General features: G+C 72.9%; 106 protein-coding genes, 2 tRNA genes and 4 pseudogenes (1 of these 112 only partly in view). 70 read left to right on the plus strand and 42 right to left on the minus strand.

The features are described 5' to 3' along the window. Nucleotides 1-86: 86 nt before the first annotated feature. Nucleotides 87-869 (minus strand): response regulator transcription factor, encoded by a 783-nt coding sequence (locus tag ACFVNO_RS00005; protein ID WP_220564542.1) that lies wholly within the window; start codon nt 867-869, stop codon nt 87-89. Nucleotides 870-978: 109 nt separating this feature from the next. Between ACFVNO_RS00005 and ACFVNO_RS00010 the strand changes: the two genes are divergently transcribed. The 13 genes from ACFVNO_RS00010 (at nt 979) to ACFVNO_RS00070 (ending at nt 18575) form a co-directional block, all read left to right on the plus strand. After that, on the plus strand, nt 979-1236 hold the full coding sequence (locus tag ACFVNO_RS00010) for a MoaD/ThiS family protein (protein WP_220564543.1): 258 nt from the start codon (nt 979-981) through the stop codon (nt 1234-1236). Nucleotides 1237-1270: 34 nt separating this feature from the next. Further along, on the plus strand, nt 1271-1537 hold the full coding sequence (locus ACFVNO_RS00015; RefSeq protein WP_220564544.1) for a glutaredoxin family protein: 267 nt from the start codon (nt 1271-1273) through the stop codon (nt 1535-1537). Between the two features lie 564 nt (nt 1538-2101). Further along, a complete protein-coding gene (locus ACFVNO_RS00020) occupies nt 2102-2797 on the plus strand; it encodes a redox-sensing transcriptional repressor Rex (protein WP_220564545.1) in 696 nt (231 codons plus the stop codon). Nucleotides 2798-2960: 163 nt separating this feature from the next. Next, nucleotides 2961-4433 (plus strand): glutamyl-tRNA reductase, encoded by a 1473-nt coding sequence (locus ACFVNO_RS00025; protein ID WP_378887957.1) that lies wholly within the window; start codon nt 2961-2963, stop codon nt 4431-4433. Further along, nucleotides 4430-5407, plus strand: coding sequence for a hydroxymethylbilane synthase (hemC, locus tag ACFVNO_RS00030; protein ID WP_355257130.1), 978 nt, complete (start codon nt 4430-4432; stop codon nt 5405-5407). The genes ACFVNO_RS00025 and hemC overlap by 4 nt, the downstream gene beginning before the upstream one ends. Before the next feature lie 117 nt (nt 5408-5524). Beyond that, the gene (locus ACFVNO_RS00035) at nt 5525-7204 is read left to right on the plus strand and encodes a uroporphyrinogen-III synthase (RefSeq protein ID WP_378887962.1); all 1680 of its coding nucleotides are present in this window, start codon (nt 5525-5527) and stop codon (nt 7202-7204) included. A 45-nt stretch (nt 7205-7249) separates the two neighbouring features. Then, nucleotides 7250-8248, plus strand: coding sequence for a porphobilinogen synthase (gene hemB, locus ACFVNO_RS00040; protein ID WP_355267785.1), 999 nt, complete (start codon nt 7250-7252; stop codon nt 8246-8248). Nucleotides 8249-8341: 93 nt separating this feature from the next. Continuing rightward, nucleotides 8342-9001: a bifunctional DNA primase/polymerase gene (locus tag ACFVNO_RS00045; RefSeq protein ID WP_355267782.1), complete on the plus strand. Its 660-nt coding sequence runs from the start codon at nt 8342-8344 to the stop codon at nt 8999-9001. A 656-nt stretch (nt 9002-9657) separates the two neighbouring features. After that, complete coding sequence (locus ACFVNO_RS00050; RefSeq protein WP_355267779.1) at nt 9658-11415, plus strand: glycoside hydrolase family 6 protein; 1758 nt, start codon at nt 9658-9660, stop codon at nt 11413-11415. A gap of 277 nt (nt 11416-11692) precedes the next feature. Continuing rightward, nucleotides 11693-14353: a glycoside hydrolase family 48 protein gene (locus ACFVNO_RS00055; protein ID WP_355267776.1), complete on the plus strand. Its 2661-nt coding sequence runs from the start codon at nt 11693-11695 to the stop codon at nt 14351-14353. A gap of 155 nt (nt 14354-14508) precedes the next feature. After that, nucleotides 14509-15900, plus strand: a complete 1392-nt coding sequence (locus tag ACFVNO_RS00060; RefSeq protein ID WP_355267773.1) for an endo-1,4-beta-xylanase — start codon at nt 14509-14511, stop codon at nt 15898-15900. Nucleotides 15901-16035: 135 nt separating this feature from the next. Continuing rightward, nucleotides 16036-17415: a cellulase family glycosylhydrolase gene (locus tag ACFVNO_RS00065; RefSeq protein WP_378887969.1), complete on the plus strand. Its 1380-nt coding sequence runs from the start codon at nt 16036-16038 to the stop codon at nt 17413-17415. A 68-nt stretch (nt 17416-17483) separates the two neighbouring features. After that, nucleotides 17484-18575, plus strand: a complete 1092-nt coding sequence (locus ACFVNO_RS00070; RefSeq protein WP_378887972.1) for a lytic polysaccharide monooxygenase — start codon at nt 17484-17486, stop codon at nt 18573-18575. A 107-nt stretch (nt 18576-18682) separates the two neighbouring features. Here ACFVNO_RS00070 and ACFVNO_RS00075 read toward each other — a convergent pair whose 3' ends face one another. Next, entirely contained in the window at nt 18683-19609 is a 927-nt protein-coding gene (locus ACFVNO_RS00075; RefSeq protein ID WP_378887975.1) for a TIGR04222 domain-containing membrane protein, read from the minus strand. 158 nt (nt 19610-19767) lie between these two features. Between ACFVNO_RS00075 and ACFVNO_RS00080 the strand changes: the two genes are divergently transcribed. Then, on the plus strand, nt 19768-20325 hold the full coding sequence (locus ACFVNO_RS00080) for a 3'-5' exoribonuclease domain-containing protein (protein ID WP_355267761.1): 558 nt from the start codon (nt 19768-19770) through the stop codon (nt 20323-20325). On the opposite strand, the gene ACFVNO_RS00085 is transcribed toward ACFVNO_RS00080, so the two are convergent. After that, nucleotides 20307-21107 (minus strand): GNAT family N-acetyltransferase, encoded by an 801-nt coding sequence (locus ACFVNO_RS00085; protein ID WP_220564556.1) that lies wholly within the window; start codon nt 21105-21107, stop codon nt 20307-20309. The genes ACFVNO_RS00080 and ACFVNO_RS00085 overlap by 19 nt on opposite strands. Before the next feature lie 257 nt (nt 21108-21364). On the opposite strand from ACFVNO_RS00085, the gene helR reads away from it, so the two are divergent. Continuing rightward, nucleotides 21365-23536 carry an RNA polymerase recycling motor ATPase HelR gene (helR, locus tag ACFVNO_RS00090; protein ID WP_378889146.1) on the plus strand — a complete coding sequence of 724 codons (2172 nt, stop codon included), beginning with the start codon at nt 21365-21367 and terminating at the stop codon, nt 23534-23536. Between the two features lie 22 nt (nt 23537-23558). Here the strand turns inward: helR and ACFVNO_RS00095 are convergent, their stop codons facing one another. The 3 genes from ACFVNO_RS00095 to ACFVNO_RS00105 form a co-directional block, all read right to left on the minus strand. Further along, nucleotides 23559-24347, minus strand: a complete 789-nt coding sequence (locus ACFVNO_RS00095) for a VOC family protein (protein WP_378887979.1) — start codon at nt 24345-24347, stop codon at nt 23559-23561. Nucleotides 24348-24650: 303 nt separating this feature from the next. Then, nucleotides 24651-25241, minus strand: a complete 591-nt coding sequence (locus tag ACFVNO_RS00100; RefSeq protein WP_378887982.1) for a YdcF family protein — start codon at nt 25239-25241, stop codon at nt 24651-24653. A 36-nt stretch (nt 25242-25277) separates the two neighbouring features. Beyond that, nucleotides 25278-25820, minus strand: coding sequence for a GNAT family N-acetyltransferase (locus tag ACFVNO_RS00105; RefSeq protein ID WP_355267750.1), 543 nt, complete (start codon nt 25818-25820; stop codon nt 25278-25280). Between the two features lie 186 nt (nt 25821-26006). Between ACFVNO_RS00105 and ACFVNO_RS00110 the strand changes: the two genes are divergently transcribed. Further along, nucleotides 26007-26222 (plus strand): hypothetical protein, encoded by a 216-nt coding sequence (locus ACFVNO_RS00110; RefSeq protein ID WP_355267748.1) that lies wholly within the window; start codon nt 26007-26009, stop codon nt 26220-26222. Nucleotides 26223-26300: 78 nt separating this feature from the next. Here the strand turns inward: ACFVNO_RS00110 and ACFVNO_RS00115 are convergent, their stop codons facing one another. Both ACFVNO_RS00115 and ACFVNO_RS00120 read right to left on the minus strand, forming a co-directional pair. Next, nucleotides 26301-26927, minus strand: a complete 627-nt coding sequence (locus ACFVNO_RS00115) for a response regulator (RefSeq protein WP_378887987.1) — start codon at nt 26925-26927, stop codon at nt 26301-26303. Beyond that, nucleotides 26924-28180 carry a sensor histidine kinase gene (locus ACFVNO_RS00120; protein ID WP_355267742.1) on the minus strand — a complete coding sequence of 419 codons (1257 nt, stop codon included), beginning with the start codon at nt 28178-28180 and terminating at the stop codon, nt 26924-26926. Before ACFVNO_RS00120 ends, ACFVNO_RS00115 begins: the two co-directional genes overlap by 4 nt. 120 nt (nt 28181-28300) lie before the next feature. Here ACFVNO_RS00120 and ACFVNO_RS00125 point away from each other — a divergent pair, with 120 nt between their 5' ends. Together ACFVNO_RS00125 and ACFVNO_RS00130 are read left to right on the plus strand one after the other, a co-directional pair. After that, the gene (locus ACFVNO_RS00125) at nt 28301-29494 is read left to right on the plus strand and encodes an acyltransferase family protein (RefSeq protein WP_378887991.1); all 1194 of its coding nucleotides are present in this window, start codon (nt 28301-28303) and stop codon (nt 29492-29494) included. Nucleotides 29495-29666: 172 nt separating this feature from the next. After that, complete coding sequence (locus ACFVNO_RS00130; protein ID WP_355267736.1) at nt 29667-30221, plus strand: hypothetical protein; 555 nt, start codon at nt 29667-29669, stop codon at nt 30219-30221. Between the two features lie 195 nt (nt 30222-30416). Here ACFVNO_RS00130 and ACFVNO_RS00135 read toward each other — a convergent pair. The 3 genes and pseudogenes from ACFVNO_RS00135 to ACFVNO_RS00145 form a co-directional block, all read right to left on the minus strand. After that, nucleotides 30417-30551 (minus strand): annotated as a pseudogene (locus tag ACFVNO_RS00135) (LuxR C-terminal-related transcriptional regulator); the annotation flags it as partial. Nucleotides 30552-30800: 249 nt separating this feature from the next. Then, nucleotides 30801-31094 (minus strand): annotated as a pseudogene (locus ACFVNO_RS00140) (response regulator transcription factor); the annotation flags it as partial. Beyond that, nucleotides 31094-32401, minus strand: a complete 1308-nt coding sequence (locus tag ACFVNO_RS00145) for a sensor histidine kinase (RefSeq protein ID WP_378887995.1) — start codon at nt 32399-32401, stop codon at nt 31094-31096. The gene ACFVNO_RS00145 and the pseudogene ACFVNO_RS00140, both read right to left, overlap by 1 nt. 198 nt (nt 32402-32599) lie before the next feature. On the opposite strand from ACFVNO_RS00145, the gene ACFVNO_RS00150 reads away from it, so the two are divergent. After that, nucleotides 32600-33292 carry a hypothetical protein gene (locus tag ACFVNO_RS00150; RefSeq protein WP_378887998.1) on the plus strand — a complete coding sequence of 231 codons (693 nt, stop codon included), beginning with the start codon at nt 32600-32602 and terminating at the stop codon, nt 33290-33292. Between the two features lie 120 nt (nt 33293-33412). On the opposite strand, the gene rraA is transcribed toward ACFVNO_RS00150, so the two are convergent. Then, complete coding sequence (rraA, locus tag ACFVNO_RS00155; protein WP_355267724.1) at nt 33413-33907, minus strand: ribonuclease E activity regulator RraA; 495 nt, start codon at nt 33905-33907, stop codon at nt 33413-33415. Nucleotides 33908-34304: 397 nt separating this feature from the next. Between rraA and ACFVNO_RS00160 the strand changes: the two genes are divergently transcribed. The 5 genes from ACFVNO_RS00160 to ACFVNO_RS00180 all read left to right on the plus strand — a co-directional run bounded on the left by ACFVNO_RS00160 (nt 34305) and on the right by ACFVNO_RS00180 (nt 38652). After that, nucleotides 34305-34985, plus strand: coding sequence for a phosphatase PAP2 family protein (locus tag ACFVNO_RS00160; protein WP_355267721.1), 681 nt, complete (start codon nt 34305-34307; stop codon nt 34983-34985). Between the two features lie 164 nt (nt 34986-35149). Continuing rightward, complete coding sequence (gene hemL, locus ACFVNO_RS00165) at nt 35150-36445, plus strand: glutamate-1-semialdehyde 2,1-aminomutase (protein ID WP_220564572.1); 1296 nt, start codon at nt 35150-35152, stop codon at nt 36443-36445. A gap of 89 nt (nt 36446-36534) precedes the next feature. After that, complete coding sequence (locus ACFVNO_RS00170) at nt 36535-37170, plus strand: histidine phosphatase family protein (protein ID WP_220564573.1); 636 nt, start codon at nt 36535-36537, stop codon at nt 37168-37170. Between the two features lie 205 nt (nt 37171-37375). Beyond that, nucleotides 37376-37474, plus strand: a complete 99-nt coding sequence (locus ACFVNO_RS00175) for a 30S ribosomal protein bS22 (protein ID WP_017621272.1) — start codon at nt 37376-37378, stop codon at nt 37472-37474. A 218-nt stretch (nt 37475-37692) separates the two neighbouring features. Then, the gene (locus ACFVNO_RS00180) at nt 37693-38652 is read left to right on the plus strand and encodes an NAD-dependent epimerase/dehydratase family protein (RefSeq protein WP_355267717.1); all 960 of its coding nucleotides are present in this window, start codon (nt 37693-37695) and stop codon (nt 38650-38652) included. Between the two features lie 542 nt (nt 38653-39194). Here the strand turns inward: ACFVNO_RS00180 and ACFVNO_RS00185 are convergent. Next, nucleotides 39195-39995: an HAD family phosphatase gene (locus ACFVNO_RS00185; RefSeq protein ID WP_220564575.1), complete on the minus strand. Its 801-nt coding sequence runs from the start codon at nt 39993-39995 to the stop codon at nt 39195-39197. 272 nt (nt 39996-40267) lie between these two features. On the opposite strand from ACFVNO_RS00185, the gene ACFVNO_RS00190 reads away from it, so the two are divergent. From ACFVNO_RS00190 to ACFVNO_RS00250, 13 genes are all read left to right on the plus strand, one after another. Beyond that, on the plus strand, nt 40268-41386 hold the full coding sequence (locus tag ACFVNO_RS00190; protein WP_355267713.1) for a hypothetical protein: 1119 nt from the start codon (nt 40268-40270) through the stop codon (nt 41384-41386). Between the two features lie 198 nt (nt 41387-41584). After that, complete coding sequence (locus ACFVNO_RS00195) at nt 41585-42283, plus strand: DUF2993 domain-containing protein (protein WP_355267710.1); 699 nt, start codon at nt 41585-41587, stop codon at nt 42281-42283. 173 nt (nt 42284-42456) lie between these two features. Further along, on the plus strand, nt 42457-42789 hold the full coding sequence (locus tag ACFVNO_RS00200) for a thioredoxin family protein (RefSeq protein WP_355267798.1): 333 nt from the start codon (nt 42457-42459) through the stop codon (nt 42787-42789). A gap of 177 nt (nt 42790-42966) precedes the next feature. Next, a complete protein-coding gene (locus ACFVNO_RS00205) occupies nt 42967-43053 on the plus strand; it encodes a putative leader peptide (RefSeq protein ID WP_355267795.1) in 87 nt (28 codons plus the stop codon). Between the two features lie 74 nt (nt 43054-43127). Further along, nucleotides 43128-43550: a DUF4395 domain-containing protein gene (locus ACFVNO_RS00210; RefSeq protein ID WP_355267707.1), complete on the plus strand. Its 423-nt coding sequence runs from the start codon at nt 43128-43130 to the stop codon at nt 43548-43550. An 83-nt stretch (nt 43551-43633) separates the two neighbouring features. Then, on the plus strand, nt 43634-44479 hold the full coding sequence (locus ACFVNO_RS00215) for a sulfurtransferase (protein ID WP_378888009.1): 846 nt from the start codon (nt 43634-43636) through the stop codon (nt 44477-44479). Next, a complete protein-coding gene (locus ACFVNO_RS00220; RefSeq protein WP_220564580.1) occupies nt 44476-44781 on the plus strand; it encodes a DUF1416 domain-containing protein in 306 nt (101 codons plus the stop codon). The genes ACFVNO_RS00215 and ACFVNO_RS00220 overlap by 4 nt, the downstream gene beginning before the upstream one ends. A gap of 201 nt (nt 44782-44982) precedes the next feature. Then, on the plus strand, nt 44983-46560 hold the full coding sequence (locus tag ACFVNO_RS00225; RefSeq protein WP_355267701.1) for an alpha/beta hydrolase: 1578 nt from the start codon (nt 44983-44985) through the stop codon (nt 46558-46560). A gap of 366 nt (nt 46561-46926) precedes the next feature. Beyond that, nucleotides 46927-49017 carry a hypothetical protein gene (locus ACFVNO_RS00230; protein WP_378888013.1) on the plus strand — a complete coding sequence of 697 codons (2091 nt, stop codon included), beginning with the start codon at nt 46927-46929 and terminating at the stop codon, nt 49015-49017. A gap of 83 nt (nt 49018-49100) precedes the next feature. Next, nucleotides 49101-50357, plus strand: coding sequence for a MurT ligase domain-containing protein (locus ACFVNO_RS00235; protein WP_355267699.1), 1257 nt, complete (start codon nt 49101-49103; stop codon nt 50355-50357). A gap of 9 nt (nt 50358-50366) precedes the next feature. Further along, complete coding sequence (locus ACFVNO_RS00240; RefSeq protein WP_378888016.1) at nt 50367-51077, plus strand: type 1 glutamine amidotransferase; 711 nt, start codon at nt 50367-50369, stop codon at nt 51075-51077. A 109-nt stretch (nt 51078-51186) separates the two neighbouring features. Further along, a complete protein-coding gene (locus ACFVNO_RS00245) occupies nt 51187-52107 on the plus strand; it encodes an NADP-dependent oxidoreductase (RefSeq protein ID WP_378888019.1) in 921 nt (306 codons plus the stop codon). A 57-nt stretch (nt 52108-52164) separates the two neighbouring features. Next, nucleotides 52165-52875, plus strand: coding sequence for a DUF4352 domain-containing protein (locus ACFVNO_RS00250; RefSeq protein ID WP_378888022.1), 711 nt, complete (start codon nt 52165-52167; stop codon nt 52873-52875). On the opposite strand, the gene ACFVNO_RS00255 is transcribed toward ACFVNO_RS00250, so the two are convergent. From ACFVNO_RS00255 to ACFVNO_RS00265, 3 genes are all read right to left on the minus strand, one after another. Then, entirely contained in the window at nt 52862-53263 is a 402-nt protein-coding gene (locus tag ACFVNO_RS00255; protein WP_355267687.1) for a DUF2568 domain-containing protein, read from the minus strand. The two genes, ACFVNO_RS00250 and ACFVNO_RS00255, sit on opposite strands and share 14 nt — an antisense overlap. Nucleotides 53264-53502: 239 nt before the next feature. Continuing rightward, on the minus strand, nt 53503-54531 hold the full coding sequence (locus ACFVNO_RS00260) for a folate-binding protein YgfZ (protein WP_355267684.1): 1029 nt from the start codon (nt 54529-54531) through the stop codon (nt 53503-53505). Nucleotides 54532-54863: 332 nt separating this feature from the next. Next, nucleotides 54864-55415, minus strand: a complete 552-nt coding sequence (locus ACFVNO_RS00265; RefSeq protein WP_355267681.1) for an FABP family protein — start codon at nt 55413-55415, stop codon at nt 54864-54866. Nucleotides 55416-55603: 188 nt separating this feature from the next. Between ACFVNO_RS00265 and ACFVNO_RS00270 the strand changes: the two genes are divergently transcribed. Together ACFVNO_RS00270 and ACFVNO_RS00275 are read left to right on the plus strand one after the other, a co-directional pair. Next, the gene (locus tag ACFVNO_RS00270; protein WP_378888027.1) at nt 55604-56371 is read left to right on the plus strand and encodes a GIDE domain-containing protein; all 768 of its coding nucleotides are present in this window, start codon (nt 55604-55606) and stop codon (nt 56369-56371) included. A gap of 21 nt (nt 56372-56392) precedes the next feature. Next, complete coding sequence (locus ACFVNO_RS00275; protein ID WP_220564589.1) at nt 56393-56755, plus strand: DsrE family protein; 363 nt, start codon at nt 56393-56395, stop codon at nt 56753-56755. A gap of 70 nt (nt 56756-56825) precedes the next feature. Here ACFVNO_RS00275 and ACFVNO_RS00280 read toward each other — a convergent pair whose 3' ends face one another. The 5 genes from ACFVNO_RS00280 to ACFVNO_RS00300 all read right to left on the minus strand — a co-directional run bounded on the left by ACFVNO_RS00280 (nt 56826) and on the right by ACFVNO_RS00300 (nt 61612). Further along, nucleotides 56826-57572 (minus strand): phosphoglyceromutase, encoded by a 747-nt coding sequence (locus ACFVNO_RS00280; RefSeq protein WP_220564590.1) that lies wholly within the window; start codon nt 57570-57572, stop codon nt 56826-56828. Between the two features lie 114 nt (nt 57573-57686). Then, a complete protein-coding gene (locus ACFVNO_RS00285; protein ID WP_355267674.1) occupies nt 57687-58199 on the minus strand; it encodes a YbjN domain-containing protein in 513 nt (170 codons plus the stop codon). A 33-nt stretch (nt 58200-58232) separates the two neighbouring features. Next, entirely contained in the window at nt 58233-59540 is a 1308-nt protein-coding gene (mshA, locus tag ACFVNO_RS00290; RefSeq protein ID WP_355267671.1) for a D-inositol-3-phosphate glycosyltransferase, read from the minus strand. A 107-nt stretch (nt 59541-59647) separates the two neighbouring features. Next, entirely contained in the window at nt 59648-60478 is an 831-nt protein-coding gene (locus ACFVNO_RS00295; protein WP_355267669.1) for an esterase, read from the minus strand. Nucleotides 60479-60628: 150 nt separating this feature from the next. Continuing rightward, nucleotides 60629-61612: a DUF523 and DUF1722 domain-containing protein gene (locus ACFVNO_RS00300; RefSeq protein WP_355267666.1), complete on the minus strand. Its 984-nt coding sequence runs from the start codon at nt 61610-61612 to the stop codon at nt 60629-60631. Between the two features lie 98 nt (nt 61613-61710). On the opposite strand from ACFVNO_RS00300, the gene ACFVNO_RS00305 reads away from it, so the two are divergent. Beyond that, nucleotides 61711-63009, plus strand: a complete 1299-nt coding sequence (locus tag ACFVNO_RS00305; RefSeq protein ID WP_355267663.1) for a deoxyribodipyrimidine photo-lyase — start codon at nt 61711-61713, stop codon at nt 63007-63009. 10 nt (nt 63010-63019) lie between these two features. Here the strand turns inward: ACFVNO_RS00305 and ACFVNO_RS00310 are convergent, their stop codons facing one another. Both ACFVNO_RS00310 and ACFVNO_RS00315 read right to left on the minus strand, forming a co-directional pair. Then, nucleotides 63020-63442 carry a VOC family protein gene (locus ACFVNO_RS00310; protein ID WP_378888036.1) on the minus strand — a complete coding sequence of 141 codons (423 nt, stop codon included), beginning with the start codon at nt 63440-63442 and terminating at the stop codon, nt 63020-63022. Between the two features lie 82 nt (nt 63443-63524). Continuing rightward, nucleotides 63525-64055 (minus strand): O-acetyl-ADP-ribose deacetylase, encoded by a 531-nt coding sequence (locus ACFVNO_RS00315; RefSeq protein WP_355267657.1) that lies wholly within the window; start codon nt 64053-64055, stop codon nt 63525-63527. A gap of 245 nt (nt 64056-64300) precedes the next feature. Here ACFVNO_RS00315 and ACFVNO_RS00320 point away from each other — a divergent pair, with 245 nt between their 5' ends. From ACFVNO_RS00320 to ACFVNO_RS00330, 3 genes are all read left to right on the plus strand, one after another. Continuing rightward, nucleotides 64301-64663, plus strand: a complete 363-nt coding sequence (locus tag ACFVNO_RS00320; RefSeq protein ID WP_220564598.1) for a BlaI/MecI/CopY family transcriptional regulator — start codon at nt 64301-64303, stop codon at nt 64661-64663. Nucleotides 64664-64668: 5 nt separating this feature from the next. Further along, nucleotides 64669-65613, plus strand: coding sequence for a M56 family metallopeptidase (locus ACFVNO_RS00325; RefSeq protein ID WP_355267439.1), 945 nt, complete (start codon nt 64669-64671; stop codon nt 65611-65613). Between the two features lie 151 nt (nt 65614-65764). Continuing rightward, nucleotides 65765-66055 carry a DUF2516 family protein gene (locus ACFVNO_RS00330; protein WP_220565485.1) on the plus strand — a complete coding sequence of 97 codons (291 nt, stop codon included), beginning with the start codon at nt 65765-65767 and terminating at the stop codon, nt 66053-66055. On the opposite strand, the gene ACFVNO_RS00335 is transcribed toward ACFVNO_RS00330, so the two are convergent. The 3 genes from ACFVNO_RS00335 to ACFVNO_RS00345 form a co-directional block, all read right to left on the minus strand. Then, nucleotides 66040-68463, minus strand: a complete 2424-nt coding sequence (locus ACFVNO_RS00335) for a hypothetical protein (RefSeq protein ID WP_378888041.1) — start codon at nt 68461-68463, stop codon at nt 66040-66042. The genes ACFVNO_RS00330 and ACFVNO_RS00335 overlap by 16 nt on opposite strands. A 108-nt stretch (nt 68464-68571) precedes the next feature. Then, nucleotides 68572-69555, minus strand: a complete 984-nt coding sequence (locus tag ACFVNO_RS00340; RefSeq protein ID WP_355267433.1) for a neutral zinc metallopeptidase — start codon at nt 69553-69555, stop codon at nt 68572-68574. A 55-nt stretch (nt 69556-69610) separates the two neighbouring features. Then, nucleotides 69611-70480: a neutral zinc metallopeptidase gene (locus tag ACFVNO_RS00345; RefSeq protein ID WP_378889151.1), complete on the minus strand. Its 870-nt coding sequence runs from the start codon at nt 70478-70480 to the stop codon at nt 69611-69613. 159 nt (nt 70481-70639) lie between these two features. On the opposite strand from ACFVNO_RS00345, the gene ACFVNO_RS00350 reads away from it, so the two are divergent. Both ACFVNO_RS00350 and dtd read left to right on the plus strand, forming a co-directional pair. Beyond that, nucleotides 70640-72490, plus strand: a complete 1851-nt coding sequence (locus ACFVNO_RS00350) for a DUF2207 domain-containing protein (protein ID WP_378888044.1) — start codon at nt 70640-70642, stop codon at nt 72488-72490. A 22-nt stretch (nt 72491-72512) separates the two neighbouring features. Continuing rightward, nucleotides 72513-72938, plus strand: a complete 426-nt coding sequence (gene dtd / locus ACFVNO_RS00355) for a D-aminoacyl-tRNA deacylase (protein WP_220564601.1) — start codon at nt 72513-72515, stop codon at nt 72936-72938. Nucleotides 72939-72953: 15 nt separating this feature from the next. Here dtd and ACFVNO_RS00360 read toward each other — a convergent pair whose 3' ends face one another. From ACFVNO_RS00360 to ACFVNO_RS00370, 3 genes are all read right to left on the minus strand, one after another. Beyond that, a complete protein-coding gene (locus ACFVNO_RS00360) occupies nt 72954-73769 on the minus strand; it encodes an SAM-dependent methyltransferase (protein WP_378888048.1) in 816 nt (271 codons plus the stop codon). Between the two features lie 296 nt (nt 73770-74065). After that, nucleotides 74066-74770 (minus strand): response regulator transcription factor, encoded by a 705-nt coding sequence (locus ACFVNO_RS00365; protein WP_220564603.1) that lies wholly within the window; start codon nt 74768-74770, stop codon nt 74066-74068. Next, entirely contained in the window at nt 74767-75960 is a 1194-nt protein-coding gene (locus ACFVNO_RS00370; RefSeq protein ID WP_255647007.1) for a cell wall metabolism sensor histidine kinase WalK, read from the minus strand. The genes ACFVNO_RS00365 and ACFVNO_RS00370 overlap by 4 nt, the downstream gene beginning before the upstream one ends. 124 nt (nt 75961-76084) lie before the next feature. Here ACFVNO_RS00370 and phoU point away from each other — a divergent pair, with 124 nt between their 5' ends. From phoU to ispF, 3 genes are all read left to right on the plus strand, one after another. Further along, complete coding sequence (gene phoU, locus ACFVNO_RS00375) at nt 76085-76747, plus strand: phosphate signaling complex protein PhoU (protein WP_220564604.1); 663 nt, start codon at nt 76085-76087, stop codon at nt 76745-76747. Nucleotides 76748-77089: 342 nt separating this feature from the next. Then, nucleotides 77090-77572 carry a CarD family transcriptional regulator gene (locus ACFVNO_RS00380; protein WP_026129182.1) on the plus strand — a complete coding sequence of 161 codons (483 nt, stop codon included), beginning with the start codon at nt 77090-77092 and terminating at the stop codon, nt 77570-77572. Between the two features lie 26 nt (nt 77573-77598). Continuing rightward, nucleotides 77599-78078 (plus strand): 2-C-methyl-D-erythritol 2,4-cyclodiphosphate synthase, encoded by a 480-nt coding sequence (gene ispF, locus ACFVNO_RS00385; RefSeq protein ID WP_220564605.1) that lies wholly within the window; start codon nt 77599-77601, stop codon nt 78076-78078. 210 nt (nt 78079-78288) lie between these two features. Here the strand turns inward: ispF and ACFVNO_RS00390 are convergent, their stop codons facing one another. Further along, entirely contained in the window at nt 78289-80346 is a 2058-nt protein-coding gene (locus tag ACFVNO_RS00390) for a hypothetical protein (protein ID WP_378888056.1), read from the minus strand. A 327-nt stretch (nt 80347-80673) separates the two neighbouring features. Between ACFVNO_RS00390 and cysS the strand changes: the two genes are divergently transcribed. From cysS to ACFVNO_RS00420, 6 genes and pseudogenes are all read left to right on the plus strand, one after another. Continuing rightward, on the plus strand, nt 80674-82074 hold the full coding sequence (gene cysS, locus ACFVNO_RS00395; RefSeq protein ID WP_220564607.1) for a cysteine--tRNA ligase: 1401 nt from the start codon (nt 80674-80676) through the stop codon (nt 82072-82074). A gap of 218 nt (nt 82075-82292) precedes the next feature. Next, complete coding sequence (rlmB, locus tag ACFVNO_RS00400) at nt 82293-83273, plus strand: 23S rRNA (guanosine(2251)-2'-O)-methyltransferase RlmB (RefSeq protein WP_220564608.1); 981 nt, start codon at nt 82293-82295, stop codon at nt 83271-83273. A gap of 118 nt (nt 83274-83391) precedes the next feature. Further along, nucleotides 83392-83464: transfer RNA gene (locus ACFVNO_RS00405), tRNA-Thr, on the plus strand. Nucleotides 83465-83542: 78 nt separating this feature from the next. Beyond that, entirely contained in the window at nt 83543-84499 is a 957-nt protein-coding gene (locus ACFVNO_RS00410) for a tyrosine-type recombinase/integrase (RefSeq protein WP_378888061.1), read from the plus strand. Nucleotides 84500-84558: 59 nt separating this feature from the next. Beyond that, nucleotides 84559-85271 (plus strand): annotated as a pseudogene (locus tag ACFVNO_RS00415) (replication-relaxation family protein). Nucleotides 85272-85277: 6 nt separating this feature from the next. After that, nucleotides 85278-86330, plus strand: coding sequence for a C40 family peptidase (locus ACFVNO_RS00420; RefSeq protein WP_378888064.1), 1053 nt, complete (start codon nt 85278-85280; stop codon nt 86328-86330). Nucleotides 86331-86507: 177 nt separating this feature from the next. On the opposite strand, the gene ACFVNO_RS00425 is transcribed toward ACFVNO_RS00420, so the two are convergent. The 4 genes from ACFVNO_RS00425 to ACFVNO_RS00440 all read right to left on the minus strand — a co-directional run bounded on the left by ACFVNO_RS00425 (nt 86508) and on the right by ACFVNO_RS00440 (nt 89560). Next, on the minus strand, nt 86508-87350 hold the full coding sequence (locus tag ACFVNO_RS00425) for an Eco29kI family restriction endonuclease (RefSeq protein WP_378888067.1): 843 nt from the start codon (nt 87348-87350) through the stop codon (nt 86508-86510). A 114-nt stretch (nt 87351-87464) separates the two neighbouring features. Beyond that, nucleotides 87465-88106 carry a very short patch repair endonuclease gene (locus ACFVNO_RS00430; protein ID WP_378888070.1) on the minus strand — a complete coding sequence of 214 codons (642 nt, stop codon included), beginning with the start codon at nt 88104-88106 and terminating at the stop codon, nt 87465-87467. Further along, entirely contained in the window at nt 88061-88222 is a 162-nt protein-coding gene (locus ACFVNO_RS00435) for a hypothetical protein (protein ID WP_378889230.1), read from the minus strand. The genes ACFVNO_RS00430 and ACFVNO_RS00435 overlap by 46 nt, the downstream gene beginning before the upstream one ends. Before the next feature lie 24 nt (nt 88223-88246). After that, nucleotides 88247-89560, minus strand: a complete 1314-nt coding sequence (locus ACFVNO_RS00440; RefSeq protein WP_378888073.1) for a DNA cytosine methyltransferase — start codon at nt 89558-89560, stop codon at nt 88247-88249. Nucleotides 89561-89678: 118 nt separating this feature from the next. Here ACFVNO_RS00440 and ACFVNO_RS00445 point away from each other — a divergent pair, with 118 nt between their 5' ends. From ACFVNO_RS00445 to ACFVNO_RS00480, 8 genes and pseudogenes are all read left to right on the plus strand, one after another. Continuing rightward, nucleotides 89679-90563, plus strand: coding sequence for a GIY-YIG nuclease family protein (locus tag ACFVNO_RS00445; protein WP_378888076.1), 885 nt, complete (start codon nt 89679-89681; stop codon nt 90561-90563). Between the two features lie 234 nt (nt 90564-90797). Then, nucleotides 90798-91232, plus strand: a pseudogene (locus ACFVNO_RS00450) (helix-turn-helix domain-containing protein); the annotation flags it as partial. A gap of 93 nt (nt 91233-91325) precedes the next feature. After that, complete coding sequence (locus ACFVNO_RS00455) at nt 91326-92285, plus strand: hypothetical protein (RefSeq protein WP_378889233.1); 960 nt, start codon at nt 91326-91328, stop codon at nt 92283-92285. A 19-nt stretch (nt 92286-92304) separates the two neighbouring features. Beyond that, complete coding sequence (locus tag ACFVNO_RS00460; protein WP_378888079.1) at nt 92305-92832, plus strand: NUDIX domain-containing protein; 528 nt, start codon at nt 92305-92307, stop codon at nt 92830-92832. A 239-nt stretch (nt 92833-93071) separates the two neighbouring features. Continuing rightward, entirely contained in the window at nt 93072-94337 is a 1266-nt protein-coding gene (fxlM, locus tag ACFVNO_RS00465) for a methyltransferase, FxLD system (protein WP_378888082.1), read from the plus strand. Nucleotides 94338-94347: 10 nt separating this feature from the next. Continuing rightward, nucleotides 94348-94557, plus strand: coding sequence for an FxLD family lanthipeptide (locus ACFVNO_RS00470; protein WP_378888085.1), 210 nt, complete (start codon nt 94348-94350; stop codon nt 94555-94557). Nucleotides 94558-94626: 69 nt separating this feature from the next. Then, nucleotides 94627-97422, plus strand: coding sequence for a lantibiotic dehydratase (locus tag ACFVNO_RS00475; RefSeq protein ID WP_378888088.1), 2796 nt, complete (start codon nt 94627-94629; stop codon nt 97420-97422). Further along, complete coding sequence (locus ACFVNO_RS00480; protein WP_378888091.1) at nt 97409-98548, plus strand: lanthionine synthetase C family protein; 1140 nt, start codon at nt 97409-97411, stop codon at nt 98546-98548. The genes ACFVNO_RS00475 and ACFVNO_RS00480 overlap by 14 nt, the downstream gene beginning before the upstream one ends. A 12-nt stretch (nt 98549-98560) precedes the next feature. Here ACFVNO_RS00480 and ACFVNO_RS00485 read toward each other — a convergent pair whose 3' ends face one another. Both ACFVNO_RS00485 and ACFVNO_RS00490 read right to left on the minus strand, forming a co-directional pair. Then, the gene (locus ACFVNO_RS00485; RefSeq protein ID WP_378888094.1) at nt 98561-98755 is read right to left on the minus strand and encodes a DUF397 domain-containing protein; all 195 of its coding nucleotides are present in this window, start codon (nt 98753-98755) and stop codon (nt 98561-98563) included. A 5-nt stretch (nt 98756-98760) separates the two neighbouring features. Then, nucleotides 98761-99636, minus strand: a complete 876-nt coding sequence (locus ACFVNO_RS00490; protein ID WP_378888097.1) for a helix-turn-helix domain-containing protein — start codon at nt 99634-99636, stop codon at nt 98761-98763. A 315-nt stretch (nt 99637-99951) separates the two neighbouring features. Between ACFVNO_RS00490 and ACFVNO_RS00495 the strand changes: the two genes are divergently transcribed. From ACFVNO_RS00495 to ACFVNO_RS00515, 5 genes are all read left to right on the plus strand, one after another. Then, entirely contained in the window at nt 99952-100545 is a 594-nt protein-coding gene (locus ACFVNO_RS00495) for an ATP-binding protein (protein ID WP_378888100.1), read from the plus strand. Nucleotides 100546-101063: 518 nt separating this feature from the next. Continuing rightward, nucleotides 101064-101258 (plus strand): hypothetical protein, encoded by a 195-nt coding sequence (locus tag ACFVNO_RS00500; protein WP_378888102.1) that lies wholly within the window; start codon nt 101064-101066, stop codon nt 101256-101258. Between the two features lie 12 nt (nt 101259-101270). After that, nucleotides 101271-101771: an ATP-binding protein gene (locus ACFVNO_RS00505; RefSeq protein WP_378888105.1), complete on the plus strand. Its 501-nt coding sequence runs from the start codon at nt 101271-101273 to the stop codon at nt 101769-101771. Between the two features lie 297 nt (nt 101772-102068). After that, entirely contained in the window at nt 102069-102359 is a 291-nt protein-coding gene (locus ACFVNO_RS00510) for a hypothetical protein (RefSeq protein ID WP_378888108.1), read from the plus strand. Between the two features lie 180 nt (nt 102360-102539). After that, nucleotides 102540-102601: transfer RNA gene (locus ACFVNO_RS00515), tRNA-Leu, on the plus strand. 209 nt (nt 102602-102810) lie between these two features. Here ACFVNO_RS00515 and ACFVNO_RS00520 read toward each other — a convergent pair. After that, nucleotides 102811-103692 (minus strand): CPBP family intramembrane glutamic endopeptidase, encoded by an 882-nt coding sequence (locus ACFVNO_RS00520; protein WP_378888111.1) that lies wholly within the window; start codon nt 103690-103692, stop codon nt 102811-102813. Between the two features lie 63 nt (nt 103693-103755). On the opposite strand from ACFVNO_RS00520, the gene ACFVNO_RS00525 reads away from it, so the two are divergent. Together ACFVNO_RS00525 and ACFVNO_RS00530 are read left to right on the plus strand one after the other, a co-directional pair. Then, nucleotides 103756-104436, plus strand: coding sequence for a TetR/AcrR family transcriptional regulator C-terminal domain-containing protein (locus tag ACFVNO_RS00525; protein ID WP_378888114.1), 681 nt, complete (start codon nt 103756-103758; stop codon nt 104434-104436). Nucleotides 104437-104687: 251 nt separating this feature from the next. Continuing rightward, nucleotides 104688-104942, plus strand: a complete 255-nt coding sequence (locus ACFVNO_RS00530) for a hypothetical protein (RefSeq protein WP_378888117.1) — start codon at nt 104688-104690, stop codon at nt 104940-104942. On the opposite strand, the gene ACFVNO_RS00535 is transcribed toward ACFVNO_RS00530, so the two are convergent. Then, entirely contained in the window at nt 104914-106752 is a 1839-nt protein-coding gene (locus ACFVNO_RS00535; RefSeq protein WP_378888120.1) for a hypothetical protein, read from the minus strand. The two genes, ACFVNO_RS00530 and ACFVNO_RS00535, sit on opposite strands and share 29 nt — an antisense overlap. 191 nt (nt 106753-106943) lie before the next feature. Here ACFVNO_RS00535 and ACFVNO_RS00540 point away from each other — a divergent pair, with 191 nt between their 5' ends. After that, entirely contained in the window at nt 106944-107951 is a 1008-nt protein-coding gene (locus ACFVNO_RS00540; RefSeq protein WP_378888123.1) for a hypothetical protein, read from the plus strand. Between the two features lie 77 nt (nt 107952-108028). Here ACFVNO_RS00540 and ACFVNO_RS00545 read toward each other — a convergent pair whose 3' ends face one another. The 4 genes from ACFVNO_RS00545 to ACFVNO_RS00560 all read right to left on the minus strand — a co-directional run. Further along, a complete protein-coding gene (locus ACFVNO_RS00545; RefSeq protein ID WP_378888126.1) occupies nt 108029-109498 on the minus strand; it encodes a phytoene desaturase family protein in 1470 nt (489 codons plus the stop codon). A gap of 98 nt (nt 109499-109596) precedes the next feature. Further along, on the minus strand, nt 109597-111399 hold the full coding sequence (locus tag ACFVNO_RS00550; protein ID WP_378888129.1) for an ABC transporter ATP-binding protein: 1803 nt from the start codon (nt 111397-111399) through the stop codon (nt 109597-109599). Continuing rightward, nucleotides 111396-112208 (minus strand): class I SAM-dependent methyltransferase, encoded by an 813-nt coding sequence (locus tag ACFVNO_RS00555; protein WP_378888131.1) that lies wholly within the window; start codon nt 112206-112208, stop codon nt 111396-111398. The genes ACFVNO_RS00550 and ACFVNO_RS00555 overlap by 4 nt, the downstream gene beginning before the upstream one ends. Then, on the minus strand, nt 112205-112485 hold the 3' end of the coding sequence (locus tag ACFVNO_RS00560; protein WP_378888133.1) for a hypothetical protein. 310 nt of this gene lie beyond the right edge of the window; the window shows 281 of its 591 coding nt (coding positions 311-591); its start codon lies beyond the right edge, outside the window; the stop codon is at nt 112205-112207. Before ACFVNO_RS00560 ends, ACFVNO_RS00555 begins: the two co-directional genes overlap by 4 nt.

A 112485-nucleotide genomic window follows, 5' to 3' on the forward strand; every position in this document is an offset into this window, starting at 1 on the left:
CATGGGGGGTGCGCGGGGCCCCGCCCGTCCGCCGCGGGCCCGCCCCGTCGGGGCGGCCCCGCGCCGTACGGACTGCGGGCGTCAGGTCAGCCGGTGGCGGCCTCCCGGCGGGCGGAGGGCAGTGCCTCGCCGCCCTCGCCGGACGGGGAGGGGGCGGCCCCGGACGGCTGCCCCTTGCCGACGGGGTCGGGCACGAAGCGGTAGCCGACGTTGCGGACGGTCCCGATCAGGGACTCGTACTCCGAGCCCAGCTTGGCGCGCAGCCGCCGCACGTGGACGTCGATGGTGCGGGTGCCGCCGAAGTAGTCGTAGCCCCACACCTCCTGGAGCAGCTGCGCCCGCGTGAACACCCGGCCGGGGTGCTGGGCCAGGAACTTCAGCAGCTCGAACTCCTTGAAGGTGAGGTCGAGGATGCGCCCGCGCAGCCGGGCGATGTAGGTGGCCTCGTCGATGACCAGGTCGCCGCGGCGGATCTCGTCGGGGTCGTCGGTGCCCGCGTCGGCGGATCCGATGGCCAGCCGCAACCGGGCCTCCACCTCGGCGGGACCGGCGGCGGTCAGGATGAAGTCGTTCACCTGCCAGTCCGGGGTGAGCGCGGCGACGCCGCCCTCGGTGAGGATGACGAGCAGCGGACAGTCCAGGCCCGTGGTGTCCAGCAGGCGGCAGAAGTTCCGGGCGGCCGCCAGGTCGGTACGGGCGTCGACCAGAATGGCGTCGACCGGGGCGCTGGAGCCGGTCCCGGCGCCGGACGCCAGGAGTGCGCCGGCTTCGGCAGGCGCCACCCGCACGGAGTGCAGGAGGAGGCCGAGAGCGGGCAGCACGTGATCGGACGGTTCGTTGGAGTTCGTCAACAGAAGCAGATGGCTCATGCGTCTCTTCCCGTCATCCCGCGCTATGCGGACGATCGAAGGCGCCATTGCCCCCGGTGAAGATTTGTTTAATACGTCGCCTCCGAGCAACACCAAGGATAATCAACAGATGGCGAAGTGCACTATCAGGTACTGGGCCGCGGCCAAGGAAGCGGCGGGAATCGCCGAGGAGCCGGTCCTTGCGGCGACTCTCGGCGAGGCGCTCGACGCGGCGCGCCGACTCCACCCCGACGACCGCTTTCAGCGGGTTCTCGGGGTTTCCTCGTTCCTGGTCGACGAGAAGCCGGTCGGCCGGCGGGCCCATGGTGACGTTCCGGTCACGGATGGGACTGTGATCGAGGTCCTACCGCCCTTCGCGGGCGGGTGAGGTGCTCGAAAAGGCTGCGGAATCCGGAGGAAACATGACGGAAACCCCTGAGTGGGCGGGGCGTGCGCGCGTGGTGATGCTCGGCAGGGACGGGTGCCATCTGTGCGAGGACGCCTGGAAGGTGATCGGCGCGGTCGCCGCCGAGACGGGCGCGAGCCGCGCCGAGGTGTCCCTGACCGAGGTGGGGGAGGCCGACCGGGAGGAGTACTGGGACAAGATCCCGGTCACTTTCGTCGACGGCGCCCGGCATGATTTCTGGCGGGTGGACGAAGGCCGTCTGCGCGCCGCGCTCAACGGCTGAACGGCACCGGAATCGTTCTGTTGCGAAAGCGGGATCGGCGTGTGAACGGGTTTCCCATTCACGCGCTTTCACCACCGGAACGGTCGTCGGGGGGACGGGGGCGACACCGCGCCCCATCGGGCCCGTTCCGGGCGCGGGATCGTCGGATCATCCCGGCCCGGCGGTCCGCGGGACCGGCGGGCCGGGCCGCCGCTGGGAACTTATGAGCGCGGCGTCACAAGCGACCCCACTTTGTGCGTGCTTTCACAAGCGCGTAACCTAGGGCGTGTTCGGTGGCCGCCTCCGGCAGTCCGGCGCTCGCGCCGGCCGCAGGGGCACCCTCCGGGCGATCTCTCGCAGGACGACCGGCGGGGGCGCTCCCACCGCGCCCCGTCCGGCGGGCCCCGCGGCGCCGCGCGGCGGGCCGTCGGGGGCCGGCCGTCCGAGCGCGGCCGGAGCCGCCGCGCGGGAGGTGGCCCGGCGGTCGCGCCCCGGGGGCCGGACACGGCCTCGGCCACCCGACAGCCCTCCGGGGGCGTGCCCCCGGCCCCGCGCCCGCACGACCGCCCTCAGGAGCACCCGCCCGTGACAAGTCGTCCGCCCAGGCCCCGGGAGAGGGGAATCCCGGAGGCCACCGTCGCCCGGCTCCCCGTCTACCTGCGCACCCTGCAGGCGCTCCAGGACCGGGGCACCCTCACGGTCTCGTCGGAGGACCTGGCGTCGGCCGCCGGGGTGAACTCCGCCAAACTCCGCAAGGACCTCTCCCACCTGGGGTCCTACGGAACGCGCGGGGTCGGCTACGAGGTCCGGTACCTCGTGTACCAGATCTCGCGTGAACTTGGTCTCACCCAGGACTGGGCCGTCGCCATCGTCGGCATCGGCAACCTGGGGCGCGCCCTCGCCAACTACGGGGGGTTCGGGACCCGCGGATTCCGCATCGCGGCCCTGCTCGACGCCGACCCCGCCATGGTGGGGCGGCGCGTCGCCTCACTCGACGTGGGGCATATTGACACCCTGGAAACGGTTGTCCGCGACAAGGGCGTCTCCATAGGGGTGATCACCACGCCGGCCGCGTCCGCGCAGGCGGTCGCGACCCGCTTCGTCGGGGCGGGGGTGAGCAGCATCCTCAACTTCGCGCCGGTGGTGCTGAATGTGCCGGACGGGGTCGATGTGCGTAAGGTCGACTTGTCCATCGAACTCCAGATCCTCGCCTTCCACGCGCAGCGCCGCAACGGCGACGAGGGCCACGGCGCGGAGCCGGCGGGACTGGAACTGACATGAACGAACCGCGGGGCGGCGCCCCGCGGACCGGGTCGCGAGGCCTGCATGAGCGGCGGCGGTGAGCGAGCGTCCGCCGCGCTTTCCGGGGGGCCGCCCGCAGTGCGCGGGGGGCCTGGCGGAGCATGAAGAGACGCTGATGTAGTGCCTGCATAGGAGAATGCGGATGAGTGTCCTGGCCGTGGGGTTGAGCCACCGGAGTTCGCCGGTGGCGCTCCTGGAGCGCGTCGCGCTGAACGGGGAGACGCGGGCCAAGGCCGTCGAGGAGATGCTCGGCACCGAGTCCGTCAACGAGGTGATGGTGGTCTCCACCTGCAACCGGACGGAGATCTACGCCGACGTCGACGCCTTCCACGGCGGTGTCGCCGCCGTGACCGAACTGCTGTCCTGGCACACCGGCGTCCCCCTGGCCGAGCTGTCCGAGCACATGTACGTGCACTACGAGGACCGCGCGGTCCAGCACCTGTTCTCCGTCACCTGCGGCCTGGACTCCATGGTCCTGGGCGAGGGCCAGATCCTCGGCCAGGTCCGCGACGCCCTCAAGGCCGGACAGGAGACCGGCTCCGTCGGCCGCGTCCTCAACGACCTGGGCCAGCGCGCCCTGCGCGTGGGCAAGCGCGCCCACACCGAGACCCACCTGGACCACGCCGGGGCCGACATGGTGAGCTTCGGCCTCACCGTGGCCCTGCGCCGCCTGGGCACCGGCCCCACCGGCGGCGGCGAGGTCACCGCCGACCGCACCGTCCAGCGGCTCGGCGCCACGCCGCCGGTCGGCTGCCCGATGTCCGCGGCCGAGGGCGACACCGCCGACGCGCCGGGCATCGCCCGCGCCACCTCCGGGCCCCTGGCCGGGACGCGCGTCCTGATCCTGGGCGCGGGCTCCATGAGCGCCCTGTCCGCCAACACCGTCGCCCGCCAGGGCGCGGCCACCGTCGTCGTGGCCAACCGCACCCGTGAGCGCGCCGACCGCCTCGCCGAGTGCCTCACCGAGGCCTACGACGGCGTCACCGCCCGCTCCGTCCCCTTCGCGGACGCCGCCGCCGTGCTGCCCGAGGTCGACCTGGTCATCTCCTGCACCGGCGCCCAGGGCCTGGTGCTGACCGCCGACGCCGTCGCCGCCGCCACCGCGGGCCGCACCCGGCCGCTGGTCTTCCTCGACCTCGCGCTGCCCCACGACATCGACCACGCCGTGCGCGACCTGCCGGGGGTCCACCTCGTCGACATCGAGGACCTGCGCCGGGCCGCCTCCCACGGCGGCGGCACCGGGGCGGGCCGGGGCGGCGCCCTCGAACTCGTCCGCGGGATCGTGGACGAGGAGGTCAACGAGTTCCGCACCGTCCGCCGGGCCGCCCAGGTCGCCCCCACCGTCGTCGCCCTGCGGGCCCAGGCCCGCGACGTGGTGGAGGCCGAGCTGGACCGCCTGCACGGCCGGCTGCCCGAGGACCTGGACGACCGCACCCGCGAGGAGATCACCCGCGCGATGCGCCGCGTCGCCGACAAGCTCCTGCACAGACCCACCGTGCGGGTCAAGGAGCTGGCCGCCGCCCCCGACGGGGAGTCCTACGAGGCGGCCCTGCGTGAACTGTTCGACCTCGACACCACGACCACGGCGGCCCGTGCCGCCCAGGAGAAGGCATGACCGGCACCACCGGGCCCGCCAGGCTCGCCACCCGTCGCAGCAACATGGCCACCAGCCAGTCCCGGCTGGTCGCCGACGCCATCACCGAGCGGACGGGACGGGCGATCGAGCTGGTGCTGATCACCAGCTTCGGCGACGTCACCAAGGCCCACCTGACCCAGCTCGGCGGCACCGGCGTGTTCGTCAACGCCCTGCGCGACGAACTGGCGGCCGACGCCGTGGACTTCGCGGTCCACTCCCTCAAGGACCTGCCCACCGCGCCCGCCGACGGCCTGGTCCTGGCCGCCATCCCCGAACGCGACGACCCCCGCGACGCCCTGTGCGCCCGCGACGGCCTCAAGTTCGCCGACCTGCCCGCCGGGGCCAGGATCGGCACCGGCTCGCCGCGCCGCGTCGCCCAGCTCGCCGCCCTGCGCCCCGACCTGGAGTACGTGCCGATCCGCGGCAACGCCGAGACCCGCCTGGGCAAGGTCGCCTCCGGCGAGCTCGACGCCGTCGTCCTGGCCTACGCCGGGCTGGTCCGGGTGGGCCGCATGGCCGATGTCACCGACGTCTTCGACCCCGAGCTGGTGCTGCCCGCCCCCGGCCAGGGCGCCCTGGCCGTGGAGTGCCGCGCAGACCGGGCCGAGGGGGACCTCGCCTACCTGTCCGCCGTGGACCACCCGGCCACCCGCCTCGCGGTCGTCGCCGAGCGCACCGTGCTGTCCGAGCTCGAAGCGGGCTGCGCGGCGCCGGTGGGCGCCCACGCCCTCTACGACGCCGACAGCGGCGAGCTGCGGCTGCGCGCCGCCGTGGTGGCCACCGACGGCTCCGAGTCGGTGCGCGGCGAACGCGCCGCCGCCGTCGGGGGCCCCACCGACGTGGAGGGCGCCGCCGCCCTGGGCCGCGAGCTGGCCCGCACCATGATCGCCGACGGTGCCGACCGCATCGTCGCGGACGCCTTCGCGGAGAGGGACGCCCCGCCCGCACCCTGAGCCGGAGCCCGCCGACGGGCACGTCCGCCGTTCCCGCCCGCGTCCCGGGACGCGGGCGGGAACGGCGGCGGCACGGTCCAGTGGCAACCCCATCCAGTGGCAGCACAGAGGAGTCACGTGAACGCCAACGCCAATCCTTCGCCGGAGGAGCGCGCAGCCGTCCGGCCCGGGCACGTCGCCCTGGTCGGTGCCGGGCCGGGCGGGGCCGGGCTGCTGACCCTGCGCGGCGCCGAGCTGCTGCGCGACGCCGACGTGGTCATCACGCCGCGCGAGCCCGCCGCCGAGGACCTGGCGGGCTTCCGCGAGGAACTCCTCACCCACTGCCGCGAGGACGTCACCACCGCCCGGGCCGAGGACATCGGCGACGTCGACGCCTTCGCCCTGGCCCGCGCCCGCGAGGGCCTGCGGGTGGTGCGGCTCTACTCCGGCGACCCGTTCTTCGGCTGCCGCGGCGCCGACCTCGTCCTGGCCTGCCGGGAGGCGGGCGTCGAGGTGGAGGTCGCCCCCGGCGTCTCCTCCGTCACCGCCGTCCCGGCCTTCGCCGGCATCCCCCTGATGGGCCACGGCACCCCCGAGGTGCGCATCCTCAACGCCCGCGCCCGCGGCGCCGAGGTGGACTGGCACGAGGCCGCCGCGAGCGACGCGCCCCTGCTGATCCTGGGGGGCGACGCCCCCGCGGAGGAGCCCGCCGAGTTCCAGGGGCCCGGGTTCGACGTGCTGTGCAAGACCCTCATCGCCGGGGGGCGGCCCGCCACCACGCCGGTCGCCGTCGTCCGCGCCGGGGGCACCACCCGCCAGACCACCGTGGCCTCCACCCTGGGCCGCCTCGTCGCCGAGCTCAAGGCCAAGGACGCCAAGGGCCACCACCTCACCGCCCCGGCGATGATGGTCGTCGGAGCCCCGGCCGGCCGCCACGCCGAGCTGTCCTGGTACGAGGGCCGCCCGCTGTTCGGCTGGCGGGTGCTGGTGCCCCGCACCAAGGAGCAGGCCGCCGCCCTCTCCGAGCAGCTGCGCGACCACGGCGCCGTGCCCGAGGAGGTGCCCACCATCTCGGTGGAGCCGCCGCGCACCCCGCAGCAGATGGAGCGCGCCGTCCGCGGCCTGGTCACCGGCCGCTACCAGTGGGTGGCCTTCACCTCCGTCAACGCGGTCAAGGCGATCCGCGAGAGGCTGGAGTCCTACGGCCTGGACGCGCGCGCGTTCGCCGGGGTCAAGGTCGCCGTCGTCGGCGAGGCCACCGCCCGCGCGGTCCGCGAGTTCGGGATCCAGCCCGACCTCGCCCCGCCCGACGACGCCCAGTCCAGCGCCGGTCTGGTGTCGGTGTGGCCGCCCTACGACGCCGAGATCGACCCCATCGAGCGGGTGCTGCTGCCGCGTGCCGACATCGCCACCGAGACCCTGGCCGCGGGCCTCACCGACCTGGGTTGGGAGATCGACGACGTCACCGCCTACCGGACCGTCCGGGCGGCGCCCCCGCCCGCCCCCGTCCGAGAGGCGATCAAGGGCGGCGGTTTCGACGCGGTGCTGTTCACGTCCTCCTCCACGGTGCGCAACCTGGTGGGGATCGCGGGCAAGCCGCACAACACCACCGTCATCGCCGTGATCGGCCCCGAGACCGAGAAGACCGCCATAGAGTTCGGACTGCGGGTCGACGTCGTGGCACCCAAAGCCTCCGTTTCGGCCCTCGTGGACGCGCTTTCGGAGTACGGTGCGGCCAAGCGCCGTGAGGCGATCGAGGCGGGCAAGCCCGTTCTCAAGCCGAGCCAGAAGCGCCGCGGACGCCGCCGCAAGCTCTGAGCCGACCCCGTCACCAGCACGAACCAGCCTTCCTCAGGAGTACCCATGGACACCACCGGTCGCGAAGCGGCCTACCCCGCCGCCCGGCCGCGCCGCCTGCGCCGGGGCCCGGCGCTGCGCCGCCTGGTCGCCGAGACGCGGGTGCTGCCGGAGAACCTGGTCCTGCCGCTGTTCGTCAAGGAGGGGATCGACGAGCCGGTCGCGATCTCGTCCATGCCGGGCCAGTTCCAGCACACCCGCGACAGCCTGCGCCGGGCCGCCCACGAGGCGGCCGAGGCCGGGGTCGGCGGCGTCATCCTGTTCGGCATCCCCGCGCACAAGGACGAGCGCGGCTCCGCGGCCGACGACCCGCACGGCATCGTCCAGGAGGCGCTGCGCGACCTGTCCAAGGACGTGGGCGACGCCCTGGTGGTCATGGCCGACCTGTGCCTGTGCGAGTACACCTCGCACGGCCACTGCGGCCCGCTGGAGGCCGACGGGCACGTGGACAACGACCTGACCCTGGAGCGGTACGCGTCCATCGCCGCCGCCCAGGCCGAGGCGGGCGCCGCCGTGGTGGCCCCCAGCGGCATGATGGACGGCCAGGTCGCGGCGATCCGCGCCGGGCTGGACCGGGCCGGGTTCGCCCAGGTGCCGATCCTGGCCTACGCGGCCAAGTACGCCTCCTCGTTCTACGGCCCGTTCCGGGAGGCCGCCGAGGGCGCGCCGCGGTTCGGGGACCGGTCCGGGTACCAGCAGGACCCGGCCAACGCCCGGGAGGCGCTGCGCGAGGTGGCCCTGGACGTCGCCGAGGGCGCGGACATGGTGATGGTCAAACCGGGCCTGGCCTACCTCGACATCATCGCCAAGGTGGCCGAGGCCTCCCCGGTGCCCGTGTCGGCCTACCAGGTCAGCGGCGAGTACGCCATGATCGAGGCGGCGGCGGAGCGCGGGTGGATCGACCGCGAGCGGGCGATCCTGGAGACCCTCACCTCCTACCGGCGGGCGGGGGCCGAGCAGGTGCTCACGTACTGGGCGACCGAGGCGGCACGCCTGCTCCGGTAGCGCGACCGGATCGCCCACCCCGGTCGCGGTCGCCGGGTGCGGGTCCGGGTTCAGGACCGCACCTGGAACACCGAGAACACCGGGGAGGGCTCCATGGCCGATGTGTTGTACCGACGGAAGCGGCGTCCGGCGATGGACGGCATGGTCGACGCCGCGCTGGGCTACGCCGCACTGGGCTGGCCCGTGGTGCGGGGCGCCGCACCGGGCGAGGACCGCGCCTGCAACTGCGAGCGGCTGGGCTGTCCGGATCCGGCGGCCCATCCGGCGACCATGGCCTGGGGTGTCGAGGCCAGCACCGACACCGACACGATCCGCCGGTGGTGGGCGGCCGACCCCGAGGCCAACGTGATCCTGCCGACGGGGCGGGTCTTCGACGTCTTCGACGTACCGCGCGAGGCCGGCGTGATGGCGCTGGCGCGGATGGGCCGGGCGGGCGTGCCCGCGGGCCCGGTGGCGGCGCTGGGGTCGCGGTACCTGTTCTTCGTGGCGACGCGGTCGCCGGTCGACGAGGACGAGTGGTGGTCCTGCCACCTGGACTGCGTCCCCGAGGCGATCGAGGACATGCCGGGCCTGCGCTGGCACTGCCGGGACAGCTTCGTCCTGGGCTCCCCGTCCCGGCTGCCGGGCGGGGGCCGGGTGAGCTGGATCCGCACCCCGCGCGACTCCGGCGGCTCGGTGGTGCTGCCGGACCCGATCGCGGTCCTGGGCATCCTGGCCGACGCAAGCGAGGAGTTCGGCGACACCGGCCGCTGACGGCCGGCGGGCGGGAGCGGCGCGCTCCCGCTCCCGTACGCCGTGCTCCGGTACCCCCGTGCGGCGCCCCGGCATGCGGCGCCCCCGTGCGCGGTGGCGGTGGGGGACGGGCCCCGGCGGCGGTCGCACACGGTCCCGGGAGCCCGCGCGGCCGCTGACTTTCGCTTTCTTTCGGGGTTTTCGGGGTCTTGACAATCGGCGCGCGACCCCTATCGGTAACACCATTGTTCGGGCAGTTGTTCACTTAAGTCACACGGTTCACGCCATTATCGTGTCGACCTGCGAGCTTAATGCCCGTTCACCTGGAGTTTCGCGATGGGCTGCCGTCCCATCCGGCACGAAATCTCTTTTTCATTCGCTGTTTACATATCACCATTGCGTGGCTACTCTCGTGGGAGCGCTCCCGAACAGAGCGCTACCGCACTCCCTGGCCCCAGCGGCCCGCCTGCCCCCGACCGCTCCGTCGCCCGACCGGGATCCCCGCCATTGCATGGGAGCGCTCCCGGAACCGGGTCGGCCCCGCCGGAGAAAAGCCATGCCCCGCTCCCCGCCATTCCCACGGCCATGCCTCGGATTCCCCGCAGTCGTCGCGTCCCGCGCGACACCATCTTTCCTTTCCCTACGGATCACCCCCCTCCGCAAGGAAGAAGCAGAAGATGAGAAGAATCCACAGTGCCGTGACACCCGGACCGTCGCGCGCACGCAGAGGGCCGGCCGCCCTGTCCGCCCTTGTGGTGGGCACCGCTCTGGCCGTCGTCCCCGCCTCTCCCGCCAGCGCCGAAGCCGGCTGTGCCGTCGACTACACGGTCGATGACTGGGGCTCGGGCTTCACCGCGAACGTCGAGATCACCAACCTGGGCGACCCGGTCGACGACTGGACCCTGGAGTGGTCCTTCCCCGGCAACCAGCAGATCAGCAACCTGTGGGGCGGCACCCACACCCAGAGCGGGGCCAACGTCTCCGTCTCCGACGCCGGGTACAACGCCGCCATCGCCACCGACGGCTCGGTGTCCTTCGGGTTCAACGCCAACTACAGCGGCTCGAACGCGGCCCCGCTCGCGTTCGAGCTCAACGGCGTCCTGTGCGACGGCGCGGTCGACCCCGACCCGGACCCCGACCCCGATCCGGATCCGGACCCCGACCCCTCCGGCCGCGTGGACAACCCCTACGTCGGGGCCGACGTCTACGTGAACCCCGTCTGGTCGGCGAACGCCGCGGCCGAGCCCGGCGGTGAGGCGGTGGCGAACGAGCCCACCGGCGTGTGGCTCGACCGCATCGGCGCCATCGAGGGCAACGACAGCCCCACCACCGGCTCCATGGGCCTGCGCGACCACCTGGACGAGGCCCTGGAGCAGGCGGCCGGCGAGCCCCTGGTGTTCCAGGTCGTCATCTACAACCTGCCCGGCCGCGACTGCGCCGCCCTGGCCTCCAACGGCGAGCTCGAACCCCACGAGATCGACCGCTACAAGAACGAGTACATCGACCCGATCGCCGACATCCTCGCCGACTACGAGGACACCGAGCTGCGCATCGTGACCACGGTGGAGATCGACTCGCTGCCCAACCTGGTCACCAACGTCACCCCGCGGCCCACCGCCACCCCCGAGTGCGACGAGATGCTGGCCAACGGCAACTACGTCGAGGGCGTCGGCTACGCCCTGGCGACCCTGGGCGCCATCGACAACGTCTACAACTACGTGGACGCCGGCCACCACGGCTGGATCGGCTGGGACGACAACTTCGGAGCCTCCGCCCAGATCTTCTACCAGGCCGCCAACGCCGCCGGGGCCACCCCCGACGACGTGCACGGCTTCATCGCCAACACCGCCAACTACTCGGCCCTGAAGGAGGACCACTTCTCCGTCGACCAGACCATCGGCGGCGTCCCGGTCCGCCAGTCCGACTGGGTCGACTGGAACCGCTACGTCGATGAACTGGGCTTCGCCCAGGCGCTGCGCCAGGAGCTGGTCTCCCAGGGCTTCCCGTCCGACATCGGGATGCTCATCGACACCTCCCGCAACGGCTGGGGCGGTCCCGACCGGCCCACCGGCCCGGGCCCCGAGACCGACGTGAACGCCTACGTGGACGGCGGCCGCTACGACCGGCGCCTCAACCCGGGCAACTGGTGCAACCAGGCCGGGGCCGGACTGGGCGAGCGCCCGCAGGCCGCGCCCGAGGCCGGGATCGACGCCTACGTGTGGATGAAGCCGCCGGGCGAGTCCGACGGCTCCAGCGAGTTCATCGAGAACCCCGAGGGCAAGGGCTTCGACCGGATGTGCGACCCCACCTACGAGGGCAACGTGCGCAACGGCAACAGCATGAGCGGGGCGCTGCCCGACGCCCCCATCTCCGGGCACTGGTTCTCCGCCCAGTTCCAGGAGCTGCTGGACAACGCCTACCCGCCGCTCGACTGACCGGAGGCGGCCACCGGCCCCGCGGCCGGTGACCGCCCCTCCCGACTCCGGCGGCCCCCGGGCACTTCCGAGCGGACGCACCGCCCGGGCCGCCGGCCCCCACCCGGTCCCCTCCGCCTCTCGGGGACCGGACGCCGGGCGGGGATCCCGGAACGATCCCCGCCCGGCCCCACACCACCCGAACCCCCCTCTCGGTCCCGCCGCGTGCGGGTGGCGTGGCTCCGCCATGCCCGCCCGCCCCCGGGCCCGGTGAGGGGGATCCACCCAGGAGACGCACGTGCACACCCCCCGCACGCGCCGCCGATGGCGCAGACCCCTCTCCCTCCTCGCGGCCACCTCGCTGGCGGCCGCCCTGCTGCCGGCCTCGGCCGCGCACGCCGCCCCGCTCTGCACGGTCGACTACACCGTCACCAACGACTGGGGCAGCGGCTTCACCGCCGACGTCACCCTCACCAACCACGGCCCCGAGGTCTCCCCCTGGAGCCTGGGCTGGGACTTCCCCGGAAGCCAGCAGGTCACCAACGCCTGGAACGCCACGGCCACCCAGTCCGGCGCCTCGGTCACCGCCACCGCCCCCGCCTGGTCGCCCGGGCTGGCCACCGGCCAGAGCGCCTCCTTCGGCTTCCAGGGCACCGGCTCCGGGGCCGCCCCCACCGAGTTCACCCTCAACGGGACCTCCTGCGAGGACGGCGGCGAGGAGCCCGGACCGGAGGACGGCGAGATCGTCGTCTCCCCGGCGAGCGTCGCCGTGGACCCGGGCGGCACGGCCTCCTTCGACGTCCACCTGTCCGCCGCCCCCGAGGACGACGTGGCGGTGACCGTCGAGCGCACCTCCGGCTCCGACACCCTCTCCCTCACCGCCGGGAGCGCGCTCACCTTCACCGCGGACGACTGGGGCGAGGCCCAGGAGGTCACCGTGGCCTCCTCCGGGGACGGTGAGGGCGAACCCGCCCAGGCCGTGTTCACCGTGGCCGCCGAGGGCTACGACCCCGTGACCGTCACCGTGCGGGAGCGCTCCGGCGCCACCAACGCCTACGAGGCCGAGTTCCTCGAGCAGTACGAGAAGATCAAGGACCCGGCCAACGGGTACTTCCGGGAGTTCGACGGACTGCTGGTCCCGTACCACTCCGTGGAGACCCTGATCGTGGAGGCGCCCGACCACGGGCACGCCACCACCTCCGAGGCGTACAGCTACTACCTGTGGCTGGAGGCCACCTACGGCCGCGTCACCGGCGACTGGGAGCCCTTCAACGCCGCGTGGGCGTCCATGGAGGCGTTCATCATCCCGGGCACCGCCGACCAGCCCACCAACGCCTCCTACGACCCGTCCTCGCCCGCCACCTACATCGCCGAGTCCACCGACCCCGCGGACTACCCGATGCCCCTGGACCAGGGCGTCCAGGTCGGACAGGACCCGCTGGCCGACGAGCTGAGCAGCACCTACGGGACCGATGAGGTCTACGGCATGCACTGGCTGCTGGACGTCGACAACACCTACGGGTTCGGGTTCTGCGGCGACGGCACCGACGACGCCCCCGCCTACATCAACACGTTCCAGCGCGGCTCCAACGAGTCCGTCTGGGAGACCGTCCCGCACCCCTCCTGCGACACGTTCGAGCACGGCGGCACCAACGGGTACCTGGACCTGTTCACCGACGACTCCAACTACTCGGAGCAGTGGCGCTACACCAACGCCCCCGACGCCGACGCGCGCGCCGTCCAGGTCGCCTACCAGGCGCACACCTGGGCGAGCGAGCAGGGCAACGAGGGCGCCATCGCCGACAGCGTCGCCGACGCCGCCCGCATGGGCGACTACCTGCGGTACGCCATGTTCGACAAGTACTTCAAGGAGGTCGGCGACTGCGTCGGGCCCCAGGCCTGCGCCCCCGGCAGCGGCAGGGAGTCCGCGCACTACCTGATGTCCTGGTACTACGCCTGGGGCGGCGCCCTGGGCAGCGCCCAGTACCCCTGGGCCTGGCGCATCGGCGGCTCCTCCGCCCACCAGGGCTACCAGAACGTCATGGCCGCCTACGCCCTCTCCGAGGTCGACGCCCTCACCCCCGAGTCGCCCACCGGCGCCGACGACTGGGGCACCAGCCTCGACCGGCAGCTGGAGTTCCTCCAGTGGCTCCAGTCCGCCGACGGCGGCATCGCCGGCGGCGCCACCAACAGCTGGGAGGGCGACTACGGGCAGCCGCCCGCGGGCACCCCGACCTTCTACGGGATGTTCTACGACGAGAAGCCCGTCTGGCACGACCCGCCGTCGAACCGGTGGTTCGGGTTCCAGGTCTGGGACATGGAGCGCGTCGCCGAGTACCACCGCATCACCGGCGACGAGCGCGCCGGGGAGATCCTCGACGCCTGGGTGCCCTGGGCCATCGCCAACACCACGGTCGGCGCCGACGGCGAGTTCGCCATCCCCGCCGACATGGAGTGGAGCGGCGCCCCCGACACCTGGACCGGCACCTCCACCGGCAACCCCGGCCTGCGGGTCGAGGTGGTCTCCCACAACCAGGACGTCGGCATCGCCGCCGGGCTGGCCAAGACCCTCATGCACTACGCCGCCGCCACCGGCGACGCGCAGGCGCGCGAGGTCGCCGAGGGCCTGCTGGAGGCGCTGCTGCACCACCAGGACGACCTGGGCGTGGCGGTGCCCGAGGTGCGGGCCGACTACCAGCGGTTCGACGACCCGTACGACTCGCCCGACGGCGGGGTGTACGTCCCCGACGGCTGGACCGGCACCATGCCCAACGGCGACGTGATCGACTCCGACTCCACGTTCGCGTCCATCCGGTCCTTCTACGAGGACGACCCCGACTGGCCCGAGGTCCAGGCCTACCTGGACGGCGGCCCGGCGCCCGAGTTCACCTACCACCGCTTCTGGGCGCAGGTGGACGTGGCGACCGCGCTGGCGGTGCACGGGGAGCTGTTCGGCTGACCCTCCCGTCCCGCTGATCCGTCCCACCGACCCCCGCGGCGGCCGTTCGACGGCGGCCGCCGCGGGACCACACGGGGGAGGGGCCGGGTCCGGCCCCGGTCCCTCCCCGCCCCCGACCCCCTCCGAAGAGTTCCCGCCGCCCCGAGGAGCGACCGATGAAGACGACCACGCGGCGCCGCACGGCGAGGTTCCTCGCCCCGGTGTTCGCCCTGGCCCTGGCCCTGTCGGCCGGGTCCCCCGCCCAGGCCGAGGACCCGTCCCTGCGCGACCTCGCCGACCAGCACGGTCTGCGCATGGGTGTGGCGGTCTCCGCCCACCTGCTCGACAACGCCCGCTACGCCGAGATCGCCGCAGAGCAGTACAACTCCGTCACCCACGAGAACGAGCTGAAGTGGGAGACCGTCCAGCCCAGCCGCGGACAGTTCAACTGGACCGGCGGCGACCGCCTGGTGGACTTCGCCCGGGCCAACGGCCAGGACGTCTACGGCCACACCCTGGTCTGGCACAGCCAGCTGCCGTCCTGGGTGGCCGACGGCGGGTTCAGCGCCCCCGAGCTGGAGGGGGTGATGGAGGAGCACATCTCCACGGTCGTCGACCGCTACGCCGACGACATCAGCCACTGGGACGTGGTCAACGAGGCGTTCAACGAGGACGGGAGCTTCAGGGACACGGTGTTCTACCGGACCCTGGGCGAGGACTACATCGCCACGTCCCTGGAGATGGCTCACGCGGCCGACCCCGACGCGCGGCTGTTCATCAACGACTACAACGTCGAGGGGATCAACGCCAAGAGCGACGCCCTCTACGAGCTGGCGTCCTCCCTGCTCGACCGGGGAGTGCCCCTGCACGGCGTGGGCCTGCAGTCGCACCTCATCGTCGGACAGGTGCCGTCCAGTATGCAGGCCAACATCCAGCGGTTCGCGGACCTGGGCCTGGAAGTGGTCGTCACCGAACTGGACATCCGCACGAACACCCCGGCCTCGGAGCAGCAACTCCAGGCGCAGGCCGCCGACTACACGCGCGTGTTCCAGGCCTGCATGGCCGTGGACGGCTGCGGCGGCGTCACCGTGTGGGGCGTGGGCGACGCCAACTCCTGGATCCCGGACGTGTTCCCCGGGCAGGGCGACGCACTGCCCTACGACCACCAGTACCAGCCCAAGCCCGCCTACTGGGCGATGCACGAGGCCCTGGGCGGCGACGGGGGCCCCGGGCCGGGGCCCGGCCCCGGTGACGGGGACTGCTCGGTGACCTACACCGTGGTCAACCGGTGGAACCAGGGCGCCGTCATCGACGTGACCGTACGCAACACCGGGTCCGCGGCCGTGGACGGCTGGAGCCTGGCCTGGACCCGGCCCGCCGGCCAGCAGATCACCTCGGCCTGGAACGCCACCGTCACACAGGACGGGAGCGCGGTCACCGCCGAGGGCGTGTCGTGGAACCGGACGCTGCCGCCCGGCGGCAGCGTGACGTTCGGGTTCCAGATCGCACACCAGGGACAGGTGGACGCACCGAGCGGGTTCGAGCTCAACGGCGCCGCCTGCGACTGACCGGCCCCCCGACCCCCGGGGCCCCGCCCCCCACCACGGGCGCCCCGGGCCCGGCGCCCCGGGGGCCGGACCTCCTCCACCCGGCCCCCGGGGACCCACCCCCCGACTCCGCCCCCAGACCCCCCGGAGAACCCCATGCGACCGTCCCCGCCGACCGCGCGCCCCCGGGCCGCACTCGCCCTCGCCCTGGGCACGGCACTGACACTGACCCTCTCCCTGGTCCTCGCCCTGCTCGCCCTCGCGCCGTCCGCCGCCCGCGCCGACACCGGCTTCCGGGTCGAGGACGGGCGCCTCGTCGACGCAGCCGGGAACGACTTCCTGATCCGCGGCGTGAGCCACGCCCACACCTGGTACCTCCAGGAGACGGGCTCCTTCGCCGACATCAAGGAACTGGGGGCCAACACCGTCCGCGTCGTCCTGAGCAGCGGACAGCGCTGGACCGAGAACGGGCCCGCCGACGTGGCCAACGTGGTCTCGCTGTGCAAGGCCAACCGCCTGATCTGCATGCTCGAGGTCCACGACACCACCGGCTACGGCGAGCAGTCCGGGGCCGCCACCCTCGACCAGGCCGTCGACTACTGGCTGCGCGTCCAGGACGTGCTGGAGGGCGAGGAGGACCACGTCCTCGTCAACATCGGCAACGAGCCCTACGGCAACAACGACGCCGTCAACCAGGGCTGGGCCGACGACACCATCGCCGCCGTCGGGCGGCTGCGCGACGCCGGGTTCGAGCACACCCTCGTCGTGGACGCGCCCAACTGGGGCCAGGACTGGCAGGGCATCATGCGGCGCGACGCGCCGCTGGTGGCGGCCGCCGACGACAACACCGTCTTCTCGATCCACATGTACGGCGTGTACCAGCAGGAGTCCACGGTCGTCTCCTACCTGGAGCACTTCGCGAACGCGGGGCTGCCGCTGATCGTCGGCGAGTTCGGCCACGACCACAGCGACGGCGACCCCGACGAGGACGCGATCATGGAGCACACCCGGCGGCTGGGGCTCGGCTACATCGGCTGGTCGTGGAGCGGCAACGGCGGGGGAGTGGAGTACCTCGACATGGTCGAGGGCTTCGACCCCGAGCGGATCACCCCCTGGGGCGAGCGGATCTTCCACGGGCCCGACGGCATCGGCGAGACGTCGGTGGAGGCGCCCGTGTACGGCGGGGGCGGCGAGCCCACCGACCCGCCCACGGACCCGCCGACCGACCCGCCCACGGACCCCGAGGGCGAGTGCACGGCGGAGTTCCGGATCACCAACGAGTGGCAGGGAGGGTTCCAGGCCGAGGTGGAGGTCACGGCGCACACCGCCCTCACCGGCTGGACCGTCACCTGGACCGCGCCGTCCGGACAGAGCGTGTCCCAGGCGTGGAACACCGACCTCACCGCCTCCGGCGGCACCGTGACCGCCCGCAACGCCTCCTACAACGGCGGCCTCGCCGCGGGCGCCGCCACCACCTTCGGACTCATCGGGAACGGCCCCGCCGTCGTCCCCGATCCGACGTGCGCCGCGGCCTGAGCGGCCGCGCCGCCCCCGGCCGGGTGCCCGCCCGGCCGGGTCCCCCACCCGAAAGGAAGAACACCGCAGTGGAAAGGACCCGTATCCGCAACCTGCTGACCGCAGGGGTGGCGCTCGGAGCGCTCGCCGTCGGCTACTCGGTGGTGGTCGCGCCCGAGCCGGCCCAGGCGCACGGCGCGTTCACCTACCCCGCCTCCCGCACCTACGCCTGCTTCCAGGACGCCACCGGCGGAAGCTCCGGCGGTGCCCTGGACCCGACCAACCCGGCCTGTGAGGACGCGCTCGCCGAGGGCGGCGACTACCCGTTCTGGAACTGGTTCGGCAACCTGATCAGCAACTCCGACGGGCGGCACCGCGAGTTCGTCGCCGACGGCGAGCTGTGCGGGCCGACCCCGCAGTTCAGCGCGTTCAACGCCGCCCGCGACGACTGGCCGGCCACGCAGTTGCAGGCCAACACGACCGTGGAGTTCCTCCACAACGCCTGGGCCCCGCACCCGGGCACGTTCTTCACCTACGTCACCAAGGCGGGCTGGGACCCGAACCAGCCGCTGACCTGGGACGACCTGGAACTCATCGACACGGCCGTCAACCCGCCGCTGCGCAGCGGCGGCGAGGCCGGGGCCGAGTACTACTGGGACGTGGACCTGCCCGACCGGTCGGGACGCCACGTCGTGTACTCGGTGTGGGAGCGCTCGGACAGCCCGGAGGCGTTCTACAACTGCTCCGACGTGGTGTTCAGCGGCGGCGGGGACCCCGGTCCCACCGACCCGCCGGACCCGACCGACCCGACCGACCCGCCCGAGCCCACGGACCCGCCCGAGCCGACGCCGGAGCCGACGGACCCGCCCGAGGGCGAGTACTGCACGGCCGAGTACCGGATCCTCAACGAGTGGTCCGGCGGCTTCCAGGCGGAGGTCGAGCTGACCGCCGGCGAGGAGGGCGTCGACGGCTGGATGGTGGACTGGGTGTTCGCCAACGGCCAGACCGTCTCCAGCCTGTGGAACGGCACGGTCGTGAACCACGGGTCGCACCACGAGGTGCGCAACCTGCCGCACAACAGCCTGTTGGAGCCGGGCGAGAGCACCACGTTCGGGTTCACGGCGAACCACCCGGGCGGCGTGAACATCGTCCCCCTCCCGGACTGCGGTCCCGACTCCTGACCCCTGACCACCGAGACCCGCAGGGCCCGGACCGCCGCAGCGGTCCGGGCCCTGCCCGGTGCGGAGGCCGGACGCCGCACCCGTGGCGGGCCGCGCCCGCCGACGGCTCAGAAGCCCCCGCCGCCCCCGCCGTCACCCCCTCCGCCCCCGCCGTCCCCTCCGCCGTCGCCGCCCCAGCCGCTCTCGCGGTCGCCGTGGTGCGCGCCCGCGAAGTTGAAACCGCCCCCGTCGCCGCTGCCGCCCCCGCCGCCTCTGCGCCGGGGGGCCGGGGCCGTCTCGTACATGCGCAGGTCCCGCCACTGGGGCAGTCCGCCCTCGCCGAACAGGGCGCAGGCCGTGACCACGGAGCCGGGGTCGCGGACGTCCCACCTGAAGCTGCGCCCGGGGTCCAGCGCGGCGTGCTCGCGGCGGGCGCGGCGCAGCCGGGCCGCCCCGGCCCGGCTGACGTACCGGCCGCCGGCGGTGAGGACCGCGCCCAGCGTGGTGGCGGCGACGAGGACCAGTGAGGCCTCCAGCAGGCTCCCGGTCGCCTCCTCCGGGAGGTTCATGACCGCCGCGACGGCCACGGGCACGGAGAGGAAGGCGAACACGCAGGGCCAGACCTTCAGGAGGCGCTGCCACCTCTGCCACAGGTGGCCGCGCCGCCGCAGGCTCCGCTCCATGCGCTCCAGGACGGCGGCGACGGCCGCGTCGTCGACGAGGAGCCCGAGGAGGTGGCGGGAGGGCACACGGCGCAGCGCCTCCAGGACCGCGGCGTCGAGCGGGTGGCCGGGGGCATCGGCCGCCTCAGAGAAGCGCAGTCCCGCGTCCCCGGGGCCCTCGGCCGCGGACGGCCCGACGGCGACGCGTCCCGAGGCGAGCAGCGCGGTGACCGCCGTGGCGACGGCCCGCGAACGGCCCCGGAGGAGGGCGAGCTCGCGCGCGTCCAAATCGGGGGAGAGGCGGCGGTTCCGGGGGACGGCGACCAGGCCCCGGTACAGGCCGAGGACGGTGAGGACGAGGGTGGCGACGATGACGGGCAGACCGGGGGACACGGGGGACCTCCGCAACGCGGGGAACGTCGGTGGAGGCGGGACAGGGCCTGTCCCGTATGTTCCCCGTCCGCGCTTCCCGCACCGGACCCCGGCCGCGGAGAATCGGAACCGTCCGCGGGCGGCCCGGCACAGGCGCCCGAGAAGCAGAGAGGCATCCGATGAAGGTCTTCTACGACACCGAGTTCGTCGAACGCGGCCCGGACCACCCGATCCACTTCGTGTCCATCGGGATGGTCGCCGAGGACGGCCGCGAGCTGTACGCGGTCAACGCCGACATGGAACAGGAGCTGGTGCGCACCCACCCCTGGGTCGACGAGAACGTCTGGCCCCACCTGCCCCTGACCGGTCCCGCCGGCGGAACCCGGGACGCCTCCCGCGAGCGCCTGGACACGGACCACCCCGACGTGCGCCCCCGCGCCGCGATCGCCCGCCTCGTCGCCGGGTTCCTCGACGCGACCCCCGACGTGGAGCTGTGGGCCTGGTACGGCTCCTACGACCACGTGGTGCTGGCCCAGCTCTTCGGCTCCATGGTCCGGTTCCCCGAGCGTGCGGCGAGGTGGACGAACGACCTCCGGCAGGAGGCCGCCCGGCTCGGGGACCCGCGGCTGCCCGAGCAGTCCGGCGGCGAGCACCACGCTCTGGCCGACGCCCGGCACAACCTGGTCCGCGCCCGGGCCCTCGGCCTCCTGGACCCGGATCAGCCCTTGAGGGCGTAGAAGTGCAGGGGGGAGTTCGGCGCGAACCCGATCCGCGGGTACATCGGCGCCCCCGCCGCCGTCGCGTGCAGGGTGGCGCGGACCAGCCCGGTCGCCCGCGCGCCCTCGTACAGGGCCTTGCGCGTCACCGCCTCCCCGTACCCCCGGCGCTCCCACTCCGGGGCGGTGGCGACCAGCACCACGAAGAGGCGCCCGTCCGTCTCCACCGCCCCCGCGCAGGTCACCGGGACACCGTCCCGCAGCCCCAGGTAGGCGTACACCCCGTCCTTCCACAGCGCCGACCCGAGCAGCCCGTCCCGGCCGTCCTCCAGCGGGAACCCGTAGGCCCGCGAGTTCAGGTCCGCGTACGCCCGCAGGTGCTCCTCGGTGCCCACCCGGACGAACTCCAGCTCGGGGTGGGACGGCGCGGGCAGCGACGGCAGGTCCCCGGCCATCCCGGTCCCCGGGAAGGCGAACTCCAGCCCCGCCCGTTCGACGGCGCCCCGCAGCCCGGCGCGCGCCTGCTCGGACAGCAGGTCCTCGAAGAGCCACAGGAACCCCGGGCGCCGCTTCGCGCGCATGACGCCGGCCGCCCGCGCCAGCCGCTCGTCGAGCAGCCCCGGGTCCGCGTCGACCTCGGTCAGCGTCACACAGTTCCAGAACGCGAACCGGCTGTCGGCCCAGCGGACCGCCACACCCGGCAGGTCGCGCACGTCGGCCCCCGGATCGCGGTCGAGCACCAGCGCGCGCCACCCCGCGGTGAGCTGCTCCATCGACTCGACCGACTCCGCACGACCCGCCATCCCGGCTCCTGACACTTCGAGGGCATTCCGTGGAACACGATCGCGCGGGGAGGGAGGGTTACCGGCCGGTTCCGCCGATCCGTGACCCGGCGCGCCGGGGGACCCGGGACGGCCGACCGGGGGCATGAAAAAAGAGGGGGCCTCAAGGACGCTTCCCTCCACTCTCAATGTATAGCGCACCCCCGGCCTTGCGGCAAGACCCCCCTCATGCCCCACAATCGACCTTCGTGACGACACGCCATGTTCCGGGGGACCACGTGAATCCGCAGGCCACGAGCCTTTTCGAGCTGCCAGAGAACCTGGCGGCCAAAGCCGATCCGGCGCTCATCGCCGACGACGAGCGCCACTTCGCCGACATCACGCGCAGCCTGGCCGAGACCATCGCCGACCTGTCCGCCCGCCTGGACGCCGTGCGCCTCGCGCCCGGCGGCAAGGGCCGCATGGTGATGGACCGGGACATGGAGGTCCACCGCCTCTCCAACCGGCTGCGCACCCTGCGCCGCTTCGGCCTGGACCTGTGCCTGGGCAAGGTCGTCCCCGCCGACGGCACCGAGCCCGTCTACATCGGCCGCCTCGGCCTCACCGACCCGGACGGCCGCCGGCTGCTGCTGGACTGGCGCTCGCCCGCCGCCGAGCCCTTCTTCGCCGCCACCCACGCCGACCCGCGGGGCCTGGAGAGCCGCCGCCGCTACCGCTGGACCCGCGGCCGGGTCACCGACTACTGGGACGAGGTGTTCACCGAGGAGGGGCTGGAGGGGCACCACGCCGCGCTCGACGACCAGTCCGCGTTCATCGCCAGCCTGGGCGCCACCCGCTCGTCCCGGATGCGCGACGTCCTGGGCACCATCCAGGCCGACCAGGACGCCATCATCCGGGCCGGGTCCGCCGGGGCCCTGGTCGTCGACGGCGGCCCGGGCACCGGCAAGACCGTCGTCGCCCTGCACCGCACCGCCCACCTGCTGTACTCCGACCCGCGCCTGGGGCACCGGCGCGGCGGCGTGCTGCTGGTGGGCCCGCACCGGCCCTACCTGTCCTACGTCGGCGACGTCCTGCCCAGCCTGGGCGAGGAGGGCGTGCAGACCTGCACCATCGCCGATCTCGTCCCCGAGGGCGGCGCGGTGGCCGGGGAGAAGGACCCGGAGGTGGCGCGGCTCAAGGAGTCGGCGCGGCTCGTGGACGCGATCGAGCCCGCCGTCCGGTTCTACGAGAGGCCGCCCGGGGAGGGCCTGGACATCAGGACGCCGTGGGCGCAGGTCCGCCTCACCGCGCAGGACTGGGCGGAGGCGTTCGACGCCGTCGAGCCCGGCACCCCGCACAACGAGGGGCGCGAGCCGATCTTCGACGCCCTGGTCGCGATCCTGCTGGACAAGCACGACCGGGACGAGGAGGGGGTCTCCCCGGAGATGCTGCGCCGCGTGCTCCAGCGCGACCGGGAGCTGATGACGGCGCTGTACCGGGCGTGGCCGCTGCTGGAGTACACCGACATCGTCGGCGACCTGTGGTCCGTGCCCGCCTACCTGCGCATGTGCGCCCCGTGGCTGGAGGCGGACGAGGTGCGGGCGCTCCAGCGCGCGGACGCCCAGGCCTGGACGGTGTCCGACCTGCCGTTCCTGGACGCCGCCCGGCTGCGCCTGGGAGACCCCGGGGCGTCCCGGATCCAGCGCGGCCAGCGGGCGGCGGAGGCCGCCCAGCGCGAGCGCATGTCGACCGTCATCGACGACCTGGTCGCCGCGGACGACGACGGCGAGGGCGTGGTGACGATGCTGCTCCTGGGGGACATGCAGAACAGCCTGGTGGACGACTCCGTCCTGCCGACCGCCGACCGGGACGCCCTGGCCGGGCCGTTCGCGCACATCGTGGTGGACGAGGCCCAGGAGCTGACGGACGCCCAGTGGCGGATGCTGCTGCTGCGCTGCCCCTCGCGCAGCTTCACGATCGTGGGCGACCGCGCCCAGGCCCGGCACGGGTTCACGGAGTCGTGGCGGGAGCGTCTGGAGCGCGTCGGCCTGGACCGGGTGGAGATGGCCTCGCTGAGCATCAACTACCGGACGCCGGAAGAGGTCATGGCCGCCGCGGAGCCGGTCATCCGCGAGGCCCTGCCGGACGCGAACGTGCCGACGTCCATCCGCAGCTCGGGCGTGCCGGTGGCGTACGGGGCCCTCGCCGAACTGGACGCGCGGCTCGAGGAGTGGGAGGCGCGGAACCCGGAGGGCGTCGCCTGCGTGATCGGTGACGCGGCGTTCCAGGCCGCCTTCCCGGAACGCCCGCGGGTGCGGTCCCTGACCCCGGAGCTGGCCAAGGGCCTGGAGTTCGACCTGGTGGTGCTCGTGGACCCGGACGGGTTCGGCGAGGGCGTCGCGGGGGCGGTCGACCGGTACGTGGCCATGACCCGCGCCACCCGGGAACTGGTCGTCCTCACCGGCCCCTGACCCGGGGCCGACGGACCCCGGGTCAGGCGGGGGAGGGGCGCAGCAGCACGAACGGGTTCCCGTCGGGGTCGGCGCAGGCGGACAGCCGGCCGACCCCGGGGGCGTCGTCGGGCGCCATGTCCACCCGGCCGCCGGTCTCGGGGACCAGGGCGGCGGTGGCGTCCACGTCCTCGACCTGGAACACGGGGTGCCAGTCCCCGCCGCCCACGGACTCCGCCGTGCCGGGGTCGACCTGCGCGATGCCGCTGTGCGCGCGGTCCTCGTCCAGGCCCTCGGGCCTGACGGTCAGGTAGGTGCCCCCGCCGGGCAGCTCGAAGGGGCCGAACTCCCAGGGGAAGAGCCCGCCGTAGAACCTCCGGGCGCCCTCGGCGTCCGGGGTCCACAGCTCGGCCCAGACGAGGGTCCCGGGCTCGTCCACGGTCTCCATGCCGGGGAAGGAGAGCGGCTGCCAGAGGGCGAACCGCACCCCCTGCGGGTCGGTGCACTGCGCCATCACGCCCATGCCCATGACGTCCATCGGGGGGAGGTCGACCGTGCCGCCCAGCTCGGCGACGCCCCGGACGTACTCCTCGGCGTCGGGGGCCTGGAAGTAGAGCGTCCAGGAGGGCCGCTGCTCCTCCTCCATGAGCGGCCCGGCCCCGCCCACGGTCCGCCCGCCGGACTTCAGGAGCAGGTAGCCGCCGGTGTCCGGGCCCGCGGACTCGGCCTCCCAGCCGAACAGGCCGCGGTAGAAGGCCAGGGACCTGTCGAGGTCGGAGGCGCTCAGCTCGATCCAGCAGGGGGAGCCGGGGCGGTAGTCGGTCGTGATCATGGCGGTGGCCTCCGGTGGTCGGGTGCGTTGCGCGGTGCCATCTGCGAGTCTCACCCGGACCGGCCACAAGGCGGGGGAGGTCGGCGGCAAAGTTCGCACAATCCCGGGGAGGGCTCCCCCGCGGCCGTGCACCGTCGCGGCCTCGGGGCCCACGGGCCCGTCCGGTACCGGCAGGTCGGTCCTGCCGCCCTCCTGGATCCCCGTCTCACGCCGTGACCGTGCGCCGCCATCCTGACGGCCGGGGAGGACACGGTCCGCCGCAGGCCCCGCGCCGTTCCGCCGGGACCGGGGGCGGAGCGGGGGTCAGCGCCGGTAGAGGGCGAACAGCGGTTTCAGCCACAGGAGCTCGCCCGGCCGGTGGTCCCGCGCGGGGCGCAGCCGGGCGGCGACCTCGGGGGCCTGCTCACGCAGGTAGCGGCGCCCCTTGCGGGCGTGGAAGGTGGTGGAGGCGATCTTGACGACGGGGAAGGAGTCGATCATGGGGAGGGTGAGGGCGATGTTCTCCCAGGTGCTGGTGGCCTTCTCCTCCAGGAGGACGTCGCCGGGGTCCACGCCGAGGCGCCCGACGGCGTAGTCGGCCATGACGGCGGCCTCGGAGCGCCCGGCCCGGGGGCGGCGGGGACTGGTGCCGGTGAAGACCAGGACGCTGCGCCCGGCGCGGGGGTCGCGCGAACGCAGGGCGATCCGCGTGCGGTAGCGCTGCACCAGGCCGGGGCGGTCGCCGCGCCGGCTGGGGAAGCCCAGGACGACGATCGCCTCGTCGGCTCCGGGGGAGACGGGGGGAGCGGCGGCCGGGTAGTCCTGCCGGGAGACCCGCCACAGGGTCCATTCGCTCCAGAGGAGGACGGCCCCGGCGGCGGCCGCGGCACCGAGCAGCAGGCGTGTGCGGTTCATGGGAGGGAACCTACCGGCGCCGCCCGGGCCGTCGGCTCAGCCCTGCGCGTTCGCCTTCCACTCCTCGGCGAGGAGGCCGAACAGCACCTGGTCCAGGAACTCGCCCAGGACCCAGGACGAGGAGCGCAGCACGCCCTCGCGGACGAAGCCGTTCTTCTCGGCGGCGCGCATCATCGCGAAGTTGTCCTCCAGCGTTTCGATCTGGAGGCGGTGCAGGCCGCGGACGGCGAAGCCGTAGTGGCAGAGCACCGCGACCACGTCGGTGCCGTAGCCCCTGCCGCGGGCGGAGGGGCGCAGGCCCATTCCCAGGTGCGCGGAACGGCTGTGGCCGTCGATGCCCCACAGGGTGGCGGTGCCGAGCAGTTCGCCGCCGTCCAGGTCCACGACGGAGAACGTGGCCGTGTCCCGCGCGGTGTCGTCCACGTTGACCAGGGAGTGCTTGGAGCCGGGCATGACGGGGCGCCAGGGGCTGCCCTGGACCCGCGAGTGGATGACCACGTCGTCGTAGAGTTCGGCCTGGAGGACCGGGTTGTCGTCCTCGTGTCGGGCCCGCAGCCCGACCTTGGTGCCTGTGAGCATGGGGGACTTCCTACCGGAGCGCCTCGGGTGGTCGCAACCGTATTAGCCCTCTGTGTCCTTTTCGGGTGGCGCCGCGTCCGCCCTCCCGCGCCGGGCGCCGGTCACGTCACCTTTGCCCTGACGTTCTCCTACCTTGGCGCTGAACCGGGCAGTGGCATCCGACCGGCAACGAAAAGGGGAGGCATCATGATCGCGAAGCTGTCCGAACTCGGCGTCACCTCCGAGATGGCCTACGCCGCCGGCGTCGCCAGCATCGGCGCGTCCATCCTGAGCTGGGTCGTGTCCAAGAAGAAGGAGGACGCCGGCACCGACCGGGCGGACCGCTGGGGACTCTTCGTCGGCGAGTGGGCACCGACCTTCTTCGCCCTGGGCATCGCCCTGCGCCTCGAAGAGAACAAGTGACCATGGCACCTGTTCCCGGGCGCGGCCCGTCCTGACGGGCCGCGCCCCCGTGCGGGCGGGTCCCGGAACCGGAGCGGCTCAGATGATCCCGCGCTCCCAGCCCACCCGCACGGCGGCGGCGCGGTCGCCCACCCCGAGCTTCTTGTAGATGTGCAGCAGGTGCGTCTTGACCGTCGCCTCGCCGATCCCCAGGTGCCTGGCGACGGCACCGTTCGTGAGCCCTTCCGACACCAGCCGCAGCACGTGCACCTCCCGGTCCGTCAGCTCCGCCTCGTATCTGCGGCCCGCCAGCGCCGCGAGCGCCGCCGCGGTGAGCACCGGCCTCCCCGCCGCGACGTCGTGCACGGCGCGGACCAGCTCCGCGCGGCGCGCGTCCTTGAGCAGGAACCCGTCGGCGCCCGCCGTCATCGCCCGCCGCACGTCCCGGTCGGTGTCGTACGTCGTCAGCACCAGGATCCGGGGCCGCGTCGGATGGGCCCCGCGCAGCTCGGCGATCGCCTCCACCCCGTCCCCACCGGGCATCCGGAGGTCCATCAGCACGACGTCCGGGTCGCTCGACCGCACCACCGCGACGGCCTCCCGCCCGTTCGCGGCCTCGCCGACGACCTCGATGCCCTCCTCGCCGCCCAGGATGCCGGCGAGCCCGTCCCGGACGATCGGGTGGTCGTCCGCCACCACGACGCGCACCGCGCCCACCCCGCTCACACCGGCACCGCCGCGACCACCCGGCACCCCTGCCCCGCCCGGCTCTCGACCTCGAACGCCCCGCCCACGGCGGCGACCCGGCCGGCCATCCCCGCCAGCCCCTGCCCGCGTCCGCGCGCGGCGGCCGCGGCCGGATCGAACCCGTCCCCGTCGTCGGTCACTGTCAGCTCCACCCATCCCTCCCGTTCCCCGCGCCGCCCCAGCACGAGCCGCACCGTCGAGGCCCCGCTGTGCCGGGCCGCGTTCGCCAGCGACTCCTGCGCGACCCGCAGCAGCACGTCCCCGTGCCGGGCGGAGTCCGGCGCCCCCTCCACGTCCAGTTCCGCGACGATCTGGTGCGTGCGCGCCCAGTTCCTCGTGAGATCGTGCAGGGCCTCGGTCAGCGTGTGCCCGGACAGCTCCCGCGGCGCCAGCGCGCGCACCGCCCGGCGCGCCTCCACCAGGCAGTCCCTGGCCGCGGTCTCCGCCCGTTCGATCCGCTCCCCGGCCGGCGGGTCCACCGGGCCGATGGCCTCCAGCTGGCTGATCACCCCGATCAGCCCCTGCGCGACGGTGTCGTGGATCTCGCGGGACAGCCGGGCGCGCTCCTCGCCGATCCCCGCCTCACGCGCCTGTTCGAGGAGCCGGTGGTGCAGCGCCAGGTTCTCCTCGTGCACCGCGGCGAGTTCGAGCGCGACGCGCTCGCGCTCCGCCACCTGCCGCTCCCGCTCCCGGGCGAAGTGCAGCATGACCATGCCGATCCCCACGTTGACCGCGGCCAGCGCCAGGTACAGCCACGGCAGGTCGGACACCCCCGGAATGCCGCCGCCCTGGCCCACCGCGGTGACCAGCCCGGTCGCGACCGCGGCGACGACGACCTGGCGCCGGCGCAGGTACCGGTCCGCGTCCAGGTACCCGGCGAACGCGGCGATGCAGACGAACGGGTTGAGCAGGGACGCCACCAGCGTGACGGCGAGGTTCGCCGCCACCGCCGCGACCGCGAACCTTCCGCCCTGCGCGATCCGGTCCCCGTAACGGAGCTCGCCGAGGCGGGCCGCGAACAGCACAGCGGTGGGGACCAGCGACCAGGCGAACACCGCCGGTTCGATCACCGGGCCGGTGATCGCGGCACCGAAGAGCGCCGACACCACCGGGAGCGCCGAGGGGACCAGCCGGACCAGGGACGCCCACCTCGGAAGCGGGTCCCCGGGCCCGGCGCTGTCGCCGTGGCCCGTCGGGTCCGCCGCACCGACGGTACGTGACGCGGTGTTCATGGCAGCATTCTCCCCGCTCCCGGCGCCGCCCGGAAGCGCCCGCGGGTCCACCGATCGGTGGATGCCGCGGACGCCGATCGGCCGAACCCGGCGGGCGTTCCGGCTCCTAGCGTCGTGTGCATGACCCCTCACACGGCGGGCGCCGGGTCAGGCTCGGCGCGAACCCGCATCCACGGCCTCGACGCGCTGCGCGCGTTCGCCCTGCTGCTCGGCATCGTGCTGCACTCGCTCCTGCCCTTCGCGCCGGAGATGCCCTGGCTCGTCAACGACACCCGCACCTCGCCCGCCGCGTTCGTGGGCGTGTACGTGATCCACCTCTTCCGCATGGCGCTGTTCATGATGCTGGCCGGCTACCTCGGCCGCATGGTCCTGACGCGCCGTGGAAACCGGGCCTACCTCCGGGACCGCACGGTTCGCATCCTCCTGCCGCTGTTGGCCTTCTGGCCGGTCTCGGTGTTCTCGCTCGGCGTCCTCGCCACCGTGGCCGCGGCGCAGGGCGGGGGAGCGGCCCCCGAACCCCCGCCGAGCGACGCGCCACTGGTGCTGCTCATGTTCACCCCGGGGCAGCTGTGGTTCCTGCTGGTCCTGTTCGAGGTCGTCCTGGTCGTCCTCGCCGCGCGGGCCGTCCTGCTGCGGCTGCTGGGCCCGGACCGTGCCGGGCGGTGGTCCGCCCGGATCGGCGTCCTGCTGGCCGCTCCGGGGGGCGTCCTGCTGGCGGCGGTGCCGTACGCCGCCGCGCTGCTGATCCAGGGGACGGACCCCGCCCAGGGGATCAACGCGCCCGTGACGGTCCTGCCGGAGGCCGCGCCGCTGATCGGCTACCTCGGCGCCTTCCTGGCCGGCTGGTTCCTGCACGCCGCGCCGGGGTCGCTCGCCTGGCTGGCGCCGCGCTGGCCGCTGCTGCTGGCCGCGGCGGTCCTCGGCACGGTGTCCATGCTGCTGCCGGTCGCCGCGGACCTGCCGCTCGCGGTCGGGTCGGTGGTCGTGGCGCTCACCGGCCTGCTGTGGACCTACGGCCTCACCGCGCTCATGGTCAAGGTGTTCTCCCGGGAGCACCCGGCGATCCGGTACCTCGCGGACGCGTCGTACTGGATGTACCTGATGCATCTCCCGCTGCTGGTCGCCATCGAGATCCCGCTGGCCGGCCTGGACTGGCCGGTCGCCGCCAAGCTCCTGCTGAACTGGGTGGTGACGACGGCCCTGCTGCTCGGGAGCTACCAGCTGCTCGTCCGCCGCACCGTGCTGGGCCGCTGGCTGAACGGCCCGCGCCGGCGTCCCGCCGCCGTACTCCCGACGGGCTCCCGCGGTACGTGAACCGCCGCCCCCGAACGCGGATCACACCGGTCACGACGAACCCTCCGGCCGGCGTCGCCCCGGCCTCCCCGGGGCCTGCCGGAGGGGACACCGGGCGGATAGGATGCGGCGGATCGAGAGTGCACAGCGCCGTGAACCCCGTCTCCGGTTCCCGGAACGAGAACGGAGAAACGTGGCCAGCAGTTACGACTACCAGCTTCCGTTCCACATCAACCAGGTGTGGGACATGCTCCCCCACGCGGTGCAGCGCACCAGGGGGTCCTCGACCCGGGGCAACCCGATGCCCGGCGGCGGTTACCGGTACACGTTCTCCACCGACTTCAACCTGGTCAGCTACGGGCACAACGTGTACATCGAGCTCTCGCCCCACCCCCAGGGCACGAACCTCCGGGTCACGCCCAAACTGAAGTTCGGCCTCGTCGACTTCGAGGGCTCCGACATCGCGGCCAGCCTCCGCGACCACCTCTTCAACATGCTCCGGCACCAGGGCGGCAGGCCGCCCGGCCAGGGCGCGCCCGGGCCGGCCCCGAACGGGCAGGGCCGTCCCGGACCCCCTCCCGCGCACGGCGGCCACGCCCCGCCGCCGCAGGGCCACGGCCGGCCCGGTCCGCCGCCCGCCCAGGGCGGCTACGGCCCGCCCCCCGGGTACGGCCACCCCGGTCCCCCGCCCGGGCACGGCGGCTACGGGCCTCCCCACGGCCAGGGCGGGTACGGCCCGCGCCGGTAGCGGAACGGGACACGGCCGCGGCGCCCGCCGCGGCCGTTCGCCGGTCCGGTCCCGGGAGCGCCCCGTCGAAGCCGTCGCCGTGCCGCCCTGAAAACCATGGGTCATGGGATTCGGCCGTATCTTCGGAAGTCCGGTCGAGACCTGGCACGCACCCGCCCGGACTCTCCGCGGCGAAGCCCCGAACCGGGGTGCCGGTCAGCGGTCGCCGTCCCCCCGTTCCCGGACCCACAGGGCCAACCGGGTCCGGTCCCGCAGCCCCAGCTTGCGCAGGATGTTCGTGACGTGGTTGCGCGCGGTGCCGTCCGTGATGAACAGGCCCCGGGCGATCTCCCGGTTGGTGGCCCCCGCGCCGATCATCCGCGCCACCTCCCACTCCCGCTCCGACAGCGGCGGCCGCGCCGGCTCCGCCCCCCGGGGCGGAGCCTGTGCCGCGGCGGCCTCCGTCCCCCCGCCCAGGGACGCCACCAGCCGCTCCGCGGCCGCCGTCCCCAGCACCGTCTCCCCGCGTGCCACGCGTTGCAGCGCCGACACCAGCTCCTCCGGCGGCACGTCCTTGAGCAGGTGGCCGCGCGCCCCCGCCCGCAGGCATCCGAAGACGATGTCGTCGTCGTCGAACGTGGTCAGGACGAGCGCCGGCACGTCCGGGTACTCCTCCCGCATCCGACCGATCAGCGTCGGCCCGTCCATCCGCGGCATGCGCGCGTCCACCAGCGCCACGTCCGGCAGCCCGCCCGCCGCGGCCCCCGCCAGGAACTCCAGCGCCTCCAGCCCGTCCCCGACGTCCCCCGCGACCTCGATCCCGTCCTCGAACTCCAGCAGTTTGCGCAGCCCGCGCCGCAGCAGTACCTGGTCGTCCACGATGAGCACCCGCATCAGGCACCGCCCGCATCGCGCGTGCCGTGGTCGGCGGCGCCCGCCACGGGCACCTCCACACGCAGCCGGAACCCCGCCCCGGTGTTCTCCGCCGCCAGCTCTCCGCCCACACGCCCGACCCGTTCCGCCAGACCGCGCAGCCCGAACCCGCCGCGCACCTCCTCCACCGGAGCCCCCCTCCCGTCGTCGGTCACCGACACCGCCACCGTCTCCGGAGCCACCTCGACCTCCACCAGGACCGCCTCACCGCCGGAGTGCCGCATCGCGTTCGTCAGCCCCTCCTGCACCGTCCGGTAGCACACCAGCTCCGCCTCCTCCGTCAGCGCCGGCCACTCCCCGCCCCGCTGCTCGAACCCGATGCGCATGCCCCCGCCCTGGAACGACTCCGCCAGCGACCGCATCGCGCTCGCCCCCGCCCGCCCCTCCAGCGCCAGCGGCCGCAGCGCCCGCACCCAGCGGCGGGTGTCGGTCAGCGCGTCGCCGGCCAGAGCCCGCGCCTGCGCGACCTCCTCCCACGCCTCCTCCGGCCTGCCGGCCTCGCGGAACCGGAGCGCGTTCGACAGGCACAGCGACAGGGCGGTCAGGTGGTGCCCGGTGCTGTCGTGCATCTCCCGGGACATGCGGGCGCGCTCCTCGGACACGGTCAGCTCCCTGATCCGGTCCGTGCTGCGCCGCAGCTCCCCGTGCGCCGCGGTCAGCTCCCCGTGGGTGCGCTCCAGCTCCTCCAGCAGCTCCCGGGTGCGCCCGGCCCGCTGCGCCGACACCAGCAGGCCCACGGACACCAGGCCCGACGCCACCACGACGAACAGCAGGCCCACCGCCATGATCGCCCCCGCCAGGAGGGGGGTCCCGGGCACGAGCAGTGTCAGCAGCAGGCTGAAGCCGACGACGAGCGCGCCGTAGACGATCCCGCCGGGGACCCCGAAGACGATCACCGCGTTCACCGTTCCCACGCACAGCAAAAGGAAAAGCGCGTGATTGCTGGTGACGAAGGAGGTGAGGGTGAAGACCATGAACGAACCGCTGGCCATTCTGCGCGGCCACGGGGAATGCGGGGACCATGCGAGGAAAGGCCACAGCGCCGCGCAGACGACCAGGGAACCGATTCCCGTCACGACCAGGGAGAGGGTCAGGGGGTCGGCGAGCCCCTCGCCGTCCAGGGGGGCCACGCCGGTCGCGAACACGGCGTAGACGGCCAGGGTGGACAGCACCGAACCCCAGAACAGCAGCCCCACCGCGCGCGGCGGGCGGTCGTCGGCCAGGCTGACCCAGCGGGACAGGTCGGGGAGTGGGGACGGTGCTCTCATTGTCCGGATACTATCCCCGGCCGCCGGGAAAAGGGGATTTCCGGCTGTCACGGATTTCCGGTCCCGCGTACATGACTCCTGTCATATGAGGCCCCGCGGGAATTCGGTGACACCGGCATGACGGCGGGTGGATGTGCCCGTGCGCGGCGTTTTCCTAGGGTCCTTCCCAGAGGACGAAGAAGGAACAGGGAGGAACCCATGGAGAGCACGATCGGCGGCACCGCCGCCGAGACCCCCCGCCCGCCCGTCGTCGGCATGGCCGCCGCGGGCCTCGCGATCGCGGGGATGGCCGCCGTCTCCTGGACGGTCTGGCCGGACCTCGCGGAGATGGTGCACGGCGGCAGGTACAACCTGGACGGCAGCCCGAACATGGTGCCCCGGTGGCTCCTCGCGGGCGCCATCCCCTTCACCACGGCCCTCATCGCGGTGATCCTGAGCGCGGCCCCGGCCCTGAGCGCCAGGATCCAGGACGCGCTGGACCCGCCGGTCCGCAGGACCGCGCGCAGCACCACCCGCGCCATGAACGCCGTCCTGGTCCTGCTCTCCCTCTTCATGCTGGCCGTCCACGCGATCATGGTGTTCAACGGCGCCGGCCGGGACATCCCGACCACGAAGCTCGCGGGCGCCGCGGTGGGAGTGCTCCTCGTCGGGCTCGCGCTGGTCGTGCCCCTGGTGGAGACCGCCGGGGACCGGAACTCCGCGCTCTCCCGCTGGTGGGCGGACACGCGCTGGCCGACGGCGGCGGGGATGGCCGCCGTGGGGGTCGTCCAGACCGCCGTCGCGCTCCTGGTCGACAACGGCCTCCTGGTCGCGATGGTCCCGCTGCTGCTGCTCCCGGCGATGGTGCTGGGGGCGGTGTCCCCCCTGCTGAAGCGCCGCCGGCGCGACTGACGGGAACGCCCTGGCACGGGCGCGGAGCGAACGGCGGGACTCCTCCGAGGGGGCCCGCCGTTCGCTCTGCCGCGCGTGCGCGGGCCGGGCCGCGGCCGCGCGTCCTCCCCGCCGTCCGGGTCAGATCCTCTCCGCGTTGACGACGATGCCGTCCTCGTCGCTGTACAGCCACTCCCCGGGGACGAACGTGACGTCCCCGAAGGACACCGGGGCGTCCAGCCGCCCGGCGGCGTCCTTGGCGGACTTGCGCGGGTTGGAGCCCAGCGCCTTGACCCCCAGCTCCAGCGCCCCGAGCGCGACCGTGTCCCGCACCGCTCCGTGGACGACCACTCCGGCCCAGCCGTTGGCCACCGCGGCCTCGGCGATCATGTCGCCCATCAGGGCCGAACGCAGCGATCCGCCGCCGTCCACCACCAGTACGGCGCCCCCGCCGGGGGTGTTGAGCACCTGTTTGACCAGGCCGTTGTCCTCGTGGCACTTGACGGTGCGGATCGGGCCGGAGAACACGGCCCTGCCGCCGTACTGCCGGAACTGCGTGGAGCAGCTGCGCAGGGTGTCGCCGTGGTCGTCGATGAGGTCCGCCGTGGTGAAGTCCGCGGCGCTGTGCTCGGTCATGTCGGCTCCGATCCGGGGTGAAGCGGGTGGACGCCACTCAAGCTACCCAGGAGTAGTCCCCCGCCCCCGCCCGGCACCCCGGATGCGCGCCGCGGTGGGCGCCCCGGCGCTCCGGCGGTGCCGACGGCCCCCTTTCGGCGGTGACCGCCTCCTCCGCCCGCCCACCCCTTCGTGCCGGTCCGTCCATGTCCGGTTCATCCTTTCGTGGGGAACCCCCGTCTCTTTCGTCGATCCCGGCCCTCACGGGCCTTGAAGCCCCCGTTCCGGTGTCAGGATGGAACCTCGGAAGTCACCGAATCGTGGAGATAGCGTCACCTTTCGGTCGACCCGTCGACCCCACGTCGCGAATCCTCCCCCGCACTCGCGCGACCCTCCCCGACGACACCCCTGGAGAGAGATGGTCTCCGAGATCTTCGATATCAGTGCCGCCTGGTCCCGGGCCGTGATCGAGTTCGCCGCCGGACTCGACCCCCGTGTGCAGGAGGCCGCCCACATCGGCACCGACCTGTTGCTCGTGGTCTTCGCCGTCCTGTTCCTGGCCGCCTGGTGGCGCGCCCGCTCCGTCGACTCGCGGCTGGTGGGCCTGGCGCTGTTCGCGCCGGTCGCCACCGTCATCGCCTACGGCGTCAGCCGCACCGTCAAGTCGTTCGTCGAGCAGCTGCGGCCCTGCCAGGCCATGACCGACCTGACCACCATCGCCACCTGCGACCCCGTCGGCGACTGGTCCTTCCCGAGCAACCACGCCGCGATCGCGGGCGCCGCCGCCGCTGCGGTCGTCATCGCCTGGAAGCGCATGGCCCCGGTCGCCGCGGCCGTCGCCGTCCTGGAGGCGTTCTCCCGCGTCCTGGTCGGCGCCCACTACCCGCACGACGTCGCCGTCGGCCTGCTGCTCGGCGCGACCGTCGCCACCGCGGTCTCCCTGGCCATGGCCCGCCCCCTGACCGCCCTGGTCGACAGGGCCGCCGGGAACGCGCTCCTGCGCCCCCTGGTCCGCTCCGCCGCCGCCGACGCGCCCCGCCCCGGCGGTACGGACGACGACACCTCCTCCACCGGCCCCCGCTCCTACGCCGGCGTCTGACCCGCCCCGCCCCGCACCCCCGGCGCCCCGGCCCCTCCCGGCCGGGGCGCCGCCGCGTCCGCGCCCTCCGCGGCGGGTGAGGCGGGGCGGATGGCCGAAGGCGGTCGCGCCGGTGCGGGGCGGGTCACGGTTCCGCCGCAGGACACAGCTGACACACTGGTGAGGTGGGTACTCAACAGACTTCAGCAGAGCTCTTCGAGCGGGCCACCGCCGTCGTCCCCGGCGGGGTCAACTCCCCGGTGCGCGCCTTCGGCGCCGTCGGCGGCACCCCGCCGTTCTTCGTCAAGGGCGAGGGGCCCTACCTCATCGACGCCGAGGGCCGGCGCTACGTCGACCTCGTCTGCTCGTGGGGGCCGCTCGTCCTCGGCCACGCGCACCCCGACGTCGTGGCCGCGCTGCACGGCGCGGTGGACTCCGGCACCTCCTACGGCGCCCCCACCCCCGGCGAGGTCGAGCTCGCCGAACTGATCGTCGAGCGCACCCCCGTGGAGAAGGTCCGCCTGGTCAACTCCGGGACCGAGGCCACCATGTCCGCGATCCGCCTGGCCCGCGGGTTCACCGGGCGCAGCAAGATCATCAAGTTCGCGGGCAACTACCACGGCCACGTGGACTCCCTGCTGGCCGCCGCCGGGTCGGGCCTGGCCACGTTCGCGCTGCCCGACTCCCCGGGCGTCACCGGGGCCAGCGCCGCCGACACCCTGGTCCTGCCCTACAACGACATCGAGGCCGTCGAGCGGGCCTTCGCCGAGCACGGCGAGGACATCGCCTGCGTCATCGCCGAGGCCTGCCCCGCCAACATGGGCGTCGTCCCGCCGCGGGCCGGGTTCAACGAGCAGCTCAAGGGCATCGCCCACTCCTACGGCGCGCTGCTCGTCCTCGACGAGGTCCTCACCGGCTTCCGGGTCAGCGCCTCCGGCTGGTACGGCCTGGAGGGCGTCGCCCCCGACCTCATGACCTTCGGCAAGGTCATGGGCGGCGGCCTGCCCGCCGCCGCGTTCGGCGGCCGCGCCGAGATCATGGACCGCCTCGCCCCCGGCGGCCCCGTCTACCAGGCGGGTACCCTTTCCGGGAACCCGCTGGCCACCGCCGCCGGACTGGCCACCCTGCGCGGGGCCACCCCGGAGGTCTACGCGCACATCGACCGGGTGTCCGCCCAGGTCGCGTCCGAGGTCTCCAAGGCCCTGAACGAGGCCGGCGTGGCGCACCGGGTCCAGGGCGGCGGCAGCCTGTTCACGGTGTTCTTCACCGACGCCGACGTCGTGGACTTCGACACCGCGCGCACCACCGACACCGCGGCCTTCGCGGCCTTCTTCCACTCCATGCTCGACCAGGGCGTCTACCTGCCGCCCGCGGCCTTCGAGGCGTGGTTCTTCTCGGCCGCCCACGACGAGGCGGCGGTCGGGAAGGTCCTGGAGGCCCTGCCCGCCGCGGCGCGGGCCGCGGCACAGGCACAGGGCTGACCCGCCGGGTCCGCACCGAGACCCCCGGCGCCGCCCCGCACACCGGCCCGCCGGGCCCCACCAGATCCCCGAAGGAAAGACATTCGACCATGACGACGACCACCGTCGTGCACCTGCTCAGGCACGGCGAGGTGTACAACCCGGACAAGGTGCTCTACGGCAGGCTCCCGGACTTCCACCTCAGCGAACGCGGACAGCAGATGGCCGAGATGGCCGCCGAGTGGTTCGAGGGCCACGACATCGCGGCCCTGTACTCCTCGCCGCTGGACCGGACCCAGGAGACCGCGGTCCCGCTCCAGAAGATGCTCGACCTGCCGGTCACCCTGGACGACCGCCTCATCGAGGCGTCCAACAAGCTCCAGGGCATGTCGCTGTCCCGCAGCTCGGTGCGCGACCCGCGGGTGGTCAGCCGGATGTACAACCCGTTCCTGCCGTCCTGGGGGGAGCCGTACAAGGAGATCCTCGCGCGCATGGTCTCGGCCATCAAGGTCGCCCGCCGCGCCGCCTGGGGCCGGGAGGCGGTGTGCGTCAGCCACCAGCTGCCCATCTGGATGTCGCGCCGCGCGGCCGAGGGCAGGCGCCTGTGGCACCGCCCCGACCTGCGCGAATGCAACCTCGCCAGCGTCACCTCGCTGACCTTCGTCGACGAGCGGCTGGCCAGTGTCAGCTACGCGGAGCCCGCGGCGTCCCTGTACGTCGAGGGCCCCTCCGTCCCCGGGGCCTGACCCGGAGCGCGCACCCGGAGCGGTAAGCTGGGCCTTCGGGTGCGGTGGGCGCACGTCCGTCGGCGGCCGTCCCAGGACGGGCCCCGACCCCGCGGTCCGCGCACTGCGCGCGATCCCGGGGCCCCGCGCACCCGAACCCCTTGCCGGATCCGCCACGGCGGTGCGGCATGCTCTGTATCCATCGTCAGCGAGAGGGTGATCCCTGATGGGTTCCGTCATCAAGAAGCGTCGCAAGCGCATGGCGAAGAAGAAGCACCGCAAGCTGCTCAAGCGCACGCGTATCGCGCGTCGCAACAAGAAGTAGTACCGTCGCGGCGATCGTCGTCTCTCCGCGGGCGTGGGCGTGCTCCGTCATGTCCCGGACGCGGAGAAATTCCCTATTTCGGCGATGCCTCGACCAACGTGACGGAATTTTCCGGTCGGGACATCGTTGTGTCTCACGGGTCGCGGCCACCGCTTCACCCCCGCGGTGAACGGTCCGCGCACCGTCACTCATCGTCTCCTTCCAAGGAACGTGTCGCCATGGCTCGTGTCGTACTCGTCACCGGGGTGTCCAGCCCCCTGGCCGCCAGGGTCGCGCAGGCCCTGGGTGCGGAGCCCGGTGTACGCCGGGTGATCGGCGCCGATTCGGCGCCGCCCGCCGCCACGACGGGCTTCGACTACACCCATGTCGACCTGCACGACGAAAGCCTGGGACAGATCGTCACCGACTCCGGTGCCGATCTCGTCCTGCATCTGGGGCTGGACAACGCGCACAGCGCCCACCGCGAGGAGAACGTCCTGGGGACGATGCGCGTGCTGACCGCCGCGCAGCGCTCCACGACGGTCCGCCGCCTGGTGGTCCGCTCCAGCGCCACCCTGGACGCCGACGACGCGGCCGAGGTCGAGCGGCACACCCGCGGCCTGCAGCGCCGCCGCCCCGACCTGGAGGTGGCGGTCCTGCGGTTCGCCAACCTCATCGGGCCGGGCGTGGACACCCCGCTCACCCGCTACCTCGACTCCCGGGTCGTGCCCACGGTGATGGGCAGCGACCCGCGGGTGCGCTTCCTGCACGAGGACGACGGCGTCGAGGCCCTGGTGCGCATGGCGCTCAGTGACGGCACCGGGTTCTTCGACGTGGCGGGCAAGGACAGCGTCCCGCTCTCCCACTGCCTGCGCCGCATCGGCGGGCACCGGTTCCCGGTCCCGGCCTCCGGGCTGCGCGTGCTGCGCGGCGTGGCCCGCCGCGGCCGCATCGACTACGCCACCGCCAGCGCCGCGCGCGCCGTGACCGCGGGCCTGGCCGCCTCCCTGAACACCGGTGAGCTGGAGCGGGTCCTGGAGTGGATCCCGGCGCACAGCTCGGCGGAGGCCTTCGAGTCCTACGCCGACGCCCGCGGCCCCCGCCGGTCCCCCCGCCGCCGCGACGGCGGCCGCCCGCGGAGCGCCCGCCTGCGGCCGGTCCACGTGCTCGCCCTGGCCAAGACCACCCTGGGCCGCTGACCCGGACTCCCCGCCCCGTCCTCCCGCCCCGCCGCCGCATGCCCGTCCGGCATGCCCCCGCACCGATCGGCGTCCTACCTCACCGCACTGCGCCGCCGTGTGCACGCCCTGCCACCCCGCGCGTCGTGTGCCCGCCCCGGAGGCCTGTACCGGTCGGCGCCCCCACCGTGCTCCCGCTCTGCCGCATGTGGCCGCGTGCCCGCCCCGCCGTACCGCGCTGCCGCTCGTCCGGTTCGGCGCACCGTGCCGCCGCGTGCCCGTCCCACCGCATCGCGCCGTCGTCATGTCCGCCCCGGCGGGACCCGGTACCGGTCGGTGCCCCGTGTCCGGGTTCCGGTCGTGCGCGGGGGTGCCGGTCCGGTGGCGGTCACCGAGGTTTCCCCGGTCCGCCGCCCGGAGGTCCCCGAGCCTTCCCCGGATCTTCCACGGGCCCCCGGCCCGCGGCCCGCCGTCCCCGCGCGTCCCATGGGCCCCACGGCCCCCGGTTTCCCCGGCCCCGGCCTTCCGGCCGCACGGGCCGCGCCGGCTCCCCAGGAAGCCCCTCAGGCCCCCGGGAGGGCTCTGCGCTGGCGGGCGGCGCGGATGGCCACGGCGCCCACCGCCGCGCCCACGGCCGCCGCGGGGACGGCCACCTTCAGCGCCCGGCGGTGCGTGCGGAAGTCGTGCACCGGCCACCCGTGGGTGCGCGCGTACCGGCGCAGGTCCCCGTCCGGGTTGACGGCGTTCGGGTCGCCCACGAGCGACAGCAGCGGGAGGTCGTTGGAGGAGTCGCTGTAGGCCGAGCAGTCCGCCAGGTCCCAGCCGTGCTTGACGGCCAGCTCCCGTACCGCCACCGCCTTGGCCGGGCCGTGCAGCAGGTCGCCGTTGAGCCGCCCGGTGTACACCCCGTCCACGCTCTCCGCCTCCGTGCCCAGCGCCCCGGTCAGCCCGAGCCTGCGGCGGATGATCTGGGCCAGCTCCACCGGGGTCGCCGTGACCAGCCACACCGGCTGGCCGGCGCTCAGGTGCCGCTGCACCAGGGCCCGGGTGCCCTCCCAGATGCGGTCGGCCATGGTCTCGTCGTAGATCTCCTCGCACAGGCCCACGAGGTCGTCGACGTCGTGTCCGGCGACGAACGCCAGCGCCGCCTCCCGGGCGGCGTTGATGTGGTCCGGCTGCTCGCTCCCGGTCACCCGGAAGACGGTCTGGCCCCACGCGAAACGCAGGAGGTCGCGGGTGGTGAACAGGTCGCGAGCGGCCAGGCCGCGCGCGAAGTGGTAGATCGACGCCCCCCGCATCAGGGTGTTGTCCACATCGAAGAAGGCGGCCCCCGCCGGAGTCGGGGACACGACGTCGTGTGACACGGTTCTCTCCTGGCTCGGGTGGGGAGTCGGCGGCACCGTCCTCGACGGCCTGCTCCCCCTGTGGATGCGAGCCTACGACCCCCGGTGAGCAGGACGGAGCCTCTGGGACACGGCGGTAATTCGCGTGATGAAGGTCACAGTAGGGAAAGCGGGTTTGCCCGTCATTCTGCGGGATCTTCCCCGAAAAGGTCCTCACGTACCAGTAGGGAGTGCACACCCACCCGCTCACGTGCATCATCATTGTCGGGATGGTGATCGTAGGACTCGCATTCATGAGCGCGCTGGTGGGTTGGAGTGCCACCGCCGCGCTCGCCGCCTACGCCCAGCGGCGCCCCGGAGTGACCGTCATCGCGTGGCTCGTCGCGTCCCTCGGGCTGACCGTGGGACTGAGCGCCGCCGTGGTCGGCGCGCTGTTCGACTTCAACAACGCGACCTTCCGTTTGCTCCACATCGGCATCAGCCTGCTGGGCCCGCTCTACATGGCCTGGGGCGCCCTGGAGTACGGCGTCCGCTCCGCGCAGGGGCGGTTCGCCTCGCGCCTGTTCCTGAGCGCCTTCACCATCGTCCCCCTCGTGGTCCTGAGCATGGACCGCATCAGCGGCCGGTTCGGCGACACCTTCCCGCCCCTGGGCGACCACTACGACCTCATCCCGCGCTCGCTCATCAACATCACCCAGGTCGTCGTCGCAGCCTTCCTCATCTCGGCCCTCGTCGCGGTCGCCCGCCGCCCCGCCGACCGCGCCCACCACCTGCGGATCCTCGGCCTGGTCGCGCTGGCGGCGCTCCTGTCGATCCTGGTGGGCCGGCTGGGCCTGGGCTTCGGGGGACCGCTGCTCATGCTCGGCGCGGTCGCCGCGCTCTGGGGGGCCGCCGCGCTGGCGGCGCGCCCGCGGCGCGACGCCTACGACGAGGACGACGACTACTACGACGACTACGGTGACGACGCCGGGGACCCCGAAGACGAACTCCTGGAGGAGCCCGTGCGCCGCAAGCGCCGCAACGCCGACCCGTACGACGACTACTACGACGGCCCGCCGGTGCGCCAGGCGCCGCCCGCCAAGCTGCGCGGCGTCATCACCATCTACACCCTCGCCGAGGGGCAGGGCGCCGGCTTCGACCGGATCGCCGACGCCGTCGTCGAGGAGGTCGCCGCGCGCGAGCCCGACACCCTGCTGTTCGCCTGCCACACGGTGCCCAGCGCGCCGCTCCAGCGCATCGTCTACGCGATCTACCGCGACGACCTGGCCAAGGAGGAGCACGAGCAGCAGCCGCACGTGGTCGAGTTCGGCCGCCGCGCGGGCGCCCACGTGGTCGCCACGAACGTGATCGAACTCGCTCTCTCCGGCGCGGCCGCCAGCGACGGCCTGGCCGGCCTGCTGATGCCCCGCTGACCTCGGGGATCTCGGAGGAACCCGCCCCGGGTGAGAACCGTTGTACGCTCCGGGGCGTCCTATGGACGGTGAAGTACCCTTCCCTACAGGTTCCCCATGAACGGTGTCCCCCGGGCACCGGTGGCGTGTGACGATGACCGGCCGAGTCCACGGGCCGAGAGCCGCGCCGGAGCGAAAGAAAGTGTGCTGGGATTCCAGATGCGTAAGTTTCTTGTCGTCCTCCTCATCCTCCTGGCGGCCCTCGTCGTGGGCGCCGACATCGGGGGACGCTCCCTGGCGCAGAACATGATCGCCGGCCAGGTGCGGCAGCAGTTCGAGATGGAGCAGGAGCCCACGGTCGAGATCGGGGGCTGGGCCTTCCTGCCGCAGGCCTTCGGCGGCACCTACGAGGAGATCGTCATCTCCGCGCCCTCCGCCACGTTCGGCGAGTACCCGGTGGAGCAGATCGAGGTCCACGCCCTGGACGTCGACGCCCCGCTGTCGGACCTCATGTCGGACCCGCAGGTGACGGCCGGCCGGATCGACGGCTCCGCGGTCCTGCCCTACTCGATCCTCAACCCCTTCCTGCCCGAGGGCATCACGGTCTCCACCGAGGGCGGCGAGCCCTACGCCAGCGGCGAGCTGGCCGTGACCGACCTGGGCATCAGCGTTCCGGTGTCGGCCGCCCTGGAGATCTCCGTCCAGGACGGGGTCGTCTCGGCCACCCCCACCGACATCCAGGTGGACAACGCGCCCACCGACGTCAGCGGCCTGGTCTCCAGCATGATGACCGTGTCGTTCCCGGTGCCGCAGATGCCCTACGGCATGACCGTCACCGACGCCGAGGCCGTCTCCGGCGGCCTGCGGGTCGACGGCACCGCCGAGAACGTCCCCCTGATGGGGGCCGAGGCCGCTTGATGGACCCCGTCGGCGCGACCGTCCTCGCCGCCACCCTGGCCGCGGCCACCGTGCTGGGGCTGCTGTGGCGGCGGGGACAGGGGCGCTTCCGCGGACGGGGGCGGCCGCCCGCCCCCGCCGCGGCGACGGGCGGCGGGGGAACCGGCGCAGGAGGAGAAGGAGAGGAGGGGGCCATGGCGGCCGAGACCGGGGGCGCCACAGCCCTGGATGCCCGGGACATCGGCGCCGGGCTGGGGGAGCGGGCCACGCTCGTCCAGTTCTCCAGCGCCTTCTGCCAGCCCTGCCGCGCCACCCGCCGCGTCCTGGAGGAGGTCTCCGGGATGGTCGAGGGCGTCGCGCACGTCGAGATCGACGCCGAGGCCCACCTGGACCTGGTGCGCCGCCTGAACATCATGCGCACCCCCACGGTCCTGGTCCTGGACGCGCGGGGCACGGTGGTGCGCCGCGCCAGCGGGCAGCCCCGCAAGGCCGATGTGATCGCCGCCATCGGCGCCGCGGTCTCCTGACCCCGCCGACCGGACCCCGTCCTATTCCCGACCGGTTGACCAGGGAATACGCCGGGCCCCGGCGGCGGAGCGGCCCCCCGGACGCGGGGCACACCCGTCCCGACCGGCCCGAATGCACCGTTCTGTGATCCAGGCCACCCGTGACAAACACGTTAAGGGGCCTGTAGCGTCAAGGACGTGACTTCCTTGACGAGCGCGTATCTCACGAAGCGACGGGCGGTGGACTTCTGCCGCGTCGCCGCCGCGCTCTGTCCTTGTCCCTAGGGCGTTCGGGCCGCGGCCCCCTCGCCCCCTCGCGCGACCGACCCCCCTTCCCGTGCACGCAGGGACCACCAGTCATGCAGGTCGATCCTCGCGGACAGCGCTTCGCCGCTGCTCTGACCACCCTCGTCCTGGCCGCCGCCCTCGCCTTCGCCCAGCCCTGGATCCTCGGACTCCAGGCCGCGGTGTTCGCGGTCGGCGTCCTGGCGGGTGTCCGCTACTCGCCCTACGCCCTGTTGTTCTCCGCCGTCGTACGGCCCCGGATCGGGCCGCCCTCCGAGACGGAGGACGCCCGGCCGCCCCGGTTCGCGCAAGGGGTGGGGCTCGCCTTCGCCGCCCTCGGACTCACCGGATACCTGGTGGGCCCCGAGTGGCTCGGCGCGGCCGCGACCGCCCTCGCCCTGACCGCCGCCTTCCTCAACGCCGCCTTCGGCCTCTGCGCCGGATGCGAGGTGTTCCTCCTCGGCCGCCGCCTCGCGGCCGCGGGGAAGCCGGCCTGAACCCCCGTCCCCGGACCCCGCACTCCGGCGGGCACACACACGCGACACCGCACGCAGCAGAAGAATCGATCAGGAGGTTCCCCATGAGCCGCTCCGACGTCCTTGTGGACGCCGACTGGGTGGAGGCTCACCTGGACGACGACAACGTCGTTCTCGTGGAGGTCGACGAGGACACGTCCGCCTACGACAAGGGACACATCCCCGGAGCCGTCAAGATCGACTGGAGGACGGACCTCCAGGACCCGGTCCGCCGCGACTTCGTGGACAAGACCGGGTTCGAGAAGCTGCTGTCCGCCAAGGGCATCGGCAACGACGACCTCGTCGTCCTCTACGGCGGCAACAACAACTGGTTCGCGGCCTACGCCTACTGGTACTTCAAGCTCTACGGCCACCAGAGCGTCCGCCTGCTCGACGGCGGCCGCAAGAAGTGGGAGCTGGACTCCCGCGAGCTCGTCGAGGAGGTCCCCGAGCGGGCCGCCACCGAGTACCGGGCCCAGGACCAGGACCTGTCCATCCGCGCGTTCCGCGACGAGGTCGTCGAGGCCATCGGCACCAAGGACCTCGTGGACGTGCGCTCGCCCGACGAGTTCGTCGGCAAGCTGCTCGCCCCCGCGCACCTGCCGCAGGAGACGTCGCAGCGCCCGGGCCACATCCCGACCGCGCGCAACATCCCGTGGGCCAAGACGGCCAACGAGGACGGCACCTTCAAGACCGCCGAGGAGCTCCGCGAGCTCTACACGGAGGCCGGTGTCGACCTGGAGAAGGACATCATCGCCTACTGCCGGATCGGCGAGCGCTCCTCGCACACGTGGTTCGCCCTGCACGAGATCGTCGGCCTGGAGAACGTCAAGAACTACGACGGCTCGTGGACCGAGTACGGCTCCCTGGTGGGCGTGCCGATCGAGCTGGGAGAGGCGGAGGCCAAGTGAGCGACAGCTGCGGAGCGCCGGTCGGCGGGGTCGCCCTCGCCGACGTCGACGCCGGGAACCAGGCGGTCATCCAGGGCACGGTGACCCGTGACGGGCAGCCGCTGCGCGGGGCGTACGCGCGCCTGCTCAACGCCTCCGACGACTTCGTCGGGGAGGTCGCCACCGGTGACGAGGGGACCTTCCGGTTCTTCGCCGCCGACGGCGACTGGAAGGTCCGCGTCCTGGCCTCCAAGGGCTTCACCGGCGAGTACCCGGTGACGGCCGAGGTCGGAAAGGTCGTGGACCTCCAGGTCCAGGCCTGACCGCCGGACGGGCGCACGACGACACGGGGCGCCGGGGAGAAAGGTTCGTTCTCCCCGGCGCCCCGTCGTGTTCTCCTTGTGGCATACGGCACGTTCCGTCAGTGGACGACCGCGAAACCGCCGAGGCGGGCGTTTCGTCCCACCCCCTGTAGCAGAACAGGGACGCGGCGACGGGGCCGTGCGGAGAAGGGGAGCCGACAGGTGCGTTACACGGGGGTGTGGGGGCTCGCGGGAGCGGTGGTCCTCCTGGTCACGGGGTGTTCGGCGTTCCTCCCGCAGCAGGCGCCGCAGGACCCGGGCGGCGCGTCCGCGATCGAGTGGGAGCCCTGCCACGACGGGGGCGGGCGGGAGGAGGCCCCCGAGGACGGCGACCCCGAGTGGACCGCCGCCCTGGAGTGCGGCACCCTGTCGGTGCCGCTCGACCACGACGACCCCGACGGCGAGACGATCGACATCGCGCTGGCCCGGGTGCCCGCCTCCGGCGGCCCCGACGAGCGGATCGGATCGCTCGTGCTCAACCCGGGCGGGCCCGGCGAGTCCGGGGTGGAGATGCTGGCCTACCCGCAGTTCTCCGACGGCATCCGCTCGGCCTTCGACCTGGTCGCCTTCGACCCGCGCGGGGTGGGCGACAGCGGGGGGTTCGCCTGCGGGAACTGGGACAGGTTCGCCGAGGCCCAGCTGCGGGTGCAGGACCCCACCGCCGTCACCGACGCCGAACTGGAACGCCTGACGTCGTCGGCCCGGTCCTACGCCGACGCCTGCACCGAGACCGTGGGGGCCGGGTTCCTGGCCGAGATCGGGACCGTCAACGTGGTCCGCGACCTCGACCTGATCCGCGAGGCGCTGGGCGACGACGCCCTGAGCTACGTGGGCTACTCCTACGGCACCTACATCGGCGCCCTGTACGCGGAGATGTTCCCCGCGACCACCCGCGCGCTCGTCCTGGACGGAGCCGTGGAGACCGAGCGGCCCAACCTGGAGGTCGCCGAGGACCAGGCGGCCGCCTTCCAGGAGACCTGGGAGCTGTTCGTCGCCGACTGCTCCGCCGCCGGGACCTGCCCGTTCAGCGGACCCGAGGCCGCCGACGCGGAGATGACGCGGATCCTGGACCGGCTCGACGCCGAGCCGGCCACCGCCCGCGACATGCCCGTGGACGGCCCCACCCTGCTGGGAATGGTGGGCCTGGCGCTGTACGACGAGACCTCCTGGCCGGAGCTGGCCCGCACCCTGACCGCGCTGGCCGAGGGCTCCGCCGAGTCCGGCGAGCTGCTGGACGCCCTCTACGACACCACCTACGGGGTCGGCGAGGAAGAGGAGGATGTGGCCGCGGCCGGGGAGGAGCCGGAGGGCGACCCGTACGCGGACACCGAGGCCGCGCTCACCGCCGTCAACTGCGCCGACCGGGTGGACCCGACCGACCCCGAGGCGTACCGGGAGGCGGCCGAGGCGATCGCCGCCGAGACCCCGTTCTTCGGCCCGGACCTGGTGTGGGGCCAGCTGCCCTGCGCCTACTGGACCGACACCGAGACCGCCCCGACCGGGTTCGCCGCCGCCGACGCGCCGCCGCTCGTGGTGGTCGGCACCGTCGGCGACCCGGCCACCCCGTACGGCTGGGCCCGGGAGCTGGCCGGCCAGCTGGAGACCGCGACCCTGGTCACCTACGAGGGCTCGGGCCACACGGTGTACGGCTACGGCCTGCCCTGCGTGGACGACCCGATCGACGCCTACCTGCTGACCGGCCGGGCCCCCGAGCCCGGCCTCAGCTGCCCCGCGTTCTAGGGTCCGGCCCCCGGCCGCTTCCGGGCGTTTCGGCGCTCGCGCCGAACGCCGGGAGCGGCCGCGGGGCGACCTCTCCCAGGACGACCGGCGCGGGTCGGACCGGGACCGGCCGTCCAGGCGCAGACGGCGCGGCGAGAGGCGGCCCCGCGACCGCGACCCGGAATGACCCGCCGAACACGCCCCGGCCGCCCGGTGGCCGGGGGCCGGACGTGCGCCGTCGCCGTCCACAGGCCGCGGGTCGGGCGGTGACAAGGCCGCCCGGCGGTGACACCATCGTCCAGAAGCGCGAGGCCCCGCCCGCGCGATTCCCGAGTGGATCCCGACCCCGGCCGCCCCGCGGGCGGCCGCCCAGGAGGTGTTCGGACGGTGCCCCCCACCCCTCGGCCGGACGGCGCGGCCGCGCGCACCTATCTCGGCTGGCGGTACGCGGTGCCGCTGCCCCCGCCCGGGCCGCCGCCGCGCCGGCCGGCGCCCGAGGGGGCCGCCGACCCCGCCGCGGAGGCGGAGGAGGCCCGGCGCGAGGCCGAGGACCGCACCGACCGCCCCCTGTACCTCGCCCTGGCCGGGCTCGGCGCGTTCGCCCTGCTGTGCCTGGTGCTGTGGCCCATGCGGGTGCTGCCCGCCACCCTCGCCGTCGCCGGAGTGCTGGCCTGCGCCGCCATCACCGTCCCGCTCGGCATCGCCCTGGTGCAGAACCGGCAGGTCGCCGCCCGGCGGCTGGAGCTGGTCCGGGAACGGCAGGCGGCCGAGCGCGCGGCCCGCGAGCGCGAGCTGCACGACCGCCTGGACGGGCACGCCCGCGCGCACGCCGCCTGGCAGGCGGCCTGCCGGGCGTTCGAGGCCCAGCCGCTCTGGCACGGGGTCACCGCCCCGCCCGACACCGACGCCGTCCTCGTGGTCGGCGGGGCCGACGCCGGCTGGTCGGCGCTGCTCACCACCATCGGCGTCTCCAGGCTGCGCGAGGGCGGCGACCTGACCGTGGTCGACCTCACCGGCCGCTCCGTCACCCGCGACCTGGTCCGGCTGGCCCGGCGCTGCGCCGTGGCCCCGCGCCGCTGGGTGCTCCCCGCCGACCTGCCCGGCATGACCCTGGGCACCGACCTGGACGCCGGACAGCGCGCCCGCATCCTCTCCGCCGTCGCCGCCGCCTCCGGGGGCGCCGACGACCCCGACGCCGACGAGACCCTGCTGCTGCGGCTCATGGAGGTGCTCGGCCCCCGCGCCGGGATCGCCGAGCTGATCGGCGGGCTGCGCGCTCTCATCACCCCCGAGGACGACGCCGCCGAGGACGACGCGGCGCTCGCCCTGCTCACCCCCGACCAGCGCGCCCGGGTCCGCGAACGCTGCGCGGACGACCCCTGGGAGCGCGCCTGGGAGCTGGAGCGCCGCCTCTCCCCGTTCGAGGCGGTCGGCACCCGGGCCGAGGAGGGCGGGTACGCCCAGGTCAAGATCATCTCCACCGACCGGGCCTCGGGCGGGGTCGCCGCCCGGGTGTACGGCACCTACGCGGTGGCGGCGCTCAGCGAGCTGCTGGAGGTGCCCGGCGGGCCGGACGCCCCCCGGCGGCCGCGCGGCCCGCGCGGGCGCACCGTGGTGGTGTGCGGGGCCGAGACCATGCCGGAGGGCGAGCTCGACCAGGTGCTGTCCGCGGCCGGGACCGGCGGAGTGGAGGTCGTCCTCATGTTCCGCGACGCCGTGCCCGCCGCCCTGGACCGGTTCTCCTCCCCGGGCCGGCTGCCCGTGGTGATGCGCCAGGAGACCGCGGCGGCGGCCGCCGCCGCGGCCACCGCGGTCGCCGCGGCCGGTGGCGGCGGCCTGACCCTGCACCGGCTCACCGAGGCGGTCGCCGAGGAGGTGGGGGACACCGCCATCACCCCCGAGGAGGACCCGGACGCCGAGGTGGTCGCCGACGACCGCTACTTCGCCTCCCCGCACACCGAGTCCGGCGCGGTCATCCGCAGCGCGGCCGCCGCCGTCGCCCCGCTGGACCTGGTCCGCCATGTGAGATCGGCCACGGTGTGGGGGGAGGCCACCTCCTCCCAGGAGTGGGCCGCCGCCCCACTGGACGCGGAGGGCGACGCCGCCCGCCACACCCGCGCGCTCACCCCCGACGCCGAGGCGCTGCTCGCCCTGCCGGCCACCGCCGCCGTGGTCCTGGGCCCTGACGGTCCTGTCCTCACCGACACCAATCCGGGTATTCTCACCCTGTCCACGGCAACACTGGCCACAATGGACGACTCCCGGACCAGTGGCCACGAAAGCGACGGCGCGCCCGGTACGGGAGCGGGGGAGCACGACCGGCCGGAACCGGTCCGGCCCCGCATCCTCCCCGCCTCCGCCGTCCCCGACACACCCGCCGGGACCGCACCGGCACCCGTGGGGAACGACGGCGCACCGGGCCGTGTGCCGCCCAATCTCGGGCCACCGCCGGAGCGGCTGGACTGGCGGGTCCGATAGCCGGTGGACAATAGGCTTGGCCCGACACATCGCCCGCCGCCGCAACGCATCGGCGCAGGTGATCAAGCGATCGTGGAGAGTACATGAGCGAGCTTCCCTTGCGCGCCCAACTGGCATCGGTACTGGGGAGGAGTGCGGCCGGCCTGTCCCGTGCCACGGGGCGCGGCGACGGCTCCGTGATCGGCGGCAAGATCGCGCTCAAGGTCGAACCCGACCTGCTCGCCAAGCTCGCCAAGGGGCGCAGGCTCGCCCTGGTCAGCGCCACCAACGGCAAGACCACCACCACCCGGCTCATCTCCCACGCGCTGCGCGAGCTCGGCGAGGTCGCCACCAACGAGCACGGCGCCAACATGCCGACCGGGCACATCACCGCGCTGTCCGACAACCGGTCCGCCGTCAACGGCGTCCTGGAGGTGGACGAGAAGTACCTGCCGCAGGTCCTGGTCGCCACCCAGCCCGCGTTCGTGGTCCTGATGAACCTCAGCCGCGACCAGATGGACCGCGCCTCGGAGATCAACCTCCTCGCCAAGCGCTGGCGCACCGCCCTGGGCAAGAGCAACACCCACGTCATCGCCAACGCCGACGACCCGCTCGTCGCCTGGGCCGGGATGGGCGCCCCGCACGCCACCTGGGTCTCCGCCGGGCAGCGCTGGAAGGAGGACTCCTGGTGCTGCCCCGAGTGCGGCGGCCACCTCCGGCGCGACCAGGACCCGCACTGGGCCTGCCCCGAGTGCGGGCTCTCCCGCCCGCAGGCCACCTGGGGCGCGGACAACGACTCCGACGTGCTCATCACCCCGGAGGGCCGGCGCATCAAGCTGCGCCTCAACCTGCCCGGCGACGCCAACCGCTCCAACGCCGCCATCGCCGCCGCCACCGCGGCCGGGTACGGCCTGCACCCCGAGCGCACCGTGGAGCGCCTGCGCGAGATCACCTCGGTCGCGGGCCGCTACACCTCCGTGGTCACCATGGGCGTGGAGGTCCGCCTGCTGCTGGCCAAGAACCCGGCGGGCTGGCTGGAGTCCTTCGCCGTCCTGGACCCGCCCACCACCCCGGTGATCCTCTCCGTCAACGCGCAGATCCCCGACGGCAAGGACACCTCCTGGCTATGGGACGTCGACTACACCGTCCTGCGCGACCGCCGCGTGTTCGTCATGGGCGAGCGCCGCACCGACCTGGCCCTGCGCCTGGAGACCGACGGCGTGCGGTTCGAGGTCGCCGACCGGGTGGACGAGGTGCTGGCCAAGCTGAGGGCCGAGCAGCCCGGCCTGACCAAGGTCGACCTCATCGCCAACTACACGGCGTTCCAGCAGATCCGCACGGCCTACGGCCGCGTCCAGTAGGAGACACCCATGACGAACACCAGCGCACTGCGGATCGTGTGGATCTACCCCGACCTGCTGAGCACCTACGGCGACCGCGGCAACGTCCTCATCCTGCAGCGGCGGGCCGAGCTGCGCGGCATCCCCACCGAGATCGTGCACATCCACTCCAGCGACCGGGTGCCCGAGCAGGGCGACATCTACCTGCTCGGCGGCGGTGAGGACCGCCCGCAGATCCTGGCGGCCGAGCGCCTGCGCGCCGACGGCGGCCTGGCCCGCGCCGCCGCCCGCGGCGCCTGCGTCTTCGCGGTCTGCGCCGGGTACCAGATCATCGGCGAGAGCTACGGCGACGACGAGGCCAACCCGCTGCCGGGCATCGGCATCCTCGACATCCGCAGCGGCCGCGGCCAGACGCGCGCCGTCGGCGAGATCGTCGCGGACGTGGACCCGTCCCTGGGGGTGGGCCGCATCACCGGCTTCGAGAACCACCAGGGCCGCACCGCGATCGGGCCGTCGGCCCGGCCGCTGTCCACCACGGTCCGCGGTATCGGCAACGACGACCGCACCGAGGGCGCCTACCAGGGCCAGGTGCTGGGCACCTACCTGCACGGCCCCGCGCTGCCGCGCAACCCGCAGCTGGCCGACCTGCTGCTGCGCTGGCGCGTCGGCCAGCTGGCGCCGCTGCCCCCGGCCTGGGGCGAGCGCCTGCACGAGGAGCGCCTCGCCGCCGCGCTGTCCTGACGGACGCCCCGCGGCACCGACGGCCCGGCGGGGGACCCGCCGGGCCGTCCCCGTGTCCGGGCGGCGCGCCCGGGCGGGTTCGCGGCCGCGGGCGGCTAGGGTCGCCTCCATGAAGGCGATGGCGTTGCAGCAGTACGGCACGGAGGACTCCCTGCGGGAGGTGGAACTGCCCGAGCCCAAGGTGGCCCCGGCCGAGGTCCTGATCGGTGTGCGGGCGGCGGGGGTCAACCCCGTCGACTGGAAGCTCGCCGCGGGCGGGCTGGACCCGGTCATGGAGGCCGGGTTCCCCATGGTCCCGGGGTGGGACGTGGCCGGGGTGGTCGAGGCGGTCGGCTTCGACGTGCCCGAGTACCGGGTGGGCGACGAGGTCTTCGGCTACATCCGCAAGGACTGGGCGCAGAACGGCGCCTACGCCGAACGGGTCTCGGCGAGCGTGCGCCTGCTCGCCCCCAAGCCGGCGTCGATGTCCTGGGCACAGGCGGCCGGGGCGCCCCTGGCGGGCCTCACCGCCCTCCAGGCGCTGCGCCGGGCGGAGGTCCGCGAGGGCGACACGGTGCTGGTCCACGCGGCCGCGGGCGGTGTGGGCTCACTCGGGGTGCAGATCGCCCGGGCGCTGGGCGCCCGCGTCCTGGGCACCGCGAGCGAGCGCAACCACGACTTCCTGCGCTCGCTGGGGGCGGAGCCGGTGACCTACGGGGAGGGCCTGGTGCGGCGCGTCCGCGCGCTGGCCCCCGCCGGGGTGGACGCGGTGCTGGACTTCGTCGGAGGGGGCGTGGCCGAGCAGAGCCTGCCCCTGACCGGCGGCGCCCGGCGGGTGGTCTCCATCGCCGACGCGGAGGTGCAGCGGTTCGGCGGCCACTACCTGTGGGTGCGGCCCTCCTCCGAGGACCTGGTCGAGCTGGCCGGCATGGCCGACGCCGGTGTCCTGACCGTGCACGTCGAGCACGAGCTGCCCCTGGCGGAGGCCGCCCGCGCGTGGCGGCTGAGCAAGGAGGGGCGGACCCGCGGCAAGATCGTGCTGACCGTCTGAGACCTTGACGGCCGGAAGCGGCCGGAATGAACAAAATGTGTTGAGCGTCACATTGGTATGGATGCCAATGACCGGCGACGGGGATCGGGCGGCGTACTCCGCGTCGCCGCGATCCCCGTCGCGGTGCTCATCGCCGGAGCGGGCTGCACCGCGACCGTGGCCGCCCTCACCGCCTCAACGCTCCCGACCGTGCGGGTGACCGTGGGGGAGGAACCCGCTCCGCGGGATCCCGGACCGCCCGCCGCCGAGGAGGAGCCCGACGGGCCGCCGGACCCGGAGTCCGCCGAACCCGGCCCGCCGGAGCCCGGAACGGAGGGCTCCGGGCCGCAGGGGGCCGAGGACGGACAGGACAGCGCGGGCCCGCACACGGAGGGCGTCCCGCCGTCGGCCTACACCGGGGCGTCCACCGCCTTCGGCCCGTTCCACGTCGTGGTGGACACCTGCTACACGGACACGAGCATCACGGACGGTATGGGCACCCACGCCACCGCACCGTCCGGGATGGAGTACCACATCTACCGGCTCCACGTCACGAACGAGGGAAGCGGTCCGGCGGTCTTCGACACCGCGGGGACCACCGCCCTGACCACGGACGGCAAGGAGTTCGTCAACGACGCCGAGGCGGAGTTCACGGTGGCCTGGGACTACCTGTGGGACGAGATCAACCCCGGTACCACCGTCACCAGCTACGTCGTTCTCACGGCGCCCGTCGGCACGGAGTTCTCCGAGGTGATGCTCGGCGGGGTCGCCCCCATCACCCCGGGCTGAGCCCGTTGCGGGCGGCGGGCTCCCGTAGGGCCAGCAGCCACAGGACCCGGTCGTAGGCGCACAGGTGGTACACCACCAGCACCCCGGTGAGCGCCAGCGCCGCGGTCACGGCCCCGGCGGCCGCCAGCGCGGCGGCGGCGCCGAACAGCACCGCCCACTCCACCAGCAGCCGCACCGGCCGCGGCACCGCGACCGGTGCGCGGCCCGACCTGGACGGGTCGCCGGGGACGGCGAACACCCCCCAGGCGGCGGCCGCCAGCAGCGGCACGGCGAACGGCGCGACCCAGCGCAGGTCCGGCAGCAGGGCCCACATCGCGCAGCCCAGAGCCACCAGGGCGGTCAGCTCCAGCAGCAGCCGCACCACCAGCATCCACGGCCTCAGGGACACCGTCCCTACCTCTCGGGGGGAAGAAGGTACTCAGGGGAAGAGTCGGTCCGGCGCCTAGGGCGTGTTCGGCGGATCATTCCGGGTCGCGGCCGTGAGGCCTCCTCTCGCCGCGCCGCCTGCGCTTGGACAGCCGAACCCGGGCTGACCTGCGCTGGTCGTCTTGCGAGAGATCGCCTCGCGGCCGCTCCCGGCATTCGGCGCAAGCGCCGAAACGCTCGAAAGCATCCACCGAACACGCCCTAGCGGGGGCGGCGGCGCAGGTCGATCTTGGCGTTGGCGCCGGTGTCCGGGTCCACCACGACCTCCTGGCCCGCGGCGATCCCCTCCACCAGCAGGTCGGCGTCGGTCGGCGCGGACCGCTTGACGACCCCCAGGGCGATGGGCCCCAGCTCGTGGTGGCGGGCCGAGGTGCCCACCCGACCGACGGTCCGGCCGTCCAGCTCGATGGGGGAGCCCACCGCCGGCAGCCGCTCGGCGGTGCCGTCCAGGTGCAGCATGACCAGCCGCCGCGGCGGCCTGCCCAGGTTGTGCACGCGGGCCACCGTCTCCTGGCCCGGGTAGCAGCCCTTGTCCAGGGCCACCGGCCGCGCGTCGCCCACCCAGTCCACCTCGTGCGGGATGGTGCGCTCGTCGGTGTCCAGCCCCGGGCGCACCCGGTGGTGCTCGATCCGGTACGCCTCATAGGCCCACATCCCGGCGGGCCGGGTCCCGGCGGCCGTCAGCGCCTCGGCGACCGCCGTCAGCCGGTCGGCGGGCAGGAACAGGTCGGTCCCGTCCGGCGAGACGCGCACCGGGACGCCGTCCAGGTCGACGGACTCCAGCGCCCGCGCCGCCTCCGGGCCCACCAGGGTCAGCACGGCGCGCTCCCCGCCCAGGTCCGCCACCTCGACCCGCAGCATGAACCGCATCGAGTCCAGGAACTTCGCCAGGGCCGCGCCCTCGCCGGGCTCGGTGTGGATCCACGTCGTGGTGCCGTCGTCCACCAGAGACAGGTGGTGGCGCAGGTGCCCCTGCGTGTCCAGGACCAGCGCCTCGGTGCCGGTCCCGGGGGCCAGCCCGCGGGTGAGCTGGCTGGTGAGGTCGTTCAGCCAGGTGAGCCGGTCGGGGCCGGTCACCGTCACCACGCCCCGGTTGCTCCGGTCCACCCACGCGCTCGACCGCTCGATGGCGCGGCCCTCGTGGGCCGGGTCGCCGTAGTGCGCGGCGACCCCGGAGTCGGGGGAGTCGGCGCCCACGGCGCCCGGTGTGCTCAGCAGCGGCGAAGTCATACCCCGAGACTATCCATCCGCCGGGGCGACCGAAAACAAGTCTCTGACCTGCGGTTTCTCCGACAGAAAAAACATTTGCCCCGAGGGTCCCACAGGACGTACCTTCGGTGTCACGCAGGAAAGGAGGTGGTCCAGAAGATGAAGTCTTTTAGGACTGGCGAGGTGGCCGTCCGCTAGGACGAGCTCGCGTTCGCGCGACGTTCGTTCGCAGCGAATCCCAACGGACACCCGGATCCCGGGCCGCCGGAGATGGTCCGACCGGCCCCGCCCACACCGGCGGGAAGTGGCCCGGGGTCCGTTTCTCTTTTTCCGGGCCCCGGCCCCGTGTTCCGCTAGCGCTCCTCCGCGCCCTTGCCGACCTGCTTGAGCTGGGCCGACATGTACGAGCGCAGCGAGTGGCCGCGCGCCGCCAGGTCCCAGGCGTAGCCCAGGGTCTCCCGGTTGTCGCCGAACAGGCCGTAGAGCCGGTGCGAGGCCGTCACGTCCAGGCCGGTGGAGGTGTGCAGCACCGCGTCCGTGGCCATCTCCACCCGGTTCGCGAAGACGTTGCCCGCGTACGACTCGAGGAAGCCCTCGTTGTGCGTGATGAGCACCTCCAGGTGGATCACCGGGGCGCCCTCCTCGCGGTTGGCCGTGTCCTCCTCCGACAGCGCCCGCCAGTAGCCGGACTCCTCGGTGACCAGGTCGCCCAGGGTCCCGTCCGCGTTCATCCGCCAGGCCGAGCTGCGGTACTCCAGGTAGGGCAGGTCCGGCCTGTGCTCGAACACGATCTCCTGGCCGAACTGGAACTCCTCCTCGTCGGCGTATCCGGCGACGCCGACGCCCTCCCAGCGGCCGAGCAGGAAGGACAGTTTCGCCAGATCGGGGTGTACATCATCGTGCATGACACCAGAGCGTAGCGGCCCCCGGCAGTGGGGCCGCCACCGCCATTCCGGGGTAGCCGACTGGACATGCCCAATTGGCCCCGCTTTCTCGGAGAACTGGTAAAGATGGTGGACGACGCGGCGTGTCCACGGGGCGCGTGACGACCCGCCCGCGTCCCTACCTCCGAAGCGCGTCAAAGGGGCGGCCTGTGTTACTGGTGATCGGTTCTGTGCTGCTCGTGGCCGCGCTGGTCCTGCTTCCGCTCGCGGCCCTGGCCCTGCGCCGCTGGCGTCGCCAGCTGGGGCTGGCCAGGCTGGAGCCGGCGGCCCTGGCCGCCCGGAACGGGCAGCGCGTCACGCTCACCGGGATCGCCGCCCCCGGGCCCGCCGGGGCGGTCGCCTCCGGGCTGGCCGGCGTGGAGTGCGTCTGGCACGGCCACGAGGTCCTCCGCCACTACCTGCCCCTCCAGCAGGAGGGCGCGGTGCAGGAGCGCACCTGCGACTCCATCGCCGACTACGGCTCCGAGGACCTGTTCGGCCTGGTCGCCGAGGGGCGGCCGCTGGACGGCGAGCGGATCTTCGTCGACCCCCGCGACGCCCCCCGCCCCCGGGACGCCGAGCTGTGCCTGAAGCGCGTCGTGGGCCGCCCCCAGCCCGGGGTCGCCTCGCCCGCCGACGACCTGCTGCCCCGGGTGCGCGGGCGCATCTCCGGGGTGTTCCGCGGCGAGACCATCGAGTTCGAGTACCGCGAGTGGGTCATCCGGCCCGGCGCGCGCGTGCGCGTCACCGGTGAGCTGCGGGCCCGGGACGGCCGCATCGTCCTGACGGCGCCGAGCGACGGCGCCCTCACCGTCGAACACGGCGTGGTCGAGGGGCCCCGGCACGCCTCCCCGCGCCGCCGCGAGGCGCTGCTGGTCACGGTCGCCTTCGCGGTGACGGCCCTGTCCGGGGTGCTCCTGGTCCTGCTGGGGCTGTGAGCGCCCGATAGGCTGGCGGCCATGCCCCCTTCCCTAGTGATCAAGGTCACGGCCGGTGCCGACGACCCCGAACGCTGCAACCAGGGCTTCACCGTCGCCGCCACCGCCGTGGCCTCCGGCGTGCCCGTCTCCCTCTGGCTCACCGGCGAGGCCTCCTGGTTCGCCGTCCCGGGCCGGGCCGAGGAGTTCTCCCTCCCGCATGCCGCCCCGCTCGCCGACCTGCTGGCGGGCGTCCTGGCGGCCGGGAGCGTGACCGTGTGCACCCAGTGCGCGGCCCGGCGCGGCCTCACCGAGGACGACCTCCTGGAGGGGGCCCGCATCGCCGGGGCCGCCGCCTTCGTGGAGGAGATCACCGCCGACGGCGCCAGGCCCCTGGTCTACTGAGCCCGCCGCGGGGCCCGGACACGACGGTGCCCGCGCCCCCCGTGGGCGCGGGCACGGGAAACGGTGGGTGCTACTTCTTGCCCTGGTTGGCGACCGCCTCGATGGCGGCCTTCGCGGCCTCCGGGTCGAGGTAGGTGCCGCCGGGGACCTTCGGCTTGAACTCGTCGTCCAGGTCGTACACCAGCGGGATGCCCGTCGGGATGTTGAGCCCGGCGATCGTGGCGTCGTCGATCCCGTCCAGGTGCTTGACCAGCGCGCGCAGCGAGTTGCCGTGCGCCGTCACCAGCACGGTCCCGCCGGCGGCCAGGTCCGGCACGATCTGGTCGTACCAGTACGGCAGCGCCCGGTCGAGCACGTCCTTGAGGCACTCGGTGCGCGGCAGCAGCTCCGGCGGCAGGTCCGCGTACCGGGCGTCCCCGGCCTGCGAGTACGGGTCGTCGTCGGCGATCGGCGGCGGCGGGGTGTCGTACGAGCGGCGCCAGATCATGAACTGCTCGTCGCCGTACTCCTCGCGCGTCTGCGCCTTGTCCTTGCCCTGGAGGGCGCCGTAGTGGCGCTCGTTGAGCCGCCAGCTGCGCCGCACCGGGAGCCAGTGCAGGTCGGCGGTCTCCAGCGCGAGGTTCGCCGTGCGGATGGCCCGCTTGAGCAGCGAGGTGTGCAGGACGTCCGGCGTCAGGCCGGCCTCCTTGAGCAGCTCGCCGCCGCGGCGCGCCTCGGCCTCGCCGGCGGCCGACAGGTCCACGTCCACCCAACCGGTGAACAGGCCCTTCGCGTTCCAGACACTCTCACCGTGTCGGAGCAGTACCAGAGTTCCCATGGGGCAAAGCCTAGTGCCTGGCGGTGAACGCGCCCCGGCCCGGGGGAGGCGCTTGCCCCACGGCCCCGGGATCCCGCGGGTGCCGCGGGTGCCGCGCCGCCCCGCTCAGCCCGCTCAGCCCGCGTGGTCCTCGGGGGCGAGGTGGGCGAACGCGCGCAGGTTGCGCATGTCGTGGCCGCGCTCCGCGCGCCAGCGCCACTCCTTGCGGATCGCGGACGCGAACCCCCGCTCCAGCGCGCCGTTGAAGTTCTCGTCGGAGTAGGTGAGCACACAGCCCAGCAGCCGGTCCACCTCGTCGGGGGTGACCCCCTCCAGCGGTAGCCGCCCGCGGATGTACACGTCGCCGACCTCGTCGGCCGCGAACGCCATCCCGTACATGTCGGAGTTCTTGCGCATGAGCCACAGGTAGAACCCGGCGTGGTTCTCGTCCGGCTGACGGCAGAAGAACGAGGTGAGGGTGAGGCTGTGCGGTCCGGCCTCCAGCCACACCAGGGTCTTGAGCCTGGCCTTGCCCGGCAGGGTCACCAGGAACGACCCCTCGCGGGGGCGCTCCACCTCCAGGCCGGCCTCCGCCACCGCGAGGGCGATCGCCTCGATCGCCGCCGTGCGCGCCGTTCGTTCTCCCACGTCGTCCCGTTCCTCCCGTTACCGCGCCGCGCGTCAGCGCGCGGCGGCCAGCGACAGCCCCGCGGGCGCCGTGTACGGGGTGATGCTCGCGCGGTACACGTCGAGCAGGTCGTCCACCGTCCGGTCCCAGCCCAGGGTGGCGGCGTGCGCCGGGGCCGCCTCCGCCAGCCTGTCACGCCGGGCGGGCTCGGTGATCAACCGGTGCAGCACCGCCGCGTAGTCGGCCGGGTCGTGCCCGTCCACCAGGATCCCCGACCGGTCGCCGACGGCCGTGGTCAGTCCGCCCACCCGGGCGGCCACCACGGGGGTGCCGCAGGCCTGCGACTCCACCGCCACCAGCCCGAACGACTCCGAGTGCGAGGGCACGACCGTCGCCGTGGCGGCCCGGTAGTAGTCGGCCAGGCGCTCGCGCGACTGCGGCGGCTCCATGCGGATCACGTCGGCGACGCCCAGGGACCGCGCCAGGTCGGCCAGCATCCGGGGTTCGCGCATGCCGCCGCCGGACAGCCCGCCGACCACGCCCACGACCAGGCGCGAGCGCAGCGACGGGTCGCGTTCGATCAGGTGGGCGGCGGCGCGGACGAGCACGTCCGGTGCCTTGAGGCGCTGCACCCGGCCCACGAACAGCAGCAGCTCGGTGTCCGGGGCCAGCCCGATCCGCTCCAGGGCGGCGCGGCGCGGTCCCGGGGTGAACACGTCCAGGTCCACGCCCGGGGGGATCACGCTGATCTGGGGGTCCCGGGCCCCGTAGTGGTCCTTGAGCTGGCGGGCCTCGTCGTAGGTGTTGGCGATGAGCCGGTCGGCCTGGTGCACCAGCTGGTCCTCGCCGTGCACCCGCGCCTCCGGCTCGGGCAGGTCGCCCTCGGCCAGGGCGGCGTTCTTGACGCGCGCCATGGTGTGCATGGACTGCACCAGCGGCACGTTCCAGCGGCGGGCCGCGGCCACGCCGGCCTTCCCGGACAGCCAGTAGTGGCCGTGCACGAGGTCGTAGCGGCCGGGCTCGTCGTCGGCCTCCGTGCGCAGCATCCCGAAGATGAACGGGCACAGGTACTCGGCGAGGGTGTTCTTGTCGAGGTGGCCGTAGGGTCCGGCGGCCAGGTGGCGCACGGACACCCCGGGGGCCAGCTCGACCACCGGGGGCAGCTCGGGGGAGGTCGCTCGGGTGAACACGTCGACGGCGACGCCGCGCTCGGCCAGCCGCCGCGCCACCTCGACCACGTAGACGTTGAGGCCGCCGGCGTCGCCGGTACCCGGCTGGTCCAGCGGAGAGGTGTGCAGGCTGACCGTCGCCACCCGGGACGGAAGCGCCGCAGATCCTCCCACGGGAACGATTCCTGACACCGCCGGTCCTCTCAGGTCGTGTTCACACCTTTGTCATCAACAGCGACGAAGGTACACAGTGTTCCTGAGCGGACGGTCCGAGGGGGCGGGTGTTGACGGCCCGGCTCCTAGGGTGTAGTGGTCCAGCCCGACACGAGGAAGTCGACGGTTCCGGGCAGTGCGGACCCCCACGGGTCGGCGGAGCGGTGCCCGGAGTGATCCGCGTCCGGGGTGTGGGTGGCGACCGTCATACCCCGCTCGGCCAGGGCGTCGGCCAGGGGGCCGGTGCCCCCGCCGACCAGCAGGAGGCGGGTGGCCACGGGCTCGGCGACCTCGCCGCCGGCGGGGTTCCACAGCACCGCCTGGGAGACCTGGCGGGAGGCGGCCGCGGCCGGCGCCGCGTCGTCGGCGCCGCCGACCGCGCGCAGGGTGCGCGGGCGCTCGTGCGCGCCCTCGACCGCGCGTACCGCGGCACGGGTGAGGACGGTGGGCGCCCCGTCGGTGCGCTCGGGCACGGCGACCACGAACTCCACCCCGGTGCGGCACATCTCGCGGTCCAGCGCGGCCCGGGCGTCGCCGTCCACCGCGCCGCGGTGGTCGGTGCCCGCCCCGTGCAGCAGGTAGAGCACGGGCAGGTCGGCGCTGTCGGGGCCGACCGGTCTGCGTATCCACAGCTCCCGTTCGCCCGCGGGCGCGGTCTCGTCGGGGATCGTGACGACCTCCGCCGGTGCGGACTGGACGCAGGCGGAGACCTGGCCGGGCCGGGGGAGCGGGGCGGGCAGGCCGCTCTCCCGCGGCGGCAGCAGGGCGCTGCCCGCCAGGGCGGGGTCGGGGCCCAGATGGGCGCCGACCCGTTCCACGAGTCCTTCGGGCGGCAGGGCGGCGAGCGCGGCGGCGGCCGCGGCGACCAGGCCGGAGGAGACGAGTACGAAGGCGCGCTGGGAGAACGTGGAGAACACCGGTGGCCTCGGAGGGGCTCGGGGGTCAGGGGCATCCCGCTGAAGAACCAGGGGTGTCACCCATGGTAATCACCCGTGTGTAATTCGTGTGGGAAATGCGGACGCCCGCCCACGGAGGCACCCTCCGCGGCGCCCTCGGCCACGGTGGTGTCACACCGTCAGCGCGTGCCGCAGCCGCAGGTCCTCCGGGTAGGGGCGCAGGTAGGTCTGCACGCGCAGCCACTCCGGCCCGTCCGCCTCGCCGTGGTGGCGCAGCAGCGCCACCGGCAGGCTGAGCGGGGCCCGTTCCTCCCGGTAGTCCTCGATCGCAGCGAGCAGGTCGTGCCTGCGCGCGTCGTCCAGGCCGTCGCTGATCATCCCGAACGCGTGCTGGAGCGCGTTGGCGTGCCTGCCGCGGCTCACCCGCACCGAGAGCGCCCGGTTGAACGCCTCCGTGTAGTCGCGCCGCGTCGCCTCCGGGTCGGCGCTCCCGGCCCCGGCCACGATCCGCCCCGTCTCCCGGTACCCCTCGGGGGAGTGGGCCATCAGCTGGAGCTTGTGCCGCGTCTGGAAGGCCACCAGGTCGCGGGGCCGCCAGCCGGACTCCCACAGCGTGCGCAGCCGTGCGTGCGCGAAGACCCTCTCCACGAACGCCTCGCGCAGCGCCGGGTCCGAGAGCCTCCCCTGCTCCTCCACCGGCAGGTCGGGCAGCAGCTCGGTGAGCCGGGCCGCGAAGGCCCCCCGCCCCTTGCCGTCCACCCGCTGCTTCTCCTCGTTGAACACCGGAAGGCCCAGCAGTCCGCAGCTGGGCGACTTGTTCTTGAGGACGTACCCGTCCAGGCCGCGCAGCTCCTCCAGCCGCGCGTCGGCGATGCCCGCCAGCTCGTCGGTGCGGTCCGAGCCGTCTCCGCTGGAGATCACCCGGTCCCCGCCGTCGCGGCGCTGGAGGTGCAGGGTGGGCCGCGGGGTGCCCAGGCCGATCTCGGCCTCCGGGCACACCTCGGTCCACTCCACGTAACGGTCGAGTTCATCGGTGAGGAAGCGGTACCGCGAGTGGCCGCCGTTGTACCGAACGGGAACGCCCAGCAGGCAGCTCGACGCCCCGATCCGGGGCCTGACCCCGGCCTTCTCCGCTTCGGGAGTGACAGTGTCCATGTACTTCCCCTGCCCGTTTCCGCGGCGGACCGTCACCGGTCGCCGACCTGTGCACTCACTGTCTCATTCGTTCGCGGAGAGTGAGAGGATGGTGTGTCATGGAACACGCCGTCGTCCTGTTCACGCAGGACCTGCGCCTGCACGACCACCCCGCCCTGACCGCCGCCCTGCGCGACGGCCGGCGCGTGCTCCCGGTGTTCGTGCTCGACCCCGTGCTCCTGGGCCGCTCGGCCCGCAACCGGGTCCGTGCCCTGCCCGGCATCCTCCGCGGGCTGCGCGGGGACCTGCGCGCCCGCGGCGGCGACCTGGTCGTGCGGCGCGGCGACACCGCCGCGGAGGTCGCGGCCCTGGCGGCGGAGGCGGGGGCCCGGACCGTCCACCTCACCGAGGGTGTCTCCCGGGCCGCCGCCCAACGCGAGGAGCGGCTGCGCGCCGCCGGGCTGCACGTGGTCTCCCACCCGGGCCTGACCGTGGTGCCGCCCGGGGACGTCACCCCGGCCGGAGGCGACCACTACAAGGTGTTCACGCCCTACCTGCGCGCCTGGGAGGCCCACCCGTGGCGGGCGGTCCTCCCGGCCCCGGGGGCCGTGCCGGTTCCCGGCGGGGTGGACCCCGGGGAGATCCCCGCCCGCCTGGACGAGGGGCGCGGAGAGGCCGCCGAACGGCCGATCACCCTGGGGGAGGAGGCCGCCCGGCGGCGGCTGCGCGCCTGGCTCGACGGCGGCCTGGCGCACTACGCGCAACGGCACGACGACCTGCCCGCCGGGGCGACCTCGCACCTGTCCGCCGACCTGCGCATGGGCTGCCTCTCGGCGCTGGAGGCGGCGACGCTCGCCCGGGACGAGCCGGGCGGCGCCGAGTTCGTCCGCCAGCTCGCCTGGCGCGACTTCCACCACCAGGTCACCGCGGCCTTCCCCGACATCGCCGTGCGCGACTACCGGCCCCGCGGCACCCGGTGGCGCGACGACCCCGCGGCGCTCGAGGCGTGGAAGGAGGGCCGCACCGGGGTGCCCATCGTGGACGCGGGGATGCGCCAGCTGCTGAGCGAGGGGTTCATGCACAACCGCACCCGCATGATCACCGCAGCGTTCCTCACCCGCACCCTGGGGATCCACTGGCGGGCCGGGGCCGGGCACTTCGCCGACCACCTGCTGGACGGGGACGTCGCGAACAACCACGGCAACTGGCAGTGGGTGGCCGGCACCGGCAACGACACCCGGCCGAACAGGGCGTTCAACCCCCTGCGCCAGGCGCGGCGGTTCGACCCGGAGGGCGTGTACGTGCGCCGGTACGTGCCCGAGCTGGCCGGCCTGCCCGGCCGCGCCGCGCACACCCCGTGGGACTCGCCGCGCCCGGGCGCCGACTACCCGCCGCCCATCGCCTCCCCGGGGTCCTGAGCCCCGGGGGTCACTGGACGCAGAACTCGTTTCCCTCGACGTCCAGCATCACCACGTGGTGCGTCCCCGGCTCCCGGACCGTGCGCACCACCGTCGCGCCCAGCCCCACCAGGCGCTCGACCTCGGCATCGAGCCGCTCGGGGCCCGCGTTGACGTCGATGTGCCAGCGGTTCTTGACGGTCTTGGGCTCGGGCACCTGCTGGAACAGCAGGCGGCGGCCGCTGGGCCGGTCGCGCACGGCGGCCGCGGTGACCCACGCCCGCCGGCCGCCGACCAGGGTGGTGTGCTCGTCCGGTTCGATGACCCCGTCGGCGGCCAGCCGCTCGATGAGGTCCTGGTGGTCCTCCACCTCGTAGCCCAGCGCCGCCGACCAGAAGGCGGCCATCCGGTGCGGTTCGGCGCAGTCAACGGTGAGCTGCCAGTCGTGTGCCATGTTCGCCCTCCTCCGGTGCGGGTCCCCGCCACCTTCCTACCGCGCGGCGGCGACGATCGGGCCGCCGCGCGCCGGGCCGCGCTCAGGAGGGGTCGAAGGCGTCCCGGAAGGCCGCGAGCGCCGCGTCGTCGAACAGTACGACCCGGATCAGCGGCACCCGCACCGGAGCGGTGTGCAGCGCCTCGGCGGTGATCCGGGCGGCGTCCTCCATCGGCCACCGGTACACCCCGGTGGAGATCGCCGGGAAGGCCACCGATTCGGCGCCCAGCCCGGCGGCCACCCGCAGGGATTCGGTGTAGCACGAGGCCAGCAGGGCGGAGCGGTCCTCGGTGGCGCTGTACACCGGGCCGACGGTGTGGATCACCCAGCGGGCGGGCAGCAGCCCGGCGGTGGTCGCCACCGCCCGCCCGACGGGCAGGCCGCCGCCGTACCGGGAGGCCCGCAGCGCCCGGCACTCCTCCAGGATCGCCTTGCCGCCCTTGCGGTGGACGGCCCCGTCCACCCCGCCGCCGCCCAGCAGGGAACTGTTGGCGGCGTTGACGATCGCGTCCACCCGCTGCTCGGTGATGTCGCCCTTGACGACGGTGATCCGGCTGCGCTCCTGGGTGCCCATGGCCCTCGTTCCCCCGGTTCCGGGACGGTCCTGTGCGGGACGGCAGTATCGCACCCCGCGGCGGCCGCGGGGCGGCCCGGAGGCGAATCGCCTCACAGATCCCTCAGGTCACGTCGGCGCCGAAGGGCGGAATAGGGACGTCGTCCTCCTCGTTCCGGGGACGGAGAACCCTTGCCCTGCGGGACATCACGATTTAACGTGGGGGTACGACAGTGCGTAGTACGACCGCAAGTAGACTCGAGGGCATGAATCGGCTCGGCGAACTTGAACGTGCAGTGATGGATGTACTGTGGGCACGAGATGAACCAATGACGGTTCGTGAGGTCGGTCGAGAGCTCGCCGAACGGGATCTCGCTCACACGACCGTCATGACCGTGCTCGACCGACTGGCCAAGAAGAAGGTCGTCTCCCGGGCACGCGAAGGTCGCGCGTGGCGGTACCGCCCGGCAGCCAGCCGGGAGGCCTACGTGTCCGAGCTGATGTTCGACGCTCTCGGGCAGACCGGTGATCGTGACGCGGCCCTGGCCGCCTTCGTCCAGTCGATGGACGGCAAGGAGGCGGACGCGCTCCGGCGCGCACTCGCGGAAATCGATCAGCCAAGGAACTAGTCCGTATGGTCAGTGCCGCCCTCCTCTCACTCGTCGCGGTCGGCTGCCTCGTCGCCATGGCGCTCCTGCACCGGGCGAAGTGGCCCTCGCGCGGGCCCTACACGGCCGTGATCACCTGGCAGGCACTCGGCCTCGCCTGGGGCGTGTCCACCATCGGGGCGCTCCTGGCCTTCGGACTCTCCTCGTACCGGCTCGGCGCCGCGGGCGGCCTGCTCGCCCTGGCCACCGACATCGTCACCGGGCGCCTGGTCCTCGCCGAACTCGCCCAGGGCGTCCAGGGCGTGCTGCACCTGCTGGCCGTCGTGCTCGCCGCCGTCCTCACCCTGGTGCTCTTCTACGGCCTGGTCTCCTCCTTCGTACACGTGGTGCGGGTTCGCCGACGCCACCACGACCTGCTCGAACTCGTGGCCCGCGACCACCCGGACGTCCCCGGCGCACGGGTCATCGAGCACCCGGCCGCCGCCGCGTACTGTCTTCCGGGCGTGCTCCGCTCCCAGGTCGTGATCAGCGAGGGCGCCCTCGCCGTACTCGACAACCGCGAGCTGGCGGCCGTCCTGGCCCACGAGCACGCCCACCTCCGCGAGCGCCACGACCTGGTGCTGCTGCCGTTCTCCTCCCTCAAGCGCGCCTTCCCGCGGGTGCGGCTGGTGCGCACCTACTACGAGACCGTCGCCCTGCTCATCGAGATGTGCGCCGACGACCAGGCCCGCCGCACCAGCTCGTCCCGCGAGCTGGCCATGGCGCTGCTGCGCTTCGGCGCCGCCGGGCCCGCCCCGGTGCCCGCCGGGGCCATGGCCGCGGTCAAGGAGGCCGAGCCCGGGGTGGTGCGCCGGGTCAACCGCCTGCTGCGGCCCGACGACGAGCTCTCCTACCACGCGGGCGCCGTCATCATGGGCGCCTCGGCCTTCCTGCTGGCCTCGGTCACCTGCCTGTGGCACATCACCATCTGAGCGGCCCTGCGGACGGCGCCTCCCCGGCGCCGGTGTGACCTTCCCCGGGCGGGGCCGCCTCCGGGCACGATTCGCGCCTCCGGGCCGTTTACCGTGGAGGACGGGCGGACCCGCCGTTCCTCACGAGCGTCGTCGGGAGTGTGTTGTGGCAATGATCTGGTACGTCATCTACCTGGTCACCTTCGTGGCCAGCCTGTACGCCCTGATCGAGGCACTCCGGACACCGGCCGCGGCTTTCGAGATCATGGACAAGCAGACCAAGAAGCTCTGGGTCACCCTCACCGGCGTCGCCACCGGCCTCTCCGCGCTGGCGGTGTTCTTCAACGTCTCGCTCTTCATCCTGCTGTGCCTGGTCGCCACCCTCATCTTCCTGCTCGACGTGCGCCCCGCCGTCAAGGGCGTGGGCGGCGGCCGCAACGAGGGCCCCTACGGCCCCTGGTAGGCCTTCTCCAGCTCCGTGAGCATCCGGCGCAGCGCCTGGGAGTAGGCCGGGTCGTCCGTGTAGCAGGAGTGGCCCAGGATCTCCGGGCGCCGGGCCTCTCCCGGCAGCGCGTCGTAGGAGCGGGGGTCGGGCAGCGGCCGCTCCGGCTCCACCACCGCGGTCTCCGTCCCCGAGCGCATCCGCACCGGTCCCGCGATGGCGTCGGTGGTCCGCCACAGGTTGCGCCACCCCGCCACCCGGCCGTTCAGGTCCGCGAACGGCTCCGGCCCGAAGAACGCGGGGAAGTACCGCGCGTACAGCCGGTCCAGCGGCGAGCCGTGCGTGATCAGCGCGACCCGGCCCAGGCAGTCGTCCGGCAGCTGCCACACCGTGGCCGCCGCCAGCACCGACCCCTGCGAGTGGCCCGACAGCACCACCGCGGTGCCCTCGCGGGCCATCCGCGCCACCCGCGCCACCAGCTGCGGCACCGCCCGCTCGGCGTAGGACGGCGGGGCCAGCGGGTGCGCCACCCGCGGCCAGAACGTGCCCACGTCCCACACGGCGCCCACCGCCTGCCGGGTCGGCCTGTCCCGGTAGGCGCTGCGGCCGATCCACACCAGGGCGACCAGCGCCGCCCCGCCCAGCAGCGACCCGGCGCCGATGAGCACCGACACCGCCCCCTGGGCGACCACCCGCACCCGCCCGGCCACGGCCGCCGCGGCGGGCTCGGGGCCGCCGGGGGTCAGGTGCCCGGACAGGATCGAGTACAGCACCAGGGCGCCCAGCGCCACAGCCGGGAGCAGCAGCGCCACCAGCACCCCGGGCACCGCCTCGGTCATCCGCCCCAGGGCCCGCGCCCGGGCGATGTCCCAGGTCCGCCGGTCGCGCACGCTGCGCTCGTAGTCCTCGGTGACCGAGGCCACGTGCGCGCGGGTGTCCCGCCGCAGCCGCACCGCGAGCACCGCCGCCGCGGCCACCGCCAGCACCGCCTCCAGCGCGATCGCCAGCTGAAGCCAGGAGTACACGGTGGGCGTCTCCATCGGCAGGCAGTCCGCCCCGGGGGTGGACAGCGCCCGGCAGCCGCTCAGCCACTGCGCGCCCTGGTACACCACCGCGGCCGAGAACGCCCCGCCGGTCAGCGCGCCCAGCGCCGCCGTGGCCGGCCCGGCCATCCCGCGCATCGCCGCCCCCCGGTGCGCCCGGGCGGAGGCGTACAGCACCACCGCGGCCGCCAGGGTCAGCAGCACCAGCGCCACCTGGACGGTGAACAGGGCGTTGAGCACCGCCGCATGCCCGGGCAGCCGCCCCTGGGCGGACCACCCCGGGCGCGGCCACAGCACGTACACCGCGGTCGCGGCGAGCAGCACCAGGGTGGCGTCGCGCAGCAGCCTGCACAGGCGGTCGGCCCGTGCGTTCCACCGCGGGTCCACCCCGGGGACGAGCACACTGGCCGCGCTCACCAGCGCGACCGCCCCCAGCGCCCCGACCAGCACCGCGCCCCAGGCGCGGGCCTGGCCGCCGGCCGCGTCGTACAGCAGAGCGGGCACCGACACCAGCAGCGCCAGCACGCCCAGCGACACCGCGATGTGCGCCGACCGCAGCCGCGCCATGATCTCGCTGTTGCGCCACAGGTCGGGGTGGCTCAGCGGGGCCCCGGGATCGTACACGGGCGGCGCCGGGGCGGAGACCACCTCGTAGTCGGCCGCGGTGCGCCGCGACAGCCGCCACAGCACCGCCACCACCGCCAGCGGGACCAGCGAGCCCACCGCCAGGGCCGGACCGGTCGCCGACAGCACCGAGTCGGGCGACGCCCAGAAGGACAGCCACGGCCGCGCCCGCGCGCACTCCTCGCCCAGCCCGGCGGCGCACTGCCACCCGAGCAGGTCCACGCCGATCCCGGCGGCGGCCACCGTGATGAGCACGGTCAGGGACAGCGCCAGCAGCCGCATCCCGGCCCCGTACACGTTGTCGGCGACCCGCGCCACCCCGCGCAGGTTGCGGGTCGCCCGCCCCGGGCGCATCCAGTACGCCACGTTGACCAGCATGAACGGCAACAGCAGCAGCCAGAAGGCGCGGGAGGAGCTGCCCGAGGTGAGGTTGCCCCAGGCGAAGATCTCCCGCCGCACCCCGGGCACGGTCTCGGTGTCCGCGCCCCGGCGCCAGCGGAAGAACCCGGCGAGCCGGTCGCCGCCCACCCGCATGGCGGGCTCGACGTCCAGCAGTTCCTCGGCCTGGCCGCCGCTGACCCCGTGCACGCGCAGCTCCACCCGCCCGCGGACGGGCCCGGAGGCGGGTCCGCCGCCGGGGTCCGCGCCGGGATCGGTCGCGGGCGGCGGCTCCGCAGCGGCGGGGGAGCCGGGAGGCGGGGGGACGGGAGGGGCGGCGGGGAGGGGGTCGAGGGATCGGAGGGGCTCGACGTGATCCGTCATGCCAGCATCCTGCCACGCTCCGTGGCCGCGTGACAGCGCCTCCGCCCGTCCTGTGGACGACCAGGTCCGCCGCCGCCCTCCGGCGGTGCGCGGCCGCCCCGGCCGGCGTCAGTCGACCAGGGAGAGGTCGTCCACGGCCCAGGTGTTGCAGGCGCCCGGGGTCTGCTCCTCCCAGCCGGTGAGCATCCAGTGCACGCTGTTCTCCGCCGAGCCGTGCGTGCGCTCGCTCTCCGGGCCGCCCTCCCGGTCGGCGGTGGCCTCCGCGTCCGTGAGCAGGGTGTCCAGGTCGTCGTCGGTCAGCGGGTAGCCCACCCGTACCGAGCCCAGGAACGCCCCGGCCAGGCAGTTCGCCTGCAGCTCGCCGCGCCGCGTCCAGCCGTTGCGCGCCGCGTGGCCCCGTTCCAGGTCCCGCTGCTCGTGGTAGTACTCCAGCAGCCCCGACTCGCCCTGGACGTGGTGCCCGTACTCGTGGGCCAGCAGCGAGGCGTACACGACGCCGTTGCGCGCCCCGTTCCACTTGTCCACCACGTCGGCGACCCCGATGTAGATGCTCGCGCTCGCCCGGCAGTAGAACGCCCCCGCCTGCGACGGGTAGCTGCGGCAGGGGCTCACCCCCGGCTCGTCCCAGAACACCCGGCGCGGCGGCGTGAACGGGATGCCCGCCCGCGCGAACTGGGTCTCCCAGGCGTCGTCCAGGCAGTCCGCGACGGAGTGCAGGAACGCCTCCATCGACTCGGGCTCGTCCACGTCCAGCTCCGGGGCCGGACACGGGCGCGGGCTCAGCCGCCCCGTGCCGTACAGCGGGTTGGCCACCAGCGCCGCGTGCCCCGCGGGCCGGTCCGGCACCTCCGCCGCGCCCGGCAGCGGCCCCGAGCGGCCGCCCCCCGAGGGCTGCCACCCGCTCCCGCCGTCGGAGACGGACGGGGCACCGGACGCGTCCGCCGCGCCCCCGCCGCCGGTCTCCTCGACGGTCGTCCACGACAGCAGGGTGAGCGCCAGCAGGGCCACCAGCAGACCGGTGACCATCGTGAACACACGGCGGTCGGTGCGCCGCGCCCGCTCCGCCGCGGCCGCCTCACCCGAATCCGGCACCGCCGACCGTCCCGTCCTCACCGCGCCGACCGGACCGGTCCGCGCTCCGCCACCGTCACCGCACCAGCTCCTCGGGGGCGTCCCACGTGTTGCACGCCCCCGGGTCCACCCGGTCCATACCGTGCGCGGTCCACAGCCGGCCGTTCTCCCCGCTGCCGTGCGTGTGCCCCAGGCCCCGGTCCGAGCGCCGGACGACGTCGTCGAGGATATTCTCCCGGCCCCGCGGACCGAATCCCAGGTGGTCCTCGGCCGCCCCGAAGAACACCCCGCCCAGGCAGTTGGCCTGGAGCTCGTTGCGGCGGGTCAGCTCGTCGGCCTCGGCCCGCGGCACCCCCGCCCGGGCCGAGTGGAACTCCGCAAGGATCCGCGACTGCCCCTGCACGTGGTGCCCGTACTCGTGGCTGATGACGAACGTGTACGCCTCCGGGCGGTCGCTGCCCGCCGACGCCTCCACGATGTCCTCCACCCCCAGGTAGAGGCCCCGGTTGGCCTGGCAGTAGAACGCCGCCGTGTTCCCCGACGGGAACGCCCCGCAGGGGCTGTGCCCCTCGGTGTACCAGTACACCCGGTTGGGCGCGGTGAACTCCATCCCGGCGTCCGCGAAGTAGGAGCCCCAGGCCCGGTCCAGGCAGTCCGCCAGGGTGTGCACGAAGCCCTCCACCGACTCCGGGTCCTCCTCGTCCAGCGCGGGGGTCTCGCAGGTGACCTCGCCCAGCTCCCCGGCCAGGTAGAGCGGGTTGTCGGTGAGCGTCGACGCCCCCGTGGACGGGCCCGCGTCGTCGGCCTCGGCCGTCACGTCCCCCAGGGCCGCCGGGTGCGACCAGGCGGTGTCCGCGCCCGGCAGCATCGCGGAGATGGCCAGGAACCCGGTCAGGGCGACCGCCGCCAGCCCGGTGCCCAGGGTGAGCGACACCCCGATCCCCATCCGCTGGAAGAACCCGGGCCGCTCCGACCAGTCCCCGACCGGGGGTCCGCCCCTCACCGGCCGGACCCTCCCGCTCTCCTCCCCCGCCGGTGCGCGGGGTCCGTGCGCGGACCGCCCGGGGACGTCGCGGGCCGGGGGGACCGGATAGGCTCTCGCATCATGTGGTGGGTCGGCTCCTGGCGCCAGGCCGTCGCGGCTGCGGCGGCCCTGTTCGTGTTCTCCTCGTTGCCGGCGGCGCCCGCCGCGGGGGCGGTGGACGCGGCCCGCGCCGCGACGGTGGCGACACCGGCCACCACAGTACCGGCCGCCGGTGCGAGCGTCACCGGGCCCCGGAGCGCCGACGACCCCCTGATCACCAACACCGTGGAGCTCGAACTGGACGCGCTGGGCGTCCTGCACGCCGAGGAGACCATCGCCTTCGAGGGCGGGGCCCCCGACGTGTTCGTGCGCGGCCTCACCGAGACGATGCTCTACGACACCGAGCACGACCGCCGCTTCGAGGTCAACGGGGTGAAGGTCGCCGGCCCCGACGGGCGGGCGCTCGACGCCGTGGTGGAGCACCGCGACGGCGCGCTCGTGGTGGAGATCCCCACCCGCGGCCTGGACGAGGTCGTCCTCACCTACCGGGTCGGCGGGACCGTCAGCAGGGTGTCCCAGGGCGTGCAGATGGAATGGCGCGCCATCGGCGCCTACAGCCACACCGTCGACGCCACCGACGTCACCGTCACCGCCCCGCTGCCGCCCGAGGCGCTGTCCTGCCTGGCCGGAGAGCCGCGCAGCGCCATGTACTGCACCGCCTCCGACATGGGGCCCGAGTCCGCGGTCGCGCACTTCCTCCAGGCCGACATGGAGCCCGCCGACCGCCTGGACATCGTCGTCAACTACCCGCCCGGCACCGCCGAGGGCGAGCCCATCCTCACCCGCCGCTGGTCGCTGGCCTCGGCCTTCAAGGTCACACCCGCCACCGCGAGCGTGTTCGGGGTGCTGCTGGTCGTCCTGGTCGGCGGCCTGGCCGTGCTCGTCCGGGTCCGCGGCCGCGACGAGCGCGCCCTGCGCAGGGAGGCCGCGGCGGGCGACCACGCCCCCCTCACGGAGGAGGACGGCCGGGTGCGGTTCGCCCCGCCCGACGACGTCCACCCCGGCCAGATCGGCACGCTGATCGACGAGCGGGTGGACATCGCCGACCTCACCGCCACCGTCCTGGACCTGGCCGTGCGCGGCTACATCCGCCTGGAGGAGCAGCCGCACGAGCACTTCACCTCCGTGGACTGGCGGCTCGTCCGCCTGGACGGCCCGCCCGGCGAGACCCTGCTGGCCTCGGAGTGGCTGCTGCTGGACGCCCTGTTCGGCGACCGCCCCACGGTGAAGCTGTCCCAGCTCGGCTCGCCCCGCGCCTCCGCCGACTTCCCGGCGCGCATCGACCGGGTCCGCGAGGAGCTGTACCGCGACATGGTGCGGCTCAAGTGGTTCGTCCGCTCGCCCAGCCGGGTGCGCACCCTGTGGAGCACCGCCGGGATGGCGGTCACCGCGATCGGCGTGGTCCTCACCGTGGTGCTGGCGGTGTTCACCACCGCCGCCTTCACCGGCCTGGCGGTGGTCATCGCCGGCGCCGCCATCACGGCCGGGGCCCAGTACATGCCCGCCAAGACCAGGCTGGGCAGCTCGGTGTACGCCCACACCATGGGCTTCCGGAGGTACCTGCTCAGCCCGCGCGCCCAGACGGCCCCTCCCGGCCAGCGCGTCGAGCTCTACTCGCGCTACCTGCCCTACGCCGTCATCTTCGACGACGTCGACCGCTGGTCGCACATCCTGGCCGAGGCGGCGCTGAGCGACCTCACCCCGGAGGAGCTGACCGGCGACGGCCTGGCCTGGTACACCGGGCCGCGCGAGTGGCGGATCGAGGACTTCTCGGACTCCATCAGCGCGTTCGTGGTGTCCCTGACCGGCATCATCACCAACACCCGCAGGATGCGGGTGCTCAACCAGCTCCAGCGTTCCGAACGCCGGTAGGAGAGAAGAGGGGGAGCGGCCCATGCGCTCGGTCGTGCAGCGGGTGTCGCACGCGTCGGTGACGGTGGACGGCGAGGTGGTCGGGGAGATCACCTCGCCCGGCCTGATGGCCCTGGTGGGGGTGACCCACACCGACACGGAGGCCGAGGCCGCCAAACTCGCCCGCAAACTGTGGACGCTGCGCATCCTGGAGGACGAGCGGTCGTGCTCCGACATCGACGCGCCGCTGCTGGTCGTCAGCCAGTTCACCCTCTACGGCGACGCCCGCAAGGGCCGCCGCCCCACCTGGCAGGCGGCGGCGCCCGGCCCGGTGGCCGAGCCCCTGGTGGACGCGGTGGTCAAGGAGCTGCGCGAACTGGGCGCCACGGTCGCCACCGGGGTGTTCGGGGCCCGGATGTCGGTCGGCCTGACCAACGAGGGCCCCTTCACCGTCCTCCTGGAGGTCTGACCCCCGCGGGCCCCGTCACACGGCCTCGCAGTGCACCAGCACCGAACGGGGCGCCACCGAGGACCCGGACTCCGCCGGCGGGGTCGTGTCCAGCTCCTCGACGACGCGCAGGCCGGACCGCTCCAGCTCCGCGCGCAGCTCCTCCGCGTCGGTGTAGGTGACCGTCTCGCTGGACAGGAACCGGCGGGTCGCCCCCTCGGCGTCGATGATCTCGGAGTACATGTTGGTGATCTGGGTCCCCTCCTCCGGGGTCTGGAACACCGACAGCACGGTGAAGGCGCTGCCGTCCTCCCCCGGGAACGGGAACGTGTGGTAGGCCGGGTCGCCGGCCTTCTCCGGGGCCGGGAAGTGGTCGAACAGCAGCGTCCCGCCCGGGCGCAGGTACGAGCGCGCCGCCTCCAGCAGCGCCCGGCGGCCGGAGGCGTCGAAGGTGTTGACGGACAGCCCGCCGATGAGGACCGCGTCGAAGGGCTCCCCGGGTTCCAGCGCGGTGGCGTCCGCCGCCTCGAAGACGACCTCGCCGGGGGCGTCGGCGGCCAGCGGCCGCCACATCTCCTCGGCCTGGGCGATCATGTCCGCCGACAGGTCCACGGCCGTGACGGTGTGCCCCTCGGCGGCCAGGGCCCGGGCGAACCGGCCCATCCCGCAGCACAGGTCCAGGACGCGCAGCGGACCCGACCCCAGCCGCGCCCGCACCAGGTCCAGGTCGGCGGTGTTGGCCTCGGCCAGGCTCCCGTAGATGTAGCCGTGGAAGCCCTCGTAGATGGGGATCACCTCGGTGCCGGGCAGGTCCAGGCTGTGCACGGCGGCGGTCATACCGATGAAGGTCATGGGGCGGGACGCCTTTCTGCGCGGGTCCGGTGCTGGCCCGGGAGGCGCCCTCGATCCGGACGCCCCCCGTGCTCGGATCCTGGGCGAACCGCCTTTCCGGCGGTTATCCGCGGCTTATCCCGTGCTCCCGCCCCCGGCGGCGCCCGCGCGGCCGGCACCCGCCCGGCCCCGGGAACGGGCACGTCCCGGCCACCGGGCGGGAGGCCCGGAACCGGGACGCGAGGGGGCGGTGGTCCCCGGGAGGGGGACGGTCGGTCCGGAGAGGGGCGCAGGCCCCCCGGAGAGAGGGACGGGGATCAGACGTCGGCGGTGACCGGCTCGAACTTGTAGCCCAGCCCGCGCACGGTGACGATGTACTTGGGGCTGCCGGGGTCGTCCTCGATCTTGGCGCGCAGCCGCTTGACGTGCACGTCGAGGGTCTTGGTGTCGCCGACGTAGTCGGCGCCCCACACGCGGTCGATGAGCTGCATCCGGGTCAGCACCCGGCCCGCGTTGCGCAGCAGCACCTCCAGGAGCTCGAACTCCTTGAGGGGCAGCTGCACGTTGTCGCCGCGCACGGTCACCACGTGGCGGTCCACGTCCATCCGGACCGGCCCCGCCTCCAGCGCCGTGGGCAGCCCGGGCTCGTCGATGACCTCCCCGCCGCGGCGGCGCAGCACCGCGCGGATGCGGGCCACCAGCTCACGGGAGGAGAAGGGCTTGGTCACGTAGTCGTCGGCGCCCAGCTCCAGACCGACGACCTTGTCGATCTCGGAGTCCTTGGCGGTCAGCATGATCACCGGGACGCTGGACTTCTGCCGCAGGCTCCGGCACACCTCGGTGCCCGACAGGCCCGGCAGCATCAGGTCCAGCAGGACCAGGTCGGCGCCGGTGCGGTCGAAGGTCTCCAGGGCCACGGTCCCGGTGGGCGCCACGGCGACCTCGAAGCCCTCCTTGCGCAACATGTAGGACAGGGCGTCGCTGTAGGACTCCTCGTCCTCGACCACGAGTACACGAGTCACTGTGCCGCCTCCTGACGGTCGGTGTTCCGGGCGGCGTCCAGCCCCCGGTCGTCGGGTCTGGGCAGACGCAGAGTGAACGTCGACCCGGACCCCTCCTTGCTCCACACGGTCACTTCTCCACGATGGTGGGTCATGATGTGCTTGACGATCGCCAGGCCCAGTCCGGTACCTCCGGTGGCCCGGCTCCGAGCGGCGTCCACACGGTAGAACCGCTCGAAGATCCTTTCGAGGTCCTGCTGGGGGATGCCGATCCCCTGGTCGGCGACGCTGATGTCCACGGTGGAACGCGTCAGCGCGACCGAGACGGCGACCCGGGTGTTCTTGGGGCTGTAGGAGACGGCGTTCGCGATCAGGTTGCGCAGCGCCGTGCCCAGCAGCCCCTCGTCGCCCAGGACGGTGATGCCCTCGGCCCCGCTGCCCACCAGCTCGATGCCCTTGGCGTCGGCGGGCATGCGCACCGCGTCCAGGGCCTCCTCCACCACGCCGCCCAGGTCCACCCGGGTGGGCTCGGCCATCGGCTCGGCGCCCTGGATGCGCGAGAGCGTGATGAGGTCCTGGATGAGCGCGGTCAGCCGCGACGCCTCCGTCTGCATGCGGTCGGTGAACCGGCGCACGGCCTCGGGGTCGTCGCTCGCGTCCTGTACGGTTTCGGCCAAGAGCGACAACGCACCGACCGGCGTTTTGAGTTCGTGGGAGATGTTCGCCACGAAATCGCGGCGCACCGCCTCCACCCTCCGGTGCTCGGTCTGGTCCTCGGCCAGCACCAGCACCAGCCCGGTGCCGCCCAGCGGCGCCACCCGCACGGCGAAGGACGTCGCGTCGGGGCCGAACTTGCGCACGGCCACCTCGATCTCGGTCTCCCGGATGACGCCGTCGCGCCGCACCCGGCGGGCGAGCGAGAGGAGCTCGTCGATGACCAGCTCCTCGCCCCGGACGATGCCGAAGGCCCTGGCGGCCGAGGAGGCGCGCAGGACCCGGTCGGCGGAGTCCAGGACCACGGCGGAGGAAGGGAGGGCGGAGAGGACCTCGGCGATGCCCGGCGGCAGTGTGGTGCCGTCGTTCCGCTGCGGGACGGGCGCCGGTCGCTCGGTGGCCCCGGCACGGAAGAACGAGCCCGCCAGAACGCCCACGACGACGCCCGCGACGAGTCCGATGATGCCGGTCAGAGCGGCGAGAAGTTCCCCTTGCACGTTTCGATCGTAAACGTGCGGACTGGACCTTTACCCGGTCAGGGCCTGTGTCATGGCCTAGGTTCTTCCAGCGTTCACCGACTCTTGGCCGACTCTTCAGAAAACCACTGGGAGCATTGACACCATGCGCGATACGTACCACGAGGACCTCGACAGCCTGAGCGAGCGCCTCATCGAGATGACCCGCCTGGCCAGGCACGCCATCGCCCGGGCCACCACGGCACTGCTGGACAGTGACCTGGACGCGGCCCAGGAGGTCATCTCCGGTGACGAGAGGATCAACCGACTCGACCAGGAGGTCGAGGAGACCGCGTTCAGTCTGATGGCCCGGCAGCAGCCGGTCGCGTCGGACCTGAGGACGATCATCACCTCGCTGTACATGCGCGGAGACCTGGAGCGGATGGGCGACCACGCCGTCCACCTGGCCAAGATCGCCCGCCGCCGGCACCCCGACTCGGCGATCCCCGAGCCGGTCCGCTCCATCGTCCTGGAGATGGGCCACCAGGCGGAGATGCTGGTGACCAAGGCCGGGGAGGTCATCCGGCACCGCGACCCCGACACCGCGCTGGAGCTGGACGAGGACGACGACCGGATGGACCGGCTGCGCCGCAAGCTCCTCCAGCGCATCCTCACCCCCGGCTGGGAGTACGGGGTGGAGGCCACCATGGACGTCACCCTGGTGGGGCGGTTCTACGAGCGTTTCGGTGACCACGCGGTGCACGTTGCGGACAACCTCGTCTACATGGTGACGGGGGAGCGGCGGGAGGACTACGAGCCGGAGAGCTGACCGGGTGCGCGCCGCCCGCGGGAGCCGTCCGCCGGAGGGCGGTCCCGGGGCCGGCCCCGGAGGGCGCGCACGGCCCCCGGGATGGTGATACGAATCTCTTCCGGGGCGCTCCGGCGGTGTTCGCGACCGTGTCCGCCGACCCCCGCGCGAGCGGCGCCGATCCCTTCCGCTAAAGGGCCGCGGGCCCTCCCGGACCTGCGCGGATCGGCCTCTCTTGACCGGTCGGGTAGACTTTGTCAAGCCCTAAAAAGTGGTGCTTGACCTGCGTGTTCGCAAACCTAATAGGTACGTTAAGTCACAGATTCATGGTATCCTTGTGGTAGCGGAAGGGGTACCTGTCACATGGCTTTCAAGGTCGGCGACACTGTTGTCTACCCCCATCATGGGGCTGCTCGTATTGAAGCGATCGAGACTCGCACCATTAAGGGCGAGGACAGAACCTACCTCGTTCTGAGGGTCGACAAGGGCGATCTGACGGTGCGTGTGCCGGCCGCGAACGCCGAGGACGTCGGCGTTCGCGACGTGGTGGGGCAGGAGGGCCTGGACAAGGTCTTCGAGGTGCTCCGGGCACCGCACACCGAAGAGCCCACCAACTGGTCGAGGCGCTACAAGGCCAACCTGGAGAAGCTCGCCTCCGGCGACGTCAACAAGGTCGCCGAGGTCGTGCGCGACCTGTGGCGGCGCGACAAGGAGCGCGGTCTCTCCGCCGGTGAGAAGCGGATGCTCGCCAAGGCGCGCCAGATTCTCGTCAGCGAGCTGGCCCTCGCGGAAAAGACCAACGAGGACAAGGCGGAAGCCCTCCTCGACGAGGTTCTCACGAACTGAAGCACGGTCGCGGAATCGCATAATTCATGACGAAAATTCCTCGGGTGGGCGTCGGCACCGACGTCCATCCGTTTTCTCCTGGACGGACCCTTTTTCTGGCCGGTTTGGAATGGCCGGGAGAGGAAGGCGTCAGCGGTCATTCCGATGGCGATGTCGCCGCGCACGCCGCGTGCGACGCATTGTTCTCGGCGTGCGGCCTGGGCGACCTGGGGTCCAACTTCGGCACCGCCGAGCCGCGGTGGAGGGGCGCCTCGGGCGCCGCTCTGCTCACCGAGACGGTCGCCCGCGTGCGCGCGGCGGGGTTCGAGGTCGGCAACATCGCGGTGCAGATCATCAGCAACCGGCCCAAGTTCGCGCCCCGGCGCGCGGAGGCCGAGAAAACGCTCACGGAGATCGTCGGGGCACCGGTGACGGTGTCGGCCACCACCACCGACGGTCTGGGCCTCACCGGGCGCGGCGAGGGCATCGCGGCCATCGCCACCGCCCTGTGCGTCCCCGTGGACTGACACCTGCCGGACACATCGACGCCCCGCGGCCCCGGCCGCGGGGCGTTCGCCGTTTCCGGGGCCGCCGACGAGCGGCTCCCGAGGGGCGCACCGGGCGCGTGGCGGCCGCCGGTCAGGCCGCTCCGGCCGCCCGGCCCGCGGTGCCGGAGCCCGGGCGGAGCGCGGCGCTCACGGCGCCGGCCGCCGCCCGGCCGCGAGCGCCGAGGCCGGTCACTCGTCGGGGCGCAGGGGTTCGCTGCGCACCCGCCGGGAGGGCGGGCCGGAGGCGAAGTCGGGCATCGGCGGCCGCGGGGGCTTGAGGACCATGGGCCGCTTCTCCAGCGCCGGGCGGCGGCGCAGGGGCTCGGTCGTGCGCTCGGCGTCGTCGTCGGCGTCCTCCCGGGGGCGTGCCGCCCCGGGCGGCACGGCGGGCGCGCCGAACCCGCTCCGCCGGGCCCGCCCGGGCTCGGGGGCGGGCGGGGAGGCCGCGGGCGCCCGGTCGCCGCCGTCCCCGGCGGCACGGGCGGGCGCGGGCCACAGGAGCTCGTCCTCGTCGGTGTCGGCGGGTTCGTCCGGCTCGCGGTCCTTGGAGCGCTCAACGGTCCGGGGCGCAGAGGGCGGCAGGGGGCCGCTCCCGACCGTCCCGGTGGGTGCGGGGGCGGCCGGGGCACGGTCCTCGGCGGGCTCGTCGGTCACGGGTTGGGCCGCCGGGCGGTGGGCGCGGGAGGCGGCGGGCCACAGGGTCCCATCCTCGTCGGTGTCGGCGGGCTCGTCCGGCTCGCGGTCCTCAGAGCGTTCGCCGGTCCGGGGCGCGGAGGGCCACAGGTCGTCGGAGGCGTCCTCCGGGCGCGGGTCGGCGGCGGGCGGGGACCAGAGCGGGCGGTCGTCGGCGAGGTCGTCCGACAGGGCGGAGCGGGAGGCGGCCATCGGGTCGTCCGGAATGCGGAAGGCGGCGCGCACGGCGGGGCCGGTGTCGTGGTCCAGCGCGGGCGCGGGCACCTCCTCCGGAACCTCCGGGGCGTCGTCCTCCGGGGGCGTCCAGACCGGCGGCACGTAGTCGGCGCGGGTCCAGGTGTCCTCGTCGTCCTCCGGCGGCTCCCAGCTGACGCCGAAGGCGGGCGTCTCCGCGAAGTCCTCCTCCGGGGTCTCGGGGGTCTCCTCCTCCCGCGGCTCCGGAACGTCCTGCTCGGGCGACTCGGGGACCTCGGGGGCATCGTCATGCCCGGGTGACTCGGCTGCGGCGGGCTCCGGAGCCGGTGCGTGCTCGGGCGCCTCGGCCTCGTCGGTGACCGGGTCGCCGGGAAGCGGGTCGTGCTCGAAGCCCTCGTCCGGGGCGCTCGCGGGCACGGGCTCCGGAACCGGGGCGGGCATGGGCTCCGGGTTCGGAGCCGGTACGGGCTCGGGGGCCGGTACCGGAGCGAGCGGGGCCAGCGGCGGGTTCTCCGCGGCCTCCTTGATGGGGTTGCCCCCGCGGCCGCCGCGGCGCGGCAGCGGCAGGGTCGGCACCGAGGCCTCCGGCTCCGGGTCCTCCTCGGCGACGGGCTCCGGGTCGGCCTTCCCCGAGACGGGTTCCGGGGCCGCTTCCTCTTCTTCCTCTTCCTCGGCGGCGGGCCCGGGGACGAGCCGCACCGTTTCGGGCTCGTCCGGCTCCGCGGCAGGGGTCGCCGAGGGGCCCAGTCCCAGGCCCATCAGGCGCTCCTCCAGCGAGCGGCCGTCCTCCTCGGCGGACTGCGGCTCCCCGTCGTGCACCACCGCGCGGGCGCGCAGCACCGTCGTGCGGTCGTCCGCCGGTTCGGGGCGGCGGCCGCCGGTGCGGCGCCTGCGCCGCAGGTGGGCGCGGGCCGCCATCCACAGCAGCAGGGCCACCAGCAGCGCCACCAGCGGGGCCACCGCCACGATCACGTTGGCGACCCGCTGCGGGATCGACTCGATCAGCCCCAGGTTGTTGAGCACCATGACCACACCGGCGAAGAGCACCAGCAGCGGGATCAGCACCAGGTCCACCCAGGCGCGGCGGCGCGGCGGCGCGTCGCGCAGCAGGTAGCTGGTCCAGCACGCCATGAGCAGCAGCAGCGTGTACGTCACCGGGAACACGTGGACGAGCAGACCGCCGCGCGGGTGACCGTACTCGGCGAGCCGGAAGACACCGTTATAGGAGATCAGAAGGGCGCACAGACCGATCAGCCCGACGAACAGGGCTCCGCCGGCGAGAGCGCCGACTCCCGTGCCGCGACCCGTGGGGCTGCCGTTGCGTGTTCCTGCGCCGGGGGAATCGTTGTAAGGGGCCATCGCCTTCGCAGCGTAGTCGAGGAGATGCCGTTAACACGAGATTCCGTCCGATTCCGGTGGCTTCGGGACCGCATGCGCCGACGGTGTTCCGTGGTGTTATGTCGGAATATGCAGCATCTCGTGACCTGCCGTTCCGTGGTCACGACGCTTTGTCCCGGGCTATCTCACACGGCAGGCGCCCGAATACGGTTCTCCATATATGAGCACTTCGGGATGTCCGATGAGGAAAACACGGGTACCGGGCCCCACTCGCGCCCCCGTATCAGCCCGACCGGGGGAGGCGGTTTGTGACGCCGGTGTGAGGGGAAAGACGATACGCTTGACAACGTGAGTCTGCGCTTCTATGACACCAGTGCCCGACAGGTCCGCGACTTCGTCCCCCTGCGCGAGGGACACGCCTCCCTGTACCTGTGTGGTGCCACGGTGCAGGCGCCGCCCCATATCGGACACATCCGGTCCGGGGTGAACTTCGACATCCTGCGCCGCTGGCTGACCTACAAGGGCTACGAGGTCACCTTCTGCCGCAACGTCACCGACATCGACGACAAGATCATCAGGGTCGCCGCCGACGAGGGCGTGCCCTGGTGGCAGGTCACCGAGCGCAACCAGCGCGCCTTCACCCACGCCTACGACGTGCTGGGCTGCCTGCCGCCCACCGTCGAGCCGCGCGCCACCGGCCACGTGCCGGAGATGGTCGAGCTCATGCAGCGGCTCATCGACGCGGGGCACGCCTACGCCGCCGACGACGGCTCCGGCGACGTCTACTTCGACGTGCGCTCCTTCCCGCCCTACGGGGACCTGTCCAACCAGCGGCTGGAGCAGGTGCAGCCCGCCGCCGACTCCGACCCCGACCGGGACAAGCGCGACCCCCGCGACTTCGCCCTGTGGAAGGGCGCCAAGCCGGGCGAGCCCACCTGGCCCACCCCGTGGGGGCGCGGCCGCCCGGGCTGGCACCTGGAGTGCTCGGCGATGGCCACCAAGTACCTCGGGCCCGCCTTCGACATCCACGGCGGCGGCCTGGACCTGGTCTTCCCGCACCACGAGAACGAGATGGCCCAGTCCCGCGCCGCCGGGGACGCCTTCGCCCAGTACTGGCTGCACAACGGTCTGCTGAAGATCGGCGGCGAGAAGATGGCCAAGTCGCTGGGCAACTCGATGCGCATCCCGCAGATGCTGGAGAAGGTGCGCGCCGTCGAGCTGCGCTACTACCTCGGCCAGGCGCACTACCGCTCCACCATCGACTACTCCGACGAGGCGCTCCAGGAGGCCGCGGTCGCCTACCAGCGCGTCGAGGGCTTCCTCACCCGCGCCGTCGAGGTGCTGGGCGAGGTCGTCCCGGCCGAGCGGGTGCCCGCCGAGTTCGCCGCCGCACTCGACGACGACCTGGGCGTCTCCCAGGGGCTCGCCGTCGTGCACGGGCACGTCCGCGAGGGCAACACCGCCCTGGCCGGGGGCGCCAAGGAGAGGGCCGCCGAACTCGCCGGAGAGCTGCGCGCCATGCTCGACGTGCTGGGCCTGGACCCGCTGAGCGGGCAGTGGTCCTCCGGCGACCAGGGGCTGCGCGAGGTCGTCGACGCGCTCGTGGCCGTCGCCCTCCAGCAGCGCCAGGCCGCCCGCGGCCGCAAGGACTACGCGGCCGCCGACGCCATCCGCGACGGGCTCGCCGACGCGGGCGTGGTGGTGGAGGACACCCCGCAGGGTCCGCGCTGGGACCTGCGGCGGGGCTGAGGGCAGCGCACATGGTCAGGGGTGGGGCGGCCCCCCGGTTTCCACGGTAGGCCGCCCCGCCGTCCGCCGCCACGGGGGCGCCGGGGCCTGTGGACAACACGTTCGGTACCGGCTCGGCGGTACCCTGGGGGTTTGCCGCCGCCATCGGCGACGCGGCACCCCAACGGCCGGAGAACGCTTCCGGCATGCTCGCGATACGTAGCGGAGGGACGGCGACCATGCCGGCGAAGAAGAGCAAGAAGGGCCCCACCAAGGGCAGCGGCGGCAAGGGCCGCCGGTCCCTGGAGGGCAAGAAGGGCACCCTGCCCGCCGAGCAGCGGCACTGGTACGACGGCAAGCAGCGCTCCAAGGCGATCCGCCGGGCCAAGGAGGTGGAGGCCTCCGGGGGCGCTCCGCGGTCGTCCCGTTCGGCCGAGCCCGAGCGCCGCCGGATCGACTCCGACCTGCTCGTGGGCCGCAACCCCGTGCTGGAGGCGCTGCGCGCGGGCATGCCCGCCAGCCGCCTCTTCCTCTCCAACAGCCTCGACGCCGACGACCGCGTCAACGAGGCCGCCCGCCTCGCCGGCGAGCAGGGCGTGGAGGTGCTGGAGGTCACCCGCGCCGAGCTCGACCGGCGCTGCGACAGCAACGGCCAGCCGGGCGCCGTCCACCAGGGCATGGCCCTGCAGGCGCGGCCCTACCGCTACCTGCTGCCGGAGGACCTCCTGGAGCGCGCGCTGGACGGGGACGAGCCGGCGCTCATCGTCGCCCTCGACGGCGTGACCGACCCGCACAACCTCGGCGCCATCGCCCGCTCCGCGGCCGCCTTCGGCGCCGACGGCCTGCTCATCCCCGAGCGCCGCTCCGCCGGCGTCACCACCACCGTGTGGAAGACCTCGGCGGGCACCCTGGCCCGGCTCCCGATCGCGCAGGCCACCAACCTCACCCGCGCCCTGGAGGCCTTCAAGAAGGCGGGCGTGTTCGTCGTCGGCCTCGACGCCGACGGTGACGCCGCCATCCCGGGCCTGGACCTGGCCACCGGTCCGCTGGTCGTGGTGGTGGGCTCCGAGGGCAAGGGCCTGTCCCGCCTGGTGCGCGAATCCTGCGACGTGATCGCGAGCATCCCGATCCGCAACGCCGAGTCGCTCAACGCCTCCGTCGCCGCCGGGGTGTCCCTCTACGAGGTCGCCCGCCTGCGCGCCGAGCAGCGGGACTCCTGACCCCCGCCGCCCCCGGGTCCGCCACGGACCCGGGGCGGGCTTTTCCGAGTAGGCCGAAACGCGCCTCACCCGGTACCATTCGGGTGGACGCGGCTCCCCTCGCGGAGCCCGACGCCCCGCCGGCGTAGCTCAATTGGCAGAGCAGCCGCCTTGTAAGCGGCAGGTTAGGGGTTCAAGTCCCCTCGCCGGCTCTCACTCTCCCCGACCTGGGACAGCTCCAGGCGGAACACATCACTGCACGTGTGTGACCGCTTGGAGAGCCACCGCTCATGGCTGCTCGCCACCTCCGCCGAGGACCGCGCAACCTGGCCGCCGGGCCGCTGAAGCCCCACATCGACTCCTTCGTCCTCTACCTGAGGGCCGAGGGCAGGAGTCGCAAGACCATCACGCTTTACTCGCAGGCCGCCTCCTGGTTCGCGGCCGAGCACCTGCTGACCGGCGGTCAGCCCACTGACACCGACCGCCGCTTCGACACCGCCGATGACACCAGCGCCGACCTGGTGACCTTCGAGCCGGTGCGCGACTGGGAACTGGTGAGCCGGGTGCACCTGCGCTCCTGGCTGGTGCGGCTGCGCCACCGCCGGCACACCGACTCCTACGTCAACAACCAGTACCGCTGCTTCCAGCAGTTCTTCCGGTGGCTCTCCGCGGAGGAGGAGATCCCCAGCCCCATGGCCAAGATACGCCCGCCGAAGATCGCGCCCAAGCCGGTGCCCGTCTTCGACGAAGGCGACGTCGACCGCATCCTGAAGATGCCCAAGGGGTCTGACCGCTGCGCGGCCAAACGCGTGGACGTCTGCAAGCTCCGTGACAGTGCCATCCTGCAGCTGCTCAAGGACACCGGACTGCGCTTGGGGGCTGCGTCCATCGCCGACCGCCGCGCCGTCGTCACCGGCAAGGGGAACAGGACCCGCTACGTGAAGTTCACCCACCCCAAGGTCTTCTTCAACGCCTCCCCGGCCGACGCCACCCACCTGCACCAGCACACCCGGCCGCACCTGAACGACCACGACCTCTCCCACCTCGGCGCCTATCAGGCGGTCCTGCGCACCCTGAGCGGAGCCACCGAACTCCCGCCCGCCACCCTGCGCACCCGGCCCCTGCCCCCGGCTGTCCGCCGCCGCGCCCACCACATCCGCAAGGCCTCCCGACGCTTCAACGCCCCGCCGATCCGCGCCACCCGCACGGACCCGCGCCATGCCAAGGGAGAGGACGAACACCGATGAGCATCACCATCACCGAACGCGACCTGCGCATCCTGGCCGCCCTGCACGACCACCGCGTCATGACCACCCCGCAACTGGGCGCCCTCTTCTTCTCGGGCGGAGGGGTGCGCGCCGTCCAACGCCGCCTCAAGACCCTCGCCGACCACCAGCAGATCGAACGCTTCACCCCACGTGCGGCCCGCTGGACCATGCCCTACCACTGGATCCTCGGCCGACACGGCACCCGCACCTGGCCGCCCACCGGGGCATCGACCCGCGCCGCATCGCCCATCCCCGGCATCTGCGCACCTCACCGCTGATCGACCACATCACCGGCCTGGCCCAGACCTACGTCTCCTTCACCACCGCAGCCCGCACCACACTAGGAGCCCGCCTGGAACGCTGGTGGGCCGAGGCCCGCTGCCGACGGGCCTGGGAAGCCGACGGCATCCGTCCGGACGGCTACCTGCGCTGGAGACAGGGCGGTACTACCCTGGACGCCTTCATGGAGTACGACACCCGCACCGAGGCGCTACGTGTCCTGGGGAAGAAGCTCGACCGCTACCGTGACCTGGCCCTACGCACCCAGCTGCGCTCCACCGTGCTGTTCGTCGTTCCCACACCAGGGCGGCTGAGCAGCCTCTGCACGGCCCTGCCCGCCCCCGACCCCTGGATGCAGACCCACGTCACCACTTCGGACCTGCTCACAGCTCCGGGACCGGCCGCGCCCGTCTGGCGCACCACCGGCGACGCCACCTGCCACCTGCGCACCCTGGCCGACCTGGCCCGCTGACCGGCTGTGTCCAGACTCGTCGCGGGCATCAGCGCGGGACTCTTCCTGCTGGTGTCCGTGATCGCCGCCATCGGCATGGGCGACGAGGAGCGCCACAGGGCCGAGCAGGAGACGATCACCTCCGTCCCGGGCATCCACCCCGTCCTGCTGGACGCCTACCAACGCGCCGCAACCCGCCTCGCCGACACCTACCCGGGCTGCACCGGGCTGACCTGGCCGATCCTCGCGGGCATCGGCCACGAGGAATCCCACCACGCCGCAGGTAGCACCATCACCCCCACAAGCGACACCGACCCTCCCATCATCGGCCCACTACTGGACGGCACCGGCGTCGGCAACAACTGGACCCCGCACTACGACACCGACCAGGGGCGCTGGGACGGCGACACCACCTACGACGCCGCCGTCTGCGTCACCCAACTCCTGCCCGCCTGGTGGGCCGACCACGGCGCCGACGGCAACAACGACACCCGCGCCGACCCCCACAACGTCTACGACGCCACCTGGTCCAGCGCCATCGAACTGTGCACCAGCCACCCCGAGCAGCAGGTCGACTTCACCGACGCCCAAGACCTCCACGACGCCCTGTTCCGCTACAACCCCTGGGACACCTACGTCGACAACGTGCTCGCCCGCATCGAGTACTACCAGCAGTACACCGCCCCCACCGTCCCGTCAGGGGGAAGCGAGCAGGGACGCATCGCCGCCGAATGGGCACTGGCCCAAATCGGCAAACCCTACCTCTGGGGCGGCACCGGCCCCGACAACTTCGACTGCTCCGGGCTGACCATGATGGCCTGGCACGCCGCCGGAGCCTCCATCCCCCGCGTCACCACCGACCAGGTCAACACCGGCACCCGCGTCGACCTCAACGCCCTCACCCCGGGCGACCTGCTCTTCTACGACACCGGCAGCGGTCCGACCCCCTCCCACGTCACCATGTACGTCGGCGACGGCCAGATGGTGCACGCCCCCTCCTCCGGCCAGACCATCCGCGTCGAACCCGTCGCCGGCGCCTACTACTCCGCCCGCTTCATGTCCGCTGTCCGTCCCACCTGAGTAGATCACCATCGCGCCAAAGTGGCTTGGGAACGGTGTCGAAATTTGAGCTATGGGAACCTGCTCAGCCCAGTCAAAAGACCTCGCCTTGTTGAGGTTGCTGGAGGTATTAAAGTGTCTCAGATCTACGCCGCGTTCAATAGTCGCTGCCAGGTTTCAGGGGGAAGCGCGGATTGATCAGGCGTCCAGGTCGTCAAATATCGAGATCTCAGCCGTTTTAGTTTCCGAAGTTGTGGATCGAGTCCATTTGTGATTCCTCATGTCTACCCCGAGGCGTTCGTTTTCCTTCAGGAAGACGTCTTCGCGAAAGACAAGAACGGGGTCTTTCTCGTTTTTTGCCCCTCGCCAAATTTCTTTAGTTTTTCTTTTTTTCAAATCGGACAGTGCTTGTTCGCGGCGCTCCCCTTCGGGTTGGAGGGATACGTCTATCGCGCTCGCGATGAAGTTCTCCATTTCGGAGAGGCTAAACTTTCTGTTGCAAAGGAGTGGTTCTGCTCGCTTTCGTCCAGGGTGAATCGAATCCCATATGGATCGCCCGTTCTTTCGGGCTCCCCCTGGGGGATTGGAGCCGAAGCCGGTCATGAAGCTATTCCATAGAACCGGTCTATAGGTGCGCAGTAGGGCTCTTTCTCCCAGGCTGATCCAAACGTCGTCAAGAATAAGATGCTTGACGGCAAAATCAGAAGCCTTGAGATTCTTTGCTTCGGTGATGCTTTTGCGATGATTGCTTATGCGTTGAAATAGTTTTGGCTTCGATTCATTCAGTGGCTCTCCGAAACTACTGTTTCCGGCCTCTGCCTTGCCTACGTAAATAGGAACGTCCGAGTTCTTCAAGCGTTCGTAGATTTCGAGGTCGCCGGTGTAGTAAAGCGCGTACAGGCCAGCCCCCGGGAACGACCTGACTGAGTCTAGGGGGACCCGCGGTCGGTCATCCATCTCCGCTCGGAGGTTACGACTCAGGAGCTCGATGTCCAGTGGGTTGAAGTGAGTGGGCGCCGTGATGTCGGGACTGGATGCCATACACAGGAGCTTACTCACTCACAGAGGACAGGCCAGTCCCAGATCATGAAGCCCTGAGCCGAGAGCGCAACGAAGTCAAGCCCACACGGTGCCTTCGTCGCCATCACCTGAGATTCAGGTGGATAGAGCGGACTTCCCCCGCACAGTTCCAGCCACGCGAGTGGCAGCCTCCTCCGGGTCCTCATGCTCCCAAACGCGCACGACTGTCCATCCGGACTCCCGCAGTAGGCGGTCCGTCTCCGCGTCCCTGGATCGATTACCCTCGATCTTCGCGCTCCAAAATTCAGAGTTCACGGTGGCAGGGCGGAAGTGCTGTGGACAACCATGCCAATAGCAGCCATCGACGAAGACCGCTACCTTCGCTTTGGAAAAAACAATGTCGGCAGTGCGTCGTAGATCGCGGAGCGGGCGCGTCGCAACGCGGTAACGGAGGCCCTGTTGGTGGAGCAATGACCGTAGGCGCAACTCAGGCTTAGTGTTCTTGTTCCTGTTGCCCCGCATGGAAGCTCGTACAGCAGGAGAAGAGGCCCATGATCCCTCCGTGGCCGGTTCCTCTGTGAGTAGCCCCTTTTCCCAAGCCAGCCTCCAGCCCTCAGCTAGATTCTTCGCCCGGGTATCGAAGTCGACCTGCCCGAGGTAACGAGTCGGCGACTTCCCGTTGTCCGACCAACGTAGATACGCGCGAATGCGCCGAGTCCCCGGGAGAAGCTTCAGCTCCACAGAAGCCCGAGCGAATCGACCCTGGCCGAGATCCACCAGCCGTCGGTGACGGCCACCAGCCGCTCGGTCTTGCTCGGCGGTAATAGCCCCTCGACTTCTACCAGTGCGTCCTTTCCAGGCCCGGTCGGATGGTGAATCTTGTTTCCAACCACTCTGCGACTTTTTCGCTGGCTGGGTCACTTCCGGCGCTCCTCCGCCTCGTCCAGCACAGAAGCAACGGCTTTCGCGAAAACCTCACCCAAAGCTACGGGGACGGCGTTGCCGAGTTGCCGCATCTTCTCCCCGCGAGGGCCCTTGAGAACCCAGGAATCAGGGAAGGTCATAACCCGAGCTGTCTCCCGCACGGTCATATACCGATGCTTGTACCTGACTCCCGTCGGGGCGTCACTGTCGCTAACCAACTCATCAAGCAGCATCACGGACTCACCACCCGGGACTCCGTGTACACCCGCCTTCACTGTCTTCGCCGGTCGGTCGAGCTCGTTGGGCGTGTGACCATCGTAAATGCGCGCCCCAGGCCAGCCAATGTGCTCCGTGAAGCCGCCAAGGAGGTGCTCGGTTCGGTCCAGCCACTCGTCAGGGACCTCGGGCAGGGGCTTGTTGTCACCGATGCCCGTGATCGCGTCTCTTAAGGTGTGCCAGGGGCGCAAACCGTCACTCAGGGGTATGGTCCCCGGAAGGCGAGCCATGACCCGTTCCCGCACATGGTCAGGAACGCCCGAATGCCGTTCCCAGTAACTGCCGTCGTCCATAGACCGGATCAGAGCGGTCCCGGAGTGAGTCGGCTGAACTAGTCGTTTGAAAAGAGCCATGTCAACGTTCAGGTCCTTCCTGAACGCGACAATAATGACACGGTTGCGGATCTGGGGGACGCCGTAGTCCGCAGCATTGACCGGAAACATATCGACGTCATACCGCTCTGTCGGGTCATCCGGCTCCCGTTTGAGTTGCTCCTCCAAATAATCATTATGCTGCTGCCAAGTAGCGCCCTCGGCCCGCTCCTCGAAGGGGAGCATCAGCTCTCGCTGGATATAGCTGAAATAGGGCTTAAAGGACGGTCGAGTCAGGCCGCGCACGTTCTCGCAAATGACCGCCTTGGGGCGGATCTGGCGCACGGCCTTGAACATCTGGGGGAACATGTTCCGCTTGTCCTCGTCGCCCTTGGCGACGCCGCCCAGGCTGAACGGCTGGCAGGGGGGGCCTCCAGCGAGCACGTCAACCCTGCCCTCCAGGTAGTCCATGTCGAGCTCCTGGACGTCCCCCGCGACAAGAGGGACCCGCTCCCCGGGGGAGGGGATCGGGGGGGTCTCGTCGGCCGGCACCCGCACGGCGACGTTCGCCTCCAGGGTCTCGCACGCCCGCTTCGCGAACTCATTGAAGAGCAGCGGGCGGAAGCCCGCGCTGTGGACGGCCATGGCCAGACCGCCAGCGCCTGCGAACAGCTCGACGCCGGTGCGGTCCCTTTTGGATTCTTCTTGCGGTTCAGACACCCAAAAAGCATACCGCGGAGTTGATGCTCATCAAGCCAGTTTGAGAAAGGAGCTTACTTTTCGTGGGTGGGCACCGATAGGGTCTGCGAGATCGCGTCGACCAAGGAGAGTGGGACGGATGGCGTCGGTGGTGAGCCCTGGCGACAGAACGCAGTACCACAAGGACTTCACCCTGAGCATCACGAAGGCGCTCGGTGACCAGCTGGCAGCGGCCCTCGAGGGGCTGGGCAAGGCCCCCCTGGTAGAGCGCAGCATCGCCGAGCTCAAAGAGAAACCCGGCGTCTACCAGCTCTACCTGAACGGCGAGTTCGTGTACGTGGGCAAGGCCGACAGGTCGTTGCCCGCGCGGCTACGCAACCACCTGCGCAAGATCTCAGGGCGGCGAGGGATCTCACTCGGCGAGATGGCGTTCTCCTGCCTGTACGTGGCGGAGGACTTCTCAGCGCTCGCCCCCGAGCAACTGCTGATCAGCCACTACAAGGGGATGGGAGACATCCCCTGGAACAACAACGGGTTCGGTAACAAGGACCCCGGCAGCCGCAGGGACAACACCGTCCTGAAGCAAAACCACTTCGACATGCTCTTCCCCATCGACCTCGACCGTCCCGTCGAGGGTCTCCGCGCCGGGGAGATGACACTGCAAGAACTCCTGGAAACGGTCAAGCTCGCCCTCCCCTACAACTTCCGCTACGGGAAAGACGACAGCTTCAAGAGTCGAACTGTGTCTGTTCCCGCAAGGCCGCTGACCGCTGACCAGGTCTTCCAGATGATCTCCGCAGCGGTACCGGAGCCATGGCAGATCACCGCCCTCATGGGTTACGTGATCATGTACGCCGACAGCCCTGGAACCTACAAGAGCGCCTGGCGCTACTATCGCAATGGCGAGAGCATCAAATCCGTCCCCGAGGTGGACCCAGCGGAACTCGTTGAAGCAGAGCCGCACACGGATGGCGGGGCCCTGTCCTCAAGCGATGAAGGCAAAACCGAGATTTTCCTATTTTAGGCCTATTTGGGTTTTTGGGTGGCCTCAAGGGGTTTGTGGGTTTTAGATTGCTTTCGCATGGTTCTAGATTTTTGGAAAGCCAAGTGAGAGACTCGTCCCCCTGCTTAAAAAGGGTCTGGCCTCGCTTGGCCAGGTGGTGCTCGTCCAGATCGGCCCCCTAGAAGGCTTCCCGTGGGCGGGCCAGGGGTTCCATATGCGGTGTCGGCCTCAGAGGCCAGTCAACCAGCCGACCGGATGGGTCGGTGCGGAGTGGTCCTCGGCGCAGATCTCCCGGTTGACTGTGGGGCAGACTCCGCACACTCTCGGGCCTTCCCGGTTTCTCCCTCCGTGACTCCGGAGAGTTCGCCGAGGTTGGTTACTGTGGTCATCCCTGCGCTTCTCCTCCCGAAGGAGCCCTCTGTGTGCGGTAACTGCGGTCGTTCACGCGTCGCAGAACGAGAAGGCTGCACCTGTATCCCACCCTTGGTGTGGCGTGACCCTGAGGTGGCCACCGCTGTCCGCGACCGCGACGCTCGAAGCGTGATCCGGTTGCTACGACACCGTGTCGAAGGCCTATCCCAGGAAGCTTTGGCCCGGATGTGCGGGGTGGCGCAGAGCACGATCGCCCGTGCTGAAGCGGGCCGTGGGCTGACCGACCAGCGCAAAGCCATCGAGGCCCTGCGAGGACTCGGGGCACCGTTGCAAATGGAAAAGCCTCGCCTCCCCCAAGCCCGAAGAACCAGTCCTGTGGAGCTCTCCTCAACGGAGACGCATAGTGGTGCGGTGGCCGGTATTGAGGGTTCCACGGTCCTCGGGTCGCTGTGGCGCGAGGTAACGGAGGGATCCACCGCTGAAGCGGTGACGGTCTTTCGATTGGCGGACCGGCGCGCAGGAGGCGGCCACCTCTACGCGCTGGTCATGCGCTACCTCTCCTCCCGAGTCGGACCAGCCTTGGTCTCGGAAAGTGGCGCCCCTGCCACTTTCGTTGCTGCGGCAGGACTGACCGAGATGGCTGGGTGGATGGCCCACGACGCTGGCCGTGATGACGTCGCCGCCAACCACTTCCAACGAGCGCTGAACCTAGCCCGAGCCGGGGAGGCCGACGCTCTCACCGCGCAGATCTGGGCCAGTCGCGCCCACTTGGCGCTGCATCGTGACGACACCGAGAACGCGCTGCTCGCCGCTGAGCAGGCCTGGCGGCATCTCGATGGAGCGGAGGACACCGCTCTGCGCGGCAGGGTCCTGGCCATGCTCACCCGCGCCCACGCCGCCCGCGGAGACGCGGCCATCGCCCGGGCGTTCCTCCGTCAAGGCGAGCATCTGCTGTCCGTACCTATCTCCCCGCCCACATCGGAGTGGACCAGCCCTTTCGATCTGGCATCGCTGGCCAGTGAAGCGGCCCGAAGCATGTGCGACCTGGACGACCACGCCGCCGCCGTCGAACACGCCCACCACGCTCTGAACCTGCGTTCCCCCGAACGGGTAAGGGCCCGCCTGCTCGCGTCCTTGACACTGGCCCGAGCCCTGATCGGCCAACGCGAAGTGGAGGAGGCGGCCGGACTCGTCGCGGAAGCGAGTACCACGACCGCGGAGGTCGGATCGGCAGTGGCCGGCGCCCGATTCCAGGAGGTACGTGCGGCGTTGGCCTCTTACCGCAACGTTCCCGAGGTCGCTACCGTGCTGTCCCAGACGGGGAAAGCTCCACACGGGTCGCCAGCACCGACCTCGAACTGGAGTGGGTGAACGGACGAAGGGGCAGGCCATGGCCAACGGTGACAGAGAAGAGGAACCCCTCTACGTTCGCGATCCCGCAGCCTGGCGCCGCACGCTAGCTGAGGGCAACCAGTTCCAGGCCCGAAAGCGTGTCGCCGCCAAAGTCATCCTGCACGGCGAACAGGGACGCCTGCTGCTGGTCGATCCCACTTACAAGCCCTTTTGGGATCTCCCCGGAGGCATGGCCGAGGCCAACGAGTCCCCTCATGAGGCCGCCCTGCGCGAGGTGCGCGAGGAACTCGGTCTGGACGTCGTCCTTGGGGACCTGCTGTGCGTGGAGTGGACGCCACCCCGCGATCCCTGGGACGACCTGCTCATGTTCGTCTTCGATGGCGGAACGCTGACGTCCGAGCGCGCAGCGGACCTGCACCCGGTGGACCCCGAGGTCGGCGCCATCGGATGGTTCACCCCTGAGGAGGCGTCCGAGCGCCTTCGCAAAGACGTCTGGGCCCGCACCCGCCAGGCCCTGTTCGCTTTGGAGAACAAGACCACCGTCTACCTCACCCCTGACAGGTGAGCACCTCCGCCACCGGATTCAATCCGATCGGCGGTCCGCACCCCAACTGCGTTGGTCAGGTCATCGCACCAAGCGAGACCCCCTGAATCGAACACCGCGCATAAATCGAACATGAAGAATATGCGCGTGCGCATAGGTCGTCACCCTCCGGCGCGGGACACTGCAACCGTCCCTGTCCCGCCGAACGGAACGGCTCCCGTGGCCGACCGTTGGCAGCCACCGATCGTTGGGAGACCCCTGTGTCCGCCACCTCCACGACCGATACGACCCGGGCGCGCGAGGCGATGGTCGACGCCATCGTCGCCGACCACGCCCGGCTCGGGCAGCCACCCCTGTCCCCGGCCGTGGAGCAGGCGCTTCGGACCGTACCCCGACACGTGTTTCTGCCCGGGCTTCCCCTGGCCGAGGCCTACGACCGCCATCAGGCGGTGGTCACCAAGGAGGAGAACGGGCTGGCCCTCAGCTCGGTCTCGGCGCCCTCGATCATCGCGACCATGCTGTACCGGGCCGACTTGCACCCGGGCCAGCGTGTTCTGGAGATCGGCTCCGGGGGCTACAACGCCTCTCTGGTCCGCGAACTCGTCGGTCCCTCCGGGCAGGTCACCTCCATCGACATCGACCCCGACGTCATCGCCCGCGCCGAACAGTGCCTGGCCGAAGCCGCCGTCGAAGATGTGCACCTGGCGGTCGCCGACGGAGAACACGGCTTCGCCGCCCGTGCCCCGTTCGACCGCATCATCGTCACCGCCGGCGCCTGGGACCTGTCACCGGCCTGGGACGCCCAGCTCGCCCCTGACGGGCGCCTGGTCGTCCCGATGAGGGTACGCGGGCTCACCCGCTGCCTCACCCTGGAACGCACCGCCTTCCACGGCCGCTGGCGGGCCGTGGCTGTGGACCCGTGCGGGTTCGTCCGCATGCAGGGCGCGGGCGAGCACTGGGAGCCCATGCCCCTGCTCCACGAACGCGACGGTGCTCAAGTGGGACTGCGCCTGGAGGACGGTCCGCAAGCCGACATCGACGCGCTGCGCGCCGCGCTTAACACCGACCCGTCCGAGGTCTGGTCCGGGGTGACGGTCGGAGCCGAGGAGGCCACCGACGGCCTGGACCTGTTCTTGGCGTCGACGGCCGATGGCTGGGCGCTGCTGACCGCTCAGCGCGGAGCCATCCAGGCTGGGCTGATCCGCCCCATCGTCCTGACCGGCACCCCGGCTCTGGTGGACACCGACGGAGTGAGCTTCGCCTATCGCATCCTGCGCCGACTCACCGGCCAGGAGAGGTGGGAGTTCGGCGCCGTCGGCCACGGACCCCGCGCCATCCAGGTCGCTCAGCGCCTGACCGACCTGATCAGCCGCTGGGACGGCGACCACCGGGGCGGCCCCGGCCCGCACATCGAACTGTTCCCCGCCTCGACTCCCGCCGCCGACCTGCCCCCGGGGCGGGTCCTGACCAAACGCCACACCCATACGGTCCTGAGCTGGGACCGCCGACCCTCGAACGACATGTAAGGAGCCCTTGATGAGCACCCTCATCGCCGACCGCACCGACACCGGACTGGTACCCCTCGGACGCGATCGCGCCCTGCGCACCACGACGACCGACCCGTTCGACCTGGACCTGCGGGTGGAGATTCCGGTCGTGGACCAGGCTCTGTGGTCGATGACCAACGACGGCTGCGGCCAGACCTGCCAGTCCGCCTGCGCTCCCAGCTGCACCGACAACGGCTGAGCCACCCCGCGCACCGGGGCGCGCCCTTCCACTCCAGCGGAGTGGGGCGCGCCCCTCTTTTCGCCCTCTATGACATGGAACGGAGTGCCGGTGTACGTCCCCCTCACCACGATCACGCCTTCCCTGCGTGCGGCGACCCAACCGCGGACCCGCCTTCCCGCGTGCCCCGACCCCGCTACCGGGTCGCCGGCCGAGCTGCGCACCTGGGCCGTCGGCCTCCTCGGCGACCGCGAACTGATGAGGGCGCTGAGCATCGCCAGCCCCTCCCTGATCGAGGCCTTACAGCGCCTGGTCGACTCCGACCGGATGGAGGAGGCGCGGGCACGGCGCACCGCTTTCGCATTGGTGCGGTACCTGCTGCGCGCCCACTGCCGGGCGACACCGTTCGGACTGTTCGCCGGAGTCGCTCCTCTCACCTTGGGTGCTGAGACCTCCGTGACCTGGTGCGGACATCACCAGGAGGTGCCTCGACCCGGGCTGGTACGGGCCCAGCTCCCGGAAGACAGCAGGGGAGTGGAGCGATCCGTGGTGCTGGCGCAGACCGTCCGCGTCCATGGGGATCGCCTGCGACTGGACCACCGCCCACACCCGCGCACCCCCGATCAGGCCGCCGCGGTCTCACTGCGGCTGACCTCGGCCGTCTCCCTGCTGGCGGAAACAGCGCGTACGCCGGTTCCGCTCACGCACCTGCACAAGGTGCTCACCGCCGCCTTCCCCGATGCCCCCGTGGAGAAGACGACCGCCCTGGTGGACCATTTCCTCGATCAGCGCCTGCTTCTCGACTCGGCGACATCGCCGCCTTCCTTGGACGGTTTCTCCCGAGGTACCTCGAGCACGGATGCGGTCGATGTCAGGCTCCGCGCCACCATCACCGTTCACCGCGATGTCGCCAAGGAGGCGGCCCACGCCGCCGCCCTCGCCGCCCACCTGTCTCCACACCCCGAAGGCCCACCCGCCTGGGTCGACTACCACCAGCGCTGCCTGGAGACCTATGGTCAGAACGCTCGAGTCGACCTCCTCACCCTGACCGGCCCGGCGGGCCTGGGGTATCCCGCTTCCTACCGTCACACGCGCCTTCCCGCAGCACCTTCGGTGCCGGGGAAACTCGACTCGGCTCTTGCGGAAGCCGCAGCCACCGCCGCACGCCACGGCCACACGGAACTGGACCTGGACGATCCCGCTTGGGCACACCTGAGCACGCATACACCGAAAGCCGTCCCCGCCCACGTCGAGATCCGAGCCCACCTGGTCGCTACCTCACCGTTCGACGTCGACCAAGGCCGCTATCAGCTATGGGTCACCGGCATCTCCAAAGGCGTGGGCACACTCACCGGACGCTTCGCCCACCTCGACGGCATGGACGCCGCTGTCACCGGCCCCGACCTGCCCGCCCTCACCCAGGGCGCTCTCCCAGTCCAGGTACTCGCCCCACCCATGGCCGATATCGCCACCCACCTGTGCGGGACACCTGTCCTCACTCCTGCAGTGCTGGCGATCGACGTCCACCCGCCCGCCAGCCCCGAGACCGAGGTTCTCCTCCCCGGGGACCTAGCCGTGCACATCGCCCCGGATCACCTGCGGCTGGTCCACGCCCCCACTGGACGGGTGCTGGAGCCGTTTCACCCCACCGCGTTGAACGTCCTGGGTTACACCCACCCGTTGGCCCGGTTCGTCACCGAACTACCGCGCGCCCGCACCGCGCTCTATTTGACCTGCGATCCCTGGCCCGAACCGCTGCGTCGGCTGCCGTTCCTGCCCCGGCTCCGCGCCAGCCGCACCGTCCTGGCCCCGGCCCGCTGGCGCCTGACCCCCGCCACCTGGCCGACCGCCCGCACCCGTGCCCACCTGCCGCTACCCCGTTACGCGGCACTGGTCGAAGGCGAACGCCACCTGCCCCTGGACCTGGAGGACGCCGCCCACCGCTCCCTCGTGGAGACCCACCTCGATCGACACGACCACGCGCTCCTCACCGAGACGCCGTCTCCCGCGGACTTCGCCTGGTGCGACGGGCACGCGCACGAACTCGTCATCCCCGTCGGCACCACCACGCCACCCACACGACCCCCGGCCGCCGTCACCGTCCGCACCGCACCGGCTCGCGAGGCCATCGGGACCTCATGGGTCTCAGCGCACCTGTACGCCGACCCGTCCCTGTTCCCCCAGATCCTGGCCGAACTCCCCGCTCTGGAACACCGGGCCGGGGACGAACTCCGCTTCTGGTTCGTGCGCTACCGCGACCACCAAGGCCCGCACCTGCGGCTCCGCTTGCGCTCCGTCGGCCACACCGACCTCCACCAGGCCGTCACCTCCTGGTGCCACGACCTGATCGGTGCCGGGCTGCTCCACGACCTGGCCCTGCACATCTACCGGCCCGAATACGACCGCTACGGCCACGGCCCCGCCATGGAGGCCGCCGAGAACGCCTTCGTCCACGACAGTCGCGCAGCCCTCGCCCAACACCACACCACATACGGCGACCCTTCACAGAGTCGAGCCCTGATGGCCCTGTCCCTGCTACGCATCGCCGACGCCATGGGCGCGGACACCCCCTGGGCCGTCGCCACCCTGCCCCGCCCCCGAAACCCCGTCGATCGGCCATCCCTGAGCGCTGCCCGACACCTGCTTACCCGCCCCGCCAGCCTCCCCGCACTGGTCACCGCGTCCTGGAACGAGCGGGACCGCGCCCTGGCCGCCTACCGGGAGCGGCTGAACCACCCGCTGCAGGTCGTGCCGTCTCTGTGGCACATGCACCACAACCGCGCCTACGGCCCCGACCGCGACGACGAACACGACCTGCTCGCCCTCACCCGAGCACTCGCCCTGGCGCGCCGCCACCTGGAGTACTCCGACGATGACCGCACCTGACAGCAACCTCACCGCCGCGGACACGTCTCCGCTGTCCCTGAACGGCGGAACGCTAGGGACAGCCCTGCTGTACCTGGCCGCCGGTTCCCCGCCCGAAACCGTGCACACCCTCCTGCGCACGGCGCTGGCAGAGGGGCCCGTCGACCCCGCAGGCCGAAACACCCTGTTCCACGGGCTGCCCGCGGTCGCCTTCGTCCTCTCCCTGACGCATCCCGAGGATTACCGCAGCGCTCGCGCCACTGTCCGCGAACACCTGATCGCCCTCGCCCGTCACCGGCTGGCCGCCGCAACCCGGCGCTTTGAGGACGGCCGTCTCACCTCCTTCGCCGAGTACGACCTCATCACCGGGCTTACCGGCCTCGGCGTCGCCCTCCGTGGCATCGATCCCGACGGTGACCTTCTCGATGACGTCCTGCGCTACCTGGTGCGGCTCACCCGGCCTATCCGCTACGACCACCGCCAACGCGCCGGATGGTGGGTTCACCACGGGCCCCGAACGCACTCCGAGCCCGACTTCCCCGAGGGGCACGCGAACCTGGGCACGGCCCACGGCATCTCCGGAGTCCTGGGCTTCCTCGCCCTCACTCACCGAGACGGACGCACTGTCGACGGACACGCCGAAGCGCTGGAGCGGCTGTGCGCCGCGCTGGACGAGCACGAGCACCACGACGGAGAGCGCACCTGGTGGCCTGGATGGGTTTCCAAAGGCCACCCCGCACCGCTCACCAGGCCAGGCCCGCCCTCTTGGTGCTACGGAACCCCAGGCATCGCCCGAGCCCGGCAGCTCGCCGCCCTGGCCCTCGGGGACACCGCTCGCCGCCTCCACGCCGAACAGGTCATGGACACCTGCCTGTCTGACCCTCTCCTCGGGAACCACTTCACCGACGGCGGCCTGTGCCACGGCCCCGCCGGAGTGCTCCAAGTCCTTCGACGCATGTCCGAAGACCAGCCCGCAGTTCGACCGGAGCAGCGGTTGGAACGGCATCTACCGGGCGTACGCGAACACGCCGCGGCCCCGTTCCCGCATCGGGAATCGGGGCTGCTGGAAGGAAAAGAGGGGACCACCATGGTGCTGGCGGGCAGAGCATCGGCCCTGGCCTGGGACCGCTGCCTGCTCCTCGTCTGAACGCGATAGGGGTTACGGGTTCACTCGCTGCTTGAGCGGGGCGAGCAGCCCGAACCACTCCCCGGCAGGGAAGTCCAGATGTCCGAGTTCGGGGTGCTGGGAGTCCCGTACAGCGTTCCCCGCCGTGCTCTCGGCCACCTCGACGCAGTTCGACTGCGCCGTGCTGTAGCTGCTCTTGTACCAGGAAGAACGGAGTGTGCTGTTCATGATCTTTATTCTGCGGTAGCGGGGGTCGGTGTCAGGGCGTCGAGCCTGGCGTTGATCGCCTTGACGGACTCGGTGGGCGAAAGCGCCCGCTCGGTCAGCGCTTTGAAGCAGTCGATGTAGGGGGCGACGCTCTGTGGAGCCTCCAAGTAGACGTCGCTGGTCTGCAACTCCACGTGTACCCAGGTCAGCCGGTGCGTCTCCACCAGGGTGAACGCCCCGGCCAAAGCCGGATGGGGAGCGGACAGGGGAAGGACCTGCACGGTGATCAGGGGGCGGGACATCAGCTCCTGCAACAGGACCAACTGCTCGGCCAGCACCTCGGGGGCGTCCAGCGTCTGATGGAGCGCGGCTTCGTGGATGACCGCGTGCAGAGCGGTCGGCTCCTTGTCCCGGTGGAGGATCCGCTGCCTCTGTCGGCGCACGGCGATGAACCTCTCCAAGGCGTTCTCGCTCAGCTCCGTACTGCTGGTGAGGGCGACGGCGCGCCTGGCGTAGTTCTCGTGCTGCAACAGGCCCGGGATCACGCTGGTCTCGTAGGTGCGCACCTCCGACGCCGTCGCCTCCAGGCGGAGCAGGTCGAGGTAGGAGGGGGACAGGGTGTCGCTGTGCTCGACCCACCAGCCCCTCCGTTCGGCCTCCACTTCGCCCGCGACGGCGATCAGGGTCTCCCGGGCGTCACGGTCCTCCACCCCGTAGGCGTCGAGCAGGGGACGCACATCGCGCGCGGGGAGAGCGACGACGCCGTTCTCGATACGGCTGAGGGAGGCCGTCGACCGCTGGGCCGCGCGCGAGGCCTCCTGGAGGGAGAAACCGGCTTCGCGGCGCAGGGCTTCCAGGCGGGTTCCCAGCCATCGCTGGCGCAGAGACGGTTCGTCGGGCACGAAGGCTCCTGGTGGTCGTGATCGCGGAGACGGTCCTCTGGGCAGGGCCGTGAGTGGCTTGGCCTCAGGATGCCATAGTTCCTGTGCGTAAATTTTTCTCTGAGAAAAGATTGCTGTACGTAAATTGATCGTGCATGCTGGTGATGCGGCGACCGCACCCGTCAGCCACTTCCCCCGGGAGCAACAGATGACGGGTCTCCCGTCGCTGGCTTGAACCGCCCTGACGCACGCGCACGTGCCGAGAGCCTCCGCCCCATGGAAAAGCCCAAGGGCCGGCACGCGCCGGACGCTGGTTTCAGAGAAAGGAATCGCGCCATGGCCCCCATGAGCGCCGTACACACCCGTGACCCGTGGGCCACCGACCTCCCGCCGCTGCCGCAGGCCACCCTGCCGCTGTGGGACGTGGTCCCCGCCCGGGTCCGGCACTACTTCCACCACGACCCCGACCGGGCCGCCTACACCACCCGCCGCTACGAGTTCGGGTCCAGCCTCGAACTCCTGCCGCTGGTGCGCGCATTCCTCAACACCTGCGCGGCCCACCGCGACGCCGACTACCGGTACCTGTTCACCCTGCTCGGCTCGGCGCTGGTCAACAACGCTCTGCGCCATTCCCGCTCCGGGCGCCCGCACGGCCGCTACACGCTCACCTGCCGACGCCGCAGCAGCGGGCTCCACCTCACCTGCGCCGACCAGGGCGACGCCTCGGGTCGGACCACCCCGGCCGGACAAGCGCACCCCTTGGCCCCCGACCCGCGCGGGTTGACTCCCGGCGCCGAGCACGGGCGCGGCCTGGCCATGGTGGATGCCCTGGCCACCGAGTGGGGTGACAACGGCATCGCGGAGCTGCGGCAGGTGTGGTTCTTCCTCGCCTACGACCTCACCGACAGCCGGTGGGGTCAGGCTGCCTGAGAAGAACCCCGAACATCCGGGGCGACGACCTCCACGAGGTACTCGACGGTGCGGGAAGCGCAGCCTTTCGGGGCCAATGACACCCGCGCTGGAGCAGTCCACGACAACCGAAGAACACAGGTGCCCCGACCGGTGCTGTAACACCGGACCGGGGCGCGATCACCACCTGACTACACCAGGAGGAGACCGTGGAACACCCTACTACCGGCCGCCACCGACGACCCTGCCACAGCATGGCCGGGCGCGTGTGGGCCCTGACCGCAGCGCTGCTGGCCACCGCTCTGGCCGCCTTCTTCATCCCCCGACCGGCCAGGCCCAACGATGGGGCTCCGCGAGCGTTGCCCCCGGCGCGGACCTCCCGTGGCGCTCTCGAGCGGGGCAGGCGAGGAGGTGATCTGCTCGCCGGTCCGCCCGGCTTCCCCGAACAGCGCGCTTGGGAGGTCGGCGCATCCACCGCCTCAGCCCGCTGGGAGCAGGCATACCGAGGACACCGCGCCCCCTTCGAGGCGGAGGACAGGGTGGACACCGACCCCGACCAGATCGCCGGAGCTCTGGTGCGCCCCTACCTCGGACGCACCGCCGTTCCCCGGCCGCGTCCGGCCGAGCCGGAGGACTACCCGGCCACGCCCCCGGCAGCAGACTCCGAACCGGCGGAGGACGAGTTCGCCGAGCTGACCGACCGCATCCGCGCCTACCTGGCCCAGCGGGCCTGAACGGGGGATTCCATGACCACGCTCGTACTCTCCCCGCCCGCCGTGGCACGCACCTGGTGGGAGCACCGCACCTACCCCCGAGCCCTGTCCCACGTCGGGCGGGCCCGTCACGACCTGGCCCGGGACCTAGCCGGTTTCAGCACCGACACCATCGACACCGCCCTGCTGTGCCTGGGCGAATTGGCGGCCAACGCCGTGGAGCACACCGCCGGGCCCTGCTTCCACCGGGCGCTGGCCCTGATCGATGAGCGCGTCCTCTGGCTGGCCGTGCTCGACGACGGCGGCGCGGCCGGCTCGCCGCATATCCCCGAGCAGGACACCAGGGACCTGTGGTGTGCCTCGGAGGACGGGCGGGGCCTGCTGCTGATCGAGGCCCTTGCCGTGCGGTGGGGTTCCTACACGTTGGGCCCTCACGAGAACACGATCGACCTGGGCCGCGCGGTGTGGGCCGCGCTGCCTGTTGAACCCGGCATGGTCCCGGCCGACCTGCCCGCGTTCGCCCTCTCCCCCTGACCAGGGGTCTTCCTCATGGGCGGTGCTCCTCCGGGGGTGCCGCCCATCGCGCTGTCCACGCCGTTCCGATGCCGTTTTCCCTAGTGGATTCTCGGGGGGTGGGTTTCCAATCTCGGGGGTGGGGTGGCTTCTTTCTCGGGTGGAAGGGTTGTTCTGCCGGGGAGAGGGGTTGGCATGTGGGAGTCGGGGCGGGTGCGGTGTCGGCACGGGGTTCGGCTGTAGGCGGTGGGCGCGCGTGGAGAGGCTGGGGCCGGGCGATGGAGTGGGCCGTGCCTGCGGGCCGGAGCGGACGCGGGGATGGTGGAGCGGCGGGAGCTGGTGGAGGGGCTGCGGGCGCTGGCGCGTTTCCTGGAGGCGGACCCGCGGCTGCCGGTCGGGCAGGCGGCGCGGGTGGAGCTGTCGTACTTCCCCGAGGGGTGTGACGGGCGCCAGGAGGACGAGGTGCTCCGGCTGGCGCGGCGGATGGGGACTCCGGCCGGGTGGGAGGGGGCACTGTTCGTGACCGAGAAGCGGTTTGGGCAGGCCGCCTACCGGGTGGTGTCGATCCCTCGGGCGGTGGCGGAGAGGGAGCGCTCGGCCGGGTGGTGAGGGTGTCATAGAGGGGTGTGCCCCGGGCCGCGTGCGGTCCGGGGCGTTCTGTGTTCGGGGTGGTTATCCACGGATTTTCGGGAATCCTCTGCGGGGGCGGGGTTGGCCGCCTATGGTGGATAACAGATTCCGCCTAGAGGGTTTCTTGACCGGCTGGCAGCACTGTCAGCGCAGGTCAGGGCCGATTGTAGAGATGCCGCCTTGTAAGCGGCAGGTTAGGGGTTCAAGTCCCCTCGCCGGCTCTCACCTTTCCCGCCCGGGGACGTTTCCGGGGCGGACATGTCAGTGTGCACTGCCCCCGTGCGACCCGGCCGACGCCCCGCGCCATGCCTTCGTCCGACGCTTCGCGTTCGCTTCTCCCGGCTCGGGCCGTGCCGCATCCGGGTACGGCGGGGCCCGCGGTCGCGAGCGTTCGCTCGCGGCCACGGGCCCGTGCGGTCGGGGCCGGGTCCTAGCCGGCGCGGCCGGACCGGGGCAGGCCCAGGCGGCCGCGGGTGACGACCACGAGGGCCACCGCGACGAGCCCGACCAGCGCTACCTCGACCGCCCCGGCGGGGGAGCCCGCCACGACCGCCTTGAGGCCGGAGACGACGTTGATCGCGGCGTGGGCGAGCACCGGGGCCAGCACCCCGCCGCGGGCGGAGTTGAAGACGTTGCCCAGGATGACGGTGAGGCCGACGCAGAGCAGCGCGTAGGCGGGGAAGTGCATGTCCGCCTGGAGGGTGCCGGCCATCGCGAACAGCGGCGCGTGCCACACGGCCCAGATCGCTCCGAGCATCACGTTGGCGGCCGTCGGGGACAGGACGCCCTGGAGCCGGGGCAGGGCGAACCCGCGCCAGCCCAGCTCCTCGTTGCCGCCGCCGGCCAGCGCGATGAGCACGAACTGCGCGGGCACCATGACCAGTGCCGCGCGCAGCAGGTCCCGGTCCAGGGCGGTGTTCCCCAGGAGGACCGGGATCGCGGCGGCGCCCGCGATGGCCAGTAGGGCCAGGAACGCGATCGCGTAGGGCAGGAGCGCGCCGCGGCGCCCGATCGAGTAGCGCCGGAAGAGGGCGCCGACCCCGGCGCGGCCCTGGGTGGCGGCCGTGACGACCACCGCCGCCACCATCGGCCCGAAGCCGCCCGCGATCACCGCCGGCATCGGGTCGCCGCCCTGGAGCAGGAGGTCGCCCGCCCACCAGGCGGTCCAGGAGAAGGCGAAGGCGATCACGAGGAACGCGCTGAGGCCGCGGGGGTCGACGGCCGTCGTGCGCGCCGCGTCGACGGGGGCCGTGTCGGCGGAGGGCGCGGGGGAGTGGGGGCGGGTCTGCGTGACAGGGGAGTGGGTGTCCATGGCCGGAAACCTACACTGTTTGAGAACGACATACAACGTAGGATTCCCGCTAGGCTGTAGGTCATGACCGACACCGCACCCGAACAGCAGTTCGACAGCGTCTTCCACCGTCCCGAGCGCCGCCGGAGATCCCAGCCCGCGCTCAGCCGCGAGCGCATCGTCGCCGCGACCATCGCCCTGCTGGACCGCGAGGGCGCCCCGGCGCTGACCATGCGCAAGGTCGCCGCCGAACTCGGCGTGCACGCGACGAGCCTGTACTGGTACGTCGAGCGCCGCGAGGACCTGGTGGACCTGGCCGTGGACGAGATCCTGGCCGCGGCCGCCGCGGCGCTGCCGGGTCCGGACGAGCCGTGGGACACCGCCGTCAGGGAGACCGCCCGCCGGTTCTACTCGGCGCTGACCGCGCACACCTGGGCGGCGGAGTTCGCCGGCTCCCGGCCGCTGATCGGCCCGAACGCGGTCGCCCTGTCGCGCCGCGTCATCGCGGCCCTGGAGAGGAGCGGGGAGGACGAGGAGGCGCAGGCGGTCGCGATCCGGGCGGTCGCCAACCAGATCCTCGGCGCCGCCACGACCACCGTCGCGATGCGCGCGACCCGGTCGAGCGCCCCGGAGGTGCACGAGGAGGCGCGCGCCGCCGCGGTGTCGGGCTCGGACGCCCTCGCCGTGGAGAACGCCTACTTCGACCAGGGGATCGACCTGCTGCTGGAGGGGATCAGGGCACGCCGCGGCCCGTCCCCGTCCTAGGCGTGCCGGACCCGCACGGCGGAGTGCGGGGAGGCCCTCCGCCGGGACACGTCGCGCCGGACCGCCGCCGCACGTCCCGGAGCGGTGGGACCGCGGTGGCAGGATGCTGCCGGGCGGAACCCTTCCGGCGGCGCGGGGCCGCGGGTAGGGTCGTCGGCCATGGACACACTCTCCGCGGCGGGGCCGGCGCGGCCCTGCGGCGTGCGCCCCGGGCGGACCGGGTGAGCGGCGGCGGGGAGCGCCCGGACCGCGTGCGCATCAGCGTGGACCTGGACCGGGACGACTACCGGCTCATGCGGCGGCTCGTACTGGAACTGGGGGAGGCGGCCGACCGCCCGGCGCTCACGCACTCCTCCGTGTGGCGGGCGCTGCTGGCGGAGCTGGGCGGGGACGACGCCCTGGCGGCGCGGGTCGCCCGGCGCCTGCGGCGCGGCCCGGACCGCTCCCGCGCGCCCGGGGGCCCCGGCGCGCCCGCCGTCACTCCCGGACCAGCCGCAGACCGATGAGTTCGAGGCCGTAGCGCAGCCTGCGGAAGTACGTGGCCCGGCTCAGGTGGAGGCGGATCGCGAGCCGTTCGTGGCCGCGCACCCCGTCCAGGTAGTAGTGCTCCAGGATCCGGCCGGCCTCGGCCTCCTCCGCCGAACCGCTCGCGGCCAGGGCGCGCACCTCCTCGCGCAGCCGCGCCCGCAGGTCGGCCGGGGAGGCGGCGCCGCTGAGGGCCAGCAGCGGGGTGCCGCGGAGCCGCCCGGGCGAGTCGATGTGGGTCAGCGCGTGGCGGACCTCGCGCCCCAGCGCGCCCGCGCCGCCCGCGTCCGCGGCGGGCGCCGCCAGGCGCTCGGCCCACTCCAGGAACGCGTCCGAGCCGAAGTCCTGGCCGTGGACCTCCGGGCCTCGGCCGCAGCGGTAGACGTCCTCGACGGTGCCGCCGTGGTGCCGGAACCTCAGCGCGTGCAGGAGCCGCTGGTAGCCGGGGTTCACCGTGGAGACCGTCAGGTACAGGCCGAGCGCCATCACCCGGTGCAGGATGGACCGCAGCAGCTGGGCGTGCAGCCCCCGGTCCGGGCAGAAGGCGGCCCCCAGGAGCAGGCTGTGGCCGGCGCCCGCGTACCGGGTGAGCAGGGTGTCGGTGTGCTGTTGCAGGAGCGGTTCCACGGAGTCGATCGTCCGGTCCTCCACGCGCAGCAGGCCGCTGACGCCCACGGGCTCCCCCCGCGCGTCGTGGACGAGCAGGAAACCGTCGGGATCGGTGCGCATCCACCCCTCCACGAGCCGGTCCGTGCGCCGCGGGTCCAGCCCGCTGTGCCCGGCCCACCGGTTCATGAGCTCGCCGACCGTGTCCGCGTCGTCCGCCGAGGCGGGCCGGACGAGCCCGTCCTCGGGGCTGCCGGGGAAGAGGGTCGCCTGCACCGCCTCCTCGTCGGAGAGGGCGATGATGCCCTCCAGGATCCGGCCGCGCCGCGGTCCGGCGGGCTCCTCCAGCAGCATCCTGCGGCGGTGGGCGGCCGCGCGGCCGCGGGTCTCGCGGTGGCCCGAGGGCTGCCGGGTCCGGCGGGCCAGCGCCAGCACCCGGCGGAAGGGCTCGGACAGGACCAGGCCCGCCTCGGTGCCGTAGACCACGCTCAGCCCGGCGAGGGCGGCGAACGCCTCGCCGTCGACGCCGATCGTCTCCTGGTCGCCGCCCCACACGCTGGCCAGGTCCTGGAGGGCGTCGGCCCAGGCGCGGCCGGGCGCCTCGCGGTCCAGCCGGTCCAGGATCTCGGGCGCGACCCGGACCGCCACCGCGCCCGGCTCCGCGGCCGCGCCCCCGTGCAGCGCGCGGCAGGCGGCCTCGGCGATGAACGGGTTGCCCGCGGCGAGGTCGGTGACGACCCCCAGAGCGCGCGGGTCGTGCACCTGGGCGCGCTCGGCGATGCCGCGGACCTCCTCGTCGCGCAGCGTGCGGAACGGGACCACCCGGGCCCCGGACAGCGCCCATCCCGGGCGGGACAGGAGGGAGCGCCGCGACACGACCAGCACCGGGCGGCCGCCCGGTGCCCGGTCCCGCAGCGCGTCCAGCGCCGCCAGGCCGGCGGGCCCGTCGGCGCCGTCCGCGACCAGGGGACGCGCGGTGTCCTCGGCGAGCGCGCTCCGCAGGGCGTCGGCGGCGCCGGGCGACTCCAGGTCCACGACGGGCAGGGGCGCGAGGCGCGCCGCCAGCGACGACTTCCCGCAGCCCAGGGGGCCGACGAGGTTCACCAGGGGATGGCGCTCCAGGGCGCCCAGCAGATCCTCCGGTGTGGTCTGCCGTGGGGGAGCGGCGGCCGGTGGGGCGTGCATGGGATCTCGCGTTGCCTTCCGGGGGAGGGGGCGCGGTGAGGGGCCCATTGAAGCAGGGGCCCGCGGCGCCGGGAACCCCCCTGTTCCCCGTGAGAGAGGATGAGACGTTCATGAGACCGCGACCGAGCGGGCCTCGGTTAGCTTTTCCCCGTGGTTCCGGTGCGTGGCCGGGACCGGACTCGGAGAGCGTCATGGAGACTCGCACCATGTCCGTGCTCGGGCTGAACGGTGTCGAAGAGGACGTCTACCGCCATTTCCTCCGCAACCCCGGTTCGCCCGAGGCGACCGCGCGCCCGGCCGTCCCGCGGGGCGGGGCGGAGGTGGACGCCGCGGTGGCCAGGCTGCGGGGGCTGGGCCTGCTGCACGGGGACGGGGACGGCGTGTGGGCCGCCGACCCCGCCGCGGCGGTCGCCCGGCTGTCGGAGGACCGGCTGGAGCGCGTCCACTCGACCATCCGGGAGATCGCGGACATCGGCCCCATCATGCGGTCGTTGCAGCAGGACGGCCCGTATCCGCCGCGGGGGCGGGCGCCCGCCGCCGGAGCGGGGGGAGCGCTGGTCAGGCTGGAGACCCTGCCCCTGGTGCGCACGCACATCGACCAGCTCGCGTTCACGGCCCGCACCGAGATCCTGGCCAGCGAGCCCTACGACGTCCTGTCCCCGGAGAACATCCGGCACGCCCGCCCGCTCGACCTGCGGTGCCTGCGCCGGGGCGTGGCCCTGCGCAACCTCGTCCGCGCCGACGCGGCCGGGGACGCGGCGACGCTGGAGCACCTGCGGGTGCTGCGGGCGGCCGGGGCGCAGGTGCGGGTGGCCGACCGGCTCTCGGACCTGATGCTGGTCTACGACCGGCGGACGGCCCTGGTCCCCCTGGACCCCCGGGATTCGGGCCGGGGCGCCTTCCGGGTCGAGGAGGCGAGCCTGGTGGAGAGCCTCGTCCGCTACTTCGACCGGCTGTGGGACGACGCCCGCGACCTGGGCGAACTCCTGGGAGAGGGCTCCGACACCGCCGCACCGACCGAGGCCCAGCTGCGGGTCCTGGAGCTGATGTGCACGGTCAGCAAGGACGAGACCGGGGCACGGCGCGCGGGCATGTCGCTGCGCACCTACCGGCGGCACATCTCCGACCTCCTCACCCTGCTCCAGGCCAACAACCGGGCCCGGGCCGCGCTGGAGGCCCGGGAGCGCGGCTGGGTCTGACGCCCCGCAGCCCGCACCCGCCCCCGCCCCCCCGGCCCCCGGGGCGCGGCACGCGGCCGCCGGGGGCGGGCCCGCGCTCAGCGCGCCGACCCCCGCGCCCCCTCCGGGGCGAGCGACGGGACCCGCAGGCCGAACTCCCGGCGCAGCGCCGAGCGGGCCGCCAGGAACCCGCTCATGCCGTGCACGCCCGGCCCCGGCGGAGTGGCGGCCGAGCAGAGGTAGACGCCCCGTAGCGGCGTCCGGTACGGGTCCCACCGGGGGACCGGCCGCAGCAGGCTCTGCCGCAGCGAGATCAGGCCGGTGCCGATGTCCCCGCCCACGTAGTTGGGGTTGTAGCGGGCGTAGTCGGCCCCCGACATGCCGCGCTCGGCCACGACGGTGTCGGCGAACCCCGGCGCGTACCGTTCGATCGCCGCCCTGACCACGGGCAGGGGGTCCTCTTCGGAGCCCGGGGGCAGGTGGGCGTACGCCCAGACGGGCCGCAGGCCCCCGACCGCGCGCCCGGGGTCCGCGACCGCGGGGTCGACCACGAGCACGAACGGCTCCTCCCCCCGCATCCCGCGCGCGTTCGCCGTCTCCTGGCGGAGGATCCGCGCGGCGGTCCCCCCCAGGTGCACGGTCCCCGCCCGCCCGACGCCGGGGGCCGCCCAGGGGATCGGCTCCGATACCAGGAAGTCGGCCTTGCCCGCGGCGGGCCCGTACCGGTAGCGGCTCAGAGCGCGCAGGTAGCCCGGGGGCAGCCGCCCCGGCGCCAGCCGCGGCAGGGCGGTCGGCGCCGTGTCCAGCAGGACGGCCCGCACACCGCCGAGCCGGCGCAGGTCGGTGACCTCCTCTCCGGTGACCAGGGTCCCGCCGTGTGCCCGGATGTCGTCGGCCAGCGCCGTGACGATGCTCCGGCCGCCGCCCTCGGGCAGCGGCCACCCGGGCCCGTGGGCGAGCTGGGCCAGCAGCAGTCCGACGGCGGCCCCGGGCAGCGAGGGCAGCGGCCCCAGGACGTGGGCGGCGGTCCCGGCCAGCAGCGCGGGCGCCTCCTCCCCCCGGAAGAGCGCGTAGCCCGCCCGGGTCCCCATGAGGAGCGTGCGCACCGCGGTGGCCGGGGCCGCCCGCAGGCCGCCGGGCAGGCGCATGTCGGAGAGCAGCAGCTCCACCATGTCCCGGCCGCGGGCGAGCAGGGGCTCCATCAGCGCGCGCCAGCGCGGCCCGTCCGGGCCCAGCCCGGCGCAGGTCGCGTCGAGGTCGTGCCAGGCCAGGGCGGCCCGGTCCCCGCCCAGGGGATGGGCGTAGCTGACCTCGGGCCGCAGCAGGCGCACTCCCCGCTCGGCGAGGCCGAAGCCCCGGAAGAACGGCGAGGCGGCGGCCATGGGGTGCACCGCGGAGCAGACGTCGTGGACCACGCCGGTGCCGAACAGGTCCGCGCCGCGCAGCCCGCCGCCGAGCTGTTCGGCGGCCTCGTACACCACGACGCGCAGTCCGGCGCGGGCCAGGGTGACCGCCGCGGCCAGGCCGTTGGGCCCGCTGCCGACCACGGCGGCGTCGAACTCGCTCACGTGCGGTCCTCCCGGACGGTCATGTCACTGCCACCCGTTGCCCCGGGGCAGGGGCGCGGGGCCGGTCGCGGCCCGGGTCGGGGCGGCGGGATGCGGGTTCATACCGAGACTCCTGAACTGTGGGAACCGGTGGGTTCTGGTGTACCCGGTGCCTCCCCGGAGGGGTCGTGCACCAGGGCCGCGGTGGCCAGGCGGCGGTACAGGCCGTCCTCGCGGAGCAGGTCCGCGTGGCGGCCGACGGCCCTGACCCTGCCCCCCTCCAGGACGACGATGCGGTCGGCCTCGGCCACGGTCGAGATGCGGTGGGCGATGGCGACCACGGCGCACCGGCGCGCGATGCGCCGCAGGCTGTCGCGGAGCGCCCCCTCGGCCTCCGCGTCCAGGTGGGCGGTGGCCTCGTCGAGCAGGACGACCTCGGGCCGCCGTACCAGGGCGCGGGCCACGCACAGCCGCTGGCGCTGGCCGCCCGACAGGCCGTTCCCCTGGTCGCCGATGAGCGTGTCCAGCCCGTCGGGCAGGGACGCGACCACCTCGGCCAGCCCCGCCAGCTCGACGGCCTCGCGGACGTCGTCGTCGGTGGCGTCCGGCGCCCCGTACGCGATGTTCTCCCGCAGCGTCCCCGTCATCGCCACACTGTCCTGCTGGACGTAGCCGACCCGGTCTCGGACGTGGGACGTGGGCAGGTGCGCGATGTCGCGGCCGTCCAGCAGCACGCTCCCGCCGCTCGGCCGGTAGAACCGCTCGATGAGCTGGAACACCGTCGTCTTCCCCGCGCCCGAGGGGCCCACCAGGGCGGTGAGGCCGCGGGCCGGGACGGTGAAGGAGACGCCGTCGAGCACGGGGCGGTCCCCGTAGGCGAAGACGACGTCGCGCAGCTCCACGGCGGGGCGGTCGCCGCCGGCCGGGTCCGGCGGGGCCGGCGCCGCGACCGCCCCGACGCCGGCGTCCTCCTGCGGGAGCCGGCTCAGCTCGTCCACCCGTTCCAGGGCGGCCCGGCCCTGGAGATGGGTGCCGATCGAGATGAACACCACGACCAGAGGCGACACGAGGTAGAAGAGGTACATGGTGAACGCGGTGAAGGCCGCCGGGTCCACCGTCCCCGTGGCGACGCGCACCATGCCGATGCCCAGCACGGCCGCCAGCGACGCCTGGAGCCCGACGTTCAGGACCGGGGTGAACAGGGCGTTGAGCACGGTGACGCGGTTGCCGGAGGCGCGGGCCCGGTCGGCCAGGCCGGCCAGCCGCTCCTGCTCGGCGTCCTCGGCGCCCGCCCCCTTGACCGTGGGCAGGGCGGTGAGCACGCGCTGGAGGTCGGCGCCGAACGCGCCGGTGTCCTCCCGGTTGGCCAGGGCCGCGCGGCGCAGCGCCCGCGCCAGCCCGACGCCGCCGAACGCCGCGACGCCCAGGCAGGCCAGGGTGAAGAGCATCAGGCCCGGGTCGGTCCAGGCCATCATGGCCACGCACCCGAGCACGACCATCCCGTTGAGGATGATCTGCGCGAGGCTCTGGGTCAGGGACACCTTCATCAGGGAGGTGTCCCCGACCAGCCTGGTGTGCACGTCACCCATCCTCTGCCCGTCGAGGTGGGCGAGGTCGGCGCGCAGGACCCTGCCGGACAGCAGGACCCGCGTGTCGCGGACGATGTTCTCCCCCGCCCGGCCGATGAGCACGCCCTGGGACGACGACAGCACCGCGTCCGCCAGGAACAGGGCCACCAGCAGGACGATGGGTCCGGTGAGCGGCCGGCCCTGCCCGGCGGCCTGGATCAGCCCGGCCAGGAGCGCGGGCTGGGCCAGCGTGGTGACCACCCCCGCGGCGCCCACGGCGATCCCCGCCCCGAGCAGGCGCCGCTGCCCCCGGGCCAGCCCCGCGATGATCCCCTCACCGCGCGGCGCCGTCACCGGCCGCCCCCGTTCCCGGCCGCCGTGTAGTGGCTGATGTGGACGGGGCTGGACGCCTCGTCGAACGCCCCGCCCGACCAGTCGCCCCACCGGGAGACCGGGACCAGCCCGGCCTGCTCCGCGTAGCGGTCCACCTCCTCGGGGGTGGTGAGCCGGGTGATCTCCGTGCCCGGGTGCACGTTCCCGCCCTCGTGCCACAGGTGCGTGGTGTGCCACAGCGTCCGTTCGGGGATGAGGGTGGAGTAGGTCTGCACCCCGGTTCCGGGCTCGGGGTAGGGGATGTAGAACGAGGCCCGCAGGCGGCCCTCGTGCAGGGCGGCCACGAACCCGGGGTTGTGCGTCTCCACGACCAGCGTGCCACCGGGGGCGAGCCGCCGGGCCGCGCGGAGCACGGCCGCCCGCTGCTCCTCGGGGGTGAGGATCTGGGACAGCGTCCCGCAGACGCAGTAGACCAGCCCGTACCCGGCGCCGTCCTCGTAGACGCGGATGTCCCCGTGGACGGGCCGGACCCGCGCCCCGGTGGAGGCGACCGCCTCCCGGAGCCGGTCGAGCATCTCCGGCGAGGAGTCCACGCCGGTCACCTCGCCGACGAGCGCGGAGAGCGGCACCGCGATCCGGCCCGTCCCCACGCCCAGTTCCAGGGTGGCGCCCCCCGGGTGCAGGCCGGCCAGTGCCGCGGCGGTGACCCGGTCGGAGCCGTCCTGGGGGAAGAGCCGGTCGTAGAAGCGGGCGAACGCGCGCCCGTAGCCGCAGTCCGCGACGGCGCCGGACTCCTCGGTGCCGGTCGCCCATCCGGTGTCGGCGGTCATGCGGGGACTCCTTCCACCCCGCTCGCCGGGGTCCGGCGCAGGGGCGTGTAGGGCGAGACGAAGAGGACCTCGGGCTCCTCGGAGTCGTCGTATCCGGCGTTGCGGGTCAGGGAGAACTGGAAGCCCTTGACGGGGGCGCCCCCGGAGGCGGCGATCACGTCGCCCAGGTGGGAGCACAGGATCCGGTAGGAGGGCAGGGTCCCGGCCGGGCCGAACCCCTTGTCGAGGTGGCGCAGCACCTCGGTCCCCAGGTCGAAGACGGCCTTCTCCGAGCGCC

This window comes from Nocardiopsis sp. NPDC057823 (genome assembly GCF_042797335.1).
In the GTDB taxonomy this organism is placed as follows: Bacteria; Actinomycetota; Actinomycetes; order Streptosporangiales; family Streptosporangiaceae; genus Nocardiopsis; species Nocardiopsis changdeensis.

What these genes read in the sequence shown, in the direction of transcription:
- ACFVNO_RS00005 (WP_220564542.1), bottom strand. Translation starts at nt 869, where the DNA reads ATGAGCCATCTGCTTCTGTTGACGAACTCCAACGAACCGTCCGATCAC.
- ACFVNO_RS00410 (WP_378888061.1), top strand. Translation starts at nt 83,543, where the DNA reads ATGGCTGCTCGCCACCTCCGCCGAGGACCGCGCAACCTGGCCGCCGGG.
- ACFVNO_RS00480 (WP_378888091.1), top strand. Translation starts at nt 97,409, where the DNA reads ATGACCGCACCTGACAGCAACCTCACCGCCGCGGACACGTCTCCGCTG.
- ACFVNO_RS00330 (WP_220565485.1), top strand. Translation starts at nt 65,765, where the DNA reads ATGATCTGGTACGTCATCTACCTGGTCACCTTCGTGGCCAGCCTGTAC.
- ACFVNO_RS00145 (WP_378887995.1), bottom strand. Translation starts at nt 32,401, where the DNA reads ATGAGAGCACCGTCCCCACTCCCCGACCTGTCCCGCTGGGTCAGCCTG.
- ACFVNO_RS00470 (WP_378888085.1), top strand. Translation starts at nt 94,348, where the DNA reads ATGAGCACCCTCATCGCCGACCGCACCGACACCGGACTGGTACCCCTC.
- hemC (WP_355257130.1), top strand. Translation starts at nt 4,430, where the DNA reads ATGACCGGCACCACCGGGCCCGCCAGGCTCGCCACCCGTCGCAGCAAC.
- ACFVNO_RS00110 (WP_355267748.1), top strand. Translation starts at nt 26,007, where the DNA reads ATGATCGCGAAGCTGTCCGAACTCGGCGTCACCTCCGAGATGGCCTAC.
- ACFVNO_RS00120 (WP_355267742.1), bottom strand. Translation starts at nt 28,180, where the DNA reads ATGAACACCGCGTCACGTACCGTCGGTGCGGCGGACCCGACGGGCCAC.
- ACFVNO_RS00275 (WP_220564589.1), top strand. Translation starts at nt 56,393, where the DNA reads ATGCCCCCTTCCCTAGTGATCAAGGTCACGGCCGGTGCCGACGACCCC.
- ACFVNO_RS00380 (WP_026129182.1), top strand. Translation starts at nt 77,090, where the DNA reads ATGGCTTTCAAGGTCGGCGACACTGTTGTCTACCCCCATCATGGGGCT.
- ACFVNO_RS00310 (WP_378888036.1), bottom strand. Translation starts at nt 63,442, where the DNA reads ATGGCACACGACTGGCAGCTCACCGTTGACTGCGCCGAACCGCACCGG.
- ACFVNO_RS00240 (WP_378888016.1), top strand. Translation starts at nt 50,367, where the DNA reads ATGACGAACACCAGCGCACTGCGGATCGTGTGGATCTACCCCGACCTG.
- ACFVNO_RS00160 (WP_355267721.1), top strand. Translation starts at nt 34,305, where the DNA reads ATGGTCTCCGAGATCTTCGATATCAGTGCCGCCTGGTCCCGGGCCGTG.
- ACFVNO_RS00495 (WP_378888100.1), top strand. Translation starts at nt 99,952, where the DNA reads ATGGCCCCCATGAGCGCCGTACACACCCGTGACCCGTGGGCCACCGAC.
- ACFVNO_RS00320 (WP_220564598.1), top strand. Translation starts at nt 64,301, where the DNA reads ATGAATCGGCTCGGCGAACTTGAACGTGCAGTGATGGATGTACTGTGG.
- ACFVNO_RS00345 (WP_378889151.1), bottom strand. Translation starts at nt 70,480, where the DNA reads ATGGGGATCGGGGTGTCGCTCACCCTGGGCACCGGGCTGGCGGCGGTC.
- ACFVNO_RS00025 (WP_378887957.1), top strand. Translation starts at nt 2,961, where the DNA reads ATGAGTGTCCTGGCCGTGGGGTTGAGCCACCGGAGTTCGCCGGTGGCG.
- ACFVNO_RS00060 (WP_355267773.1), top strand. Translation starts at nt 14,509, where the DNA reads ATGAAGACGACCACGCGGCGCCGCACGGCGAGGTTCCTCGCCCCGGTG.
- ACFVNO_RS00150 (WP_378887998.1), top strand. Translation starts at nt 32,600, where the DNA reads ATGGAGAGCACGATCGGCGGCACCGCCGCCGAGACCCCCCGCCCGCCC.
- ACFVNO_RS00065 (WP_378887969.1), top strand. Translation starts at nt 16,036, where the DNA reads ATGCGACCGTCCCCGCCGACCGCGCGCCCCCGGGCCGCACTCGCCCTC.
- ACFVNO_RS00100 (WP_378887982.1), bottom strand. Translation starts at nt 25,241, where the DNA reads ATGAACCGCACACGCCTGCTGCTCGGTGCCGCGGCCGCCGCCGGGGCC.
- ACFVNO_RS00390 (WP_378888056.1), bottom strand. Translation starts at nt 80,346, where the DNA reads ATGGCCCCTTACAACGATTCCCCCGGCGCAGGAACACGCAACGGCAGC.
- phoU (WP_220564604.1), top strand. Translation starts at nt 76,085, where the DNA reads ATGCGCGATACGTACCACGAGGACCTCGACAGCCTGAGCGAGCGCCTC.
- ACFVNO_RS00325 (WP_355267439.1), top strand. Translation starts at nt 64,669, where the DNA reads ATGGTCAGTGCCGCCCTCCTCTCACTCGTCGCGGTCGGCTGCCTCGTC.
- ACFVNO_RS00095 (WP_378887979.1), bottom strand. Translation starts at nt 24,347, where the DNA reads ATGATCACGACCGACTACCGCCCCGGCTCCCCCTGCTGGATCGAGCTG.
- ACFVNO_RS00200 (WP_355267798.1), top strand. Translation starts at nt 42,457, where the DNA reads ATGGCGGCCGAGACCGGGGGCGCCACAGCCCTGGATGCCCGGGACATC.
- ACFVNO_RS00360 (WP_378888048.1), bottom strand. Translation starts at nt 73,769, where the DNA reads ATGACCTTCATCGGTATGACCGCCGCCGTGCACAGCCTGGACCTGCCC.
- ACFVNO_RS00195 (WP_355267710.1), top strand. Translation starts at nt 41,585, where the DNA reads ATGCGTAAGTTTCTTGTCGTCCTCCTCATCCTCCTGGCGGCCCTCGTC.
- rraA (WP_355267724.1), bottom strand. Translation starts at nt 33,907, where the DNA reads ATGACCGAGCACAGCGCCGCGGACTTCACCACGGCGGACCTCATCGAC.
- ACFVNO_RS00210 (WP_355267707.1), top strand. Translation starts at nt 43,128, where the DNA reads ATGCAGGTCGATCCTCGCGGACAGCGCTTCGCCGCTGCTCTGACCACC.
- ACFVNO_RS00250 (WP_378888022.1), top strand. Translation starts at nt 52,165, where the DNA reads ATGGATGCCAATGACCGGCGACGGGGATCGGGCGGCGTACTCCGCGTC.
- ispF (WP_220564605.1), top strand. Translation starts at nt 77,599, where the DNA reads ATGACGAAAATTCCTCGGGTGGGCGTCGGCACCGACGTCCATCCGTTT.
- ACFVNO_RS00505 (WP_378888105.1), top strand. Translation starts at nt 101,271, where the DNA reads ATGACCACGCTCGTACTCTCCCCGCCCGCCGTGGCACGCACCTGGTGG.
- ACFVNO_RS00170 (WP_220564573.1), top strand. Translation starts at nt 36,535, where the DNA reads ATGACGACGACCACCGTCGTGCACCTGCTCAGGCACGGCGAGGTGTAC.
- ACFVNO_RS00180 (WP_355267717.1), top strand. Translation starts at nt 37,693, where the DNA reads ATGGCTCGTGTCGTACTCGTCACCGGGGTGTCCAGCCCCCTGGCCGCC.
- ACFVNO_RS00125 (WP_378887991.1), top strand. Translation starts at nt 28,301, where the DNA reads ATGACCCCTCACACGGCGGGCGCCGGGTCAGGCTCGGCGCGAACCCGC.
- ACFVNO_RS00085 (WP_220564556.1), bottom strand. Translation starts at nt 21,107, where the DNA reads ATGGCGGGTCGTGCGGAGTCGGTCGAGTCGATGGAGCAGCTCACCGCG.
- ACFVNO_RS00475 (WP_378888088.1), top strand. Translation starts at nt 94,627, where the DNA reads ATGACATGGAACGGAGTGCCGGTGTACGTCCCCCTCACCACGATCACG.
- ACFVNO_RS00045 (WP_355267782.1), top strand. Translation starts at nt 8,342, where the DNA reads ATGGCCGATGTGTTGTACCGACGGAAGCGGCGTCCGGCGATGGACGGC.
- ACFVNO_RS00540 (WP_378888123.1), top strand. Translation starts at nt 106,944, where the DNA reads ATGGAGACTCGCACCATGTCCGTGCTCGGGCTGAACGGTGTCGAAGAG.
- ACFVNO_RS00510 (WP_378888108.1), top strand. Translation starts at nt 102,069, where the DNA reads ATGGTGGAGCGGCGGGAGCTGGTGGAGGGGCTGCGGGCGCTGGCGCGT.
- ACFVNO_RS00460 (WP_378888079.1), top strand. Translation starts at nt 92,305, where the DNA reads ATGGCCAACGGTGACAGAGAAGAGGAACCCCTCTACGTTCGCGATCCC.
- ACFVNO_RS00555 (WP_378888131.1), bottom strand. Translation starts at nt 112,208, where the DNA reads ATGACCGCCGACACCGGATGGGCGACCGGCACCGAGGAGTCCGGCGCC.
- ACFVNO_RS00080 (WP_355267761.1), top strand. Translation starts at nt 19,768, where the DNA reads ATGAAGGTCTTCTACGACACCGAGTTCGTCGAACGCGGCCCGGACCAC.
- ACFVNO_RS00050 (WP_355267779.1), top strand. Translation starts at nt 9,658, where the DNA reads ATGAGAAGAATCCACAGTGCCGTGACACCCGGACCGTCGCGCGCACGC.
- ACFVNO_RS00445 (WP_378888076.1), top strand. Translation starts at nt 89,679, where the DNA reads ATGGCGTCGGTGGTGAGCCCTGGCGACAGAACGCAGTACCACAAGGAC.
- ACFVNO_RS00265 (WP_355267681.1), bottom strand. Translation starts at nt 55,415, where the DNA reads ATGCACGATGATGTACACCCCGATCTGGCGAAACTGTCCTTCCTGCTC.
- ACFVNO_RS00535 (WP_378888120.1), bottom strand. Translation starts at nt 106,752, where the DNA reads ATGCACGCCCCACCGGCCGCCGCTCCCCCACGGCAGACCACACCGGAG.
- ACFVNO_RS00235 (WP_355267699.1), top strand. Translation starts at nt 49,101, where the DNA reads ATGAGCGAGCTTCCCTTGCGCGCCCAACTGGCATCGGTACTGGGGAGG.
- ACFVNO_RS00245 (WP_378888019.1), top strand. Translation starts at nt 51,187, where the DNA reads ATGAAGGCGATGGCGTTGCAGCAGTACGGCACGGAGGACTCCCTGCGG.
- ACFVNO_RS00260 (WP_355267684.1), bottom strand. Translation starts at nt 54,531, where the DNA reads ATGACTTCGCCGCTGCTGAGCACACCGGGCGCCGTGGGCGCCGACTCC.
- ACFVNO_RS00010 (WP_220564543.1), top strand. Translation starts at nt 979, where the DNA reads ATGGCGAAGTGCACTATCAGGTACTGGGCCGCGGCCAAGGAAGCGGCG.
- ACFVNO_RS00280 (WP_220564590.1), bottom strand. Translation starts at nt 57,572, where the DNA reads ATGGGAACTCTGGTACTGCTCCGACACGGTGAGAGTGTCTGGAACGCG.
- rlmB (WP_220564608.1), top strand. Translation starts at nt 82,293, where the DNA reads ATGCCGGCGAAGAAGAGCAAGAAGGGCCCCACCAAGGGCAGCGGCGGC.
- ACFVNO_RS00520 (WP_378888111.1), bottom strand. Translation starts at nt 103,692, where the DNA reads ATGGACACCCACTCCCCTGTCACGCAGACCCGCCCCCACTCCCCCGCG.
- hemB (WP_355267785.1), top strand. Translation starts at nt 7,250, where the DNA reads ATGGACACCACCGGTCGCGAAGCGGCCTACCCCGCCGCCCGGCCGCGC.
- ACFVNO_RS00015 (WP_220564544.1), top strand. Translation starts at nt 1,271, where the DNA reads ATGACGGAAACCCCTGAGTGGGCGGGGCGTGCGCGCGTGGTGATGCTC.
- ACFVNO_RS00315 (WP_355267657.1), bottom strand. Translation starts at nt 64,055, where the DNA reads ATGGGCACCCAGGAGCGCAGCCGGATCACCGTCGTCAAGGGCGACATC.
- ACFVNO_RS00300 (WP_355267666.1), bottom strand. Translation starts at nt 61,612, where the DNA reads ATGGACACTGTCACTCCCGAAGCGGAGAAGGCCGGGGTCAGGCCCCGG.
- ACFVNO_RS00335 (WP_378888041.1), bottom strand. Translation starts at nt 68,463, where the DNA reads ATGACGGATCACGTCGAGCCCCTCCGATCCCTCGACCCCCTCCCCGCC.
- ACFVNO_RS00305 (WP_355267663.1), top strand. Translation starts at nt 61,711, where the DNA reads ATGGAACACGCCGTCGTCCTGTTCACGCAGGACCTGCGCCTGCACGAC.
- ACFVNO_RS00215 (WP_378888009.1), top strand. Translation starts at nt 43,634, where the DNA reads ATGAGCCGCTCCGACGTCCTTGTGGACGCCGACTGGGTGGAGGCTCAC.
- ACFVNO_RS00485 (WP_378888094.1), bottom strand. Translation starts at nt 98,755, where the DNA reads ATGAACAGCACACTCCGTTCTTCCTGGTACAAGAGCAGCTACAGCACG.
- ACFVNO_RS00350 (WP_378888044.1), top strand. Translation starts at nt 70,640, where the DNA reads ATGTGGTGGGTCGGCTCCTGGCGCCAGGCCGTCGCGGCTGCGGCGGCC.
- ACFVNO_RS00190 (WP_355267713.1), top strand. Translation starts at nt 40,268, where the DNA reads ATGAGCGCGCTGGTGGGTTGGAGTGCCACCGCCGCGCTCGCCGCCTAC.
- ACFVNO_RS00525 (WP_378888114.1), top strand. Translation starts at nt 103,756, where the DNA reads ATGACCGACACCGCACCCGAACAGCAGTTCGACAGCGTCTTCCACCGT.
- ACFVNO_RS00175 (WP_017621272.1), top strand. Translation starts at nt 37,376, where the DNA reads ATGGGTTCCGTCATCAAGAAGCGTCGCAAGCGCATGGCGAAGAAGAAG.
- ACFVNO_RS00105 (WP_355267750.1), bottom strand. Translation starts at nt 25,820, where the DNA reads ATGCTCACAGGCACCAAGGTCGGGCTGCGGGCCCGACACGAGGACGAC.
- ACFVNO_RS00425 (WP_378888067.1), bottom strand. Translation starts at nt 87,350, where the DNA reads ATGGCATCCAGTCCCGACATCACGGCGCCCACTCACTTCAACCCACTG.
- dtd (WP_220564601.1), top strand. Translation starts at nt 72,513, where the DNA reads ATGCGCTCGGTCGTGCAGCGGGTGTCGCACGCGTCGGTGACGGTGGAC.